This is a genomic window from Bradyrhizobium sp. 2TAF24 (genome assembly GCF_052115025.1).
Lineage (GTDB): Bacteria > Pseudomonadota > Alphaproteobacteria > Rhizobiales > Xanthobacteraceae > Bradyrhizobium_A.
The window spans coordinates 119,161-214,162 of the sequence record NZ_JBFRFW010000017.1 but is presented as its reverse complement, the minus strand read 5'-3'; the positions used below and the strand labels follow the sequence as shown (position 1 = coordinate 214,162).

At 64.8% G+C, this 95,002-nt stretch carries 90 protein-coding genes and 1 pseudogene (1 of these 91 cut by a window edge); 48 read left to right on the top strand and 43 right to left on the bottom strand.

Translation table 11 applies throughout. The annotated features are described in order from the left end of the window. The 5 genes and pseudogenes from AB4Z37_RS25170 to AB4Z37_RS25150 form a co-directional block, all read left to right on the top strand. Positions 1-158, top strand: a pseudogene (locus AB4Z37_RS25170) (C4-dicarboxylate ABC transporter permease); the annotation flags it as partial. 5 nt (positions 159-163) lie between these two features. After that, the gene (locus tag AB4Z37_RS25165) at positions 164-625 is read left to right on the top strand and encodes a DUF3237 domain-containing protein (RefSeq protein ID WP_441519480.1); all 462 of its coding nucleotides are present in this window, start codon (positions 164-166) and stop codon (positions 623-625) included. Between the two features lie 97 nt (positions 626-722). Then, positions 723-1,535, top strand: a complete 813-nt coding sequence (locus AB4Z37_RS25160) for a crotonase/enoyl-CoA hydratase family protein (protein ID WP_441519479.1) — start codon at positions 723-725, stop codon at positions 1,533-1,535. 19 nt (positions 1,536-1,554) lie between these two features. Continuing rightward, positions 1,555-3,435 carry a feruloyl-CoA synthase gene (locus AB4Z37_RS25155; protein WP_441519478.1) on the top strand — a complete coding sequence of 627 codons (1,881 nt, stop codon included), beginning with the start codon at positions 1,555-1,557 and terminating at the stop codon, positions 3,433-3,435. Between the two features lie 200 nt (positions 3,436-3,635). Beyond that, the gene (locus AB4Z37_RS25150) at positions 3,636-4,787 is read left to right on the top strand and encodes an ABC transporter substrate-binding protein (RefSeq protein WP_441519477.1); all 1,152 of its coding nucleotides are present in this window, start codon (positions 3,636-3,638) and stop codon (positions 4,785-4,787) included. Positions 4,788-4,994: 207 nt separating this feature from the next. Here the strand turns inward: AB4Z37_RS25150 and AB4Z37_RS25145 are convergent, their stop codons facing one another. The 3 genes from AB4Z37_RS25145 to AB4Z37_RS25135 are packed head-to-tail and all read right to left on the bottom strand — an operon-like array spanning position 4,995 to position 8,533. Continuing rightward, entirely contained in the window at positions 4,995-5,723 is a 729-nt protein-coding gene (locus AB4Z37_RS25145) for an ABC transporter ATP-binding protein (protein ID WP_441519476.1), read from the bottom strand. After that, positions 5,720-7,489 (bottom strand): branched-chain amino acid ABC transporter ATP-binding protein/permease, encoded by a 1,770-nt coding sequence (locus tag AB4Z37_RS25140; RefSeq protein WP_441519475.1) that lies wholly within the window; start codon positions 7,487-7,489, stop codon positions 5,720-5,722. Before AB4Z37_RS25140 ends, AB4Z37_RS25145 begins: the two co-directional genes overlap by 4 nt. Before the next feature lie 3 nt (positions 7,490-7,492). Next, positions 7,493-8,533 carry a branched-chain amino acid ABC transporter permease gene (locus AB4Z37_RS25135; RefSeq protein ID WP_441519474.1) on the bottom strand — a complete coding sequence of 347 codons (1,041 nt, stop codon included), beginning with the start codon at positions 8,531-8,533 and terminating at the stop codon, positions 7,493-7,495. A gap of 272 nt (positions 8,534-8,805) precedes the next feature. Here AB4Z37_RS25135 and AB4Z37_RS25130 point away from each other — a divergent pair, with 272 nt between their 5' ends. Continuing rightward, positions 8,806-9,333, top strand: coding sequence for a MarR family winged helix-turn-helix transcriptional regulator (locus AB4Z37_RS25130; protein WP_441519473.1), 528 nt, complete (start codon positions 8,806-8,808; stop codon positions 9,331-9,333). Between the two features lie 48 nt (positions 9,334-9,381). Here the strand turns inward: AB4Z37_RS25130 and AB4Z37_RS25125 are convergent, their stop codons facing one another. The 8 genes from AB4Z37_RS25125 to AB4Z37_RS25090 all read right to left on the bottom strand — a co-directional run bounded on the left by AB4Z37_RS25125 (position 9,382) and on the right by AB4Z37_RS25090 (position 18,074). Then, entirely contained in the window at positions 9,382-10,668 is a 1,287-nt protein-coding gene (locus AB4Z37_RS25125; RefSeq protein ID WP_441519472.1) for a glycerate kinase type-2 family protein, read from the bottom strand. A gap of 393 nt (positions 10,669-11,061) precedes the next feature. Beyond that, positions 11,062-12,291 (bottom strand): ABC transporter substrate-binding protein, encoded by a 1,230-nt coding sequence (locus AB4Z37_RS25120; RefSeq protein ID WP_441519471.1) that lies wholly within the window; start codon positions 12,289-12,291, stop codon positions 11,062-11,064. A gap of 187 nt (positions 12,292-12,478) precedes the next feature. Continuing rightward, positions 12,479-13,702, bottom strand: coding sequence for an ABC transporter substrate-binding protein (locus tag AB4Z37_RS25115; protein WP_441519470.1), 1,224 nt, complete (start codon positions 13,700-13,702; stop codon positions 12,479-12,481). A gap of 16 nt (positions 13,703-13,718) precedes the next feature. Beyond that, entirely contained in the window at positions 13,719-14,735 is a 1,017-nt protein-coding gene (locus AB4Z37_RS25110) for a branched-chain amino acid ABC transporter permease (protein ID WP_441519469.1), read from the bottom strand. A gap of 2 nt (positions 14,736-14,737) precedes the next feature. Next, the gene (locus AB4Z37_RS25105) at positions 14,738-15,616 is read right to left on the bottom strand and encodes a branched-chain amino acid ABC transporter permease (RefSeq protein ID WP_441519468.1); all 879 of its coding nucleotides are present in this window, start codon (positions 15,614-15,616) and stop codon (positions 14,738-14,740) included. Positions 15,617-15,627: 11 nt separating this feature from the next. Beyond that, on the bottom strand, positions 15,628-16,341 hold the full coding sequence (locus AB4Z37_RS25100; protein ID WP_441519467.1) for an ABC transporter ATP-binding protein: 714 nt from the start codon (positions 16,339-16,341) through the stop codon (positions 15,628-15,630). Beyond that, the gene (locus AB4Z37_RS25095; protein WP_441519466.1) at positions 16,338-17,135 is read right to left on the bottom strand and encodes an ABC transporter ATP-binding protein; all 798 of its coding nucleotides are present in this window, start codon (positions 17,133-17,135) and stop codon (positions 16,338-16,340) included. The genes AB4Z37_RS25100 and AB4Z37_RS25095 overlap by 4 nt, the downstream gene beginning before the upstream one ends. A 54-nt stretch (positions 17,136-17,189) precedes the next feature. Beyond that, a complete protein-coding gene (locus AB4Z37_RS25090; protein ID WP_441519465.1) occupies positions 17,190-18,074 on the bottom strand; it encodes an IclR family transcriptional regulator in 885 nt (294 codons plus the stop codon). Positions 18,075-18,245: 171 nt separating this feature from the next. Here AB4Z37_RS25090 and AB4Z37_RS25085 point away from each other — a divergent pair, with 171 nt between their 5' ends. The 8 genes from AB4Z37_RS25085 to AB4Z37_RS25050 all read left to right on the top strand — a co-directional run bounded on the left by AB4Z37_RS25085 (position 18,246) and on the right by AB4Z37_RS25050 (position 28,799). Next, positions 18,246-20,345 (top strand): 3-hydroxyacyl-CoA dehydrogenase NAD-binding domain-containing protein, encoded by a 2,100-nt coding sequence (locus tag AB4Z37_RS25085; protein ID WP_441519464.1) that lies wholly within the window; start codon positions 18,246-18,248, stop codon positions 20,343-20,345. A gap of 5 nt (positions 20,346-20,350) precedes the next feature. Then, entirely contained in the window at positions 20,351-22,030 is a 1,680-nt protein-coding gene (gene pimA / locus AB4Z37_RS25080; protein WP_441519463.1) for a dicarboxylate--CoA ligase PimA, read from the top strand. A 6-nt stretch (positions 22,031-22,036) separates the two neighbouring features. Beyond that, on the top strand, positions 22,037-23,224 hold the full coding sequence (locus tag AB4Z37_RS25075; RefSeq protein WP_441519462.1) for an acetyl-CoA C-acyltransferase: 1,188 nt from the start codon (positions 22,037-22,039) through the stop codon (positions 23,222-23,224). A gap of 72 nt (positions 23,225-23,296) precedes the next feature. After that, a complete protein-coding gene (pimC, locus tag AB4Z37_RS25070; protein WP_441519461.1) occupies positions 23,297-24,487 on the top strand; it encodes a pimeloyl-CoA dehydrogenase large subunit in 1,191 nt (396 codons plus the stop codon). A gap of 43 nt (positions 24,488-24,530) precedes the next feature. Further along, entirely contained in the window at positions 24,531-25,679 is a 1,149-nt protein-coding gene (gene pimD / locus AB4Z37_RS25065) for a pimeloyl-CoA dehydrogenase small subunit (RefSeq protein WP_441519460.1), read from the top strand. 63 nt (positions 25,680-25,742) lie between these two features. Continuing rightward, on the top strand, positions 25,743-26,516 hold the full coding sequence (locus AB4Z37_RS25060; RefSeq protein ID WP_441519459.1) for an SDR family NAD(P)-dependent oxidoreductase: 774 nt from the start codon (positions 25,743-25,745) through the stop codon (positions 26,514-26,516). A gap of 156 nt (positions 26,517-26,672) precedes the next feature. After that, the gene (glpK, locus tag AB4Z37_RS25055) at positions 26,673-28,190 is read left to right on the top strand and encodes a glycerol kinase GlpK (RefSeq protein ID WP_441519458.1); all 1,518 of its coding nucleotides are present in this window, start codon (positions 26,673-26,675) and stop codon (positions 28,188-28,190) included. Between the two features lie 9 nt (positions 28,191-28,199). Continuing rightward, positions 28,200-28,799, top strand: a complete 600-nt coding sequence (locus AB4Z37_RS25050; RefSeq protein WP_441519457.1) for a GNAT family N-acetyltransferase — start codon at positions 28,200-28,202, stop codon at positions 28,797-28,799. Positions 28,800-28,820: 21 nt separating this feature from the next. On the opposite strand, the gene AB4Z37_RS25045 is transcribed toward AB4Z37_RS25050, so the two are convergent. Continuing rightward, positions 28,821-29,756: a MerR family transcriptional regulator gene (locus tag AB4Z37_RS25045; RefSeq protein ID WP_441519456.1), complete on the bottom strand. Its 936-nt coding sequence runs from the start codon at positions 29,754-29,756 to the stop codon at positions 28,821-28,823. A 156-nt stretch (positions 29,757-29,912) separates the two neighbouring features. Here AB4Z37_RS25045 and AB4Z37_RS25040 point away from each other — a divergent pair, with 156 nt between their 5' ends. Then, a complete protein-coding gene (locus AB4Z37_RS25040; protein WP_441519455.1) occupies positions 29,913-30,542 on the top strand; it encodes a glutathione S-transferase family protein in 630 nt (209 codons plus the stop codon). A gap of 104 nt (positions 30,543-30,646) precedes the next feature. Here the strand turns inward: AB4Z37_RS25040 and metH are convergent, their stop codons facing one another. The 4 genes from metH to AB4Z37_RS25020 form a co-directional block, all read right to left on the bottom strand. Continuing rightward, the gene (gene metH / locus AB4Z37_RS25035) at positions 30,647-34,495 is read right to left on the bottom strand and encodes a methionine synthase (RefSeq protein ID WP_441519454.1); all 3,849 of its coding nucleotides are present in this window, start codon (positions 34,493-34,495) and stop codon (positions 30,647-30,649) included. Positions 34,496-34,522: 27 nt separating this feature from the next. After that, positions 34,523-35,431, bottom strand: coding sequence for a methylenetetrahydrofolate reductase [NAD(P)H] (gene metF / locus AB4Z37_RS25030; RefSeq protein WP_211966639.1), 909 nt, complete (start codon positions 35,429-35,431; stop codon positions 34,523-34,525). A 346-nt stretch (positions 35,432-35,777) separates the two neighbouring features. Beyond that, positions 35,778-36,626: a prephenate dehydratase gene (locus tag AB4Z37_RS25025; protein WP_441519453.1), complete on the bottom strand. Its 849-nt coding sequence runs from the start codon at positions 36,624-36,626 to the stop codon at positions 35,778-35,780. 29 nt (positions 36,627-36,655) lie between these two features. Continuing rightward, positions 36,656-37,396, bottom strand: a complete 741-nt coding sequence (locus tag AB4Z37_RS25020; RefSeq protein WP_441519452.1) for a 3-deoxy-manno-octulosonate cytidylyltransferase — start codon at positions 37,394-37,396, stop codon at positions 36,656-36,658. A gap of 220 nt (positions 37,397-37,616) precedes the next feature. Here AB4Z37_RS25020 and AB4Z37_RS25015 point away from each other — a divergent pair, with 220 nt between their 5' ends. The 6 genes from AB4Z37_RS25015 (at position 37,617) to AB4Z37_RS24990 (ending at position 46,088) form a co-directional block, all read left to right on the top strand. Beyond that, positions 37,617-38,168, top strand: a complete 552-nt coding sequence (locus AB4Z37_RS25015) for a c-type cytochrome (RefSeq protein ID WP_441519451.1) — start codon at positions 37,617-37,619, stop codon at positions 38,166-38,168. Positions 38,169-38,372: 204 nt separating this feature from the next. Continuing rightward, entirely contained in the window at positions 38,373-40,271 is a 1,899-nt protein-coding gene (locus AB4Z37_RS25010) for an extracellular solute-binding protein (RefSeq protein WP_441519450.1), read from the top strand. 8 nt (positions 40,272-40,279) lie between these two features. Then, the gene (locus AB4Z37_RS25005) at positions 40,280-42,160 is read left to right on the top strand and encodes an extracellular solute-binding protein (protein WP_441519449.1); all 1,881 of its coding nucleotides are present in this window, start codon (positions 40,280-40,282) and stop codon (positions 42,158-42,160) included. Positions 42,161-42,163: 3 nt separating this feature from the next. Beyond that, positions 42,164-43,270, top strand: coding sequence for a microcin C ABC transporter permease YejB (locus AB4Z37_RS25000; protein ID WP_441519448.1), 1,107 nt, complete (start codon positions 42,164-42,166; stop codon positions 43,268-43,270). Beyond that, a complete protein-coding gene (locus AB4Z37_RS24995; RefSeq protein WP_441519447.1) occupies positions 43,270-44,454 on the top strand; it encodes an ABC transporter permease in 1,185 nt (394 codons plus the stop codon). Before AB4Z37_RS25000 ends, AB4Z37_RS24995 begins: the two co-directional genes overlap by 1 nt. Next, complete coding sequence (locus tag AB4Z37_RS24990; protein ID WP_441519446.1) at positions 44,454-46,088, top strand: ABC transporter ATP-binding protein; 1,635 nt, start codon at positions 44,454-44,456, stop codon at positions 46,086-46,088. Before AB4Z37_RS24995 ends, AB4Z37_RS24990 begins: the two co-directional genes overlap by 1 nt. A gap of 39 nt (positions 46,089-46,127) precedes the next feature. Here AB4Z37_RS24990 and AB4Z37_RS24985 read toward each other — a convergent pair whose 3' ends face one another. Then, on the bottom strand, positions 46,128-46,976 hold the full coding sequence (locus AB4Z37_RS24985; RefSeq protein ID WP_441519445.1) for a C40 family peptidase: 849 nt from the start codon (positions 46,974-46,976) through the stop codon (positions 46,128-46,130). Then, positions 46,969-48,348: a leucyl aminopeptidase family protein gene (locus AB4Z37_RS24980; RefSeq protein WP_441519444.1), complete on the bottom strand. Its 1,380-nt coding sequence runs from the start codon at positions 48,346-48,348 to the stop codon at positions 46,969-46,971. The genes AB4Z37_RS24985 and AB4Z37_RS24980 overlap by 8 nt, the downstream gene beginning before the upstream one ends. A gap of 147 nt (positions 48,349-48,495) precedes the next feature. On the opposite strand from AB4Z37_RS24980, the gene AB4Z37_RS24975 reads away from it, so the two are divergent. After that, the gene (locus tag AB4Z37_RS24975) at positions 48,496-49,323 is read left to right on the top strand and encodes a tetratricopeptide repeat protein (RefSeq protein ID WP_441519443.1); all 828 of its coding nucleotides are present in this window, start codon (positions 48,496-48,498) and stop codon (positions 49,321-49,323) included. 45 nt (positions 49,324-49,368) lie between these two features. Here the strand turns inward: AB4Z37_RS24975 and AB4Z37_RS24970 are convergent, their stop codons facing one another. The 10 genes from AB4Z37_RS24970 to AB4Z37_RS24925 all read right to left on the bottom strand — a co-directional run bounded on the left by AB4Z37_RS24970 (position 49,369) and on the right by AB4Z37_RS24925 (position 58,421). Further along, positions 49,369-50,346, bottom strand: a complete 978-nt coding sequence (locus tag AB4Z37_RS24970) for a type II secretion system F family protein (RefSeq protein WP_441519442.1) — start codon at positions 50,344-50,346, stop codon at positions 49,369-49,371. 9 nt (positions 50,347-50,355) lie between these two features. Continuing rightward, a complete protein-coding gene (locus AB4Z37_RS24965) occupies positions 50,356-51,330 on the bottom strand; it encodes a type II secretion system F family protein (RefSeq protein ID WP_441519441.1) in 975 nt (324 codons plus the stop codon). A gap of 96 nt (positions 51,331-51,426) precedes the next feature. After that, entirely contained in the window at positions 51,427-52,884 is a 1,458-nt protein-coding gene (locus AB4Z37_RS24960; protein WP_441519440.1) for a CpaF family protein, read from the bottom strand. 21 nt (positions 52,885-52,905) lie between these two features. Further along, complete coding sequence (locus tag AB4Z37_RS24955) at positions 52,906-54,168, bottom strand: AAA family ATPase (RefSeq protein ID WP_441519439.1); 1,263 nt, start codon at positions 54,166-54,168, stop codon at positions 52,906-52,908. Beyond that, positions 54,165-54,914 carry a CpaD family pilus assembly protein gene (locus AB4Z37_RS24950; RefSeq protein WP_441519438.1) on the bottom strand — a complete coding sequence of 250 codons (750 nt, stop codon included), beginning with the start codon at positions 54,912-54,914 and terminating at the stop codon, positions 54,165-54,167. Before AB4Z37_RS24950 ends, AB4Z37_RS24955 begins: the two co-directional genes overlap by 4 nt. Before the next feature lie 14 nt (positions 54,915-54,928). Further along, on the bottom strand, positions 54,929-56,404 hold the full coding sequence (locus AB4Z37_RS24945; RefSeq protein ID WP_441519437.1) for a type II and III secretion system protein family protein: 1,476 nt from the start codon (positions 56,402-56,404) through the stop codon (positions 54,929-54,931). A 16-nt stretch (positions 56,405-56,420) separates the two neighbouring features. Further along, positions 56,421-57,209, bottom strand: coding sequence for a Flp pilus assembly protein CpaB (gene cpaB / locus AB4Z37_RS24940; RefSeq protein WP_441519436.1), 789 nt, complete (start codon positions 57,207-57,209; stop codon positions 56,421-56,423). Between the two features lie 126 nt (positions 57,210-57,335). Beyond that, complete coding sequence (locus AB4Z37_RS24935) at positions 57,336-57,860, bottom strand: A24 family peptidase (protein WP_441519435.1); 525 nt, start codon at positions 57,858-57,860, stop codon at positions 57,336-57,338. A gap of 111 nt (positions 57,861-57,971) precedes the next feature. Further along, entirely contained in the window at positions 57,972-58,109 is a 138-nt protein-coding gene (locus AB4Z37_RS24930) for a hypothetical protein (protein ID WP_441519434.1), read from the bottom strand. Between the two features lie 135 nt (positions 58,110-58,244). Beyond that, positions 58,245-58,421 (bottom strand): Flp family type IVb pilin, encoded by a 177-nt coding sequence (locus AB4Z37_RS24925; protein WP_441519433.1) that lies wholly within the window; start codon positions 58,419-58,421, stop codon positions 58,245-58,247. Between the two features lie 393 nt (positions 58,422-58,814). Between AB4Z37_RS24925 and AB4Z37_RS24920 the strand changes: the two genes are divergently transcribed. The 3 genes from AB4Z37_RS24920 (at position 58,815) to AB4Z37_RS24910 (ending at position 60,657) form a co-directional block, all read left to right on the top strand. Then, entirely contained in the window at positions 58,815-59,339 is a 525-nt protein-coding gene (locus AB4Z37_RS24920) for a pilus assembly protein N-terminal domain-containing protein (RefSeq protein ID WP_441519432.1), read from the top strand. 147 nt (positions 59,340-59,486) lie between these two features. Further along, positions 59,487-60,068, top strand: a complete 582-nt coding sequence (locus AB4Z37_RS24915; protein ID WP_441519431.1) for a TadE/TadG family type IV pilus assembly protein — start codon at positions 59,487-59,489, stop codon at positions 60,066-60,068. A 4-nt stretch (positions 60,069-60,072) separates the two neighbouring features. Next, positions 60,073-60,657 (top strand): TadE/TadG family type IV pilus assembly protein, encoded by a 585-nt coding sequence (locus AB4Z37_RS24910; RefSeq protein ID WP_441519430.1) that lies wholly within the window; start codon positions 60,073-60,075, stop codon positions 60,655-60,657. Between the two features lie 112 nt (positions 60,658-60,769). Here the strand turns inward: AB4Z37_RS24910 and AB4Z37_RS24905 are convergent, their stop codons facing one another. From AB4Z37_RS24905 to AB4Z37_RS24895, 3 genes are all read right to left on the bottom strand, one after another. Next, positions 60,770-60,982, bottom strand: coding sequence for a cold-shock protein (locus AB4Z37_RS24905; RefSeq protein WP_025588297.1), 213 nt, complete (start codon positions 60,980-60,982; stop codon positions 60,770-60,772). A gap of 290 nt (positions 60,983-61,272) precedes the next feature. Further along, positions 61,273-61,554, bottom strand: coding sequence for a translation initiation factor IF-1 (gene infA, locus AB4Z37_RS24900; RefSeq protein WP_211966664.1), 282 nt, complete (start codon positions 61,552-61,554; stop codon positions 61,273-61,275). Positions 61,555-61,590: 36 nt separating this feature from the next. After that, positions 61,591-63,021, bottom strand: coding sequence for a DEAD/DEAH box helicase (locus AB4Z37_RS24895; protein ID WP_441519429.1), 1,431 nt, complete (start codon positions 63,019-63,021; stop codon positions 61,591-61,593). A gap of 75 nt (positions 63,022-63,096) precedes the next feature. Here AB4Z37_RS24895 and AB4Z37_RS24890 point away from each other — a divergent pair, with 75 nt between their 5' ends. The 15 genes from AB4Z37_RS24890 to ureG all read left to right on the top strand — a co-directional run bounded on the left by AB4Z37_RS24890 (position 63,097) and on the right by ureG (position 75,386). Continuing rightward, positions 63,097-63,402 carry a hypothetical protein gene (locus tag AB4Z37_RS24890; RefSeq protein ID WP_441519428.1) on the top strand — a complete coding sequence of 102 codons (306 nt, stop codon included), beginning with the start codon at positions 63,097-63,099 and terminating at the stop codon, positions 63,400-63,402. A 162-nt stretch (positions 63,403-63,564) separates the two neighbouring features. Then, positions 63,565-64,887 (top strand): urea ABC transporter substrate-binding protein, encoded by a 1,323-nt coding sequence (urtA, locus tag AB4Z37_RS24885; protein WP_441519427.1) that lies wholly within the window; start codon positions 63,565-63,567, stop codon positions 64,885-64,887. A 78-nt stretch (positions 64,888-64,965) separates the two neighbouring features. Continuing rightward, entirely contained in the window at positions 64,966-66,594 is a 1,629-nt protein-coding gene (gene urtB / locus AB4Z37_RS24880) for an urea ABC transporter permease subunit UrtB (RefSeq protein ID WP_441519426.1), read from the top strand. Beyond that, entirely contained in the window at positions 66,591-67,763 is a 1,173-nt protein-coding gene (gene urtC / locus AB4Z37_RS24875) for an urea ABC transporter permease subunit UrtC (RefSeq protein WP_441519425.1), read from the top strand. The genes urtB and urtC overlap by 4 nt, the downstream gene beginning before the upstream one ends. A 3-nt stretch (positions 67,764-67,766) precedes the next feature. Next, positions 67,767-68,528, top strand: a complete 762-nt coding sequence (gene urtD / locus AB4Z37_RS24870; protein ID WP_441519424.1) for an urea ABC transporter ATP-binding protein UrtD — start codon at positions 67,767-67,769, stop codon at positions 68,526-68,528. Between the two features lie 76 nt (positions 68,529-68,604). Further along, positions 68,605-69,324, top strand: coding sequence for an urea ABC transporter ATP-binding subunit UrtE (gene urtE, locus AB4Z37_RS24865; protein WP_441519423.1), 720 nt, complete (start codon positions 68,605-68,607; stop codon positions 69,322-69,324). Between the two features lie 46 nt (positions 69,325-69,370). Further along, entirely contained in the window at positions 69,371-70,207 is an 837-nt protein-coding gene (locus AB4Z37_RS24860) for an urease accessory protein UreD (RefSeq protein WP_441519422.1), read from the top strand. A gap of 80 nt (positions 70,208-70,287) precedes the next feature. Further along, positions 70,288-70,590, top strand: coding sequence for an urease subunit gamma (locus AB4Z37_RS24855; protein WP_211966672.1), 303 nt, complete (start codon positions 70,288-70,290; stop codon positions 70,588-70,590). 74 nt (positions 70,591-70,664) lie between these two features. After that, positions 70,665-70,970 (top strand): urease subunit beta, encoded by a 306-nt coding sequence (locus tag AB4Z37_RS24850; RefSeq protein ID WP_441519421.1) that lies wholly within the window; start codon positions 70,665-70,667, stop codon positions 70,968-70,970. A 48-nt stretch (positions 70,971-71,018) separates the two neighbouring features. After that, the gene (gene ureC, locus AB4Z37_RS24845; protein WP_441519420.1) at positions 71,019-72,734 is read left to right on the top strand and encodes an urease subunit alpha; all 1,716 of its coding nucleotides are present in this window, start codon (positions 71,019-71,021) and stop codon (positions 72,732-72,734) included. A 38-nt stretch (positions 72,735-72,772) separates the two neighbouring features. Further along, positions 72,773-73,072: a putative quinol monooxygenase gene (locus AB4Z37_RS24840; protein WP_441519419.1), complete on the top strand. Its 300-nt coding sequence runs from the start codon at positions 72,773-72,775 to the stop codon at positions 73,070-73,072. Between the two features lie 14 nt (positions 73,073-73,086). Continuing rightward, entirely contained in the window at positions 73,087-73,386 is a 300-nt protein-coding gene (locus tag AB4Z37_RS24835) for a putative quinol monooxygenase (protein WP_441519418.1), read from the top strand. 7 nt (positions 73,387-73,393) lie between these two features. Beyond that, positions 73,394-73,942 (top strand): urease accessory protein UreE, encoded by a 549-nt coding sequence (locus AB4Z37_RS24830; RefSeq protein WP_441519417.1) that lies wholly within the window; start codon positions 73,394-73,396, stop codon positions 73,940-73,942. Between the two features lie 22 nt (positions 73,943-73,964). After that, positions 73,965-74,672, top strand: a complete 708-nt coding sequence (locus tag AB4Z37_RS24825; RefSeq protein ID WP_441519485.1) for an urease accessory protein UreF — start codon at positions 73,965-73,967, stop codon at positions 74,670-74,672. 96 nt (positions 74,673-74,768) lie between these two features. After that, entirely contained in the window at positions 74,769-75,386 is a 618-nt protein-coding gene (gene ureG, locus AB4Z37_RS24820; RefSeq protein ID WP_441519416.1) for an urease accessory protein UreG, read from the top strand. A 294-nt stretch (positions 75,387-75,680) separates the two neighbouring features. Here the strand turns inward: ureG and AB4Z37_RS24815 are convergent, their stop codons facing one another. After that, the gene (locus AB4Z37_RS24815) at positions 75,681-76,094 is read right to left on the bottom strand and encodes a hypothetical protein (protein ID WP_441519415.1); all 414 of its coding nucleotides are present in this window, start codon (positions 76,092-76,094) and stop codon (positions 75,681-75,683) included. Between the two features lie 330 nt (positions 76,095-76,424). On the opposite strand from AB4Z37_RS24815, the gene AB4Z37_RS24810 reads away from it, so the two are divergent. Next, on the top strand, positions 76,425-78,095 hold the full coding sequence (locus AB4Z37_RS24810) for a CHASE domain-containing protein (RefSeq protein WP_441519414.1): 1,671 nt from the start codon (positions 76,425-76,427) through the stop codon (positions 78,093-78,095). A 115-nt stretch (positions 78,096-78,210) separates the two neighbouring features. Here AB4Z37_RS24810 and AB4Z37_RS24805 read toward each other — a convergent pair whose 3' ends face one another. Next, on the bottom strand, positions 78,211-78,759 hold the full coding sequence (locus tag AB4Z37_RS24805) for a sigma-70 family RNA polymerase sigma factor (RefSeq protein WP_441519413.1): 549 nt from the start codon (positions 78,757-78,759) through the stop codon (positions 78,211-78,213). Beyond that, positions 78,759-78,962, bottom strand: coding sequence for a NepR family anti-sigma factor (locus AB4Z37_RS24800; protein ID WP_441519412.1), 204 nt, complete (start codon positions 78,960-78,962; stop codon positions 78,759-78,761). Before AB4Z37_RS24800 ends, AB4Z37_RS24805 begins: the two co-directional genes overlap by 1 nt. A gap of 246 nt (positions 78,963-79,208) precedes the next feature. Between AB4Z37_RS24800 and AB4Z37_RS24795 the strand changes: the two genes are divergently transcribed. Together AB4Z37_RS24795 and AB4Z37_RS24790 are read left to right on the top strand one after the other, a co-directional pair. Next, complete coding sequence (locus AB4Z37_RS24795; protein WP_441519411.1) at positions 79,209-80,018, top strand: response regulator; 810 nt, start codon at positions 79,209-79,211, stop codon at positions 80,016-80,018. A 379-nt stretch (positions 80,019-80,397) separates the two neighbouring features. After that, on the top strand, positions 80,398-80,853 hold the full coding sequence (locus AB4Z37_RS24790; RefSeq protein ID WP_441519410.1) for a hypothetical protein: 456 nt from the start codon (positions 80,398-80,400) through the stop codon (positions 80,851-80,853). Between the two features lie 66 nt (positions 80,854-80,919). Here the strand turns inward: AB4Z37_RS24790 and AB4Z37_RS24785 are convergent, their stop codons facing one another. The 3 genes from AB4Z37_RS24785 to AB4Z37_RS24775 form a co-directional block, all read right to left on the bottom strand. Next, positions 80,920-81,348 (bottom strand): hypothetical protein, encoded by a 429-nt coding sequence (locus tag AB4Z37_RS24785; protein ID WP_441519409.1) that lies wholly within the window; start codon positions 81,346-81,348, stop codon positions 80,920-80,922. A 141-nt stretch (positions 81,349-81,489) separates the two neighbouring features. After that, positions 81,490-81,861 (bottom strand): DUF883 family protein, encoded by a 372-nt coding sequence (locus AB4Z37_RS24780; protein WP_441519408.1) that lies wholly within the window; start codon positions 81,859-81,861, stop codon positions 81,490-81,492. 160 nt (positions 81,862-82,021) lie between these two features. Next, positions 82,022-82,180, bottom strand: a complete 159-nt coding sequence (locus tag AB4Z37_RS24775; RefSeq protein WP_441519407.1) for a DUF3309 family protein — start codon at positions 82,178-82,180, stop codon at positions 82,022-82,024. 244 nt (positions 82,181-82,424) lie between these two features. On the opposite strand from AB4Z37_RS24775, the gene AB4Z37_RS24770 reads away from it, so the two are divergent. Further along, on the top strand, positions 82,425-83,180 hold the full coding sequence (locus AB4Z37_RS24770) for a L,D-transpeptidase (protein WP_441519406.1): 756 nt from the start codon (positions 82,425-82,427) through the stop codon (positions 83,178-83,180). Between the two features lie 31 nt (positions 83,181-83,211). Next, positions 83,212-83,847, top strand: a complete 636-nt coding sequence (locus AB4Z37_RS24765) for a DUF2865 domain-containing protein (protein ID WP_441519405.1) — start codon at positions 83,212-83,214, stop codon at positions 83,845-83,847. A 117-nt stretch (positions 83,848-83,964) separates the two neighbouring features. On the opposite strand, the gene AB4Z37_RS24760 is transcribed toward AB4Z37_RS24765, so the two are convergent. The 6 genes from AB4Z37_RS24760 to cysD all read right to left on the bottom strand — a co-directional run bounded on the left by AB4Z37_RS24760 (position 83,965) and on the right by cysD (position 92,047). Then, positions 83,965-86,127 carry a malate synthase G gene (locus tag AB4Z37_RS24760; RefSeq protein ID WP_441519404.1) on the bottom strand — a complete coding sequence of 721 codons (2,163 nt, stop codon included), beginning with the start codon at positions 86,125-86,127 and terminating at the stop codon, positions 83,965-83,967. 277 nt (positions 86,128-86,404) lie between these two features. After that, on the bottom strand, positions 86,405-87,280 hold the full coding sequence (cysW, locus tag AB4Z37_RS24755; protein WP_441519403.1) for a sulfate ABC transporter permease subunit CysW: 876 nt from the start codon (positions 87,278-87,280) through the stop codon (positions 86,405-86,407). Continuing rightward, positions 87,280-88,107: a sulfate ABC transporter permease subunit CysT gene (gene cysT / locus AB4Z37_RS24750; protein WP_441519402.1), complete on the bottom strand. Its 828-nt coding sequence runs from the start codon at positions 88,105-88,107 to the stop codon at positions 87,280-87,282. The genes cysW and cysT overlap by 1 nt, the downstream gene beginning before the upstream one ends. Positions 88,108-88,266: 159 nt before the next feature. Then, complete coding sequence (gene cysP, locus AB4Z37_RS24745) at positions 88,267-89,271, bottom strand: thiosulfate ABC transporter substrate-binding protein CysP (protein WP_441519401.1); 1,005 nt, start codon at positions 89,269-89,271, stop codon at positions 88,267-88,269. A gap of 47 nt (positions 89,272-89,318) precedes the next feature. After that, entirely contained in the window at positions 89,319-91,235 is a 1,917-nt protein-coding gene (cysC, locus tag AB4Z37_RS24740) for an adenylyl-sulfate kinase (RefSeq protein ID WP_441519400.1), read from the bottom strand. A gap of 17 nt (positions 91,236-91,252) precedes the next feature. Then, the gene (gene cysD / locus AB4Z37_RS24735) at positions 91,253-92,047 is read right to left on the bottom strand and encodes a sulfate adenylyltransferase subunit CysD (RefSeq protein WP_441519399.1); all 795 of its coding nucleotides are present in this window, start codon (positions 92,045-92,047) and stop codon (positions 91,253-91,255) included. Between the two features lie 222 nt (positions 92,048-92,269). Here cysD and cysG point away from each other — a divergent pair, with 222 nt between their 5' ends. The 3 genes in view from cysG to AB4Z37_RS24720 are tightly spaced (at most 12 nt apart) and all read left to right on the top strand, a layout consistent with a single transcriptional unit that may run on beyond the window. Continuing rightward, positions 92,270-93,688: a siroheme synthase CysG gene (gene cysG / locus AB4Z37_RS24730; protein ID WP_441519398.1), complete on the top strand. Its 1,419-nt coding sequence runs from the start codon at positions 92,270-92,272 to the stop codon at positions 93,686-93,688. Beyond that, positions 93,685-93,999 (top strand): DUF2849 domain-containing protein, encoded by a 315-nt coding sequence (locus tag AB4Z37_RS24725; RefSeq protein WP_211966701.1) that lies wholly within the window; start codon positions 93,685-93,687, stop codon positions 93,997-93,999. The genes cysG and AB4Z37_RS24725 overlap by 4 nt, the downstream gene beginning before the upstream one ends. Before the next feature lie 12 nt (positions 94,000-94,011). After that, on the top strand, positions 94,012-95,002 hold the 5' portion of the coding sequence (locus tag AB4Z37_RS24720) for a nitrite/sulfite reductase (RefSeq protein ID WP_441519397.1). It continues 665 nt past the right edge of the window; 991 of the gene's 1,656 nt are visible here — the first part of the coding sequence; its start codon is at positions 94,012-94,014; the stop codon falls past the right edge of the window.

The window sequence follows — 95,002 nt, the reverse complement described above, 5'->3', positions numbered from 1 at the left end:
TGAACGTGTTCGTGATCAAGAGCGTGATCAAGGACGTCAACATGTCGACGATCTTCGTCGGCGTGCTGCCCTTCGTGATCACCGACCTGATCCGCCTCGTCATCCTTATTCTCTTCCCGCTGCTCGCCACCTGGCTGCCGCAGCAAATGCTGGGATAACCGTGATGCCGTCCGCCCTTGTCACCAAGTATGTGTTCAGCCTGCGTATCACTGTTGCGACGCCGATCGAGGCCGGTGACATCGGGGTGGGCAGCCGCCGGGTGATCCCGATCACCGGCGGTGAGTTGGTCGGGGAGGGGTTGCACGGCCGCATCCGTGAAGGTGGGGCCGACTATCAGATCATCCGTCCCGATGGCTTCACCGAACTCGAAGCCAAGTACGCCATCGAGATGGACGACGGCGCAGTCATCTATGTCGAGAACATCGGCATCCGCTTCGGCCCGCCCGAAGCGCTGGAGCGGATCCGCCGCGGCGAGCCGGTCGATCCGGCGCTGATCTATTTCCGTTCGGTACCGCGGTTCGAGACCGGCGCGCCGACCTATCGCTGGCTGATGCGCTCGCTGTTTGTCGGCGTCGGTGCGCGCCATCCCGACCGGGTCGAGATCGACGTCCATCAGGTGCAGTAGGCTCTCCGGGAGCGTCGCCATCGGGCGCATCGGTCGTCCCGGTTGACTTATGCCGATATAGTTATAGAATATAACTATTCTAACGGATACGAATAGCATGGGAAACGCCACTTCCGGGCCCTCGGGCTCGCCGTCCTCCGACGCCTCGCCGCTCGTCATTGCGCGCAGCGGAACCATTCTCACTGTGGGCTTGAACCGGCCGGCCAAGCGCAATGCGCTCAATGACGGCACGGTACTGGCGCTCGAAGCGTGCTTCGGCGATATCGCGGATGATGTGCGCGCGGTGGTGATTCATGGCATCGGCGAGCACTTTTCCTCCGGCCTCGATCTCTCCGAGCTGACCGAGCGCGACGTCACCGAGGGACTGATCCATTCGCGGATGTGGCACCGCGTATTCGACAAGATCCAGTTCGCACGGGTGCCGGTGATCGCCGCGCTCAAGGGCGCGGTGATCGGCGGCGGGCTCGAGCTCGCCTGCGCAGCGCATATCCGCGTTGCCGAGCCCAGCGCCTACTACGCGCTGCCGGAAGGTCAGCGCGGCATCTTCGTCGGCGGCGGCGGATCGGTCCGGCTGCCGCGGCTGATCGGCGTGGCGCGGATGGCGGACATGATGCTCACTGGCCGCGTCTACAGCGCGGCGGAGGGGGTGACGCTCGGCTTTTCGCAGTATCTTACCGAGGCTGGCGAGGCCTACGACAAGGCCGTCGAGCTCGCCGGCAAGGTCGCGAGCAATGCGCCGCTGACCAATTTCGCGGTGTTGCAGGCGCTGCCGATGATTGCCGAGGCCAATCCCCAGGTCGGCCTGCTGATGGAATCGCTGATGGCGACCGTCGCGCAGGGCGACAAGGAGGCCAAGGCGCGCATCCGCGCCTTCCTCGATCGCAAGACGGCCAAGGTCAAGCCCACCTGACGACAGGATCCTCCACACCATGTCTGCGGCGGCTCTCGATAACTCCTCTTCCATCGGCGCTCCGTTGCGCCCGATCTCGTTCGGCCGGACGTCGGTGACCATCGACCGTCGCGACGACGGTACGATCTACCTGCGCCCGACAGCGGCCCTCGCCGACTATCCGCGCCGGCTCACCGACAAGCTGCATTATTGGGCGACGATGGCGCCGCACCGTGTGTTCATGGCCGAACGCACGCTGGGCGGTGGCTGGCGCGAGGTCACTTATGCGCAGCTGCTCGATGCGAGCCGTGCCATCGCGTCCGCACTGCTGGCGCGCGGCCTGTCGGTGGAGCGGCCGCTTGTCATCCTGTCGGGGAATTCGGTCGACCACGCATTGATGGCGTTCGGTGCATACTACGCCGGCGTGCCGGTTTGCCCGGTGTCGCCACCCTATTCGCTGGTGTCGAAGGACTACAGCAAGCTCGCCTATGTCATCGGCCTGCTGACGCCAGGGCTCGTCTTCGCCGACGATGCCACGGTGTTCGCCGACGCGATCGTTGCCAACGTGCCGGCGACAACGGAGATCGTCGCAAGCCGCGGCGATATCCCTGGACGCCCCGTGACGTCGCTGGCCGATCTTCTGACGACGCCGGAGCACCGCAGGCTCGATGAGACGCATGATGCGATCGGGCCCGATACCATCGCCAAATTCCTGCTGACGTCCGGGTCGACCGGCAAGCCCAAGGCTGTCATCAACACCCAGCGCATGATCTGCGCCAACCAGGTGATGCTCAGCGATACGCTGGCCTTCCTGAAGGACGAGCCGCCAGTGATCATCGATTGGCTGCCGTGGAATCACACCTTCGGTGGCAACCACAACATCGGCCTGACGCTGTTCAACGGCGGCTCGATGTATCTCGATGAGGGCAAGCCGACGCCGGCGGGCATCGCCGAGACGGTGCGCAACCTCAGGGAGATCGCGCCGACGGTCTATTTCAACGTCCCGAAGGGTTATGAGTCGCTGCTGCCGTACTTCCGCGAGGACAAGGCGCTGCGGACCAAGTTCTTCAGCCGGCTGCACGCGATGTTTTTCTCCGGCGCAGCGCTGTCGGCGCATGTCTGGAACGCGCTCGACGAGGTGGCGGTGGAGGCGACCGGCTGGCGCGTGCCGATGTTGACCGGGCTCGGCGCCACCGAAACCGCGCCCTTCTTCATGTGCGTGACACCGGAAACCAGCCGCTCCGGCCATGTCGGGCTGCCGGTGCCGGGCAATGAGGCCAAGCTGGTGCCGGACAACGGCAAGCTCGAAGTCCGCGCCCGCGGGCCGAACGTGATGCCCGGGTACTGGCGCGAGCCGGCGATGACGGCGAAGGCGTTCGACGAGGAGGGCTTCTACAAGTTTGGGGATGCCCTGAAGCCGGTCGATCCGCAGGATTTCACCGCTGGCTTCGACTTCGACGGCCGGATCACCGAGGACTTCAAGCTCGGTAGCGGTACCTGGGTCAGCGTCGGGCCGCTGCGGGCGCGCTTTGTCGCGGCCTGTGCGCCGCTCGTCCGCGATGTGGTCATCACCGGCCTCAACCGTGACGAACTGGGTGCGCTGGCGATCCTCGACCTCGATGGCTGCCGTACCATCAATCCCGCGTTGCCACCCCATGATCTTGCTGCTGCGGCAGCCGATCCGCAGGTCCGCGCTGCGTTCCGCGCCCGCCTCGCGGCGCTGGCCGAGAGCGCGACCGGCTCCTCGACCCGGATCGCCCGGGTGGTGCTGCTCGACACGCCGCTGTCGATCGACCACAGCGAGGTCACCGACAAGGGCTCGGTCAACCAGCGCGCCGTGCTCGAGCACCGCGCGGATCTCGTCGAACGGCTCTACGGCGACCCGGCGTCGTGTCATGCCATCGTGCTCGGCGACGACTAGGCGGGTGCAGCGCACACCGCCGTGTCGCTCATGGCGATGCGGCGAAACGGGCTCTCGCGCGGCCCCCGGAATCGTGCTCAAAGCATCGGCAAGTCGGCCGCGCCAGCGACGAAAGTTTGAGACGTGGTGTAACGAAAATCTCGCGCGCGCCGGTCAGCCTGAACTAAACTAAAAGCAACCGATCCAAAGGGAGGACTAGAATGAACAGATTGATGTTCCCGGTCGCGGCAGCCCTGCTGGCGTTGCCGGGCCTCGCCGCGCCCGCTGCGGCGCAGAGCAACGAGATCGTGATCGGCATCACCACCTCGACCACCGGTCCAGCTGCTGCGCTCGGCATCCCGGAGCGCAATGCCGTCGAGTTCGTGCCGACCGAGATCGGCGGCGTCAAGCTCAAGGTCATCGTGCTCGACGACGCCGGTGATCCAACCAACGCGACCACCAATGCGCGGCGCTTCATCACCGAGGCAAAAGCGGACGTGATCATGGGCTCCGCCACCACGCCGCCGTCCATCGCGGTCTCGACCGTTGCGAACGAAGCGAGTGTGCCGCACTTCGGCCTGGCGCCGTTCCCGTTCACGCCGGCCCGTGAGAAGTGGTCGGTCGACATGCCGCAGCCGATCCCGATCATGGGCAAGGTGCTCTACGAGCACATGAAGAAGAACAACATCAAGACCGTCGGCTATATCGGCTACTCGGATTCCTACGGCGACCTCTGGTTCAACGACCTCAAGGCTCAGGGTGCTCCGCTCGGGCTGCAGATCGTGGCGGAAGAGCGCTTCGCGCGTCCCGACACCTCGGTGACCGGGCAGGTGCTGAAGCTGCTGGCCGCCAATCCCGACGCCATCCTGGTCGGCGCCTCCGGCACCGCTGCGGCGCTGCCCCAGACCACGCTGCGCGAGCGTGGCTACAAGGGCCTGATTTACCAGACCCACGGCGCGGCGAGCATGGATTTCATCCGCATCGCCGGCAAGGCGGCCGAAGGCGTGATCATGTCGTCCGGCCCGGTGATGGCGCCGGAAGGCCAGCCCGACAGCGCGCTGACCAAGAAGCCGGGCCTTGCGCTCAATACCGCGTATGAAGCGAAGTATGGCCCCAACAGCCGCAGCCAGTTCGCCGGCCACTCCTACGACGCCTTCGAGATCCTGAAGCGGGTGATCCCGGTGGCGCTCAAGGAAGCCAAGCCGGGCACGCAGGAGTTCCGTGAAGCAATCCGCAAGGCGCTGCTGACGGAGAAGGAAATGGCGGCGAGCCAGGGCGTCTACAACTTCACAGAAAAGGATCGCTACGGCCTCGACGACCGCTCGCGCATCCTGCTGACGGTCAAGGACGGCAAGTACGTGGTCATCAACTGACGATCCGATCACCATGCTGAAAAGCGAACGGGGCCGTTCCTTCGGGAGCGGCCCCGTTTTGCTGTCAGCTCCTCATGGTGAGGAGCGCGGCACGCGCGTCTCGAACCATGAGGCCCGGATTGGTATGGCTCCCGGGCCTCATCCTTCGAGACGCGGCCATGCGGCCGCTCCTCAGGATGAGGGGCTGTGTCGGGTCCGCGGCAGACCTCAGGACGCCGCGGCTTCCTCGTGCTGGAAGCCGAGATAGCTCGCGATCACGCGCTGGTCGGCGGCGATGTCCTTCGCCGCGCCGCTCAGCACGAACTCACCGAGCTCCATGACATAGGCGCGGTCGGCGATTTGCAGCGCAGCCTGGGCATTCTGCTCGACCAGCAGGACGGCGACGCCGGCCTGCTTCAAGTCCGCGATGATTTTGAAGATATCGGCGACGATGCGCGGCGCGAGGCCGAGGCTCGGCTCGTCCAGCATTAGCAGCTTCGGCTGCCCCATCAGCGCGCGGCCCATGGCCAGCATCTGCTGCTCGCCGCCCGACAGGGTGCCGGCGAGCTGGGCGCGCCGCTCCTGCAGCCGCGGAAACAGCGCGTAGACGCGCTCGAACGAGCGCGCCGCGGCAGCGGCGTTGCGGAACGCGCCGAGCTGCAGGTTCTCCTCGACCGACATCGTCGCGAACAGCTCGCGATGCTCGGGCACCAGCGACAGCCCCGCCGACACGCGGTCCTCGATATCCAGCGGGCCGAGGTTCGTGCCCGCGAAGCTCACGGTGCCCTGCAGCGGCAGGACACCCATGATGGCATTGAGCAGCGTGGTCTTGCCGGCGCCGTTGGCGCCGACGATGGTGACAATCTCGCCGGGCCGGACCTCGAGCGAGACCGAGCGCACGGCCTCGACCTTGCCGTAGGAGACATGGGCGTCGGCGACAGTGAGCAGCGCGGTCATGCGACGCCTCCGAGATAGGCCTTGATGACGTCCGGGTTGGTCTTGATCTCGGCGGGCAGGCCTTCGGCGATCTTGGTGCCGAAATCCAGGACCACGATGCGGTCGGCGAGGTTCATGACAAAGCCCATATCGTGCTCGACCAGCAGCACCGACATGCCCTCCGCCCGCAGCTGCCGCAACAGCTCGGCGAGCTGCTGCTTCTCCTTGTGGCGCAGGCCCGCGGCGGGCTCGTCGAGCAGCAGCAGGATCGGATCGACGCACAGCGCGCGCGCGATCTCGACGATGCGCTGCTGTCCCAGCGCAAGGCTGCCGGCGAGCTGGTGCATCTGGTCACCAAGGCCGACGCGCTCGATCTGCCGTGCCGCTTCGGCGAGCAGCTTGGCTTCGTCGGCGCGATCGAACCGCAGCATGCTGGCGACGGCGCCGGAGCGGCCGCGCAGGTGCGCCCCGATCGCGACATTCTCCAGCACCGTCATGTCCGGCACCAGCTTGACGTGCTGGAAGGTGCGGGCGACGCCACGGCGGACGATGTCCTGCGGCCGGGTGTTGATGATCGGGCGGCCGAACAGCGAGATCTTGCCCGCGGTCGCCGACAGCACGCCGGTGATCAGGTTGAAGGTGGTGCTCTTGCCGGCGCCGTTGGGGCCGATCAGCGCCACGATCTCCTTGCCGTGGACCTCGAACGAGACGTTGTTGACCGCGATCACGCCGCCGAACTGCTTGCGGGCGCCCTCAAGGCGCAGCAGCGTCGCGCCGGTGTCTTCCGTCTGCGGACGTTCCGGTAGCGCGCCGGCCGCTTCGGGGCGCTTGCCGGCCCCGTTCTTTGCCGGCCATAGCGCTGCGAGGCGCGGCCACATGCCGCCCGGCGCGATCTGCAGCAGCGTTACCAGCAGCATGCCGAACACGACGGTCTCGAGCTGGCCCTCGCCGAACACGAACGGCAGGTAGCTCTGCAGGATTTCCTTCAGGATCACGACAATGCCGGCGCCGAGCACGGCGCCCCAGACATAGCCGGCGCCGCCGACCACGGCGATGAAGAGATATTCGATGCCGGCCTGGGCGCCGAACGGCGTCGGGTTCACCGCGCGCAGGAAGTGGGCGTAGAGCCAGCCGGACAGGCCAGCCAGCACCGCGGCGTAGATGAACACGAGGAGCTTGGCGCGCGCGGTCTCGACGCCGAAGGCTTCCGCCGCGACATGGCCGCGGCGCAGCGCGCGGATGGCGCGGCCGGTGCGCGAGTCCAAAAGGTTCAGCGTCAGCAGGGCGCTGATCAGGACGCCGGCCCAGATCACGTAATAGATCGAGTCCGCGCTCATCATCTGCAGCGAGCCGATCGACAGCGGCGGGATGCTGGAGATGCCGTCATTGCGGCCGAGGAACTCGAGCTTGCTGAACAGATAGAACAGGCTGAGGCCCCAGGCGATGGTGCCGAGCGGCAGGTAGTGGCCGGACAGCCGCACGGTGATCAGGCCGAGCAGCACGGCGGCGAGGCCGGCGACCAGCAGCGACAGCGGCAGCGTCAGCCATGGCGACAGGCCATATGCGGTCGTCAGCACAGCGGTGGTGTAGGCGCCGAAGCCGCAGAACGCGGCCTGGCCGAACGAGGTGAGGCCGCCGACGCCGGTCAGCAGCACCAGTCCCATCGCCACCAGGGCGGCGAGGCCGATGTTGTCGAGCAGCACGATCCAGAACGGTGGCATGCCGGGCACCAGCGGAATCGCCACCAGCACCAGCGCGAATACGAATATGGGCCATCGCTGGGTCATGGCTCAGTCCTTCTCTTCTTCGACGGCGGGCGCGGACAGCGAGCGCACGAATAGGACCGGTATGATCAGCGTGAAGACGATGACCTCCTTGTAGTCGCTGGCGTAGAACGACGACATCGCCTCGACGATGCCGACCACGATGGCGGCGGCGGCCGTGACGGGGTAACTGCCGAGGCCGCCGATGATGGCCGCGACGAAGCCCTTGAGACCGATCAGGAAGCCGCTGTCGTAGTAGATCGTGGTCATCGGCACGATCAGCGCGCCGGAGACGGCGCCGATCACCGAGGCGAGCAGGAAGGCGGCCTGGCCGGACAGCGTGGTGCGGATGCCGACCAGGCGGGCGCCGAGCCGGTTGACCGCGGTGGCGCGCAGCGCCTTGCCATAGAGGGTGTAGCCGAAGAACAGCCACAGCGCGACGATCAGCGCCAGCGCGATGCCGTAAACTGCGAGATTCTGGCCGGTGATGCGCATCGGTCCAAGTCCGAAGGCAAGCTCGGATATCGCCGGGGCGCGCATGCCCTCGGCGCCGAAGAAGACGAGGCCAAGCCCCTGCATGGCGAGATGCACGCCGACCGATGCGATCAGCAGTACCAGCACCGAGGCGTGGGCGATCGGTTGGTAGGCGACACGGTAGAGGTAGAGGCCGATCGGGGCGACGATCACCAGCGACAGCAGGAAATTGACGATGAGGTTGCCGGAGTGACCGGCAACGAAGGCGGTGAGCCCCAGAATCGCGACCGGCAGCGCAACATTGACCAGCAGCGAGCGGATGATCTTTCGTGCCTGCGGCGCCCGGCGGGCGGCGAACAGGTCGAATGCGAAGGCGACGATGCCCATGACCACTGCGAGCCGTGCCGTACCCGGCATCTTGCCGGCACACAAGGTCGCGTAGGTCAGGGCGCCATAGGTGATGAATTCGCCCTGAGGAATCAGGATGATCCGGGTCACGGCAAACACCAGCACCAGGCCGAGGCCCAGAAGCGCATAGATCGCGCCGTTGGTGATGCCGTCCTGAAGCAGGAACAGCAGGATCGTGGTATTCAAGGTTGCGTTTCCCCCCTGGCGCGGCTCAGGCCCTGCCGGCGCCACAGATCAAGGTTGTGAGCAGTTGTCGTCCGCTCTCGCTATTTGATATAACCCATAACAATTATGAGTTATAATCTCAAGCGGCTTTGGTTCGCGTGTTCGAACGCGATCCGCTGCCGTGGGCACCGGTTCTTGACCGAAGCTCACGCCGCTGCAAGCGACACCTTCGGCTAGTCCGTATCGCGGACGGCCGGCGTACCATGTTTTTTGACAGGCGAGCTTATTCAATAATGGCCGCGACCAGATCTGCTGTCTCCAGGGCGTCCCGAGCACGCTCAAAGGCACCTGCGGCACCGCGGCCGGCGGCGATCGCTGTTGCCGAAAGCGTACCACTGCAGCTCGGCGAGCTTGCCGAGCTGCTCGGCTATGTGTTCAAGCGCGCCCAGTTGCGGATCTTCGAGGACTTCATCCGCTGCGTCGAGCCACTGCAACTGACCCCGGCACAGTTCTCGGTGCTGGTGCTGCTCGAGCACAATCCCGGCCGCAACCAGACCGAGATCGCCACAACGCTCGGCATCCTGCGGCCGAATTTCGTCGCCATGCTGGACGGGCTGGAAAGCCGTGAGCTGTGCATGCGGGTGCGCTCGACCCAGGACCGCCGCTCGCACATCGTCATGCTGACCGACAAGGGGCGCGCCGTGCTGGCGCGCGCCAAGCGGCTGGTCGCGACCAAGCACGAGGCGCGGCTCAACGCGCTGCTTTGCGAAACGGATCGCGTCGCGCTGATGGCGATGCTGGAAAAGCTGTCGAAGTTCTGATTGTGCCCCGGCGGGGGTCGCCGGGGATGCATCGCAATGGCGCCGGGATCAGATCCGGTCCACCAGGATGACGCGCACGTCGTTGACGTTGGTCAGTGTCGGGCCGGTGATCAGGAGATCGCCGGTCGCGGCAAAGAAACCCGTCGCGTCATTGTCAGCGAGATAGGCGGCCGGATCGAGCTTCAGGCGGCGCACGGCATCGAATGTGCGCTGGTCGATCATGGCGCCGGCTGGATCAGTGGGCGAGCCCGCGCCGCCATCGGCGCCGTCGGTGTCGGCGGCGAGTGCCGAAATTCCCTTGGTTTCGGCGAAGGCTGCGATCAGCGCCAGGGCATATTCCTGGTTGGGGCCGCCGCGGCCGTGGCCGGTGACGGTGACGGTGAGTTCGCCGCCTGACAGGATCGCGAGCTGGCGCCCTTCGGCGCGTGCCTTCAGCGCCATCTGAGCGTGCGCGGCGGCGACGGTGCGGGCCTCGCCTTCGAGGTCAGCGCCGAGGTCGACCACCTCGTAACCGGCGTTGCGGGCCGCCAGCACCGCCGCATCGATCGACTCGCGGGGACGGCCGATCAGTTCGAAGCGGGCGCGGGCAAAGGCGGGATCGTCCGGCTTGCAGGTTTCGTTGCGGGGATCGTCGAGCGCACGACGGACGGCGTCGTCGACAGGCAAATTGTAGCGCGTGATGATGGCGCGGGCATCCGCCAGCGTGGAGGTGTCCGGAACGGTCGGGCCGGAGGCGATCACCGCCGGGTCGTCGTGCGGCACGTCAGAGATGCCGAGCGTGACGATCGTCGCGGGATAGGCGGCGCGGGCGAGTCGTCCGCCCTTGATGCGGGAGAGATGCTTGCGCACGGTGTTCATCTCGCCGATCGGTGCACCGGAGCGCAGCAGTGCCTTGTTGACCTGCTGCTTCTGCGCGAACGTGACGCCCTCTGCCGGGGCGATCCAGTTGGCCGAGCCGCCTCCGGAAATCAGCACCAGCACGAGGTCGTCGGCGGTCGCCTCGGCGGCCAGCTTCAGCGTGTCGTCGGCAGCCTTCAGGCCGGCTTCGTCCGGCACGGGATGGCCAGCCTCGACCACGCGGATGCGTCGCGTCGGCACGCCATGGCCGTGGCGGGTGGTGGCAAGGCCCGACAGCCGGGCCGGATCGAGCCCGAGCCGGTCGAGATAATAGGCTTCCGCAGCGGCGGCCATGGCGGCGGCGGCCTTGCCGGCGGCGAGACAGATCACCCGTCCTTTGGGCGCCGGCGGCAGATGGGCGGCGAGGACCCGGTCGGGATGGGCGGCGGCGACGGCGGCATCAAAGATCGAACGGAGCAGGGGGCGGTGATCGGTCATGCGAGGCTTGTCGGTCGGAGGGGCTGTGGAGCGGAAGGCGGGCGCGGGGTGTTAGTCCCGGGTGGGCTGGTGATCACGTGCATGGTCGGCGCATTCCTCTGCTCGCGCTGCTTGTGCGGCGCGGTGGCAACAACATGGTGTCTTGTTCTGGATTGAAAACGCCGCAGCGTTTCCCTGAAGGCCCTGAGACCTGTTTGTTGCGCTTTTCTTGGCGTCGCCCGGAACCGGGTGCAGGCGCGGACGCACCCGATCCTTAGCAGGTTTCCGGATTTTCCAACAGGGCTTCGGCGGGCGTCGGACGGGGCGATCGGGCCGGATCAGGGGCAGGCGGAAAAAAAGCCCCGGCAACGATGGTTGCCGAGGCATCGGATGCTGGTGCGGCTGCGACGGTGGTCAGCCACCCGCCTCGCCGCTCATGATCGGCCCGAACAGTTCCCAGCGTTCGCCCTTGAAGCGTTGCAACTGCACCTGCTCGATCGGTGCGAAATCGGTGGGGCTCGTCTTGATGGTGATGCCAGGCAGCAGGTTGGTGGTGGCGAAGCCCTGCAGGCTGGCTGCCTGCCTCATGACGTTATCCCGTGTGAGGTTGTCGCCGCACTGCTTGAGCACCTGCACCAGGGTCTGGGCAACGTTGTAACCGACCATGACGGATGCGTCGGCGCGATTGCCCTCGGGGAAATCCTTGGCGAGGAACTCGTCGAACGTCTTCATGCCGGGATGGTCCTTCCATTGCGGATCGAGCGCATCCTGCAGATAGGCGACTGAGATGATGTCCTGGGCGTTCTCGAAGCCGGCCGGCTTGATGACGCTGCCGATCGATGCGCTGACGTTGTTGAGGAAGTGGAGCGGCTTCCAGCCGATTTCGGCAACCTTCTTGATCGCCTGCGCGGCGAACTTCGGCGTCGTGATGTTGACGAAGACGTCGGCGTTCAGCGACTTCATCTTGACGATGTGCGAGTCGATGGTCGGCTCGGACACCTCATAGGGCTCCTCGATCACGATCATCGAGGCGGCCTTGTCGCCGAGGCCGTCCTTCAGGCCCTTCAGGTAGTCTTTGCCATAGTCGTCGTTCTGGTAGAGCACCGCGATCTTTGCGCCCGGCTTCTCTTTCAACAGGTACTTGGCGTAGATGCGGGTTTCGGCCTGGTAGCTGGGCTGCCAGCCCATGGTCCAGGGAAACTCCTTCGGATCGTTCCACTTGGTGGCGCCGGTGGCGACGAACAGCTGCGGCACTTTCTTGCTGTTCATGTACTTCTGAATCGCCGAGTTGGACGGCGTGCCCAGCGGATTGAATATCAGCAACACCTCGTCGCCTTCGACAAGCTTGCGCGCCTGCTCGACGGCTTTCGGCGGACTGTAGGCATCGTCATAGGAGATGAAGTTGATCTTGCGGCCGTTGATGCCGCCAGCGGCATTGATCTTGCGAAAGTAAGCCTCCTCCGTCTTGCCGATCACGCCATAGGCGGAGGCGGGACCGCTGTAGGGCATGATGTTGCCGACCTTGATTTCGGTATCGCTGGCACCGGGGTCGTATTTCTTCTGGGCGAGCACAGCGCCGCTGCTTGCGGTCAGGAGGATGGTGGCGATCGAAAACGCCGCCAGTCGTCGCGGGACGCAGGACATTTTTCGGTTTCTCCCTTTCGATGATGTGTCATGTCAGTCGAAGCCTCTGCCGGGCTTCTTGCGCGATATTGAATACCCGTTACCCCGCGCCTTCAAGAAAAAGCCCCCGGTGACGATGTCACCGGGGGCCTGGCGTTTTGTCGCTGTCGCTACGGATGTCGATGGCCGCGCGTGCAGCCTTGGGTTGTCAGCCGCCGATCTCACCATTGATGATCGGCCCGAACAGCTCCCACTTCTCGCCCTTGAAACGGTTCATCTGCAGCTGCTCGATGGGGAAGAAATCGGTCGGGCTGGTGTTGATCCTGATGCCAGGCAGCAGGGTGTCAGGCGCGAAGTCCTTGAGGTTCGCGGCCTGCTTCATGATGTTCTCGCGGGTGAGGGTGTCGCCCGCCTGCTTGAGCACCTGGACGACCGTCTGAGCCTGGCCATAGCCGTACACCACCGAGGCGTCCGTCCGGTTGGCGTCGGGGGCATACTTGGCGAGGAAGGCATAAAACTTCTTCATGCCTTCGTCGTTGTCCCACTGCGCATCGGCGCCATCCTTGGCGTAGGCAGCGGACAGGATATCCTGCGCGTTTTCGAACCCGGCGGGCTTCAGCACGCTGCCGACCGAGGCGCCGACGTTGCTCTGGAAGTACAGCGGCTTCCAGCCGATCTCGGCGACCTTCTTGATCGCCTGTGCCGCGAACTTCGGCGTGGTAATGCTGATGAAGGTATCGGCGCCCGATGCCTTCAGCTTGACGATGTGGGAATCGATGGTCGGCTCAGAGACCTCGTAGCTGTCCTCGGCAATGATCAGCGAGGTCTTGGCGCCGAGCCCGTCCTTGAAGCCCTTCAGCAGGTCTTTGCCGAAGTCGTCGTTCTGAAACATGATCGCGACCTTGGCGTCGGGTTTCGCCGACAGCAGGTATTTCGCGTAGATGCGCCCTTCGCTCTGGTAGGCGGGCTGCCAGCCCATCGTCCAGGGGAAGTCCTTGGCATCGCCGAACTTGGTCGCGCCGGTGGCGACGAACAGCTGCGGCACCTTCTTGGCATTCATGTACTTCTGGATGGCGGAGTTGGAGGCCGTTCCGAGCGGGCCGAAGATGAACAGCACCTCGTCGCTTTCCACCAGCTTGCGAGCCTGCTCGACCGCCTTCGGTGGGCTGTAGCCGTCGTCATAGGTCACAAAGTTGATCTTGCGCCCGTTGATGCCACCCTGCTCGTTGATCATATTGAAATAAGCGGCTTCGGTCTTGCCGATCACGCCATAAGCGGATGCCGGCCCGCTATAGGGCATGATGTTGCCGATCTTGATTTCAGTATCGGTCGCACCGGTGTCGTACTTCTTCTGGGCAAGCGCGGTGCCGCTGGTCAGCGCCAGGGCCGCGATCGCCGCCGACAGGCCGATGAAGGTGGAACGGGTCGTCATCGTCTCGGGTACTCCTTCAGGTTCTGCTCAGTTTCTTGATGGCGACTTCCAGGTATTGGGCAACCTGCCGCGCGCCGCGCGGTAGCACGAAGATCACGATGATCAACAGCACGCCGAACACCGCACCCGACAACCCCTTGGAGATGCTTTCGGCGATATTGGGGACGAACACGATGAAGGCCGCACCCGCCAGCGAGCCGGGCAGCCAGCCGACGCCCCCGACCACCATGCCAAGGAAGATCGCGATCGCGAGCTGGATGTTGTAGCCGTCCGGCGCCACGAACTGCACCACGATGGCGCCGAGCGCGCCTGCGACGCCGGTGAAGGCGGCGCTGATGCCGAACGCCAGCGTCTTGTACAGCGCGAGGTTGACGCCGAGCGCAGACGCCGCGATCTGGTTGTCGCGGATCGCCATCATGGCGCGTCCGGTGCGCGAGTGCAGCAGATTGACCGAGGCCGTATAGATCACGAGCCCGACTGCCAGCGTGAAGTAGTACAGCCACATGTCCTGCGACATCGGCAGGCCGAACGGAGCATCGGGCTTGGTGATGACGAGGCCCTGAACGCCGCCGGTCCAGTGCTCGAACACGCCGAGCTTGAGCAGTTGCGGCGTCGCCGTCGCCAGCGCGAAAGTCGCGAGTGCGAGATAGACCCCCGACAGCCGCAGCGCCGGCAGCCCGAACAGGAAGCCGAAGGCGAAGCACACCACGGCGGCGACCGGCAATGTCAGCACATAGTTGACGTTGGCGGAATCCATCAGGACGGCAGCGGTATAGGCGCCGAGTGCGTAGAACGCGCTCTGTCCCAGCGAGAACTGGCCGCTGCCGCCGGTCAGGATGTTCAGCGCCATGATGGCGATCGCATAGACCAGCAGCATGGTGAACTGGAAGATGACGAAGTTTTTCACGAACAGCGGCGCGATCAGCATCAACACCAGCATGATCAGCGAGCCGGCACGGCTCACCGTCATCGATTTCCTGGCGGAAGCGCCGACCGCGGGAGTGGAGGCAACGGTTTCCTGAGCTGCGGTCATGATCAAACTCGCTGGACGACGGAGCGGCCGAACAGGCCGTTGGGTTTCACGACAAGCACGGTGATGATCAGAGCCAGCGCGATTGGCAGCTTGAGTTCATTGCCGACACCCGGGATATAGGTGCCGACCAGGTTCTCGAAGACGCCGACCAGGAAACCGCCGATCACCGCGCCGAATGGGCTGGTAAGCCCGCCGAGTACCGCGGATGCGAAGCCGTAGAGCAGCACGCCGCCCATCATGTTGGGCTCGAGGAATACGATCGGAGCGATCAGCATGCCGGCGATCGAGCCGATCGCGGCCGCCATGCCCCAGCCCAGTGCGATCATCCAGCCGACATTGACGCCGACCAGACGTGCCGATTCCGGCACCGAGGCCGCCGCCCGCATCGCAAGGCCAATTCGGGTGTAGCGGAAGAAGATGTAGAGCAGGGTCAGCAGCAGTGCGGTGATGCCGATCATCCCGGCCTGATGGGTCGAGATCAGCTGGCTGCCGAGGAACGGCTTGGATCCGAACGGCGAGGGGAACTGCTTGATGGTGAAGTCCCAGGTCAGGCCGGCGACGCTGTTGAGGATGGCAAACAGCGCGATGAAGCCGGCGACATGGGTCAGGATCGGGGCGTTGGCGAGCGGCTTGAACAAGGCGCGCTCGATGACGATGCCGCCGGCGAACGAGATCGCCAGCGTCAGCAGGAACGCGATCCAGTACGGTACGCCCCACTGCATCAATTGCCAGGCGATGAACGTCGAGAACATCGCCATTTCGCCCTGGGCGAAGTTCAGATGATCGATCGCCTGGTAGATCATCACCACGGCGAGCGCCATGCAGGCGTAGATCGCACCGGTGGCGATGCCAGCCAGCACCTGGTTGGTGAACAGCTCCATGGCCGGCCTCCTCAGTAGCCCAGATAGGATTTGCGAATGTCTTCATTGTCGGCGATCTCTTTGGCGTCGCCTGACATCACGATGCGTCCGGTCTCGATCACATAGGCGTGGCTCGCGATCTCGAGGGCGAGCTGCGCGTTCTGCTCGACCACCAGGATCGTCACCTTCTGCTCGCGGTTGATGCGCCCGAGAATGCCGAACAGGTCGCGAACCACCAGCGGCGCAAGGCCGAACGAGGGTTCGTCGAGCAGCATCAGGCGTGGCCGCAACATCAGCGCCCGGGCGACCGCCAGCATCTGCTGTTCGCCGCCGGACAGCGTGCCAGCCTGCTGGTCGCGCCGCTCCCTGAGTTTCGGGAAGTAGCCGTACATCCGCTCGATGTCGTCGGCGATCGCCCGGGTGTCGCCGCGGGTGATGGCGCCGAGCTGCAGGTTCTCGGCGACCGTCATGCGGGTGAAGGTGCCGCGGCCCTGCGGCACATGGGCGATGCCGAGCTTGACGATGTTTTCCGTCGAGCGTCCGGCGAGAGGCTTGCCGTCGAACCGGATCGCGCCGGTCGAGCGGATCATGTTGCAGATCGAGCGCAGCGTCGTGGTCTTGCCGGCGCCGTTGGCGCCCAGGAGGGTGGTCACGCTGCCTTCGCTGAGGCTGAGCTGCACGCCGTGCAGCGCCTGCACCTGGCCATAATAGGCGCGCAGGTCCTGGATCTCGAGCATCTGGTTCATGATTCCTTGCTCCCCAGATATGCCTTGATCACGTCCGGGTCGGACTGCACGGCAGCCGGCGTGCCTTCCGCGAGCTTCCTGCCGAAGTTGAGAGCGACCACATGATCGGCGATCGACATCACGAGGCCCATATGATGCTCGACCAGCAGCACCGAGACGCCGCGCTGGTCACGGAGGCGGCGGATCAGGTCGCCGAGGGCATACACTTCCTCGTGATTGAGGCCGCCCGCGGGTTCGTCGAGCAGCAGGATCTTCGGCTCGGCGGCTAGCGCCCGGCCGAGCTCGACGCGCTTCTGGGTGCCGAACGGCAGCCCGGCGACCGGGCGATCCCCGACGTCGGTCAGGTCGAGATAGTCGGCGATGTCCCTCACGCGCTCGTCGAGCGCCTTCTCCTCGCGCCGCACCCAGGGCAGCTTCAGCATGTCGCTGATCGCATCGCTGCTGGTGCGCGAGTGGGCGCCGACACGGATATTGTCGAACACCGAGAGATTGTGGAACAGCGCGACGTTCTGGAACGTGCGTCCGATGCCGATGTCCGGAATCCGGTGCGGCTGCTGATGGAGGATGCTGCGGCCCTCCATCAGGATGTCGCCGCGGCTCGGCTGGTAGAGCCGGCTCAGGCAATTGAAAAGCGTGGTCTTGCCGGCGCCGTTCGGACCGATCAGGCCAAGAATATGGCCCTGACGCATATCGAACGACACGCCGTTCAACGCGACGATGCCTCCGAAGGTGACGCTCACGTCACGGACGGAGAGCAGGGGCGACGGCCCCTGCGACGAATCGACCAGCGTCATGCCGCGTGGCTCGCGCCCACCGGCACTGCAGCACGGTTTCCGTGATCGTGGCTGCTAGTCGATTCCCTCAACCTCTCGAGCAATTTTCCCTCCTGATTTCGGTTTCTTATTATTGTGATTGGTCGTTGGTACGACCGGATGCCCGATCAGCGGGCGCCCGGTCATCGCTTTTTCAATGTTCTGCACCATCGCCACCAGCCGGGGGCCGATGTCATTGATAAGGCGGTCTTCCGAGAATTTGAACGCCGGCGCGCCACAATTGAACGCGTATGGCCCCGTGCCGTCGTTCAGCCGCAGCGCAACGCCCGCTGCGTGAATGTCCGCATGCCACTCGCCGGCCGAAATCGCAAAACCGTGCCTTGCGACCATCTCGCCAGCGCGCTCGATCCCCTCCTTGACCTTCGACCAGCGGCTGCCGACGTTCTCCCGGATGTCCTGCATTAAGGCAGTCCGCTCGTCGTCAGGCAACGCCAACAAATAGGCACGTCCCATCGCGGTGGTCGCAATTGGCACCCTGGAGCCAACGTCGAGCAGCACGCCGACCGTGAGGTCGCTGCGGCTCTGGCCGAAATAGATCATGCTGAGGCGATCGCGGGCGCCAATCGCCACAGCGCCGCCGGTTTCCCGCATCAATTTGTCACGGAACGGGTCGGACATCTGCCGGATGCCGAGATTGGCGAGCGCCGAATAGCCCAGCGCCATGGCCGCTGGGGTCAGCTGATATTTTTCGAACCGCGGAACCTGGGTGAGATAGCCAAGCTTGGTCAACGTATAGGTGAGGCGCGAGACAGTCGGCTTCGGCAGGTTGGTGCGCGCCGCGATTTCCTGGTTGCCAAGCAGGCCGTCATTGGGGCGAAATGCGCGCAGCACGTCGAGCCCTCGCGACAGCGCGACGACAAAGTTGCGATCGGTCGCGCTCTTTTTCGCAGGTCTCTTCATCAAACTTGCCGCACCGCCCTCGTTGACAACGGACGCTCTTCAAAATAACCCTCCGTGTCAAGGTGTGAAATTGAATTCCGCAGTGCGAAATGTGATAAATTACCGCCCGGGCTGAGGAATTCGTACCCAACGCGTAACCGGTCAAGAAAAACATCGTCCGAGGAGAGCAGCGTGAGTGAAGTGGTGAAGGTTGAACGTCACGATGTGGTTGCCATTGTCACGATCGACAGTCCTCCGGTGAACGCGCTCAGCGCGGCCGTCCGCGGCGGCATCAGCGGGGCCATCAAGAGCCTCGGCAGCGATCCGCAGGTGCAGGCCATCGTGCTGACCTGCGCCGGCCGTACCTTCATCGCCGGCGCCGACATCACGGAGTTCGGCAAGCCGCCGAAGCCGCCGGGCCTCGGCGAGGTCATCTCGGATATCGAGAACTGCCCGAAGCCGGTGATCGCCGCGATCCACGGCACCGCCCTTGGTGGCGGTCTCGAAGTGGCGCTCGGCTGTCATTTTCGCGTTGCAACAAAGGACGCCAAGCTCGGCCTGCCGGAGGTCAAGCTCGGGCTGCTGCCGGGCGCCGGCGGCACCCAGCGGTTGCCGCGCGCGGTCGGTCCGGAACTCGGCGTCAAGATGGTCATCACCGGCGATCCGATCGGAGCTGCGGAAGCACTCAAGAACGGCCTGATCGAAGAGATCGTCGAAGGCCCGGCGTCGGGCGGTGAGGCGTTCGCGCGCAAGGTGCTGGCCGAGAAACGGCCGCTGCGCAAGCTGCGCGACGACGACAGCAAGCTCGCGGCGGCGAAGGCCGACCGCTCCATCTTCACCAACGCGGCCGCTGCGGCTAACAAGCGCAACCGTGGCCTTGATGCGCCGCTCGCCTGCGCCGAGGCCGTGAGCTGGGTGTTCGACGTGCCGTTCGACGAAGCCTTGAAGCGCGAGCGCGAGAGCTTCATGAAGCTGGTCGCCGGTGATCAGTCCAAGGCGCAGCGCCATGCCTTCTTTGCCGAGCGCGAGGCGACCAAGATCGACGGCGTGCCGGAAGGCACCAAGGCGCGCAAGGTCGAACGCGTCGCCATCATCGGCGCCGGCACCATGGGTGGCGGCATCGCCATGTCGTTCGCCAATGCCGGCATTCCGGTAACGCTGATCGAGACCGGCGAGGAGCAGCTCAAGCGCGGCCTCGGCATCATCCAGAAGAATTACGAGGCAACCGCGGCGCGCGGCGGCATTCCGGCGGATGCGCCGGCCAAGCGCATGGCGCTGATCAATGGTGTGGTCGGCCTCGAAAACGTCAAGGATGCCGATCTCGTCATCGAGGCTGTGTTCGAGACCATGGCCGTCAAGAAGGAGGTGTTCGGCAAGCTCGAGCAGTTCGCCAAGCCCGGCGCGGTGCTTGCCAGCAACACCTCGTATCTCAACATCAACGAGATCGCTGCGACGACAAGTCGCGCGTCCGACATCCTCGGCATGCACTTCTTCAGCCCGGCCAACGTCATGAAGCTGTGCGAGATCGTGCGCGCCGAAAAGACCGCGCCGGATGCGCTCGTGACCGCGGTGTCGATCGCCAAGCGCATCGCCAAGGTGCCCGCCGTGGTCGGCGTCTGTGACGGTTTCGTCGGCAACCGCATGCTGGCGGCCCGCAGCAAGCAGTCCGAGAAGCTGCTGTTCGAAGGCGCCTTGCCGCAGCAGGTCGACGCGGTGGTGACCAGGTTCGGCCTGCCGATGGGGCCGTTCGCCATGGGCGACCTCGCCGGCCTCGACATCGGCTGGCGCTCGCGCAAGGATCGCGGCATCAAGTCGGAGATCGCGGACGCGCTGTGCGAAGCCGGTCGCTTCGGCCAGAAGACCGGCAAGGGGTATTACAAGTATGAAGCGGGCTCGCGCGCGCCGCTGCCGGATCCCGAGGTCGAGAAGCTGATCGAGGAGACCTGCGCGCGCCTCGGCCTCAAGCGTCGCGAGGTCAGCGACGAGGAGATCCTCGAGCGCATGACCTACCCGATGATCAACGAGGGCGCGCGCATCCTCGAGGAGAAGATCGCAGCGCGTCCCAGCGACATCGATGTGATCTGGCTGTATGGCTATGGCTGGCCGGTCTATCGCGGCGGTCCGATGTTCTACGCCGATCAGGTCGGGCTCAAGCACATTGCCGAACGGCTGTCGTTCTATGCCCAGCAGACCAACGATCCGTCGCTCGAGCCGGCGCCGCTGCTCAAGCGGCTCGCGGAGCAGGGTGAGACGTTCGCGTCCTACGCCAAGGGGGCTGCCAAGGCGGCCTGATCGCGATGTCCTATCCGGGTGAGAAGTTCTACCCCGAGGGGGTACGCTGGAGCGCGCCGATACCTTTCGGCACGCTTCCCGACCTGCTGGCGCAGGCCGCGGCCGATTATGGGGCGCGGCCGGCGCTCGAATTTCGCGGTCGGCCGATCAGCTTCGCCGAACTGGGCAAGCTGGTCGATGCGGCCGCAGCCGCGTTCCTGCGCGCCGGCTGCGGCAAGGAAACGTCGATCGCGCTGTTCCTGGGCAACACGCCGGACCATCCCATCAATTTTTTCGGCGGCCTGAAGGCTGGTGCCCGCATCGTGCATCTCAGTCCGCTCGACGGTGAGCGGACGCTGTCGCACAAGCTCAGCGACAGCGGCGCGCGGGTGCTGGTCACCAGCAACATCGCGGCGCTGTTGCCGATGGCGCTCAAGCTCCTGGACAAGGGGCTGATCGATCGCCTGATCATCTGTGAGGACGAGCATTGGGGTGAGGCTCCGATCCCCAAGGTGCCCTATCCGCAGCAGCCGGCGATCGTCACCTTCCGCGAATTCGTCAGGGACGCGGTGGCGCCGGCGCAGTGGCCGGTGGTTGTTCCGGATGACGTCGCGCTGCTGCAGTACACCGGCGGCACTACGGGATTGCCCAAGGGAGCAATGCTGACCCACCGCAATCTGACCGCGGCGGTCGGTATCTATGATGTGTGGGGGACCGCAGCCCGTGCGGAACGCGGTGACGCCGTTGAGCGCGTGATCTGCGTGCTGCCGCTGTTCCACATCTATGCGCTGACGGTCATCCTGCTGCGCAACCTCAAGGACGGCAACCTGATTTCGCTGCATCAACGCTTCGATGTTGAGGCGGTGATGCGGGACATCGAGGTCCATCGCGCCACCGTTTTCCCGGGCGTGCCGACAATGTGGATCGCCATCGCTAACCTGCCTGATCTCGACCGGCGTGATCTGTCGTCGCTCGTGAGCTGCGGTTCTGGTGGTGCGCCGCTCCCGGTGGAAGTGGCGAAGGTGTTCGAGCACAAGACCGGGATGAAGCTGCGCAGCGGTTGGGGCATGACTGAAACCTGCTCGCCCGGCACGGGCCATCCGTCGGGTGGGCCGGACAAGCCTGGTTCGATCGGGCTGATGCTGCCGGGTATCGAGATCGACGTGGTCGCGCTCGGCGATCCCGGCCGCGTACTTCCGGTCGGCGAGACCGGCGAGATCCGTATCCGCGGCCCGAACGTCACCAAGGGATACTGGAAGCGGGAGCAGGAGACCGCCGAGGCCTTCATCGGCGATCGTTTCCTGACCGGCGACATCGGTTACATGGACGCCGACGGATATTTCTATCTCGTCGATCGCAAGAAGGACATGATCATCTCCGGTGGCTTCAACGTCTACCCGCAGATGATCGAACAGGCGATCTATGAGCATCCCGCCGTGCACGAGGTGATCGTGCTCGGCGTGCCGGATGAATATCGTGGCGAAGCGGCCAAGGCCTTCGTGACGTTGAAGCCTGGTGCCGCGCCGTTCATGCTCGATGACCTGCGCACGTTCCTGACCGGCAAGATCGGCAAGCACGAATTGCCGGCCGCGCTCGAATTCCGCGACCAGCTGCCGCGCACCACGGTCGGCAAGCTGTCGCGCCACGAACTTCGTTCCCAGCAGCCTTCATCTTCTTCCTCCTCCCAGACCGCAGCAACAAGGTAACCCGTTATGACCGATGCAGTGATCGTCTCCACCGCCCGCACCCCGATCGGCAAGGCCTATCGTGGCGCGCTCAACAACACCGAAGGCGCGACCCTGCTCGGCCATGCCATCGGCGAAGCCGTGGCGCGGGCCAAGGTCGACCCCGCCGAGATCGAGGACGTGGTGATGGGCGCCGCCCTGCAGCAGGGCGCCACCGGCGGCAACATCGCGCGCAAGGCGCTGCTTCGCGCCGGTCTGCCGGTCGGCGTCGCCGGCACCACCATCGACCGGCAGTGCGCTTCGGGCCTGCAGGCCATCGCGCTCGCGGCGCGTTCGGTGATCTTCGACGGCGTCGAGATTGCGGTCGGCGGTGGCGGCGAGTCGATCAGCCTGGTGCAGAACGATCACGCCAACAAATTTCATGCGGTCGATCCGGAACTGATGAAGATCAAGCCGGACGTCTACATGGCGATGCTCGACACCGCCGAGGTGGTGGCCAAGCGCTACAACATCTCGCGCGAGAAGCAGGACGAATATTCGCTGGAGAGCCAGCGCCGTACCGCGGCCGCGCAGCAGGGCGGCAAGTTCAACGACGAGCTCGCGCCGATCAAGACCTCGATGGCAGTCGCCGACAAGGCGACCGGCGCGATCTCCTACAAGGAAGTGACGCTGTCGCAGGACGAAGGCCCGCGGCCGGAGACCACGGCGGAGGGCCTCGCCGGCCTCAAGGCCGTGCGCGGCGACGGCTTCACCATTACCGCCGGCAATGCCAGCCAGCTGTCCGACGGCGCCAGCGCCACTGTGATCATGAGTGACAAGGAGGCGGCGAAGCGCGGGCTGAAGCCGCTCGGCATCTTCCGCGGCTTCGTGTCCGCCGGTTGCGAGCCGGACGAGATGGGCATCGGCCCGGTGTTCGCGATTCCGCGCCTGCTCAAGCGCCATGGCCTCAAGATCGAGGACATCGATCTGTGGGAGCTGAACGAGGCGTTTGCCGTGCAGGTGCTCTACTGCCGCGACCAGCTTGGCATCGATCCCGAGAAGCTCAACGTCAACGGCGGCGCGATCGCAGTCGGCCATCCCTACGGCATGACTGGCGCGCGTCTCACCGGCCATCTGCTGATCGAAGGACGCCGCCGCAAGGCTAAATATGGCGTTGTCACGATGTGCGTCGGCGGCGGCATGGGCGCGGCCGGCCTGTTCGAGATCGTGCAGTAAGCGTCACGTCCGGCGCGCGGCTCCGGGCCACGCGCCGGCCAACCCCATCCAAGATATTTCAGGGAGACTCCGATGGATCTCAGTTTCAGCAAGGACGAATTGGCGTTCCGCGACGAAGTCCGCGCGTTCTTCAAGGAAAGCGTGCCGCCGGCGATACGTCAGAAGCTGCTGGAGGGCCGCCACACCAGCAAGGACGACCTGGTCAACTGGCAGCGTATCCTGAACAAGAAGGGCTGGGCGGTGCCGCACTGGCCCAAGCAGTATGGCGGCACTGGCTGGACGCCTGTTCAGCAGTACATCTTCCTCGAGGAGCTGCAGGCTGCACCCGCGCCGCCCCCGTTGCCGTTCGGCGTCAACATGGTCGGCCCGGTGATCTACACCTTCGGCAACGAGGAGCAGAAGAAATACTACCTGCCGCGCATCGCCAATCTCGATGACTGGTGGTGCCAGGGCTTCTCCGAGCCTGGTTCAGGATCCGACCTCGCGTCGCTGAAGACCACCGCCAAGCGCAAGGGCGATGTCTACATCGTCAACGGCCAGAAGACCTGGACCACGCTGGCGCAGCACGCCGACTGGATTTTCTGCCTCTGCCGTACCGACCCGTCGGCCAAGAAGCAGACCGGCATCTCCTTCATCCTGATCGACATGAAGTCGCGCGGCATCACCGTGCGCCCGATCCAGACCATCGATGGCGGCCATGAGGTCAACGAGGTGTTCCTCGACGATGTCGAGGTGCCAGTGACCAACCTCGTCGGCGAGGAGAACAAGGGCTGGGATTATGCCAAGTTCCTGCTCGGCAACGAACGCACTAACATCGCCCGTGTCGGCATGTCGAAGGAGCGCCTCCGTCGCATCAAGGACCTCGCCTCCAAGGTGATGGCGGGCGACAAGCCGCTGATCGAGGACGCTCGCTTCCGCGAGAGGCTGGCGACGACCGAGATCGAGCTCAAGGCGCTGGAACTGACCCAGATGCGGGTCGTCGCCAACGAGAGCAAGAACGGTCGGGGCAAGCCGGACCCGGCGTCCTCTATTCTCAAGATCAAGGGCTCGGAAATCCAGCAGACGATCACCGAATTGCTGATCGATGTGATCGGCCCGTTCGCCGCGCCCTATGCGCCGGACGACGAGGCCGGCCGCAACGAGTTCGCCGACTGGACCACCCAGATCGCACCCGGCTACTTCAACTATCGCAAGGTGTCGATCTACGGCGGCTCCAACGAAATTCAGCGCAACATCATCGCCAAGGCCGTGCTCGGTCTGTGACCGAGCGGTTGTGGTCCGCGATCTCTGATTTGAGGATTGGCTTATGGATTTTGATCTCTCCGAGGAGCAGCGCCTGCTCAAGGACAGCGTGGACGGGCTGCTGAGCAGCTCCTACGACTTCGAGCAGCGCAAGAAGTACGCGACGGAAAAGAGCGGCTGGAGCCGCGCGCTGTGGGGCAAGCTTGCCGAGCAGGGCCTGCTCGGCCTGCCTTTCAGCGAGGAGGACGGCGGCTTTGGCGCCGGTCCGGTCGAGACCATGATCGTCATGGAGGCGCTCGGCAAGGCGCTGGTGCTCGAGCCGTATCTGGCGACCGTGGTGCTGGGCGGCGGTTTCCTGCGCCATGGCGGCTCGGCGGCGCAGAAGGCGGCCTACCTGCCGTCGATCATCGACGGCTCGAAGACGCTGGCGTTTGCGCAGCTCGAGAAGAATTCGCGCTATGACCTCGGCGACGTCACCACGACGGCGAAGAAGAACGGCGCCGGTTATGTCATCGACGGCGAGAAATTCGTCGTGATCCATGGCGACACCGCCGACACCCTGATCGTGACCGCCCGCACCAAGGGCGGCCGGCACGACCGCGCCGGGGTCGGTGTGTTTCTGGTGCCTGCGAACGCCAAGGGCGTCAGCATCAAGGGCTATCCGACCCAGGACGGCCTGCGTGCCGCCGACATTACCTTCTCGGGCGTCGAGGTCGGCGCCGATGCGGTGATCGGCGATGCCGAGAACGGCCTGCCGCTGATCGAGCGGGTGGTGGACGAGGCCCGCATCGCGCTGTGCGCCGAGGCGGTCGGGGCGATGGAGGAATCGCTCAAAACCACGGTCGAGTACCTCAAGACCCGCAATCAGTTCGGGGTCGCGATCGGCACCTTCCAGTCGCTGCAGCACCGTGCATCCGACATGTTCGTGGCGCTGGAGCAGGCCCGCAGCATGTCGTACTTCGCGACCATGGCGGGCACCTACACCGATCCGAAGGAGCGGGCGACGGCCGTGGCCGCCGCCAAGGTGCAGATCGGCCGTTCGGCGCGCTTCGTCGGCCAGCAGTCGATCCAGCTTCATGGCGGCGTCGGCATGACCATGGAGTTCAAGATCGGCCACTACTTCAAGCGGCTGACCATGATCGAGAGCCTGTTCGGCGATGCCGACTATCACCTGCGCCGCGTCAGCGATCAGGGTGGCCTGCTCAACGACTGAGGCGCTACCGCACACCACGACACGACGGGGCGGCTTCGCCCCGTCGCCACAGTTGGGGATGCCATGCAGGGAACGCCGTTCGATCTGACCGGCAAGGTCGCCATTGTCACTGGCTCGAGCCGCGGCATCGGCCGCGCCTCGGCTGAGCTGTTGGCGCAGATGGGCGCCAAGGTGGTGATCTCGAGCCGCAAGGCCGACGCCTGCGAGACGGTCGCCGCGGGCATCGTGGCCGCCGGCGGCGACGCCCATGTCATTCCCTGCAACATCAGCCGCCGCGACGAGGTCGCGGCGCTGGTCGCCGACACGCTGTCGCACTATGGCCGGCTCGACGTACTCGTCTGCAATGCGGCGGTCAATCCGTATTACGGCCCGCTGCTCGACATCAGCGACGAGGCGTTCGACAAGATCATGGGCGCCAACGTCAAGAGCAACATCTGGCTCTGCGGACTTGCCGTTCCATGCATGGCCGCCCATGGCGGCGGCTCCGTCGTCATCATCTCCAGCATTGGCGGCCTGCGCGGCTCGACCGTGATCGGGGCCTACGGCATCTCCAAGGCGGCGGACTTCGCGCTGTGCCGTAGCCTCGCCGGCGAGTGGGGGCCGAAGAACGTGCGGGTGAACTGCATCGCGCCCGGCCTTGTGAAGACCGACTTTGCCCGCGCGCTGTGGGAGAACGAGGACGTCCTCACGCGCCGCACGGCGACGACGCCGCTGCGCCGGATCGGCGAGCCCCACGAGATCGCCGGCGCGGTCGCCTATCTCGCGTCCGATGCGTCCACCTTCATGACCGGGCAGACCATCGTGATCGATGGTGGCGTGACCACCGCGTCGGTCTGAGCAGCCCGTCCGGGTCAGATCGGGAGGAAGGCCCCCGCGCGGGGCCTTTGTTTTGTCCGGCCGCCTTGACGGCGGCGGCGACAATCGCTTTGTTTGCGCTCAAAGCGCCAAGTGAAAGCCAAGCGCAGATCAACCGAACGCAAGCGAGGAAACGTCATGGCCTCCCATATTCTGGCGATCGATCAGGGCACGACGTCGTCGCGCGCCATCGTGTTCCGCGCCGACATTTCCATCGCCGCCCAGGCCCAGCAGGAATTCCCCCAACACTTCCCCGCCTCGGGCTGGGTCGAGCACGAGCCCGAGGACATCTGGACCTCGACGCTCGCGACCTGCCGCGAGGCGCTGCTCAAGGCCGACCTGCTGGCCTCGGACATCGCCGCCATCGGCATCACCAACCAGCGCGAGACCACGGTGGTGTGGGACCGCGCTACCGGGCAGGCCGTCCACCGCGCCATCGTCTGGCAGGACCGCCGCACCGCCGAGATCTGCACCCGCCTCAAGGGCGAGGGGCATGAGCCGCTGGTGATGGAGAAGACCGGGCTGATCATCGATCCCTACTTCTCCGGCACGAAGGTGGCCTGGATCCTCGATCATACCCCCGGCGCGCGGGTGCGAGCCGAGCGTGGCGAACTGCTGTTCGGCACCATCGATTGCTACCTGCTGTGGCGCCTCACCGGCGGCCGGGTGCATGCGACCGACGCGACCAATGCCTCGCGCACGCTGATGTTCAACATCCATACCGGCGTGTGGGACGACGATCTCCTGAAGATCCTGCGCGTACCGCGCTCGATGTTGCCGGAGGTCAAGGATTCGTCGGCGCTGTTCGGCGAGACCACGCCGGAGCTGTTCGACGGCGTGATTGCCATCCGCGGCATCGCCGGCGACCAGCAGGCCGCGACCATCGGCCAGGCCTGCTTCACCCCGGGCATGATGAAGTCGACCTATGGCACGGGCTGCTTCGCATTGCTCAACACCGGCACGACACCGGTCGCCTCCAAAAACAAGCTCCTGACCACGGTGGCCTATCAGCTCAACGGCAAGCGCACCTATGCACTCGAAGGCTCGATCTTCGTGGCGGGATCGTCGGTGCAATGGCTGCGCGATGGGCTGCGCATCATCAAGAGTGCGGCGGAGACCGGGCCGCTGGCGGACCAGTCCGATCCGATGCAGTCGGTCTATCTCGTGCCGGCGTTCGTCGGTCTCGGCGCGCCGTACTGGAATCCGCGGGTGCGCGGCGGCCTGTTCGGCCTGACCCGCAACACCGGGCCGGCCGAGATCGCCCATGCGGCGCTGGAGAGCGTCTGCTACCAGACCTACGATCTGTGGGCGGCGATGCGCGCCGACTGGCCGGAGGCCACCGAGGCGAGCACGGTGCTGCGCGTCGACGGCGGCATGACCGCGTCGGACTGGACCATGCAGCGCCTCGCCGATTTGCTCAACGCGCCGGTCGACCGGCCGATGATCCAGGAGACGACCGCGCTCGGCGCGGCCTATCTCGCGGGCCTCGGCGCCGGGGTCTATCCGGAGCCGGCGCGCTTTGCCGACAACTGGCGCCTCGAGCATCGCTTCAAGCCGAACATGAGTGACGCGACGCGGGAACGCAAGCTCAAGGGCTGGAGCCGTGCGGTGAGGGGGCTGCTCGCCAGCGATCCCGGCGAGGACGACCTGGCATAGCCCGGCGCCATGCTCGCGGACCACTATCACGACCTGCCCGCCCGCAAGATCGCCGCGGTGGTGACGCATCTCGAGATGCATGCGCTGCCGCCGCTGCATCGTGGACCCGAGGGCGACTGGTCGCTGCGGCGGGTGGTCTCGCCCGACCTCGCCTGGTTTCGTGCGCTGTATCGCCGGATCGGCGAAAACTGGCTGTGGTATTCCCGCCTCGTTATGCCGGATGCAGATCTCGCGGCGATTCTCCGCTCGCCTCAGGTCGAGGTGTACGCGCTGGAGAGCGAGGGCCACGATGAAGGGCTGCTGGAGCTCGACTTTCGCACCCCGGGCGACTGTGAGCTGGCGTTCTTCGGTGTCACAGCGCCGCTGATCGGCAGTGGCGCTGGGCGCTGGCTGATGAACCGCGCGCTGGAGCGCGCCTGGTCGGCGCCGGTCTCGCGGGTCTGGGTGCACACCTGTTCCTTCGATCATCCCTCGGCGCTGGCGTTCTACCAGCGCTCCGGCTTCCTGCCGTTCCGGCGTCAGATCGAGATCGTCGACGATCCGCGTCTCGCAGGCATCCTGCCGCTCACGGCAGCGCCGCATGTGCCGGTGATCGGCACGCCGCGCTGACCTCTGGGCGAGCCGCTGCCGCTAGCTGCTGTGCCCGAGGTGATGGCCCATGGCCTCGACGATCCAGCGCCAGGCGTCGCCGGTATGGCTGGCGGCGTCATCGCCACGCAGGATCGCCATCAGGTCCTGATAGCGCGCCGAGCGCGCGTGGTGGGTTCGATACTGCGACAGCTGCCAGTCGAGGAACGCGGCGTCGGGCGTCCGCTTCATCGCCGCCGCCGATTGCGCCAGCCAGTCCTGGGCGATCACCCGCCCGGTCTCCGATTGCGGCGCCTGTCCTGCGGCGATCGCTTCGTGGACGCGGGCGAACGTGGCATCGGACGCGGCAGCATAGGCTGCTGCATCGAAGGCGCCATCCCACATCTGCGCCATGCCGGCCTTGGCGGCGTCAACATAGCTGGTGTCGGCAAGCATCGCCTGAAGCTCGGTCCAGGCATCGATCTGCGCCGGCGTCGGATGGTCGGGCAGGTCGGGCGTCGCGGCATCGATCATCTGCTGACGCCAGGCCGGGTCGATCTGCAGGCCGCTGGCCGCCTGGTCGTAGAATCGCTCGACGGCGGTGCGGAATTCGGCATGAGATAAGCTGGTCACGGTCCATAGTCTCCTGAGGTCGTGGTGGGTCGGGTCATCGGCTTTCAAGGCCGCTCGCAGGACGTTCGCGATGCGGCGTTTTGCTCGGATCTCGGCTTCGAGGGCATCGAGGCGCAGCCGCAGCACGTCCCCGAGGGCGATGTGCTGTGACTGCAGCTTGCGAATGTCGTCGAGCGATACACCGGCCTCGCGCAGCGCCAGGATCAGGTCGAGACGGGCGAGATCGGCGTCGGCATACATCCGGTAGCCGCTGTCCGCCCGACCGGTCGGTGGCAGCAGTCCCTCGTCCGAATAGAAGCGGAGGCGGCGGACGGAGACGCCGCTGAGCTTCGACAGCTCGCCGATGGAGTAGGTTCGTCCGTGCATGGAGGCGTTCTACCGGCTCCAGCAGGTGGAGAGTCAAGCGTGCTTCTGGGGGAAGGTGGTTCGGAATGCGTGCGGATCAGATCTGCGGACCGGGCGACTAGGAAGCCGCCTGTGATTTTGGCATCCTCGGCAGGTCGATGTGCTGGAGGTGTGCCCGTGATCCTGATCGGACAATACGATTCCCCGTTCGTGCGTCGCGTGGCGATTGCGCTGCGCCTTTATGGTCTGTCTTTCGAACACCGGCCGTGGTCGACCTTCGGCGACGCCGACAAGATCGCACCGTTCAATCCGTTGCGCCGGGTTCCGACGCTGGTGCTGGACGATGGCGAGGTGCTGATCGAGAGTGCTGCGATCCTCGACTATCTCGACGAACTGGCAGGACCGGGACGGGCGATGCTGCCGGAGCACGGCGCGCCGCGGCGGCAGGCGCTCAGGGTCTGCGCGCTGGCCACCGGTCTTGGCGACAAGGCGGTCGCGCTCGTCTATGAGCGCGTGCTGCACAAGGAACGCTCGGAGCTGTGGCTCGCGCGCTGCCGGACCCAGATCGCGGCGGTGCTCGATGTGCTGGAAAAGGATCGTGCCGGCCGCGTGTCACCGTGGTGGTTCGGGCCTCGGGTCGGACACGCCGATATTGCGGTCGGCTGCGCGCTCCGTTTCACGCGCGAGGCGCATCCCGGCGTCGTCGATGTCGCGCACTGGCCCGCGCTCGCCGCCCATGCAACGGCCTGCGAGGCGTTGCCTGAGTTCAAGGAGATCGTGCAGCCGTTCCAGCCGCCGGGCGATTAGTTTCTCGTCTCTGCCTGGGACGACGCGTTTCGTCTCGCTCGAATACAAGATTGGCCGGGCAGAGGCCCGGCCATCTTGGCGTCGATCGGATCGGTCGGGGCGCGTTACGCCCGCGCCGCCTTCTTGCGGTACTGCAGATGGAACGCGCAGGCGCAGCCCGGCGGGTGGCTCTGCACGTCGCCGTCCGTCGTGGCGGCCTCGCCGCCAGCCGGCGCGGGATTGGAGTTTGCCGTCGGAATGTAGTTCAGCACCGGCGCCAGCCAGCGCTCGGCTTCAGCCACCTCCCAGCCCTTGCGGGCGGCGTAGTCCTCGACCTGGTCGCGCTCGATCTTGCCGACGCCGAAATAGAAACTTTCGGGATGGCTGAAATAGAGCCCGGACACCGACGATCCCGGCCACATCGCAAAGCTTTCCGTCAGCTTGACGCCGGCGGTGCGCTCGGCGTCGAGCAGATCGAACAGCGTACCCTTCTCGGTGTGGTCGGGCTGCGCCGGATAGCCGGGCGCGGGACGGATGCCGGCATACTGCTCGAGGATCAGCTCGCTGTTGCTGAAGCCTTCATCCGGTGCATAGCCCCAGAATTCCTTGCGCACGCGCTGGTGCATGCGCTCGGCGAAAGCTTCCGCGAGGCGGTCGGCGAGCGCCTTGACCAGGATCGAGGAATAGTCGTCGTTGGCACGCTTGAAGCGGTCGGCGATGGCATCCTCGCCGAGGCCGGCGGTGACGACGAACGAGCCGATGTAGTCGGGCACGCCGCTGTCGCGTGGCGCGATGAAGTCCGACAGTGCGACGTTGAAGCGGCCTTCGCGCTTCTCCAGTTGCTGGCGCAGGGTATGGTAGGTCGCGATCGGCGTGGTGCGGTTCTCGTCGGCGTAGACCTGAATGTCGTCGCCAACCGCGTTGGCCGGCCAGAAGCCGATGGTGGCGGAAGCCTTGAACCACTTCTCGTCGACGATCTGCTTCAGCATGCGCTGGGCGTCTTCATAGAGCGAACGCGCCACCGGTCCTGCCTTGGGGTCGTCCAGGATTGCCGGGAAGCGGCCCGTCAGCTCCCAGGTCTGGAAGAACGGCGTCCAGTCGATGTAGTCGACGAGCTCCGCCAGTGGATAGTCGGTGAAGCTCCTGGTGCCGATGAAGGACGGCTTTTTCGGCGAGACCTTCGACCAGTCGATCTTCATGCCGTTGTCGCGCGCCTGCTTCAGCGACAGGCGCTTCTTGTCGGCCTGCGCCCGGGCGTGGGCCGTCGAGATCTTCAGATACTCCTGGCGGATGTCGGCGGCATAGGCCTCCCGCCTGTCCGGCGACAGCAGCGACGAGGCGACGCCGACCGCGCGGCTGGCGTCGTTGACATGGACCACCGGCCCGCGGGTGTAGTTCGGGTCGATCTTCACCGCGGTATGGACGCGGCTGGTGGTGGCACCGCCAATCAGGAGCGGCATGTCGAGGCCGTTGCGCTGCATCTCGGCCGCGAGGTGGCACATCTCGTCAAGCGATGGCGTGATCAGGCCCGACAATCCGATGATGTCGGCCTGCTCGGCCTTCGCCGTTTCAATGATCTTCGCCGCCGGCACCATGACGCCGAGGTCGATGACCTCGAAGTTGTTGCACTGGAGGACGACGCCGACGATGTTCTTGCCGATGTCGTGCACGTCGCCCTTCACGGTGGCGAGCACGATCTTGCCGGCCGAGTTGCGGCCGACGCTGCCGCCTGCCGCCTGTTCGCGCGCCTTCTCTTCTTCCATGAACGGCAGCAGGTAGGCGACGGCCTGCTTCATGACGCGCGCGGATTTCACGACCTGCGGCAGGAACATCTTGCCATCGCCGAACAGGTCGCCGACGACGTTCATGCCCGACATCAGCGGGCCTTCGATGACGCTGAGCGGGCGGTCGGCGGCGAGCCGCGCCTGCTCGGTGTCCTGCTCGATGAATTCGGTGATGCCATGTACCAGCGCATGCGACAGGCGCTTGTCCACCGGCCACTCGCGCCAGGCAAGGTCGGCTTCCTTGACCTGCTTCTCCTGTCCCCGGAATTTCTCGGCCAGCGCCAGCAGCCGCTCGGACGCGCCGGAATCGCGGTTGAGGACGACATCCTCGCAGACCTGGCGCAGCTCCGGATCGAGGTCGTCGTACACCGCCATCTGGCCGGCATTGACGATGCCCATGTCCATGCCCGCCTTGATGGCGTGATACAGGAACACCGAGTGCATCGCCTCACGCACCGGCTCATTGCCGCGGAACGAGAACGACAGGTTGGAGACGCCGCCGGAGATGTGGGCGCGGGGCAGGTTCTGGCGGATCCAGCGTGTCGCCTCGATGAAGTCGACGCCGTAATTGTTGTGCTCCTCGATACCGGTGGCGATCGCGAACACGTTGGGGTCGAAGATGATGTCTTCCGGCGGGAAGTTCAGCCGCTCGACCAGCAGGTCGTAGGCGCGCTTGCAGATCTCGATCTTGCGCTCGTAGGTGTCGGCCTGGCCCTTCTCGTCGAACGCCATCACCACCACGGCGGCGCCGTGGCGGCGCGCGATGGTGGCTTCGTGGATGAACTTGTCCTCGCCTTCCTTCATCGAGATCGAGTTGACGATCGGCTTGCCCTGGACGCACTTCAGGCCGGCCTCGATGACGTGGAATTTCGAGGAGTCGATCATCACCGGCACGCGGGCGATGTCGGGCTCGGAGGCGACGAGGTTGAGGAAGGTGATCATCGCCTGCTCGGAATCGAGCAGGCCTTCATCCATGTTGACGTCGATGACCTGGGCGCCGTTCTCGACCTGGTCGCGTGCCACCTGCAGCGCGGCGGTGTAGTCACCGTTGGTGATCAGCTTGCGGAAGCGTGCCGATCCCGTGACGTTGGTGCGCTCGCCGACGTTGACGAACGGGATGGCCGACGTCAACGTGAACGGCTCGAGGCCGGAGAGACGCAGCTGCGGCTCGATTCCAAGAATCTGGCGCGGCGCATGCGGCGCCACCGCCGCGGCGATTGCGGCGATGTGCGCCGGCGTGGTGCCGCAGCAGCCGCCGACGATGTTGACAAGGCCGGAGGCGGCGAACTCGCCGACCAGGCCGGCCATGAATTCAGGGCTTTCGTCGTACTGGCCGAACTCGTTGGGCAGGCCGGCGTTCGGATAGGCGCAGACCAGCGTATCGGCGACACGGCCGATGTCGGCGATGTGGGCACGCAGGTCCTCGGCGCCGAGCGCGCAGTTGAATCCGATGGTCGCGGGGTTGGCATGACGCACGGAATGCCAGAACGCCTCGGGCATCTGGCCGGACAGCAGGCGGCCGGATTTGTCGGTGATGGTGCCCGAAATCATGATCGGCACCTGGATGCCGCGCGTCTCGCAGATCTCGGCGATGGCGTACAGCGCCGCCTTGGCGTTCAGCGTGTCGAAGATGGTCTCGACCAGCAGGATGTCGGCGCCGCCGTCGAGCAGGCCATTGATCTGCTCGCTGTAGGCGATGCGCAGGTCATCGAAGGTCACGGCGCGGTAGCCGGGATTGCTGACGTCGGGCGAGATCGATGCGGTGCGGTTGGTTGGACCGAGGGCGCCGGCGACGAAGCGCGGCTTGCCGTCTTCGGCGCTGACCGTTTTTGCGGCGGCGCGCGCGAGACGGGCGCCTTCGCGGTTCAGCTCGTAGGCGAGGTCGGCGAGGTCGTAGTCGGCCTGGGCGATCGAGGTCGACGAGAAGGTGTTGGTGGCGACGATGTCGGCGCCGGCGCGCAGGTACTGCGCGTGGATGTCCTCGATCGCGTCCGGCTGAGTCAGGATCAGGAGGTCGTTGTTGCCGCGCAGGTCGCGATGGAAATCCCTGAACCGCTCGCCGCGAAACGCCGCTTCGTCGTACTGCAGCGCCTGGATCATCGTGCCCATGGCGCCGTCGAGCACCAGGATGCGTTCGGCGGCGAGCTGGCGCAGGCGAGTTTCGGTCTCGGAGCGAACGGGCGCGGTCATGTCGGACTCATACAAAAGGTTTCGGGGTCAGGCCGCCTGCTGCTGCGACGGGCGCAGGCCGAGCAGGTGGCTGATGGCAAACACCAGGTCGGCGCGGTTCATGGTGTAGAAGTGGAAGGTGTCGATGCCCTGCTTGGCGAGCTTCTGCACCTGGCCGGCAGCGACGGTTGCCGCCACCAGCTTGCGGGTCTCCGGATCGTCGTCCAGCCCGTCGAACTTTGCCGCCAGCCAGTCCGGCACGGTGGTGCCGGCACGGGTCACGAAATTGCGCGCCTGCTTGAAATTGTGCATCGGCATGATGCCGGGCACGATCGGGATGTCGATGCCGCGGGCACGCACGCGGTCGACGAAGCGGTAGTAGAGATCGTTGTCGAAGAACACCTGGGTGATGGCGCGCGTCGCACCGGCGTCGACCTTGGCCTTGAGACCGTCGATGTCGGCGTCGAAGGTCGGGCTCTCCGGATGCTTTTCGGGATAGGCCGAGACCGAGACCTCGATGTCGGGGTGCCGGCGCTTGATGCCGGCGATCAGCTCGGACGATGTCTGGTAGCCATCCGGATGCGCAATGAACGGGGTGCCGATGCCCGCGACCGGGTCACCGCGCAGGGCGACGATGTGGCGGACGCCGATCTCGTGATAACGGTCGACGATCTCGTCGATCTCGCCGCGCGGTGCGCCGACGCAGGTCAGGTGCGCGGCCGGCAGCAGGTCAGTCTCGTTGAGAATGCGGGCGATGGTCGCGTGGGTGCGCTCGCGGGTCGAGCCGCCGGCGCCATAGGTGACGGACACGAAGGTCGGCTGCAGCGGGGCGAGCCGCTTGATGGTGTCCCACAGGTTCGTTTCCATCTCCGCCGTCTTGGGCGGGAAGAACTCGAACGAGATACGGGGGAGTTTGGCGGCGGGGCCGCCGCTGGCGGTCGGCGCAGTCTCACTCATTGTGTTTCGAACTCCACGCAACTTATGATAGCGGCCGCGTCATGCGCGCCGGGCTGTTGCCATGTGGGTCGCAAACATAGGCCAAGGGACCGGCCGCGCCCAGCCCATTGAGGGCCCCATTTCCGTGGGAATTTTCCCACCATAGCCCATTATTCGTAGAATACGTGAGGTGATATCAAGGCTTGTGGGACGGTTCTCGAACGAGCTGTCCGCTGATTGTGATTCAGTTAAACTTATATTATAAAAGAGGAATATCTCGTGGTGAAAGGTGCCTGTTGCATTTCTTGAAGGTGGGCACACTTCGAATTTCATCAATCTGTAAAATTTCTGCCCACGCCTCTGAAGCTCAGCTCCCCGACTCGCTGAAGGTCGCCCGGAACGGATGGGCCGGGTAGACACCGATGATGCGCAGCTCCCTGGAGAAGAAGCGCAGCTCTTCCAGGGCATAGGCGAGCGAGCGGTCGTCGGGATGGCCATCCACATCGGCATAGAACTGCGTGGCGAAGAAATTGCCGTCGACCATGTAGCTTTCCAGCTTGGTCATGTTGACGCCGTTGGTGGCGAAGCCGCCGAGCGCCTTGTAGAGCGCCGCCGGCAGGTTGCGTACCCGGAACACGAAGGTCGTCACCAGCGGGGCCGCGGTCTGCGGAGCCCACTTTTCCGTGCGCGACAGCACGACGAAGCGGGTGGTGTTGTGGGATTCGTCCTCGATGTCGGCGCTCAGGATGTCGAGGCCGTAAATCTCGGCGGCAAGGCGCGAGGAAATCGCGGCGCAGGTCTTGTCGCCACGCTCCGCGACGGCGCGGGCCGAGCCTGCGGTGTCGACGGCGACGATGGGCTTGATGCCGAGCTGGCGGATGATCTTGCGGCACTGGCCGAGGGCGTGAACGTGACTTTCCACGGTCTTGATGCCTTCCAGCGTCGCGCCGCGGGGGGCGACGAGCTGGTGGCGGATCGGCAGGAACCACTCGCCGATGATGAAGAGCCCGGAATGCGGCAGCAGGTGGTGGATGTCGGCGACGCGGCCGGCCACCGAGTTCTCGATCGGAATCATGCCGAGATCGGCGTCGCCTGAGGAAATAGCGGCAAGGGCGTCCTCGAAGGTCGCGCAGGGCAGGGCCTCGGCGTCAGGGAAGGCCTCGGCGATGGCGATATGCGAGTTCGCGCCCTTTTCGCCCTGGAATGCGATCTTCATGGTCGGCTCGTCGGGTTTGGGGTGATCATTCAGGAGGCGCTCAGCATCTGCCGAGCGATCTCGAGGTCATGGGGCGTATCGACGCCGAGCGGCACGGTGTCAACCACCGCGACGTCGATGCGCATGCCTGCCTCGATCGCCCGCAGCTGTTCCAGCTTCTCGCGGGTTTCCAGCGGGGAAGGAGGGAGCGATACGAAGCGTGCCAGGGCCGCCCGGCGATAGGCATAGAGACCGATGTGATGATAGCGCGGCCCGTCGCCATAAGGTGCCGTCGCCCGGGTGAAATACAGCGCCCGCAGGCGGTCCGCGGTGAGCGGCGAGCCGATGACCTTCACCACGTTGGGGGAGGTGTGCTCGTCGTCCTTGCTGATCACCGCGGCGAGGGTCGCGATGTCGACGGCAGGATCTTCCAGCGGGCCGAGCGCCGCGCGAATGTCGGAAGGGGCGATGGTGGGCAGGTCGCCCTGGACATTGACGATGATCCGGACCTCGCCCGCCGGATCCAGCCGCGTCAGCGCCTCGTGGATGCGGTCGGAGCCCGAGGGATGGTCGGGGCTGGTCATGACGGCCTCGCCGCCATGGGCCGCCACGGCGGCGGCGATCTCGTCGGTGTCGGTCGCCACCACCACCCGGCCGATGCCGGCCTCCTGGGCGCGGCGCCAGACCTGGACGATCATGGGCACGCCGCCGATGTCCTTGAGCGGCTTGCCCGCGAGTCGGGTGGCCGCCATGCGGGAGGGAATCAGCAGCAGGGTGTCGGATCGGGCCATGAGGTCGAAGTCGCGTGAGGTGGAAAAATCGGAAATTCGTGCGCGTTTTCAATGCGGCGGGGCCGGTTATACGGGTTGCCAGCGCCCAGGCAAACCGTTATCTCGTTGCAGCGATTGCGAATGCTTGATTTCGGGGCCGTTTTTTGGTTTTCAGTCACGTTATTCGCGCGCCTGAACCATGCGTGCAACGTGACCTTCCGGCGGTGGGGCCTGATCCGATATGGACTCCTTTGAACTCAACAAGATCATGGGCGCAATTCTGGGCACCTGCCTGGTCTTGATGGTGATGAATCTGACCGCCAATGCGGTCTTCACCCCGAAGCCGATGGCCAAGCCTGGTTTCGAGATCGCCGTGAAGGAAGAAGCGGGTGGCGGCGGCGAGAAGGCCGCGGCAGCGGCTCCGTCGGAGCCGATCGAGAAGCTGCTGCAGACCGCCTCGGTCGAGAAGGGTGCGACGGCCGCCAAGAAATGCGCCGCCTGCCACACCTTCGAGAAGGGCGGTCCCAACCGTGTGGGTCCGAACCTCTACGGCATCGTCGATCGCGATCGTGCCTCCGAGGCCGGCTTCAACTACTCGGCGCCGATGAAGGCGAAGGGCGGCAAGTGGACCTTCGACGAGCTGAACAAGTTCCTCATCAATCCGAAGGGCTACATTGCCGGCACCGCCATGGGCTTTGCCGGCCTGCCCAAGGACAGCGAGCGCGCCGACGTGATCGACTACCTGCGGTCGCTGGCGGACAAGCCGGTGCCGCTGCCGACCGCGGCGAAGTAAGCCGGATTAAAGATTTGTCATTCGGAGACGGCCGGGCTTGCCCGGCCGTTTTCGCATGCACATTCTCCTTGCGGGCCTCGTGACCATTGGCCGCAAAGATGGCCGCAGGGGTGGAAACCTTTCCAAAAACCGACATAATCGCTGGGGACGCTGATCCGGGGGAACGCCCGGCGGTGACACCGGCCCAATCACAGGATCGCTTGTTTGAAAATTTCCCGACGCCGCGTCCTCCAGAGCGGAGCCATCGCCGCAGCGGTCCCGCTGTTTCAGACAACCCCCGCCGCTTTTCTCGTCAATGCGGCACGCGCCAGCGATGCGCCGGGCGGAGCGCCCTGGCGGCACGCGCTGTCGCTGTTCGACGACATCAAGTATCCGGCGGACTTCAAGCGCTTCGACTACGTCAATCCCGATGCGCCGAAGGGCGGCAGCGTGCGGCAGCTCGAGATCGGCACGTTCGACAGTTTCAACATCGTCGTCGCCGGCGTGAAGGGCAACCCGCCGGGTGGCCTCGGTCTGATCTACGAAACGCTGATGGTCGATTCGCGCGATGAAGTGTCGACCGGTTACGGCCTGCTCGCGGAAGCGGCGACCTATCCGGACGACCGCTCCTATGTGATCTACCGCCTGCGCCAGGAAGCGCGCTGGCACGACGGCAAGCCGGTGACGCCCGAGGACGTCATTTTCTCGTTCAACGCCTTCAAGACCCACAGCCCGATGTACAGCGCGTACTATCGGCACATCGTGAAGGTCGAGAAAGTTGGCGATCGCGACGTCAAGTTCGTGTTCGACGCTCCCGGCAACCGCGAGCTGCCGGCCATCGCGGGACAGCTCGTGATCCTGCCCAAGCACTGGTGGGAAGGGACCGACGCGCAAGGCCGCAAGCGCGACGTCAGCGCGACCATGCTGGAGCCGCCGCTTGGCTCGGGCCCGTATCGGATCAAGGACTTCGTCGCCGCGCGGTCCCTGGTGATGGAACGCGTTCCCGACTATTGGGGCGCAAAGCTGCCGGTGAATATCGGGCTGAACAACTTCGACCAGATCCGCTACGAGTTCTTTCGCGACGACACCGTGGCGCGGGAGGCCTTCAAGGCCGATCAGGTCGACTGGATTCTGGAGCGCAGTGCCAAGGAATGGTCGACCGCCTATGATTTTCCGGCCGTTCGCGACGGCCGCGTGATCAAGGAGAAATTCCCGGTCAACAGCGTCGGCCGGATGCAGGGCTTCGTCTTCAACCTTCGTCGTCCGCTGTTCTCCGACGTCCGGCTGCGCCGCGCGTTCAACTTCGCGTTCGATTTCGAGGAGATGAACCGCCAGCTCTCCACCGGCGAGTACAGCCGCGACAACAGCTACTTCGAAGGTACGGAGCTTGCGTCCTCCGGCCTGCCGCAGGGCCTCGAGCTGCAGTTGCTGGAGCCGCTCCGCGACAAGATTTCGCCGGAGATCTTCACCACCCCCTATACCAACCCGGTCGGCGGCAGCGCCGAGGCGCTTCGCGGCAACCTGCGCGAAGCCGCGCGTCTGCTGAAGGAGGCGGGCTTCGACGTTCGCGACCGCAAGCTGGTCGATCCACAGGGCAAGCCCGTCAGTGTCGAATTCCTCAGCCGCGATCAGGGCGACGAGCGCATCATCCTGTTCTACAAGCCGAACCTCGAGCGTCTCGGCATCACGGTCACGGTGCGGACGGTCGACGACGTGCAGTACCAGAACCGCCTGCGTGCGTTCGATTTCGACCTCGTGACCGGTCTCTGGGCGCAATCGCTGTCGCCGGGCAACGAGCAGCGCGACTTCTTCGGCTCGCAGGCAGCGGACCGGCCGGGATCGCGCAATCTCGCCGGCATCAAGAACCCGGCCGTCGATGCCCTGATCGAGCGCATCATCTACGCGCCGAACCGCGCCGAGCTCGTGGCCGCCTGCAAGGCACTCGACCGCGTGCTGCTGTGGAATTTCTACGTCGTTCCGCAGTTCACCTACGGCTTCCAGCGCTACGCCCGCTGGGATCGCTTCAGCCATCCGGAGCCGATGCCGAAATACGGCATCTCCGGATTCCCGACACTCTGGTGGTACGACGAGACCAAGGCGGCAAAGATCGGCAAACGTTCTTGAGGGTTCCGATGGGCACTTTCCCGCTCACCCGCCGTGCGGCGCTTCGCTTCGGCGGCGGTGTTGCCGCCGCCATGCTGGTGCGTCCCGCAGCGGCGGCCAGCACCGCCCACGGCATGTCGGTGTTCGGCGACCTCAAATACCCTGCCGATTTTCACCATTTCGACTACGTCAATCCCGACGCCCCGAAGGGCGGGATATTCTCGACCATCCCGTCGGTGCGTGCCAACAATCAGTCGTACTTCACCTTCAATTCGCTCAATGCCTTCATCCTCAAGGGGGAAGGCGCGCAGGGCATGGACCTGACCTTCGCCACGCTGATGGCGCGGGCCGGCGACGAGCCGGACGCGATGTACGGCCTGCTCGCGAAGTCGGTCGAGATCTCGCCGGACAAGCTGGTCTATCGCTTCGTGCTGCGGCCGGAGGCGCGTTTCCACGACGGTTCGCGGCTGACCGCGGCGGATGCTGCGTTCTCGCTGACGATGCTGAAGGCCAAGGGGCACCCGCTGATCAGCCAGCAGATGCGTGACGTCGCCGCCGTCGAGGCAGTCGACGATGCGACGCTGGTGGTGACCTTCGCCGAGAAGCGCGCCCGTGACGTACCGCTCTTCGTTGCGGCCCTGCCGATCTTCTCCAGGGCCTACTATGCGAGCCGTGCGTTCGACGAATCCACGCTCGATGTTCCGCTCGGATCCGGCCCCTATCGTGTCGGCAAGTTCGAGGTCAACCGCTTCATCGAGTTCGAACGGGTCAAGGACTGGTGGGGCGCCGATCTGCCGGTCGCGCGGGGCACCTACAATTTCGATATCGTGCGCTATGAATTCTACCGCGATCGTGACGTTGCGTTCGAAGGCTTCACGGCCAGGAACTACCTCTACCGCGAAGAATTCACCGCGCGGGTGTGGGCGACCCGTTATGACTTTCCCGCGATCAAGGATGGCCGCGTCAAGCGCGAGATCCTGCCCGACGACACCCCGTCCGGTGCGCAGGGCTGGTTCATCAACACCCGTCGCGATCGCTTCAAGGATCCGCGGGTGCGCGAGGCACTGATCAACGCCTTCGATTTCGAGTGGACCAACAAGACCATCATGTACGGCGCCTACACCCGCACGGTGTCGCCGTTCCAGAACTCGAACCTGATGGCGGAAGGCGCGCCGTCGCCGGACGAGTTGAAGCTGCTGGAGCCGTTCCGCGGCGAGATTCCGAACGAGGTGTTCGACGCCCCGTTCGTGCCGCCGGTCAGTGATGGCACCGGCCAGGATCGCGCCCTGCTGCGCAGGGCGTCACAACTGCTCCAGGATGCCGGCTTTCCGATCAAAGAGGGCAAGCGGCTGCTGCCCAACGGCGATGTGTTCCGGATCGAATTCCTGGTCGACGAGCCGTCGCTGCAGCCGCATCACATGCCGTACATCAAGAATCTCGGCGTGCTCGGCATCGAAGCCACGCTTCGCGTCGTCGACGCTGTGCAGTATCGCGCGCGGGTGGAGGATTTCGACTTCGATATCACGATGCAGCGTTTCAGCCTGTCGGCGACGCCGGGCGACAGCCTGCGACCGTTCTTCTCGTCCCAGGCGGCCAAGACCAAGGGATCGTACAATCTCGCGGGGGTCGCCAATCCGGCGATCGACGCCCTGATCGAGCGTATCATCGGCGCCGAGAGCCGTCCCGAGCTGATCACCGCCTGCCACGCCCTCGATCGCGTGTTCCGGGCCGGGCGCTACTGGGTGCCGCAGTGGTACCGCAGCAATCATCCCGTGGCGTACTGGGATGTGTTCGATCATCCGGCGAAGCTGCCGCGCTACAACCCCGACGGCTATTCCTCCGGGCTCGGCGAACGCACGCTGTGGTGGTCCGACGCCGCCAAGGCCGCCAAGCTCGATCAGGCGAAGTAACCCATGAGCGCCTATATCGCCCGCCGCCTGCTGCTGATGATCCCGACCCTGCTCGGGATTTTGTTCGTGTCCTTCGTGGTGGTGCAGTTCGCACCCGGCGGCCCGGTCGAGCGGGTGATCGCCCAGCTCAACGGCGCCGATACTGGCGCCAGCTCGCGCATTTCGGGTGGTGGCGGTGATCTCGTCGGCCGGCCGCAGGCGGGTGTGGCGGCGGATGCGATGAACTCCAAGTACCGCGGCGCCCAGGGCCTCGATCCGGATTTCATCAAGAGCCTGGAGAAGCAGTTCGGTTTCGACAAGCCAGCGCCGGAACGCTTCGCGCTGATGTTGTGGAACTTTGCCCGTTTTGATTTCGGCAAGAGCTATTTCCGAGATGTCAGCGTATTGCAGCTGATCAAGGAGAAGCTGCCGGTATCGATGTCGCTGGGCATCTGGATGACATTGCTGACCTATCTGATCTCGATTCCGCTCGGCATCCGCAAGGCGGTGCGCGACGGGTCGCGTTTCGATGTCTGGACGTCAGGCGTCATCATCGTCGGCTTCGCGATTCCCGGCTTTCTGTTCGCCATCCTGCTGATCATCCTGTTCGCCGGCGGATCGTTCCTCGACCTGTTCCCGCTGCGTGGCCTGACCTCGGACGGCTGGTCGCAATTCCCGTGGTACTGGAAGATCATCGACTACTTCTGGCACCTCGCGCTGCCGCTGGTGTCGATGGCACTCGGTGCCTTCGCGACGATGACGCTGCTGACCAAGAACTCGTTCCTCGACGAGATCCGCAAGCAGTACGTCATGACTGCGCGCGCCAAGGGCTGCAGCGAGCGGCAGGTGCTCTACAATCACATCTTCCGCAACGCCATGCTGATCGTGGTCGCCGGTTTTCCCGGCGCCTTCATCCACGCGTTCTTCTCGGGATCGCTGCTGATCGAAACCATTTTCTCGCTGGACGGACTTGGCCTGCTCGGCTTCGAGAGCGTTCTCAACCGCGACTATCCGGTGGTGTTCGGCACGCTCTACATCTTCTCGCTGGTCGGGCTGGTCGTGAACCTGCTGTCGGACCTGACTTATATGTGGATTGATCCGCGGATCGATTTCGAGGCGCGCGAGGTGTGATGAGCGTGACGGCGCCAGAACCGGTCGAGACCACCACGATCACCCCGCTCGGCGAGGCGATGCCGGCGTCGCGCCGTCGCTTCGGGCCATCGCCACTGAACCGGCGGCGCTGGCAGAACTTCAGGGCGAATCGCCGCGGCTACTGGTCGTTCTGGCTTTTCTCGCTGCTGTTCGTGATTTCAATGTTCGCCGAGCTGATCGCCAACGATCGGCCGCTGATGATCCGGTATGACGGGCATCTCTACTGGCCGGCATTCGTCAACTATGCCGAAACCACGTTCGGTGGCGACTTCGAGACCGCGGCGGACTATCGCGATCCCTACCTGCAGAAACTGATCGCGGACAAGGGCGGTTCGATCGTGTGGGCGCCGATCCGCTACTCCTATGGCACCCACAACCTCGACCTGCCGACGCCGGCGCCGTCGAAGCCGACTTGGCTTCTGACAGAGGCGCAGTGCAAGACGGTGGTGGAGCGCAAGGGCCTGAAGGGCTGCCGCGATCTCGAATACAACTGGCTCGGCACCGACGACCAGGGGCGTGACGTGGTCGCACGTCTGATCTACGGTTTCCGCATTTCCGTGCTGTTCGGTCTCGCGCTGACGCTGGCGTCGTCGGTGATCGGCGTCGCCGCCGGCGGCATCCAGGGCTATTTCGGCGGCTGGACCGACCTGATCTTCCAGCGCTTCATCGAGATCTGGACCGCGATTCCCTCGCTTTATCTTCTCCTGATCCTGTCGTCGGTGCTGGTGCCCGGCTTCTTCGTGCTGCTCGGCATCCTGCTGCTGTTCTCGTGGGTGTCGCTGGTTGGCCTGGTGCGCGCCGAATTCCTGCGTGGCCGCAACTTCGAATACATCCAGGCAGCGCGTGCGCTCGGCGTCTCCAATGGCGTCATCATGTTTCGCCATCTGTTGCCGAATGCCATGGTCGCCACCATGACGTTCCTGCCGTTCATCGTGTCGTCTTCGGTGATGACACTGACGGCGCTCGACTTTCTCGGCTTTGGCCTACCGCCGGGCTCGCCGTCGCTGGGTGAGCTGCTGTCGCAGGGCAAATCCAATATCCAGGCGCCGTGGCTCGGCCTGACCGGATTTTTCTCGGTCGCGATCATGCTGTCGCTGCTGATCTTCATCGGCGAGGCGGTGCGTGACGCCTTCGATCCCCGCAAGACATTCAGGTCGAGCTGATGGACGCGATCAACCAGCCGCTGCTCGATGTCCGCGACCTGTCGGTCGCGTTCCGTCGTGGCGAGAACGAATCGATGGTGGCGGTCGACGGCATTTCGTTCGAGATCCGCCGCGGCCAGTGTGTCGCGCTGGTCGGCGAATCCGGCTCGGGCAAGTCCGTCAGCGCGCTGTCGGTGCTCAAACTGCTGCCCTATCCGGCGGCGTTTCATCCTTCCGGCAGCATCCACTTCAAGGGTCAGAACCTGCTCGCCCTGAAGGAAAATGAGATCCGCGCCATTCGCGGCAACGACATCTCGATCGTGTTCCAGGAACCGATGACCTCGCTCAATCCGCTGCACACCATCGAGGCGCAGATCGGCGAGATCCTGTCGTTACACAACGGGCTGCGTGGCGCGGCGGCGCGCACCCGCATCATCGAACTCCTGACCCAGGTCGGCATCCCTGAACCCGAGACGCGGCTCGGCAGCTATCCGCATCAACTGTCCGGCGGTCAGCGCCAGCGTGTCATGATCGCCATGGCGCTCGCCAACGAGCCGGACCTGCTGATTGCCGACGAGCCGACCACGGCGCTCGACGTCACCGTGCAGGCGCAGATCCTCAAGCTGCTTGCGGACATCCGCGCGCGCCTGGGCATGAGCCTGCTGTTCATCACCCATGATCTCGGCATCGTACGGCGGATCGCCGACGTCGTCTGCGTCATGAATGACGGCAAGATCGTCGAGAGGGGACCGGTCGAGCAGGTGTTCAGCAGCCCGCAGCATCCCTACACGCGTGCGCTGCTGGCGGCCGAGCCGAAGCCGGATCCGGCGCCGCCGCGCCCCGACGCGCCGGTGGTGATGGCGACCGACGACCTCAAGGTCTGGTTTCCGATCAAGCGCGGCCTGATGCGTCGCACCGTCGGGCAGATCAAGGCGGTCGACGGTGTCACGATAGCGGTTCGTCAGGGCGAGACGCTGGGCGTCGTCGGCGAGTCCGGCTCGGGCAAGACGACGCTGGGGCTGGCGCTGTTGCGCCTGATCTCGTCGCAGGGGCCGATCGTGTTCCTCGGTAAGGATATCCAGGGCCTGCGCTTCAAGGAGATGAGGCCGTTCCGCCGCGACATGCAGATCGTGTTTCAGGATCCGTTCGGCGCCCTCAGCCCGCGCATGTCGGTCGGCGACATCATCGCCGAGGGATTGACGGTGCATCAGCCGTCAATGACGCGGACCGAACGCGAGGCCCGCGTGGTCAAGGCGCTGGACGATGTCGGTCTCGATCCGGCAACCCGGTTTCGTTACCCCCACGAATTCTCCGGCGGCCAGCGCCAGCGCATCAGCATCGCGCGTGCCGCGGTGCTGGAGCCGAGCTTCGTGGTGCTCGACGAGCCGACCAGCGCACTCGACATGCTGTTCCAGGCCCAGATGGTCGATCTCCTGCGCGAACTGCAGCGCAAGCGGGATCTGACCTATCTGTTCATCTCGCATGACCTGCGCGTGGTGGCGTCGCTGGCGAGCCACCTCATCGTGATGCGCCATGGCAAGATCGTCGAGGAGGGGCCGGCGGCGCAGCTCTTCAAGGCGCCGCAGACCGACTATACCCGTGCGCTGTTTGCCGCGGCGTTCCGCAACGAGGCCGAGCCGGGCGCCGCGACCTGACGGGAGCAATCTGCGCGGCCCGAACTGGTCCGACCACGATCAGCGCAGCAGTCGCCGCACGCTGGTGATCTCGCTGCCGGCGGCGCTGATCCGGCTGACGGCGCCCCGCAGCGGTTCGGTCGCGGTCGCCATGTGATAGGCGTTGGCGTGGACGAGACTGTCGGTTCCGCTCACGATGGCGACATGGCCTTTCCAGAACACCAGATCGCCGCGCCGCAGGTCATGCCACTGCGCGTGGTCGAGCGCCTCGCCGAGCGTCTGCTCTTGCATATCGCTGTCGCGCGGTGCCGCGATGCCGCAGGCCGCGAGTGCGATCTGGACGAGGCCCGAGCAGTCGGTGCCAAGGCTGGTCTTGCCGCCCCACAGATACGGCGTTCCGATGAACCGCTCGGCGACCGCGACGAAGTCGTCTTCAACGTGGTCGAGCGGCGCGACATGGGGCAACGGCAGGTAGTGCCGCTGGGACGTGATGGCGAAGGTCGCATCGGTGCGCACGACCTCGAGGCGGGCGCCGAGCGGCAGCGTCTCGACCGGCGGCAGCTTGATCGACGGGCCCGGGAAGGCGAGCGTGCGCAGCGCGGTGACCGCATGGGTCGGGGACGTGCGCGGTTTGACCAGCGCGAGGTCGGGCAGCCAGCCGACATAGCCGTCGCCGGCGAGCTGTCCCCACGCCCAGCCCTCGATGGTGCGGTCGTAGATCGTTACCCGCTCGCCCTTCAGCGCCTGGGTGTCCAGCGCGGCGTCGTGCGAGGGCTCACGGCGCAGCGGCACGATCGGATCGAACACCTCGAGCTCTTCGCCGGTGACAAAGCGCTCCGCCGTCACCTGCCCGCGCAGGTGCTCGGCGGCGAGGTCGGGGCGCGCGGGGGTCAGCCGGGGATCAGCCATAGCGCCGGCTCAGCAGCTGATAGATGGCGCGTGCGGCCTGGCATTCGCCGCCTTCGGGGCGGCCGGGTTTCGCGGTCGGCGTCCAGCCGTAGATGTCGACATGAAGCCAGCGCGTCGTCGGCTCGACGAAACGCTGCAGGAACAGCGCACAGGTGATCGATCCGGCGAAGCCGTTGGACGGGGCGTTGTTGATGTCGGCGACTTTCGAATCCAGCCATTTGTCATAGGCGGGCCACAGCGGCAGCCGCCACAGCGGGTCGTTCTCCTCGCGGGCACTGCGCGACAGATCGTCGGCGAGACCATCGTCGTTGGTGTAGAACGGCGGCAGGTCGGGACCAAGGGCCACGCGCGCGGCGCCGGTGAGCGTGCCGAGATCGATCAGCAAGTCGGGCTTGTCCTCGTCGGCGAGCGCCAGCGCGTCGGCGAGCACCAGGCGGCCCTCCGCGTCGGTGTTGCCGATCTCCACGGTCGGCCCCTTGCGCGACGGCAAGACGTCGAGCGGCCGGAAGGCGTTGCCGGCAACGGCGTTCTCGACTGCCGGGATCAGCACCCGCAGCCGCACCTTGAGCCCGGCATCCATCACCATCTGCGCGAGCGCCAGCACGTTGGCGGCGCCACCCATGTCCTTCTTCATCAGCAGCATCGAGCCCGATGGCTTGAGGTCGAGGCCACCGGTATCGAAGCACACGCCCTTGCCGACCAGCGTGACCTTGGGATGCGCCGGGTCACCCCAGGTGAGATCGATCAGCCGCGGCGCGCGCTGGGAGGCCTGGCCGACCGCGTGAATCAGGGGGAAGTTCTTGGCCCGGAGATCGTCGCCGACGATGTTGGAGAAGGCCGCGCCGTAGCGCTCGGCGAGTGCGGCGGCCGCGGCGGCGAGGTCCTCGGGGCCCATGTCGTTGGCCGGCGTGTTGATCAGGTTTCGGGCGAGGGTGGCCGCGTCGCTGATCCGGGTCATCTCGGCGGCATCGATGCCGTCGGGGGGCACCAGGCGTGCCTTCGGCTGATCGGCCTTGCGATAGCGCGCGAACCGGTAGCTGCCGAGAGCAAAGGCGAGCACCGCGAGCCGACCGTCGTATGGGGCATTGGCGAAGCGATAGACGCCCTCAGGCAGCAAGCCGGGCAGTTGCCCGGGGCGGAACGGATCGTGCGCCGGAGCCGTCGCCTCCTCCAGGCCGAACAGCACCTGCGCCAATGCACCATCGGGTCCCGGTAGCGCCAGATACTGGCCGGGCTTGGCGGAGAAGCCGTTGCTCTCGGCGAAACGTCGGGCCGTTGCCGACAGGGCGGCTTTCTCTGTCTCCCACGAGGACTTGGTCGCAAAAGTGATGGGGATGGCGTCGGCAGTGGGGGGCGCGAAAATGGTGGTCATCGGAATCTCGGCATGGAGCGGGCGGTATGCCCGGGGGCGCGGTGACTATAGCCCGATTAACCGGGCGTTAGGGTTAACAGTCTATTGATGGCTGGTCTCCAGCCCATTCGGCGGACCTTGCGCGCCGGATTTCGCGAGTCGATGTGCATGCGTGATCAGTCTCAAGTCGCCCGGGTTCTCCTGTCTGCAGCGTCAGCGTTGATTCTGGCCGCCGCCGTCGCCGGATGTCAAACCACGACAGCGCGCGGACCGGACGTGACAGGGTCGGTCGGTGGTCCCATGGCCGCGCGGGCCGAAATTCCACGCGATGGTGACGCGCGTGTTCCGACCGATGCGCTGGGCGAACGCTATCGTGCCAATCCGCGCGATCCTGATGCGGCCATCCGCTACGGGCAGGCGCTGCGGATCAATGGCCAGCGCGCTCAGGCGGTCGCGGTGCTGGAAGCCGCGAGCCTCGCCAACCCGAACAACAAATCGGTGCTCGCAGCCTACGGGCGGGCGCTGGCCGACAACGGCAACTTCAAGCAGGCTTTCGATACCCTGAGCAATGCGCATACACCTTCGAATCCGGACTGGCGAATCCTGTCCGTACAGGGCACCACCCTCGATCAGATGGGGAAGCATGACGAGGCGCGCCGTTACTATGCGAGCGCGCTGAAGATCGTGCCCGAGGAGCCCTCGGTGCTGTCGAATCTCGGGCTGTCCTACATGCTGACAAAAGATCTCGGAAAGGCCGAGCAGGTGCTGCGCCGCGCCCACGCCGGCGCCGGCTCGGACCCGCGCATTCGGCAGAACCTCGCACTGGTCGTCGGGCTTCAGGGCCGATTTGCCGAGGCGGAGTCGATCGTCAAGGCGGACCTGCCGCCGGACGAGGCGGCCGCCAACGTCGCATATCTCAAGCAGATGCTGAGCCGGGGTGATGGTTCGCGTCAGGGCGCCGACAACGATGCGGCGGGGCTATCCCGCCGCTCCTGATCTGTCGGTCAGCCCGCTCCGCCTGCGGCGGGCCGCGCCGCGGCCTCAGTGCATGTAGGCCGAGACCTTGATGCCCGTTGGCCCGAGGATCACGACAAACAGCACCGGCAGGAAGAACACGATCATCGGCACCGTCAGCTTCGGCGGCAGGGCGGCGGCTTTCTTTTCCGCCTCCGTCATTCGCATGTCGCGGTTTTCCTGCGCCAGCACGCGCAGTGTCTGGCCGAGCGGGGTGCCGTAGCGTTCGGCCTGCTGCAGCGCCAGAGCGACCGACTTGACGCTATCGAGCCCGATGCGTTTGGCGAGATTCTCATAGGCGACCTTGCGGTCCTGCAGGTAGGACAGCTCGGCGGTCACCAGTGTCAGTTCCTCGGCAAGCGGGACCGACTGCGAGCCGATTTCCTGGCTGACACGCCGGAAAGCGGCCTCGATCGACATGCCCGATTCGATGCAGATCAGCATCAAGTCCAGGGCATTGGGGAACGCGCGCTTGATCGAAAGCTGGCGCTTGGCGATGGCGTTCTTCAGGAAGACCATCGGTGCATGCATGCCGAGATAGCTGACGCCGGCGCACATTGCGAGCTTCATGGCTGCGCCCTGCTGCATGTTGGAAAGCAGGAAGACGTAGATCACCGAGGAAATGAAGAACACGATCGGCGCGACCATGCGTGCGAACAGGAATGTGGTGTAGGGCGCCTGACCGCGGTAGCCGGCCATCACCAGCTTGTCGCGGGCTGATTCCTGGGCGACCCACTTGGTGAGGTTGAAGTCGTCGACGGCTTTCTGAACGAGCTGCTTCGGTGCCTGGCGCAGAGACACCTTCTCGTTGCGGTTCAGTCGCTCGCGCTCGCGCTGGCGGATGCGTTCACGCTCGCTGGCGACCGCCTTCATCCGCTTGGACAACGTTTCGCCGGCGAGCAGCGGCGAGATCAGCGTGTAGGCGGTGGCGGTCGCCGCGATCGCCGCGAGCACCATGGCCATGAAGCGGGCGTCGTGGAATTTCTCGATCAGGAAATCGATCATCGTTCGCCCTCAGAAATCGAAATTGATCATGCGCTTCATCACGAATATGCCGATGCTCATCCACAGAACGCAGCCAGCGAGCATCAGCCGCCCCGTTGGTTCGGTCCACAGCAACGAGATGTAGTCGGGGGTCGAAATATAGACCAGCAGCATCACGATCGGCGGCAGCGAGCCGATGATGCCGGCCGACGCCTTGGCTTCCGTTGACATCGCCTGGATCTTGCCGGCCATCTTCTTGCGGTCTCGCAACACCTTGGACAGGTTGCCGAGCGCTTCCGACAGGTTGCCGCCCGATTTTTGCTGAATTGCGATGACAATGCCGAAGAAGTTTGCTTCCGGCAGCGGCATCCGCTCATACAGCCGCGCGCAGGCTTCTGCGAGCGGCATGCCGATCGCCTGGGTTTCGACGATGGCGGAGAATTCGCTGCGCAGCGGTTCCGGCGAGTCGGCCGCGACCACGCGGATGGAGTCGAACAGCGGCAAGCCGGATTTGATGCCGCGCGTGATCACGTCGACCGCGTCCGGAAGCGCGTCGAGAAACTTCTTTTCACGGCGCTTCTTCAGGAAGCCGAGAATCCAGCGCGGCAACCCGAATCCTGCGGCGAAGCCGAGGCCTGCCGACGCCAGCAGTCCGGCGCCGAACACGAGCGGAACCAGGAAGAAAGCGCCGCCCAGAACGCAGGAAATGATCAGAAATTTCTGCTTCGTCCAGTCCAGTCCGGCCTGCGAGATCCGCGTGCTCAACGCGACACTCTGCGCCTTCTTGTTGCGCTGCTCGATCTCCTTGAGCGATTCCTCTACCTGCTCGCGGCGGCTGCGCAGGTTGCGGTCACTGGCCCGCACCACGGGCTCCGTCCGCGCCAGCGAGGCGCGACGCTTCTCGCTCTGCCGCTCTCCGGACAGCAGCGGATAGATGAAGACCCAGGCTATTCCGCCGACGGTCAGGGCGGCGAGAAAGGCGAGGGCAAGCGATTGAATGTTCATATCTCCTGCTCCCAAGGCGTGCTGCCAAACCCGTTTCCGGCCGCTTGTGCAAACACGTCGTCAGTTCGATGCGGCTGTGGCGACGATGGCGCCGGTTCAGCCGTTGGTTGTGGCAATTTCCGCAGCATCGAGGGCGGTCGCCAGGCGCTTCTCTTCGCCGTAGTAACGGGCGCGTTCCCAGAATTTCGGGCGGCCAATACCGGTGGAGCGGTGGCGGCCGATGATCCGGCCTTCGGTATCTTCGCCGACGATGTCGTAGACGAAGATGTCCTGGGTGATGATGGTGTCGCCCTCCATCCCGATTACCTCGGTGATGTGGGTGATGCGGCGTGAGCCGTCGCGGAGGCGCGCAGCCTGGATGATCACGTCGATGGACGAGCAGACCATCTCGCGAATAGTCCGGGACGGCAGCGAGAAGCCCCCCATGGTGATCATCGATTCGCAGCGTGACAGCGCTTCGCGGGGATTGTTGGCGTGCAACGTGCCCATCGATCCGTCGTGGCCAGTGTTCATGGCCTGCAGCAAATCGAACGCTTCGGGGCCGCGGACTTCGCCGACGATGATCCGCTCGGGGCGCATACGCAGACAGTTGCGGACCAGATCGCGCATGGTGATCTGGCCTTCGCCTTCCAGGTTCGGCGGGCGGGTTTCCAGCCGCACCGTATGGGGTTGTTGCAGCTGGAGTTCCGCGGCGTCCTCGCAAGTGATGATGCGCTCGTCGTCGTCGATGTAGTTGGTCAGGCAGTTCAGCAGCGTGGTCTTGCCGGAGCCGGTACCGCCGGAGATCAGAACGTTGCAGCGAACGCGCCCGATGATCTTGAGGATCTCCGATCCCTCGGGCGAGATCGCGCCAAAGCGGACCAGTTGATCCAGTGTCAGCTTGTCGCGCTTGAACTTGCGGATCGTCAGCACGGGCCCGTCGAGCGCCAGTGGTTCGACGATGGCATTGACGCGAGACCCGTCGGCGAGGCGTGCGTCGCAGATCGGTGACGATTCGTCGACGCGCCGGCCGACCTGGCTGACGATGCGCTGACAGATGTTCAGGAGCTGCTGGTTGTCGCGGAAGCGGATTCCGGTCCTCTGGATCTTGCCGCCGACTTCGATATAGACCGTATTCGCGCCGTTCACCATGATATCGGCGATATCGTCGCGCGCCAGCAGCGGTTCGAGCGGACCATAGCCGAGCACGTCGTTGCAGATATCGTCGAGCAGCTCCTCCTGCTCGGCGATCGACATCACGATGTTCTTGATCGCGATGATTTCATTGACGATGTCGCGAATTTCCTCGCGTGCGGATTCGCCGTCGAGCTTGGCGAGCTGCGCCAGATCGATCGCCTCGATCAGCGCCCCGAAAATCGTCGCCTTGACCTGGTAGTAGTTGTCGGAGCGACGGACTTCGTTGTGAACCGGAGGGGCGGGGGCGCGCGCCGGTGCGAGCGGCGGCGAAGCAACCGCAGGTTCGGGATTGCGCGTGACCGGAGCCGGTGCAGGCTCCAGTGCGGCCGGCTTGACCGCCCGGGTCTGGGATTCAGGTCCGCTACGCTTACCAAACACGACACAACTCCACGCAATAGATTACTTCGATCGCAGCTTGCCCAGCAGCGGCGCCAGCAGCGACGTTCGTGATTTCTTGGCCTCTCCGCGTCCCGTCAGCCGCTGCGCGATCTGCAGGAACATCTCTGCGGTGCGGTGATTGGCGGCGACCTCAGCGATCATCTGGCCGTTGTTGGCTGCAACGCCGAAGATCTGAGGTTCGAACGGAATCGAGGCGATCGGCTCGCTCTCGATCGCCTTGGCGAATTCCTTGGTGCTGATTTCCGGGCGCTTGGGCACCCCGGTCCTGTTGAGACAGTAGGACGGCATGCGGTCGTTGGGCCGCGCCCCCTTCAGAAGGTCGAACAGGTTCTTGGTGTTGCGAAGATTGGCGAGGTCCGGCTCGGCAACGATCAGGATGTCGTCGGCATTGATCAGTGCGCGCTTGGACCAGCCCGACCACTGATGCGGCACGTCGAGAACGATGCAGGGCACTGTTCCGCGCAGCGTATCGAAAATAGAATCGAACGCTTCGGCTCCGAAGTCATAGACGCGATCCAGCGTCGCGGGCGCGGCGAGCAGGCTGAGATGATCCGTGCATTTCGACAGCAGACGATCGATGAACGCGGTGTCGACGCGATCCGGCGAAAACACCGCCTCGGCGATGCCCTGCGGCGGGTCCTGGTTGTAGTCGAGGCCGGCGGTGCCGAAGGCGAGATCGAGATCGGCGACAACCGAGTCCAGCGCGAGATCGCGGGCGATCGCCCAGGCGATGTTGTGGGCGATGGTCGATGCGCCGACACCGCCCTTGGCGCCGACCACGGCAATGATGCGGCCGACGGCCTTCGCTTCCGGTGTCGAAAACAGCCCGCAGATCGCGCGCACGATATCGATCGCGGAGACGGGAGCGATCAGATAGTCGCTGACGCCGCGACGGACCAGCTCGCGATAAAGCGTCACGTCGTTGACACGGCCGACCACGATCACCCGGGTGCCGGGATCGCATACCGTCGCGAGCTGGTCGAGGCCGCCGAGGATATCGCTGCGGCCGTCGGTCTCCAGAACAATGACGTTCGGGGTCGGTGCGCTGCGATAGGCTTCGATCGCCGCAACTGTTCCCCCCATCTGGATCTTCAGATGGGCCTTGCCCAGCCGGCGGTCCTCGCCGGCGGATTGCACCGCGGCGGCGGTCTCCACCGACTCGCAGAATGCCTGCACCGACACGCGCGGTGCCGGCGCGATATGCTCCTCCGCGGCCGGTGGGGCCGCTTCGCTATCCGGTGTCTGGCGTGCGTAGTTGATCATTTTCCGAGGTCACTCAGTTTGGCCTTGTCGCCATCGCTATAGTTGGTCGCCGTGGGATTGCCCTTGCGGTACTTGTCGAAGGCGATCGAGCGGCGCGCCGTGTAGGGCGGCGTTTCGGGGCGCGGCTGAACGAGGTCCGACGGGTTCTCCACCATCGCCGCGAGGTTGCGCTGCGTCGAGCAGCCGAAGTTATGATAGGGTTTGTTCTCGACGTAGAGCTTGTTCTTGATCGATGGGCCGAGATCGTCGGGCCACAGCCCGCAAGGACCGGCTTCCGCCGCAATGCGCGGGTAGGACAAACGCACGGTCGCGAACTGGCGCGGATCGTTCGGCGTGTAATCACGGATTGTGATCGAGCGGGCGGGGATGCCAATCGCGCTCAACAGCGAACGAATCTCGCGGTAGGATTCCGATGCGGCGCGAGCGTTGGGCGTGTTTCTGGGCAGGTCGATCAGCAGGCTGCCGGTGCCTTCACGCAGCCAGGCTTGACCGAGGCTGATCACATCCGCGCGCTGGGTGGCGGTGAGGCCGCCGCGGCCACTGCCGACGAACACCTCGACGGTGCGATTGGCCTCTTCGATCACGATCGGATGGCGTTGGCGGTAATCGGCGGGAATGCTCGCCAGTGCATTCTCCTTGTCGCGCGCGTGCGTCAGGCAACCGCCGAGAGAGACCGAAACGCCGACCAGCAGCAGAGCTGCGCGCAGTCGCCGCTTCGATGTGACGGGATGGGGATGAACAGTCATTGCGAAATCCCGTTTCAATCGGTGATGAAGCCGTACTTGCCACGATAGCTCTGGCGCGGCCCGGGCCTGCCCGGGGCGCCGTAGATGCGATTGATGTTGCCGAGCAGATCCGACTGCGGGTCGGCCGCGTCAGCGAACCCGTCGTCAGGCCGCGACAGGTCTTTCTGCGCCACCGCTCGGACGATGTAAGGGGTGATGATGACAGCGAGCTCGGTCTGCCGGTTGACGTAGTCGCGGCTGCGGAACAGCGCGCCGAGAACGGGCAGTTGGGTCATCCCCGGCAAGCCGTTGATGGACTGCTTGGTCTGCTCCTGGATCAGGCCCGCGAGAGCCATCGAGCCGCCCGACGGAATCTCCAGTGTGGTCTCGGCGCGACGAGTGCGGATCGACGGGATCGTGATCGAGTTGTTGGTGGTCGAGGACAGCTGCTGGGTGACGGTGATCGAATTGTCGTTCGACAGCTCCGAGACTTCCGTCATCACGCGCAGGCTGATGCGGCCTTCGGACAGCACCAGCGGAGTGAAGTTCAGCGAGACGCCGAACTTCTTGAAGTTGATCTGCGTGGTACAGACGTGCGTCGTCGGATCGCAGGAATAGCCGGCCGGAATCGGAAACTCACCGCCGGCGACGAAGGTCGCCGATTCGCCGGAGATCGCGGTCAGGTTCGGCTCGGCCAGCGTCCGGATGACGCCGGCGCTTTCCATTGCGCGCAGCGTGGCGCTGACAGACGGGAAGTTGCCGGTGATGGCGTTGTTGGCAACCAGCGGGGCGCCGTTCGCGGTGAATGGGTTGGTATTGTTGAAGTTGAGCACCGACGCGCTGCCGAGGCTCAGGTTGTTGAGGTCGACGCCGAGCTGCTTGAGGATGTTGCGCTGGATTTCGGCGACGGTGACCTTGAGCAGCACCTGGTCGCGGCCGCGGACCGCGATGTTGTTGACCACCTTGGCGTTGTCGCCGGCGAGCCGCCCGGCGATGTCGCCAGCCTGCTGGGCGTCGGCCGGGCTGTTGGCGCTGCCGCTCAGCAGGATGCCGTCACCGACACCTTCGATCTGGATGTCGCTGTTGGGAAAAGCCTGCCGCAGCGCCGCTCGCACGCCGTTGAGGTCGCGCGTCACGGCGATATCGTAGGCGGAGATCTGCTGACCGTTAGAATCGAAGAAGATGATGTTGGTCTGGCCGACCGCCGCGCCGATGATGTAGGCGCGTTGTGCGGAGCGGATCACGGCATTGGCGATCTTCGGGTCGGCGACCAGCACATCCTTGACGTCGCGCGGCAGGTCGACGACGACCGACTTGCCGATACCAAGCGGCAGGAAGCGGGCATTCATCTGCCCAATGGCCTGGCTCGCTGCGGCCGGCATGGCCGGCACGCGCGCCTCGCCGGCCATCGCGGACAAGACGGGGTTCAGCGTCAAGGCCGCTACCGCCGCAAACGACAGGCCACGGACCATTCCGGTCTGCAGCCGCCGTCGGTTTCCATTGCGCGTCATTCGCTGCGCCCCTTCATTATCGCTGAACCGTGGTGGACGTCGGTACCCCGAAGCGAACCACGTTGATGCTGTTTCCCCGGATGCGTTCGGCCTGGGTCGGCGGTGCATTGGCGTCGACGATGCTGCGCAGCGCCAGCGCCAGCGTACCGGTCTGGCGCGCCTTGGCGAGCGATTCCGCCTGTTCGGGTTTGAGCTCGAGGGTCGCGGTCTTGCCGACGACGACCTTTTGTCCATTCTTTTCTTCGATGGTCTGGTCGATGGCGAGCACGCGGATGTTGCTGAGAATGATTTCCGAGACCACGGCGTCGGAGCCGTTGTGGTCGGAATTCTTCTCGCGGCGCGACAGGATCACATCGACGCGGTCGTTCGGCAGAATGAAGCCGCCGGCGCCCGTTTCGGCAGAGATTTCCGTCGAGATGGCGCGCATGCCCGACGGCAGGATCGCCGCCATGATGCCCGATCCCGGCCCCTTGACCAGTTTGAGCTCGCGGATGGGTTCGCCCGAGATGAAGGGCGAGCGGGCAATCGACCCGACGAGCTGGGTGACGGCGTCCGGCTTGTCGGTGCGGCGGATGAAATTGCTGCTGGCATTTGCGGCCGGCCACGTCTGCCACTGCAGATCGTTGGGGGTCACCGTCTGGCCCATCGGGATGTCGGACTTGGCGACGAGCACGTCGACGGTCTCGATCTGCTGCACCGGGGGCGCCTGCACGATCTGCTTGGGCTCAGGGCCGCTGACAAGGTAGATCGCCAGGCCGCCAGCGGCGACCGAGATGGCCAGGACGACAATACGCGCGGTATTCATACGCTTCACTTCCCGCAAGACACACGCGACCTTCCGATCGCTGTCCCGGGATTTGACCAGTTAAAGGTCAAAGCATGGTTAATGAGGCGTATCTAAATCACGTTAACGAGGTGTTGCCTGACCCCGTCAGGGCAGCACGAAGCGGCTGAGGTCGACAGCCGCAACCCAGGATGTTTCCGGGTAGATCACCAGCGCCCCCAGGGCAAGGGCGATGCCGTAGGGGATGTCGGCGTCCTTGCCGTGAAGCCGCAGCAACCAGGCCTGCGAGCCGAGAGCGTGCGGCAGCGGCCATTGCCGGAACTGCAGCAGCAGCAACGTGAGCGCGCCACCGAACAGCGAAGCGTAGAGCAGATAGTTAAGCAGGTGTGAAAAGCCGAGCCAGAGCGCGGCTGCGGATGCGACCTTGGCATCGCCGCCGCCGATCCAGCCCATGGCGAAGCAGGCGAAGCCGGCGGCCAACACCGTCAGTCCCGCCGCGCCATGCATCAGCAGATCGTGGCCGGACATGCCGCCCCAGGCCGCGAGGATCGCGAATCCGGCGATCAGCAGCACAGAAACCCGGTTCGAGATCGTCATGGTCAGCAGGTCGCTCGCGGCGGCGAATGCCATCAGGGCGGGAAAGAAACACAGCCGTGCGAGGTCGAGGATCATGCCGGTTCACATCTGGAGATTGAGCGGTCGCGGGCCACCTTAGGCCGGATATGTGAACAATCGCAAAACGCGCGGGTACGACGCGGGCGTGACGTGGTTCGGCGACGGAAATCAGACGAGCACGCCGGCAATCCGCCATGCCAATGCGATCAGCGCCAGCACCAGCGCCATGCAGACGATCATGGCCGCATCGTTGCCGGCATCGCGGTGTGGCGTGATGATGCTGCGAGACTGATCCTGAGGGCGCATCGCCTTGCCGATAAGCCGGGGCCTGCTCGCGGCCGGCCAAACGCGGTTGAACAGACACGTGCAGTTGATGAACAGAAAAGGCTCCGGGGATGCCCGGAGCCCTTTTGTGGCACGCTCGAAAAGCGCCCGTCCGTCTTAGCTGCCGGACGCGCCGATGCTGCTTGCGATGGTGCTGAACTTGCCGCTCAGGTTGGTGCCGAGCGTGTTCACCGCCGCGATGATCGCGAGAGAGATGCCGGCAGCGATCAGACCGTATTCGATCGCGGTCGCGCCGGACTCGTCCTTGACGAAACGAGCAATGAGATTCTTCATAGATAGCTCCATGTATGCATGTGGCTGTCAAAAACCGATCTTGGTGTGAGCAGCGCGAGGGCTTGCCGCGACCATGGCGTCACCTTATGGGGCAGTAATTGCGGCGTAGTTAATTCAACTGAAGAAACAGCGGTACAATAGGCAGTTCTTCGCGACGGTAAACGACGGCTTAATGATTGCACGAGCATCGCGGAGCATGAACTGCAAGGCGTTGATTCTGTTTTCGTTGATGAGCGGTGTGCGGGTTATGTGGCTGCCATGCGATATGACGCGGCCGCGTGTCGCACAGTATTGTTTGCAGTTCATTCATCAATTAACGCCACATTTGCCATGACGGGCGCCGGCGCCGCTGCGTATCGCTTATGCCGGCATGTAAAGGTCCCGGAGTAGAGTATGTCGACGAAGTCTTTGCGCCGTGCGCGCACTCTTGCCAGATCGTCATTGGTCGCCGTCAGCCTGGTGCTGTTCCAGCACGCGGCATTGGCGCGCAACGCGGGCGACCAGATCGATGTGGTGGTGGATCAAGCAAAGCTGGTCAAGTTGCCGGAGCGCGTGGCGACCCTGGTCGTCGGCAATCCTCTGATTGCGGACGTCACCCTTCAGGCCGGCGGCATGATGGTGGTGACCGGAAAAGGGTATGGGGCAACCAACTTCATCGCGCTGGACCGCGACGGGACCGTGCTACTCGACCGGGTGATTCAGGTTCAGGGCCCCACTGAGAACCTCGTGACCGTCTACCGCGGCGTCGATCGCGAGTCCTATAGTTGCACGCCGATCTGCCAGCGCCGCATCACGCTCGGGGATGGCGCGACCTACTTCACGTCGACCCTCGAGCAGGCCGGCACCCTCAGCAACCAGGCGACCGGTAACGCGACGGCGGCTGCAGCCAACACCTCATCTGGTGCTCCGAAGAATTGAATGCGCAGCAGAGGGTTTCCGGCTGGGAACGACTGGTTAATGGTCGGTTAATGTCCCCTGCCGGATTGTCCCGATCGGACGCAAGCTTTCAACAATGAGTGTTCGCTATAGAGGAGGTAGCTACTTGCTGCCTTCGAGACTGGCTTCATGCTGCCGTCACGCCTGTCCAAATCAACCATCCACGCCGTGATCCGCCGGTTCGCACGCAATCGCCACGCGTCGGCCGCGGTCGAGTTCGCGCTGATCGCGCCCTGGTTTCTCGCGCTGCTGTTCGCGATCATCGAGATCGCGCTGGTGTTCTTTGCGGGCCAGATGCTGGAGACCGCGACGCAGGATTCGGCGCGCCTGATCATGACGGGGCAGGCCCAGACCGCGCCGAACGGCGGCTATACGCAGGCCCAGTTCAAGACGCAGGTCTGCAACCGTCTCGCGATCATGTTCGATTGCCAGAACAAGCTGGCGCTCGATATCCGCAGCTACTCGTGCTTTTCGACGGTCGTTCAGCCGCAGAGCCCGATCGACGGCTCCGGCAATCTGCGCACCGATTTCCAGTTCGACATGGGGTCGCCGTCGTCGGTGGTGGTGGTCAGGGCGTTCTATCCGTGGCAGCTTTTTGTCACAGGCCTCGGCTTCAACATCGCCAACATGACCGGCGGACAGTACCTGCTGCAGTCCTCGGCCGCGTTCCGCAACGAGCCGTATGGCCAGGGCTCCTCAACGCCGTGTTAGAGCCATGCAGCACAAAAAGGTGATGTCGTCGGCCGGGGGGCGTGTTTTGCTAAGGCGCTTTCGTGCGGAGATGCGTGGCGGGTCGGCTGTCGAATTCGCCATCATCCTGCCGTTCATGCTGCTGGTGTTTCTCGGCACCTATGATCTGTGCAACGGCATCGCTGCCGATCGCAAGGTGACGATCACGGCGCGAACAATCTCGGACCTGATCGCGCAGGCCACGCAGGTGAAGAGTTCGGATGTTACGAACTCGTTCACGGCTGCGAGCTACGTGATGATGCCGTTCAGCGGAGCGCCGGTGCAGACCGTGTCCCAGATCAAAATTGATGGAACGACGACGCCAGCCAAGACAATCGTCCAGTGGAGCAAGTCAACCACCGGTACGGGACGTCCGCAGAATCAAACAGTGACGGTGCCCCCCGGACTGGTCACGACCGGTCAGGTGACCTACCTGATCTGGAGCGAGGTGTCCTACACCTACCAGCCGTTTACCAGCTATGTCTTCAAGTCGGCCTTCTCGCTGAAAGATCAGTTCTACGCGCGGCCGCGGCAGTCGGCATGCGTGCTGCTGGATTCGCAGGCGTGCTAGGGCCTTTGGCTGTCTTCTCTCATTTATGTTTTCAAAACGAGAAAGGCCGCGCCAGAGGCGCGGCCTTTCCCGATCGATTTGGCGTCTGCGGCTTACGCGCGCGACGAGATGATCAGCCTGCCGAGCGAAGATTGTCGGCCGACGACTTGCCGGAACGGCGATCAGCGACGATCTCGTAGCTGATCTTCTGGCCTTCGCGGAGAGTGCCGAGACCGGCGCGCTCGACAGCGCTGATGTGAACGAACACATCGTTGCCGCCGTCGTCCGGCTGAATGAAACCATAACCTTTGGTCGCGTTAAACCACTTAACAGTGCCCATGCTCACGGGGGTAGTCCCTTCTCAGATAGTGTAGTCAGTGCTCATCGTTACACGAGGCAACACGAGCCGTTTATGATCGAATTTTGGAAGGGTCGTCAGCGTTACCCGGCTGTACCGGTGGATAGCTAATGTCGTCCAGCCGAAAATCGATACTCCCAGTCATAAGGGAAAACGGGTTTTCAAACAATCCTGACGTGCGGGATTTTTTTGCAAGTTGCCAAAGTGCCTTAAATATAGCGGGTCCCTGCACGCGGAACGTGCAGGGACCCGGAATGTGCTTCAGTTGCGCGCTAGCGTCAACGGCGGCGGAACTGGCCGCGCGGCGGGCCGCTGCGGGGCGGGCCGCCGGCCGGACGCTCGTCCTTGTGGCGGAAAATGAGCCGGCCCTTTTCCAGGTCGTAGGGCGACATCTCGATCGTGACGCGGTCCCCGGCCAGGGTCTTGATGCGGTTTTTCTTCATCTTGCCCGCGGTGTAGGCAATGATTTCATGTCCGGCGTCGAGCTGGACACGATAGCGGGCGTCGGGAAGGATTTCGGTGACGAGCCCCTCAAACTGGATCAGTTCTTCTTTCGCCATGGAATTCTCCGGATCGGATTGTTCTGAAAGTGACGGTTAGTGCTGTCGCTGTGGCTGGCGCTGGGGGCGATTGCTGTCGCGGCGCATGAAGGCCACGCCCTGGATGCCCTCACCCGGGCTGCTGTGAGGCGACCGCGACGGTTCGTGGCGGTTCGCCGGCTGCCCGCCTGAACCCGCCAGGCCGTTGCCGTTGCCACGGCGCCGGCGGCGCTTGCCCTTGCCGGCAGCCGCCGGGGCATCCCCGCGCGCCGGCTTGGGGTGCTGTGCGGCGTGATGGGGGCGGGACGGCTGCTGCGGCCTGCCGCCGGAGCGGCCCTCAGGCGCGGCCTCCTGCTGGCCGGCCGAGCGGCGGTCTTCCCGTGGCAGCTTGACCCGGATCAGCTTCTCGATGTCCCGGAGATAGGCGGCCTCCTCGCCGGCGCACAGCGAGATGGCGACGCCCTCGGCGCCGGCCCGGGCCGTGCGGCCGATGCGGTGGACGTAGGTTTCCGGCACGTTCGGCAGGTCGAAGTTGACCACATGGCTGACGCCATCGACGTCGATGCCGCGGGCGGCGATGTCGGTCGCCACCAGGGTGCGGATCTCGCCGGAGCGGAATGCCGCCAGAACACGCTCGCGGTGGTTCTGGGACTTGTTGCCATGGATGGCGTTGGCGGCGATGCCGGCCTTGGCCAGCACCTTCACCACCTTGTCGGCGCCATGCTTGGTGCGGGTGAACACCAGCGCCCGGTTGATCTGCTCCTGCTTGAGGATTTCGGCCAGCACCGCCGGTTTGGCAGAATGGTCGAGCTGGATGATGCGCTGGGCGATCCGCTCGGCGGTCGAGGACACCGGTGTCACCGCCACCCGTGCCGGGTCGCGCAGCATGCTGTCGGCGAGCTCGGCGATGTCCTTGGGCATGGTGGCCGAGAAGAACAGCGTCTGCCGCTTGATCGGGAGCTTGGCGACGATTTTACGGATGTCGTTGATGAAGCCCATGTCGAGCATGCGGTCGGCTTCGTCGAGCACCAGGAATTCGACCTGGCTGAGCTTCAGGGCGTTGCCCTGGACGAGGTCGAGCAGGCGGCCCGGGGTGGCGACCAGGATCTCGACGCCCTGCATCAGGGCGCGGACCTGGCGGCCCATCGGCACGCCGCCGATGGCGAGGGCGGCCGAGATGCGCAGGTGCCGGCCGTAGGCATTGAAGCTGTCGAGGATCTGCCCGGACAGCTCGCGCGTCGGACTCAACACCAGGACGCGGCAGTGCTTGGGCTGCGGACGGATGCGGCTCTCGAGCAGGCGGTGGAGGATCGGCAGCGCGAAGGAGGCGGTCTTGCCGGTGCCGGTCTGGGCGATGCCGACCACGTCACGGCCGGTTAGTGCGAGAGGGATGGTTTGTGCCTGGATGGGCGTGGGCGTGACGTAGTTTTCTTCGTTCAGAGCACGCGCGATGGGATCGGCAAGGCCGAAATCCTGAAAAGAGGTCAAAGTGGATCTTTCTTACGAGTCAGTGCGCGCAGCAGGCCAAACGCCTGGTGCGGGCGGGTATCGTGGGACACCCGCGTGTCTGGGGCGTCAGTTGGGTTAGGTGAAAAAGGCAAGCCGGATACCGTTGCAGACAATACGACAACAGATCCGAACACGCAGCCCGCAAGACCTGACGATACGATTCAAGGTCGCGGCGGTTATATGAGCCACGAAGGCGGCGCTTTCAAGATGAATTGCGGGGATTGGCGGATTGTGGTGTCGCATCCGTTGCGCTGGGCTGTCGCCTGCAGGCTGTGCCAAGAAATTAGCCAGCAATCGATTTCTGCACACAAAATGATCTATCTGCAAATTAGGCAGTCACATTTTGTGTCTGTCATTTAGGCAGCGTGCCGGGTTCCCGAGCGTGAAAGTATAAAATATGTAAGTTTTATCAAATAGATATGCGTTGTGTGCGAGGTGGCATGCTTCTTGCGATTCCCTCAATGCAGACAGCCGGAGGCTGTTCAGCAGGGTTTTTTGTCTGCGTCAGGGAGATGACACCGCATGTTTACTCAATTGACCACGGCCCTCGGGCGGCCGTTCAGCCGCCGCAAGGTTCTGGCGGCGACCGCGGGCGTTGCCCTCGGTCTTTCGACCTTCGGCGCGGCCCAGGCCGCTGAGGACACCATCAAGGTCGGTGTCCTGCATTCGCTGTCCGGCACGATGGCGATCAGCGAGACCACGCTGAAAGACACCATCCTGTTCATGATCGACGAGCAGAACAAGAAGGGCGGCGTTCTCGGCAAGAAGCTGGAGGCCGTGGTGGTCGATCCGGCCTCCAACTGGCCGTTGTTCGCCGAAAAGGCCCGCGAGCTGATCACCAAGGACAAGGTCGCCGTGGTGTTCGGCTGCTGGACCTCGGTGTCGCGCAAGTCGGTGCTGCCGGTGTTCAAGGAGCTGAACTCGATCCTGTTCTATCCCGTCCAGTATGAGGGTGAGGAGAGCGAGCGCAACGTGTTCTACACCGGCGCCGCGCCGAACCAGCAGGCGATCCCGGCGGTCGACTACCTGATGAAGGAAGAGAAGGTGAAGCGCTGGGTGCTCGCCGGCACCGACTACGTCTATCCGCGCACCACCAACAAGATCCTGGAAGCCTATCTGAAGTCGAAAGGCGTGGCCCAGGACGATATCATGATCAACTATACGCCGTTCGGTCATTCCGACTGGCAGACGATCGTCGCCGACATCAAGAAATTCGGCTCGGCCGGCAAGAAGACCGCAGTGGTCTCGACCATCAACGGCGACGCCAACGTGCCGTTCTACAAGGAGCTCGGCAACCAGGGCATCAAGGCGACCGACATTCCAGTGGTCGCGTTCTCGGTGGGCGAGGAAGAGCTCGCCGGCATCGACACCAAGCCGCTGCTCGGCCATCTCGCTGCCTGGAACTATTTCGAGTCGATCAAGACGCCCGCGAACGAGAAGTTCATCAAGGAGTGGCAGGCGTTCACCAAGAATCCGAAGCGCGTCACCAACGATCCGATGGAAGCGCACTACATCGGCTTCAATATGTGGGTGAAGGCGGTGGAGAAGGCGAAGTCCACCGATCCGGACAAGGTCATCGACGCGCTGCCCGGCATCAAGCAGGCCAACCTGACCGGCGGCGAATCCGAGATGCTGCCGAACCACCACATCACCAAGCCGGTGTTCATCGGCGAGATCAAGGCCGATGGCCAGTTCGACGTGGTGTGGAAGACGCCCGGCCTCGTCCCAGGCGATGCCTGGTCGAAGGAGCTCGACGGCTCCAAGGATCTGGTCGGCGACTGGGTCGGCAAGAAGTGCGGCAACTGGAACACCAAGACCAACAAGTGCGGTGGTCAGGGCTCCTGATCTTCATCCTCCCATGACTTGCGGAAGGCGGCGACGGTCGCCGCCTTCCGTAATCCTTACCTCTGCCGGGGTTGTGACGTGTTTGCCAATTTCATTTCCCGCTGCGGTGCGCCGCTCCTTGCGCTGGCGCTGATCGCCGCCTCCTTTCTTCTCTTCGCGCCGCCGGCTTCGGCGGGACCGTTCGAGGACGCGATCAGCCAGTTCGCCAACGATTCATTTTCTGACACCGACGAGGCCATCGGCGCGCTTGTCGCCAGCGGCCATCCGCGCGCCTACCCGATCATCAGCGCGCTGCAGGAAGGTCGCCTGCTCGCCAACGGGCAGGACAGGAAAGTCTACATCAGGCAGCCGGACGGCGCCCTGGTCGATGCGGCCACCGGTACGGCGGCGGCCGGCGTCGATGCGGCGGGCCTCGGCGCGGTGCGCCTCAACAACCGCCTGCGCCGATCGGTGGAGGCCGCGATCTCGAGCCTGACACTGCAGTCGCCCGATCCGGCCAAGCGCATCCTCGCCGCGCAGTCGGTGTTCAAGACCCATGACGCAAACGACCTGCCGGCCATCGAGAGCGCGCTGCAGAAGGAAACCAACAGCGCCGCGAAGCGCGCGTTTGCGTCGGCGCGCGCCGCGATCCTGCTGTTCAAGCCGGACGCCAGCGAAGCCGACAAGATCGAAGCGGTGGCCACCGTGCGCAATCGTGGTGACCAGGAAGCGCTGGCGCTGTTGTCCGGCCTGCCGTCCGATACATTACCCGGGGTGCAGCGTTCGGCGGCGAGCGCCATCGGCTCGATCCAGAACAGCCTGGCGATCTGGTCGGCGGTGCAGAATGCCTGGTACGGCGTGTCGCTGGGATCGGTGCTGCTGCTCGCGGCGATCGGCCTTGCCATCACCTTCGGCGTGATGGGCGTCATCAACATGGCCCATGGCGAGATGGTGATGATCGGCGCCTATGTCACGTTCGTGGTGCAGGAGCTGATCCGTACCCGCTATCCGGCGCTGTTCGATTACTCGCTGCTGATCGCGGTGCCGCTGGCGTTCCTGGTCGCCGGCCTGATCGGCGTGGTGATCGAACGCACCATCATCCGCTTCCTCTACGGGCGAGCGCTGGAGACGCTGCTCGCCACCTGGGGTATCTCGCTGGTGCTGCAGCAGGCGGTGCGCACCATGTTCGGCCCGACCAACCGCGAAGTCGGCAACCCGTCCTGGATGAGCGGCGCATTCGAGATCGGCCAGCTTACCATCACCTACAACCGCCTGTGGATCGTCTGCTTCACCCTCGCCGTGTTCGCGATCCTGCTCGCCATGTTGCGCTACACCAGCCTGGGCCTGGAGATGCGCGCCGTCACCCAGAACCGCCGCATGGCGGCGTCGATGGGCATCGCCACCTCGCGGGTCGACGCACTGACTTTCGGGCTGGGCTCGGGCATCGCGGGGATCGCGGGCGTGGCGCTGTCGCAGATCGACAATGTCAGCCCCAATCTCGGCCAGAGCTACATCATCGATTCCTTCATGGTGGTGGTGTTCGGCGGCGTCGGCAATCTGTGGGGCACGCTGGTCGGCGCGCTGACCCTCGGCATCGCCAACAAGTTCCTCGAGCCGGTGGCCGGCGCGGTGCTCGGCAAGATCGCGATCCTGGTGCTGATCATCCTGTTCATCCAGAAGCGGCCGCGTGGCCTGTTCGCGCTCAAGGGCCGGTCGGTGGAAGCATGACGCCGCATTTCCTCACCCGGACCCTCAATCGCGGCGCGACCGTGTTCCTGCTGGTCGTCGCGGCAATCGGCATCCTCTTGCCGCTGTCCAACCTGCTGCTGCCGGAGACATCGCCGCTGCAGGTGCCGACCTACCTGATCTCGCTGTTCGGCAAGTACATCTGCTACGCACTGCTTGCGCTCTCCATCGACCTGATCTGGGGATATTGCGGCATTCTCTCGCTCGGCCACGGCGCGTTCTTTGCGCTCGGCGGTTACGCCATGGGCATGTACCTGATGCGTCAGATCGGCAACCGCGGCGTCTATGGCAATCCGCTGCTGCCGGACTTCATGGTGTTCCTCAACTGGCAGAAGCTGCCGTGGTACTGGTACGGCTTCGACATGTTCTGGTTCGCCGCGCTGATGGTGCTGCTGGTGCCGGGCGTGCTGGCGTTTGGCTTCGGCTGGCTCGCTTTCCGTTCCCGCGTTACCGGTGTGTATCTCTCGATCATCACCCAGGCCATGACCTATGCGCTGCTGCTGGCGTTCTTTCGCAACGATTTCGGCTTCGGCGGCAACAACGGCCTGACCGATTTCAAGGACATCCTCGGCTTCAATGTCCAGGCGCAGGGCACCCGCGCAGTGCTGTTCATGCTGTCCTGTGCCGCGCTGATGCTCGGCTTCGTGATCTGCCGGGCGGTCGTGACCTCCAAGCTCGGCAAGGTGCTGATCGCAGTGCGCGATGCGGAGTCCCGCACGCGCTTTCTCGGCTATCGCGTCGAATCCTACAAGCTGTTCGTCTTCACCCTGTCGGCCTGCATGGCGGGCGTCGCCGGCGCGCTCTACGTGCCGCAGGTCGGCATCATCAATCCCAGCGAGTTCGCGCCAGGCAATTCCATCGAGGCGGTGATCTGGGTCGCCGTCGGCGGCCGCGGCACGCTGATCGGCGCGGCGATCGGCGCGGTGCTCGTCAACTACGCCAAGACCTTTTTCACGTCCGGTCTGCTGGCGCCGTACTGGCTGTTCATGCTCGGTGCGCTGTTCATCCTGGTGACGCTGCTGCTGCCCAAGGGCATTGTCGGGACCGTGCAGGGGTGGTGGGAGGCCGGGCAGGCCCGCCGTGCCGCCGCCGAGGCCGCCGCCAGCGCCGCGCGCGAGGACGGCATCAGCAACCCCCGTCTGGCGGAGTGAAACATGATCGTGCCCGATAGCCGCGCCACCTCGGCGCTTCTCTACCTCGACGGGGTCCACGTCTCGTTCGACGGTTTCCACGCCATCAACAACCTGTCGCTGACCATCGCGCCCGGCGAGATGCGGGCGATCATCGGCCCGAATGGCGCCGGCAAGACCACGATGATGGACATTATCACCGGCAAGACCAAGCCGGACGAGGGCGATGTGCTGTTCGACGGCACGGTCGACCTGACGCGCCTCGACGAGACCGAGATCGCCGAACTCGGCATCGGACGCAAGTTCCAGAAGCCGACGGTGTTCGAGAGCCATACCGTCGAGGACAACCTGCTGCTCGCGCTCAACACCGATCATCGGGTGCGCAGCACGCTGTTCTGGCGTCAGGCGCCGGACGAGGCCGAGCGCATCGATCGCGTGCTCGAAACCATCAAGCTCGGGGATGCGCGCGCGCGCCTCGCTGGCAGCCTGTCCCACGGCCAGAAGCAGTGGCTGGAGATCGGCATGCTGCTGGCGCAGGACCCCAAGCTGCTGCTGGTCGACGAGCCGGTGGCCGGCATGACCGACGTCGAAACCCACCAGACCGCCGAACTGCTCAAGGAAATCAACCGCGACAAGACCGTCGTCGTGGTCGAGCACGACATGACGTTCGTGCGGGCCCTCGGCGTGCGCGTCACCTGCCTGCACGAAGGCTCGGTGCTGGCGGAAGGCTCGATCGACCAGGTGTCGTCCAACGAGCGGGTCATTGAAGTGTATCTGGGCCGCTGACGGTGATGGTCGGTGTGAGGAAGTGCAGCAGGCGGTCGACCAGCCCGGCCGGTGGCATGCAGGAAGGTGGTGTGAAGTGAGCAGCGAGGTCAATTCCGGGGCGCTCGACGTCAAGGACATCAGCCTGTTCTACGGCGCGGCGCAGGCGCTGCGCGGGGTGTCGGTCACGGCGGTGCCGGGGCAGGTGACCTGCGTGCTCGGCCGCAACGGCGTCGGCAAGACCAGTCTGCTGCGGGCGCTGGTCGGCCAGCAGTCGATTTCGGCAGGCCGCATCGCGTTCGACGGCGCCGACATCACGGCGCTGAAGCCCTATGAGAGGGCCCGCCGCGGCATCGGCTTCGTGCCGCAGGGGCGGGAGATCTTTCCGCTGCTCACGGTCGAGGAAAATCTCAAGACCGGCTATGCGCCGCTGTCGCGCGACCAGCGGCATATCCCGGATGACGTGTTCTCGCTGTTTCCGGTGCTGCGCTCGATGCTGGGACGCCGGGGCGGCGATCTCTCCGGCGGCCAGCAGCAGCAGCTTGCCATCGGCCGGGCTCTGGTGATGCGTCCGCGCCTGCTGTTGCTCGATGAGCCGACCGAAGGCATCCAGCCCTCGATCATCAAGGATATCGGGCGCGCCATCTCATACCTGCGCAGCCTCGGCAACATCGCCATCGTGCTGGTGGAACAATATCTCGACTTTGCCTGCGAACTCGGCGACCATTTCGCCGTGATGGACCGCGGAACGGTGACGTTTCGCTGCGACCGGGCGAGCCTCGATCCCGATGCCCTCAGCCGGGCGATGGCGATCTGAGCGCCGGCGCAGCCCGCACGGGCGATGTCCCAAGGTGGAGTGAGAGATGCACGGCGAACTGTCGGTGGCCGCGGCCGAGACCTTTGCCGCCAACCGGGCGGTGGGGGCGGTGGCGTTCAGTGTCCAGGCCCGTGACGGTGTCACGCGGCGCAGCGCGGTGCATGAGGAGGGCTCGCTCCGGGTCCGCTTTCCGGCACCGGAGGGCGCGGGATTGTCGGCCGTCTTCGTCAATACCGCTGGCGGTATCGCCAGCGGTGACCGTTTCGACATCCGGATCGACGTCGACGCAGGTGCCCGCCTGACGGTGACGACTGCTGCAGCGGAGAAGATCTATCGGTCTCCCGGACCGGAGTCGCGCCTCGACATCGCCCTGCGGGTCGCCTCCGAGGCTCACCTCGCCTGGCTGCCCCAGGAGACCATCCTGTTCGATCGGGCCCGCGTCACGCGCCGGATCGATCTCGATCTCGCCGAGGATGCTTCGTTGTTGCTTTGTGAGATCGTGGTCTTCGGCCGCACGGCCATGGGTGAGCAGATGCAGCAGGGCTTGTTTTCCGATCGCTGGCGGTTGCGCCGGGGAGGACGGCTGGTGTTTGCGGAAACCGTTCGTCTCGATGGCGATATCGGCGCCAAGCTGACCCGGCCGGCGGTGGCGAACGGCGGCGCGGCTATCGGTACGGCGTTGATTGTGCCGGGCGACGAGGCGCTGGTGGAGCGCATCCGCAAGGCGGCCGAACGCTTTGGTGGTGAGGTCGGTGTGTCGGCCTGGAACGGCTTTGCAATGGCCCGCTTCTGTGCACAAGATGCGGCCCGGCTGCGTGCCGACATGATGGCGGTGCTCGATCGCGCCAGTCCGTCGGCGCTGCCGCGGCTCTGGCTGCAATAGATCTGCGACGCGGGGGGAGACGGGATGCGACATGCGCGGCGGCCGAACGGGCAACTGACCAGGGACAGAGCGGACCATTCATGAATCTCTCCCCTCGCGAGAAGGACAAGCTGCTGATTTCCATGGCGGCGATGGTGGCGCGGCGGCGCCTGGAGCGCGGCGTCAAGCTCAACCATCCCGAGGCGGTGGCGATCATTTCCGATTTCATTCTGGAGGGCGCGCGCGACGGCCGCACCGTGGCGGAGCTGATGAAGGCCGGCGCCGAGGTGCTGACCCGCGATCAGGTGATGACCGGCATCCCGGAGATGATCCACGACATCCAGGTGGAAGCGACCTTTCCGGACGGCACCAAGCTGGTGACCGTGCACGCCCCGATCCGCTGAGAGGCCACCATGCCCACGACATGCCGCCTGTTGTCTGCTCCTGCGTTGCCATCAGTCCATTGCGAGGGCGCATCATGATCCCCGGCGAATTCTTCATCAGGGACGGCGACATCGAGCTCAATGCCGGCCGCAAGACCGTGACGCTCACCGTCGCCAACACCGGCGACCGGCCGATCCAGGTCGGCTCGCACTACCATTTCTTCGAGACCAATCCGGCGCTGGCCTTCGATCGCAAGAAGGCGCGCGGCATGCGCCTCGATATCGCGGCCGGCACCGCCGTGCGGTTCGAGCCGGGCCAGAGCCGCGAGGTGAGGCTGGTGGCGCTGGACGGCAAGCGCACGATCTACGGCTTCCGCGGCGACGTGATGGGCAAGCTGTAGACCTCGTGAATCGATGACAATCGCCGCAGAGCCGGCTGGAGTGCAGTGATGGCGACCAGGATTTCCCGCTCGGTCTATGCCGACATGTTTGGCCCGACCACCGGCGACCGTGTGCGGCTCGCGGACACAGACCTGATCATCGAGGTCGAGAAGGATTTCACCGTCTATGGCGAGGAGGTGAAATTCGGCGGCGGCAAGGTGATCCGCGACGGCATGGGCCAGAGCCAGGTCACCAACCGCCAGGGCGCAGCAGATACGGTGATCACCAACGCGCTGATCGTCGACCACTGGGGCATCGTCAAGGCCGACGTCGCCATCAAGGACGGCCACATCAGCGCGATCGGCAAGGCCGGCAACCCCGACATCCAGCCGGGCGTGACCATCGTCATCGGTCCTGGCACCGACGTGATCGCCGGCGAGGGCAAGATTCTCACTGCGGGCGGCTTCGACAGCCACATCCATTTCATCTGCCCGCAGCAGATCGAGCACGCGCTGATGTCCGGCGTCACCTCGATGCTCGGCGGCGGCACGGGGCCGTCGCACGGCACCTTTGCCACCACTTGCACGCCCGGTCCCTGGCACATCGGGCGGATGATCCAGTCGTTCGATGCGTTTCCCGTCAATCTCGGCATTTCCGGCAAGGGCAACGCCTCGCGTCCGGGCGCGCTGGTCGAGATGATCAAGGCCGGTGCCTGTGCGCTCAAGCTGCATGAGGACTGGGGCACGACGCCGGCGGCGATCGATACCTGCCTGTCGGTGGCGGACGATCACGACATCCAGGTGATGATCCACTCCGATACGCTCAACGAGTCGGGCTTCGTCGAGGACACGATCAAGGCGTTCAAGGGCCGCACTATCCACGCCTTCCATACCGAAGGCGCCGGTGGCGGCCACGCCCCCGACATCATCAAGGTCGCGGGCCTCAAGAACGTGCTGCCGTCGTCGACCAACCCGACGCGGCCGTTCACCCGCAACACCATCGACGAGCATTTGGACATGCTGATGGTGTGCCACCATCTCGATCCGTCGATCGCCGAGGATCTCGCCTTCGCCGAGAGCCGCATTCGCAAGGAGACGATCGCGGCGGAGGACATCCTCCACGATCTCGGCGCGCTGTCGATGATGTCGTCGGACAGCCAGGCGATGGGCCGTCTCGGCGAGGTGATCATCCGCACCTGGCAGACCGCCGACAAGATGAAGAAGCAGCGCGGCGCGCTGCCGCAGGACAAGGGCAGGGACAACGACAATTTCCGTGTTCGCCGCTACATCGCCAAGTACACCATCAATCCGGCGATCGCCCACGGCGTGTCTAAGCTGATCGGCTCGGTGGAAAAGGGCAAGCTCGCCGATCTCGTGCTGTGGTCGCCGGCGTTCTTCGGCGTCAAGCCCGACTGCGTCATCAAGGGCGGCATGATCGTCGCCGCGCCGATGGGCGATCCCAATGCCTCGATCCCGACGCCGCAGCCAGTGCACTACCAGTTGATGTTCGGCGCCTTCGGCCGGGCACGCACGGCGTCCTCGGTGGTGTTTTCCTCGAAGGCCGCGGTTGCCGCCGGCCTTGGCAAGAAGCTTGGCATCGCCAAGGAGCTTTATCCGGTGCAAAACACCCGCGGCCGCATCTCCAAGAAGAGCATGATTCATAACGACGCGACGCCGAACATCGAGGTCGATCCGGAGACCTACGAGGTGCGGGCCGACGGCGAATTGCTGACATGCGCGCCCGCCGAGGTGCTGCCCATGGCGCAGCGCTACTTCATGTTTTAGTGTGCCCGGCAATCACAACAACAGCCGGGAGGATGCCTGTGATCTATGTCGTTGCCACATTGACCGTGAAGCCGGAAGCACGTGCCGAAGTCATTGCCGCGGCCAAGGCCTGTATTGCCGCCACGCGGAAAGAGACCGGCTGCATCGCCTATGACATGCATGAAAGCGTGACCGATCCGGCCAAGCTCGTGTTCGTCGAGCAGTGGGAGACGGCCGAAGCGCTGGGACCGCACGGCAAGAGCGACCACATGCGCGCCTTCGGCCGGGTCGTTGCCGCTGGCGTGACCGCGCCGCCGCGCATCGAAGTCATCACGCCCGCCAAAGTCGACGTGCGCTGACGCCGGAGCCTGTCATGATCTTTGTCATCGCCACCACCGACGTGAAGCCCGAACATCGCGACGCCTATATCGCGGGGGCCAAGGACTGTATCGCCGCGACTCGCCAGGAAGCCGGCTGCATCGCCTACGAGAGCCACACCAGCATTCACGATCCCAACCGGTTTGTGTTCGTGGAGCGCTGGGAGAGCCGCGAGGCGCTCAACGCCCACGCGCGGTCCGAGCATATGAAGGTCTGGCGCAAGCTGTCCGCCGACTTCAAGGCCGCGCCGACGGTGATCGAGATCATCAGCGACGGCAAAGTCGAGACCCTGTGAGATGAGCATGATCCGCGCTGTCAGAGTTCTGTCCCCCGGTCACTGGACGGCCCAGCCCGCCGATACCGTGGTGCTGGATTTCGACGATCGTCATCGCCGGCGCATGGCGATGAGCGGCACGCGCGGGCTCGATTTCCTGCTCGATCTCGAGGAGGCCGTGGCGCTGCGCAGCGGCGACGGCCTCCTGCTCGAGGACGGCCGGCTTATCGAAGTGGTGGCGGCTCCGGAGCCACTGATCGAGATCCGGGGAAGCGATCCGCAGCATCTCGTGCGGATCGCCTGGCATCTCGGCAACCGCCATTTGCCGACGCAGATCGTCAGCCGCGGCCTGCGCATCCGCAAGGACCATGTCATCGAGGAGATGGTGCGCGGGCTCGGCGCGCGCACCCTCGAGATCGAGGCGCCGTTCGATCCGGAAGGCGGAGCCTATTCCGGCGGGCATGACCATGCCGGCCATGATCACGATCACCACCATCATGGCCCGGGTCACCACGACGACCATTGCAGCCATGATCACTGCCACGACCACAGCCATGCTCATGGTCACTCCGGCTGAGGACGATGCGGATCCGCGCCGCATGGATATCGTGCGGGCGGACGCGGCCGACGCGCACGCGGCGCTCTACCGGCTGATGACCTGGTTGTCTCCAGCCTTTCCGGTCGGGGCGTTCTCCTACTCCAGCGGACTCGAATGGGCCGTCGAGGCCGGGGATATCGTCAACGTCGCCACCCTGCAGGACTGGCTGGCTGCGATGCTGAGTGAGGGAGCCGGGTTCTGTGATGCCGTGTTCCTTGCGCACACCCACCGCCATGCCCTGGCCGAGGATCGACAGGGGCTCCGCGAGGTTGCCGAACTCGCCGCCGCGTTCGTGCCCTCGCGCGAGCGGCAGCTCGAAACCACCACACAGGGGCGTGCGTTCATCGAGATCGCACGGACTGCGTGGACCTGCAGCCCCCTTGTGCAGCTGTTGGAGGGATGGACGGAACCCGTTGTCTATCCGGTCGCGGTCGGCATGGTCGGTGCGGCACACCGGATCGAGCTGCCAATGCTCCTGCACGCCTTCCTGCATGCGCTGACCGCGAACTGGATCTCGGCAGCGGCGCGCCTCGTTCCGCTCGGCCAGACCGACAGCCAGCGCGCCCTGGTCGCGCTCGAACCGGTGGTCACGACGACGGGCGCTCGGGCGCTCGTCGCATCGCTCGAGGAGATCGGCAGCGCGACCTTCCGGGCCGATCTCGCCAGCCTGCGCCATGAGACGCAGTACACTCGATTGTTCCGCTCATGACGCCGCCTGCCTCCCGCCGTTGTGTCGACATATCGTCTGGTGCGAGGATCATTGCCGACCGCGCTTTTCCCTCCATAAAATCAACAGGATAGTGATATGCCCTCCTTTAACGGCCCTCTTCGCGTCGGCATCGGTGGTCCAGTCGGTTCGGGCAAGACGGCTCTCATGGACCTGCTCTGCAAGACCATGCGCGAGAGCTATGATCTCGCGGCGATCACCAACGACATCTACACCAAATGGGATGCTGAATTTCTGGTGCGGGCGGGCTCGTTGACGCCGGATCGCATCGCTGGTGTGGAAACCGGTGGCTGCCCGCATACGGCGATCCGCGAGGACGCCTCGATGAACCTTGCGGCGGTGGCCGACATGCGGGCCAAGTTTCCGGGGCTGGACCTGGTTTTGATCGAGTCGGGTGGTGACAACCTGGCTGCGACCTTTTCTCCGGAGCTCGCCGACCTCACGATCTATGTCATTGACGTCGCCGCCGGCGACAAGATCCCGTCAAAGGGGGGGCCGGGCATCACCCGCTCGGATCTGCTGGTCATCAACAAGATCGATCTGGCCCCGCATGTCGGGGCCTCGCTGGAGAAGATGGAGGTCGATGCCCGGCGGATGCGCGGCGAACGGCCCTTCGTCATGACCAACCTGAAGCAGAGCCAGGGGCTCGACCGGATTGTCCGTTTCATCGAGACCAAAGGCGGCTTGCGCCGCTGAGCGCGAGGCGGACAGGGGCGGGCGTGTCCGTTTGCCACGGCCTGCACCAAGCATGATTGCGGATTCTGCGGAACGGAATGGAGGCCTTTCCGTTGTGTGGTCATGAGCAAAATTCATAAAGCAGACGCCAAGGACTACAGCGGAGCCTTTCTTGGCCTGACCCTGACCGGGATCGCCATGATGGTTCTGGGCCTGGTGCTCGCCGCCATCTGATAGGCGGGATGTCGGTCTGACCCTGTCCRCCGACAGGGCTTCTCCTTTCGCCGCGAGCTCTTTCCTTTACAAGGACAGCCGTCAGGCGGCTGTGCTGGCGCGCTCGAGCACGTCCATCACGGCGGAAACGATGATGTCGCGGGTATAGGGCTTGTTGACGAAAACCGCGTCGCAGAGTGCTCCCGCTGCATGGCGGCCAGGGCTGCCGGTGGCGAACAGGAATGGAATGCCGAGGGCCTGGACGGCCTTCGCCGCCAGCAGGTCGGCTTCCGCCCGGACTCCCGGGTTCAGGTTGATGATGGCGACGTCGATGTCCGGGTGGTCGGCCAGGGCGCGTTCGACGTCGTCGAGACCGCGCGCAACGATGACGTCGCTGGCGCCGGATCCGAGCAGCATCTCCTGGAGGTCGAGCGCAATCAGGGCTTCGTCCTCCATCGCCAGCACGCGAAGGCCGGCGGGCAGCAGATGTTTCACCAGCGAGTATTTTCGAACCATGCAGAGCTCTCGCTATCCCGATGCTGTCCATTCCGGTATCACGCCATTGTCTTGGCAATTTCGTTCGAAACGGGGCGAGCGCATGGCCACAACGCCTTCCCGAGCTTGGCTGAGCCGGCGTTAACCGCAAAGAAGTTCAGATCTGGAATGGAACGAAAACGCAGCATGCGCTTTGATATCCTCAGCTTGATGATCGTGTTCGCCAAGGCCCCGAGCGTGCGGTGCAGGCGTGCTGGTGTTGTGGTTCGATGATGGATGCTGGCGCCCGCCGCAGGTTGCCTCGATGCGAGGCTTTTGCTTTGATCCGGCTCCGTTGGCCCGGGTAGAGCAGTGTTTCGGCTTGGATTTCTCATCGGATTGATCGCGCTGATCGGGGTCACGATCTCCGGGCTGGTGTCGTATCGCGTCTACCATCAGGAAATATCTCTTGATGGTGCAGCGCTGGAGCGGGCCGTGGATATCCATGCCCGTCTGGTGCAGGATCGTCTGAGCGAACGTGAGCTGCTGACCCGGATCATCGTCGGCCTCCTGCGCCGTCCGGCTTTGCTGCAGGGCAACGTGCTGGAGCCGCTGCGTTCCTCGATCTATGCGTTCAAGACCGATTTTCTGGTTGCGAGCTGGGTGGCCAGGATTCCCCCGGCGGGGCTGGTGAACGCCGAGAAGCAGCTCGCGGCCGCCGGTTTCACCCGCCCGCGAATTCGGGACGGCGAGGACCAGGTGCTCAATATCGCCGCGATCAGCCAGCCGATCGACGTTCTGATGGATGTCGAGCCGCGCAACGAGGAAACCTTGAGCTTCCCGGGCCGCTCGTTCGACGTGCATCCGGTGCTGGGGCCGCTGCTTGCCCGGGCGGCCGAGGAAGGCAAGCCGTTGTGCTCCGATCCGCTGGTGCTGATGCGGACCAATGGCCCTGTCGGGGTGGTGCTGGTGGCGCCGGTCATGCAGGAGGGTACCAACGCCCTCAGCGGCTTCATTACCTTCTCCTACCGCATTGCTCCCTTGATGCTGGCGAATGAGGAGACGAGCCCTTTCGAACTGGTGTTGCGGGACCCGCGTGACGCGGCCAAGGAGTTGAAGGTCGATGCGCAGGGGGTGGTGATCGCTGCGCCGACGCGCCATGATCCCGCGGGCCAACTGATGCTGCGCAACGTCTCGTTCGGCGGCAAGGACTGGACGCTCGGCTATTACGCAAAGACCAACGTCCAGGCGCGTGCGCAGGAGCTGGCTGCCATTGTCGCCATCATCGGCGTGGCGCTGACCAGCATCATCTGCGGGCTGTTCGGTTATGTCGTGTACAACAACGTGCGGCTGAGCCGGGAAATCGAAGTGCGGATCGGTTTCGAGAACCGCCTCACCGCGGTGATCGGCGAACTCAACCATCGTGTGAAGAACATCCTGGCGGTGATCCAGTCGATCATCACCCGGACGTTGCGCCACGGCTCCGACGTCGACAGCGCCCGCGACCTGCTGATCGGCCGCATCCACGCCATGTCCAACGTCGTGTCGCTGCTCAGCGACAGCCAGTGGCAGGGCGTCAAGCTCCGCGGCCTGTTGGAGTCCCGCGCCATTCCCCATGCGGAGCGCATCGCCGTCAGCGGGCCCGACATCGTCGTCAGTCCCCGCGCGGCACAGAGTTTGTCATTGCTGTTTTTCGAGCTCGCCTCGCATGCCGACGAAGGGTTGTCGCTGGTCGGCAAGCATCCCAACATCTCGGCGCAATGGCATGTGATGGGTGAGGGCCGGGATGCGATTTTCGACTTTCGCTGGGAAGAGTTCAATACCAGTGCAGCCACCCGCCGCCCGGACAGCGATTTCGGCGTCATCCTGCTCGACCGCGTGGCCCCCGAAGCGCTGGGCGGCGCGTCCAAGCGCTACTTCACAGATGTCAGTTACGTTTATGAACTGACCGCACCGATGGAAACCGTGGTCGATCAGGCCGAGCTCGATCGGACCGATCGTCTTGCTGCTCCGGTGGATGCCGCCAGGCGCAGACAGGGCTGAGCTGATCGGCGACGTCGCGGCCCCGCTGCCTGGCATTACTCAAAACTTCAGGAAGACGGCCACCTCGCGGTGGCCGTCTTGTGGTGTTGAAGTCAGTCGATGGATCAGGCGTCGCCTATCGGCTGCCGCCCCCGATGACCGCGCGCACCGTATTGTCGGGGCCGAAATCATCGGTGCCCTCGACATAGAGCAGGTTGCTCAGTTTCGAGCGGGCACGGTTCACCCGGCTCTTGATGGTGCCGACGGCGCAGCCGCAGATCGCGGCGGCATCCTCGTAGGAGAAGCCGGAGGCGCCGACCAGAATGAGGGCTTCCTTCTGGTCCTGCGGCAGTTTCTCCAGGGCTGCCCGGAATTCTTCGAATTCCAGGTGCGGGCTCTGGCCTGGTTGCGACTTCAGGGTCTTGGCGTAGTTGCCATCCGCATCTTCGACCTCGCGCCGCCGCTTGCGGTAATCGGATCGGAACAGGTTGCGCAAGATCGTGAACAGCCATGCCGGCATGTTCGACCCCGGCTGGAAAGAATCGATGTTCGCCAGCGCACGGAGCAGGGTTTCTTGCACAAGGTCATCGGCGCGGTCGCTATTGCCGCACAAGGACATGGCGAAGGCGCGGAGGCTCGGCACGCAACCGAGCATGTCGTCACGGAGCTGATTGGTGAGGGGCATCAGTCCCTCCTATCGGTTTTGGCCACCAAATCTGATTCGACGGTATCGAGTTTCCGGATCAACTCCGCGAAACGATCGGGGACCCCTTGGCGGACCACCTCGTCGTACATGGCTCTGAGCTGATGCCCGATCCGGGACTGGATCTCTGCGTTGAGGCCGCCTCTTGCTGGGGCCTTGGCCGATTGCGGTTTCAATTCTTTCATGACCTGTTCCGTAACATCCCCAAGAGCTAAGTTCCTCGAACGAAAGGGATTTTCCTGGCAGTGGGCCGCGGCGGCGACGTTTCTCGGCGTCGTCGTGAAAGCGTAATGCGACAGTCGCGAGAAAGTTCCGGGATTGGTTCCAAGAATGTTGGAACTATTATCAGGCTGGTGCGTAATCCCTACAGTTGGGAACCCGGTCCGTGTCCGGGGGTCTTCGCTTGAGTGCATGAAATCGATGGAGGGGGGATGTCTCGTTCCCAGGTTGTTGCCGAACATTTGCCGCTGCTGCGCCGCTATGCCCGGGCTCTGACCGGAAGCCAGGCCTCGGGCGATGCCTATGTGGCCGCCATGCTCGAGGCTCTGTTGCAGGATCCGTCGCTCCTTGATGAGAGCAACGGTCCGCGCGTCGGGCTGTTCCACCTGTTCACCCAGATCTGGAATTCGGTCGCGATCAACGACGACGCCGATGCGTCGATCGCGCCGACGATTCCACCGGAGCGGCGGCTGTCGAACATCACGCCGCTGCCGCGCCAGGCGTTTCTGCTGCTGTCGCTCGAAGGCTTCTCCGAAGACGAGGTGGCATTCATCCTCAACATCAGCATCGGGGAGGTTCGTCAGCTCGCGGAGGCTGCTGGTCGCGAGCTCGCCGCAGAAATCGCGACCGACGTGCTGATCATCGAGGACGAAACCTTCATCGCGATGGACCTCGAGAGCCTCGTCAAGAATCTCGGGCACAATGTCATTGGCGTGGCGCGAACCCATGCGGATGCGATCGCGCTGGCGAAGAGCCATCGCCCGGGCCTGATCCTCGCCGACATTCAGCTTGCCGACGGCAGCTCCGGCCTTGATGCCGTCAATGAATTGCTCCGGGTGTTCGAGGTGCCGGTGGTTTTCATCACCGCTTATCCGGAGCGCTTCCTGACCGGCGAGCGGCCGGAGCCGGCGTTCCTGATCTCCAAGCCGTTCCAGCCGGCCATGGTGTCGGCCGTCGCGAGCCAGGCCCTGTTTTTCCAGCGCAATTCGCGCAACCGGGCGGCGAAGGCCGCAGCGTCCTGAACGCAACGTCACGCCTGCTCTGCAGCAACGGGCCCCGGCATTGCCGTGGGCCCGTTCTGCTTTTGCGGCAAGCACCGACAACGGATGGGTGGTCGCGGCTTGAACCAAACGCCGGTTCCGCGGACCAAAAAGGAAGCGGGACGCCGCCGGCATCACCACGGCAGCGCCCCGCATTCGCCGGTTAGTTAGGGGCAGGGGGAATAACCGGCTGCAGGGATGACTCGGCAGACACGAGATCGTTCCTCCGCGACGGCAGATTTTTTTGACGCGGCGGCCCCGCGATTGGGAACCAGCTCGCACGTGCCGCCGTTGTGATCCGGATCAGAAAATTGGAATTGAAAAATTTGATCGTGACAGGACAGCAGTGTCGAGGCGTACCATGTCTCACATTTCAAAAGGTGCATTGGGTCTGATCGCAGCATCGCTGGCGCTGGGCGGTGTGCAATTTGGCATGGCATCGGACAATGGTTTGGCGCGCGCCATTCGCGGCGATACGCGCCTCTGGCAGAACGAGCAGATTGACGGCGCACGTGCCGTCGCCTCGATCAACCGTGGAGCGAAGTCCGATCGGGAGTTCGCCCGGGCGTCCCAGGCCGACACAGCCACGCTGTCGTTTCTGTTGCCTGGCCTGAAAGGTATGTCGGTCGCGATGCGCCTGACGGGCTCGGAAGCCCGCCGCCTGCGTCCTTCCCTGCCGACCGAAGTGGCCAAGAGTGCCGGTCGTGAAATCGGCAAATCGTCGGCCCGCCGCAAAACCACGGTGGCTTGCGAGCCGGTCGTGAGCGTTCTCACAGAGGTTGCCAAGCAGCTTGAACCCGGCCGCTGCATCACGTGAGCGGACTGGCGTGACCCCATCGATCAGACGAGCGCGCGCGTCCTGAGCGGAGCGGATTGCTGCCGTCTAGTCCGCGTCGTCTTCCGGCGAAGGCTTGCGCTGGGCCATCAATCCGAACGCCACGCCGGCGATTGCCAGCCATGGCAGCAGTCGCTTGATCCCGATCGTTCGCAGGACCTGCAGTCCGGCGGCAAGCACCATGGGGTCGCTGACGGCGCTGGCAAATGCCGATCGTGCCGCCTGGACGGGCTTGCGGGCCGGGCGCTTCGTGGAGATGTAGCAGCCCGACGCAATGATCGTGGCGATGAAGAAAATGCCAGCACCGGCAAGGCAGGCGGCGACGAGCCCGTAGTGTTGCAGCACCACCACGAACGCTGCGGCGCAGAGAAATGAAAGTGCAATGAAGAGCGAGATGCCGGCCACAACGATCAGCGTGGCCATGCGCAAGGCATGGCCAGCACTGTCCTTGATGTCCTCGATCAGGTTCTGAATCATGCGAAATATCCCGTTCGGTGGCGGTATCGCCATCACATGATCTAGGAAGAATGATTTAGGGACGATGTCGACGGCGACGCTCGGCCGACGGTCGGAACCAGGGTGGCGAACCTCCGCGGGCCCTTGTGGCCGGCTGATGGCTCAGCGGCGCCAGGTGACGCCAATCAGGAAGCCGAAGCCGAGTGCGATGGCCACCGCGGCGATTGGACGCTGCGTGACAGCCTCTTCAAGAGTGTCCTCCAGCGACGAGGCGGCCTGCTGGGCGGCATCGAATGCGGTATTGCCGTGCTTGGAAACGTCGGACATCACGCTGTCGATGGCGGACTTCGCCTGCTTGGCCCCGCGTCGCGCTTGCTTCTGCGCCGTGCCAGCGAGATCATTCAAAGCCTCGCTGAGTTGGTTCGCGAGATCTGCGATATCGGTCTTCACGGCCTCGACGTCCTTCAGAAGACGCTCATAGTTCGCCTTGTCGGACAGATCCTTCATACCGTCCTCACCTTGTTCACGCGGCATCACGTTGCTCCTCGCCGGGTCATCACATCGACGCATCAACGCCGTGCGGCAGCTCGTGGTTCCGTGGGAAAGACCTTGCTGGATCGGAGGTTAGGGAAGCCGCGGAAATCTGTGCGCTTGAAATAGCGTGTCGAACGGCAAAGGCCTGGCCATCATGACTTCAGATCCGCCCGAGCAGCAGCAGGATCAAGACGATCACCAGCATGGTGCCGACGATGCCGGATGGGCCGTATCCCCATGACTGGCTGTAGCCCCAGCGAGGGGAGACGGCGAACAGGATGGCAATGAGAATGATGATGATCAGGGTGCCGAGCGACATGGCCGTAGTCTCGCGATGAGATGCCGGGCATTCGGGGCGGCGCTCCCCGAACGTCGCGCAGATAATCCTTGGCCCTGGCTTCGGGGACTTAACCGCCCGTTACCGTCGATGGTTCCCCTCGCGAAGTCGTGACCCGGGGATCGGCTTGAGATCGCTTCTTTGCCGCAAGCGCTGCAGGAACCCGGGCGCGCCGACCGCGTTGATTCGGCGGGTCGCGTCATCCGGACTGCAAGAGGGCAGGGACATGACACAATCGATGTGCCGACAGGCAGCGCATGGACGTAGCGCCGTGATCGCAGCTGCAGCCATTCTCGTGACCGTCGCCGGGGTTTCGGGGGCTCATGCCCAGGCGCTTGGCTATGCCAGCGACCCGCGCGGGTTGTCCTGGTCGGACAACGCGTCGGGACTTCAGGAGCCTGCTGCGATCGACAATGGCAGCGGTTCTTACGTATTGCCCGAACGGCTGCGGCGGCAGGTGGTGAGCTACAGCACCCGCGAGACACCCGGCACCGTGGTGATCGATACGGCGAACACCGTGCTCTATTATGTGCTCGGTCATGGTCAGGCGATCCGCTACGGCGTCGGCGTCGGTCGCCAGGGCTTCACCTGGGCGGGCACCCAGAGCATCTCCCGCAAGGCCGAATGGCCGGACTGGCATCCGCCGGCAGAAATGATTGCGCGCCAGCCCTATCTGCCGCGCTTCATGGCGGGCGGACCGGGCAATCCGCTGGGGGCGCGGGCGATGTATCTTGGCGCCAGCGAATATCGCATCCACGGTACCAACGACCCTTCGACCATCGGCAAATTCGTGTCGAGCGGCTGCATCCGTTTGACCAATGCGGACGTCGAGGACCTGTTCAACCGCGTGTCGATCGGGACCAGGGTGGTGGTGCTGCCGAAGAGCGGAACGACGCGCGCCGAAGCGCAGCAGAGCGTGCCGCCACTTTCCCCGGCGCCACAGCGTCAGGCGGTGAACCTCGCCACATCCGGCCTGTACTAACCGGCGTGCAGCGACTGCTCAGGGAAGCCAGATGACGTTCGGATCGCGCTATCGGTTGACCGCCGGTCTTATGCTGGGGCTTGCGACGGCGTGTGGCTCGTCGGCCGGGTATGCGCAGGACTTTTTCTCGGCACTGTTCGGCGGCTTCGCTCCGCCTCCGGCGGTGCGTCCGGCGCTGCCGCAGCCCTTCGGCAACGGCAGCGACGATGTGCGGCTCGCGCCGCGGGCGGGCGGAGGCGAGCGCACGGCCTATTGCGTGCGGACCTGCGACGGGCGCTACTTCCCGGTGCCTCCGGCGGATGGCCAGAATCGCGGCGCGCTGTGCAACAGCCTGTGCCCGGCAAGCGAGACCAGGGTGTTCTACGGCGGGTCGATCGACGACGCGTCGACCGACGGCGGCAAATCCTATTCCGACCTTCCCAATGCCTTCCGCTACCGCAAGGAAATCATTGCGGGCTGTACCTGCAACGGCAAGGACACGTTCGGCCTCGCATCCGTCAGGATCGAGGACGATCGCACCTTGCGCAAGGGCGACATCGTCGCTGGACCGAATGGTCTGGTGGTCGCGACTGGTCGTCCGGACAAGCGTGCCGCGGCGAATTTCACCCGGATATCCTCCTCCGCCCGCACCCGCCTCGAGCGGTTGCCCGTGGTCGCACGGGAGTAGGTCGGGATTCACGAGCCCTTTCGGTCGCCACGCCGCATCGCACGGTCAGAAGCTTGCGCCTGAAACAAAAAGCCCCGGCGTGGTGCCGGGGCTTTTGTCGTCGAGGCCGATGGTTGGTCAGCCGGCCGCCTTGGCTTCGCGGCGGCGGGCGTGGAGGATGAACTCGGTGTAGCCGTTCGGCTGCTCTCGGCCCTTGAACACGAGGTCGCAGGCGGCCTGGAAAGCGATGCCGTCGAAGCTCGGTGCCATCGGCTTGTACAGCGGGTCGTCGGCGTTCTGGCGGTCGACCACCACCGCCATCCGCTTCAGCGCTTCCATCACCTGCTCTTCGGTGACGACGCCCTGGTGCAGCCAGTTGGCGAGATGCTGGCTCGAGATGCGCAGCGTAGCGCGGTCTTCCATCAGGCCGACATCATGGATGTCCGGGACCTTGGAGCAGCCGACGCCCTGATCGATCCAGCGCACCACATAGCCGAGAATGCCCTGGCAGTTGTTGTCGATCTCCTGCTTGACGTCGTCGGGCGCCCAGTTCGACTGCGACACCGGGATGGTGAGGATGTCGGACAGCTTCGCGCGCGGCAGGGTTTGCTTGATCTCCTGCTGGCGCTTCTGCACGTCGACCTGATGGTAGTGCAGGGCGTGCAGCGTTGCCGCGGTCGGCGACGGCACCCATGCGGTGGTGGCGCCGGCCTGGGGATGGCTGATCTTCTGCGCCAGCATGTCGGCCATCTTGTCGGGAGCTGCCCACATGCCCTTGCCGATCTGGGCATGGCCCGGCAGGCCGTCGATCAGGCCGTTGTCGACGTTCCAGTCTTCATAAGCCTTGATCCAGGGCTGAGCCTTCATGTCGTTCTTGCGGATCATCGGGCCGGCTTCGATCGAGGTATGGATCTCGTCGCCGGTCCGGTCGAGGAAGCCGGTGTTGATGAAGACGACGCGCTCGGAGGCAGCCTGGATGCAGGCCTTCAGGTTCACCGTGGTGCGGCGCTCCTCGTCCATGATGCCGACCTTGAGGGTGTTCTTCGCCAGGCCGAGCATCTGCTCGACGCGGCCGAACAGCTCGCAGGTCAGCGCTACCTCGTCGGGGCCGTGCATCTTCGGCTTGACGATGTAGACCGAGCCGGTGCGGCTGTTGCGGGTCGGCGACAGGCCCTTGACGTCATGCATGGCGATCAGGCCGGCGACGGCGGCGTCGAGGAAGCCTTCCGGAATCTCGGCACCGGAGGCATCCAGCACCGCGTCGGTGTACATGTGATGGCCGACATTGCGCATCAGCAGCAGGCTGCGGCCGTGCAGACGCAGCTCCTTGCCATCCGGCGCGGTGTAGACGCGGTCGGCGTTCAGCGTGCGCTTCAGCGTCTTGCCGCCCTTTTCGAAGTCGGCGGACAGCGTGCCGTTCATCAGGCCCAGCGTGTTGCGGTAGACCAGCACCTTGTCCTCGGCGTCCACGGCCGCGACGCTGTCCTCCATGTCGAGGATGGTGCTGACGGCGGATTCGAGCACCATGTCGGCGACGCCGGCGGGATCGTCCTTGCCGATGATATTGGCGCGGTCGATGCTGACCTCGATGTGCAGGCCGTTGTTGACCAGCAGGATTGCGGTCGGTGCTGCCACGTCGCCACGGTAGCCGGCGAGCTGCCTGGCGTTCTTCAGTGCGGTCTGGCTGCCATTGCCGAGCTTGGCGACCAGCGCGCCCTTGTCGATGCTGTAGGCGGTGACGTCGCCATGGCTGCCGCTCGCCAGCGGCGCGCTCTGGTCGAGGAAGGCCTTGGCCTTGGCGATCACCTTGGCGCCGCGCGCCTTGTTGTAGCCCTTGCCACCTTCGCTCGGATCGTGCGGGATCGCATCGGTGCCGTAGAACGCATCATAGAGGCTGCCCCAGCGCGCGTTGGCCGCATTGAGCGAGTAACGGGCGTTGGTCAGCGGCACCACCAGCTGCGGGCCGCAGAGCTGGCCGATCTCGGCATCGACATTGGCCGTGGTGACCTGCTTGGTCGCCGGCTCGGGCAGCAGGTAGCCGATCTCCTTCAGGAAAGCGGTGTAGGCAGCGAGATCGAACGGCTTGCCCTTGTGGGCGCGATGCCAGCCGTCGATCTTGGCCTGCAGGCTGTCGCGCAGCGCCAGCAGCTCCTTGGTGCGCGGCGCGAGGTCACGGACGATCGCAGCGAGTCCGGCCCAGAAGCTGTCCGGCGCGATGCCGGTTTTCGGCGCGGCTTCCTTGGCGATGAAGTCGGCAAGGACGGTGGCGACCTTCAGTCCACTGGCTTCGATGCGTGTCATCTCAAATGTTCTCACGAGGATGATGGGCGGGGCATCCGCCCGGGTTTCTTGGGGGCCTCCGGCAGGCTGGTCGACGCCAGCTTCCGCAGAAAGTGAATATAAATCAATAGTTTCCGCACCTGCTGCAGGCAGCGGGCCCGGTCAAGGACGGGTATTTTGTTTGCAGGTGCGAACGCCCTGAAAGGGCGTTGTAGCGCCAAAGGCAGGGAAAAGAGAAGGGGGTTGCTCCCCCTCCCATCGGGGGGCTTGCCTTTGCCGCGCCAGAACCCCGTATCTGCTAATGACCTGATCCGCTGTGCGAAACACCGCTGGCACGCTCCAGCCCCACCTTGATCAGGATGGTCAGCAGGGCGACGGCGGTCAACACGGTCGCCGCGGTAAAGGCGCCGATGACATTGTAGTCCTGATACAGCAGCTCGATCTGCAGCGGCAGCGTCGTGGTCTGACCGCGGATGTTGCCGGAGACCACCGAGACGGCGCCGAACTCGCCCATCACGCGGGCATTGCACAGGATCGCGCCGTACATCACCGCCCATTTGACGTTGGGCAGTGTCACCCGCCAGAACGTCGCGAAGCCCGACGCACCGAGCGTCACGGCGGCCTCTTCCTCGTCGGTGCCCTGCACCTGCATCAGCGGGATCAGCTCGCGTGCCACGAATGGTGCAGTGACGAACATGCTGGCAAGGACGATGCCGGGCAGCGCGAACATGATCTTGATGTCATATTCGGCGAGCAGCGGGCCGAACAGGCCCTGCGAGCCGTAGACGAACAGATAGGCCACGCCGGCCACGATCGGCGACACCGAATAGGGCAGTTCGATCAGGGCGATCAGCAGGGTGCGGCCCGGAAACTCGAACTTGGTGACCGTCCATGCCGCCGCCAGGCCGAAAACGATATTGACCGGCACGACGATCAGCGCTGTGAGCAGTGTCAGCATCACGGCATGGAGCGTCGCCGGCTCGATCAGATTCCGCCAGAACACGGCGAGGCCGGCGGACAGGCCGCTGCCCACGATCAGCAGCAGCGGCGCGAGCAGGAAGAATGCGGTGAGCACGAAGGTGATCGCCAGCACCACCCGGCGCGTGGCCGGGCCGCCGCCAACCGGAGTGTGGATCCAGGCGGCGCGCGCGTGCGCCTTGGCTGGCTCCGTCATCACACTTCTCCGCGGCCGACATAGCGCAGCTGCCAGGACTGCACGGCATTGATGACGATCAGCATGACGAACGCCATCAGCAGCATCACGGTGGCGATCGCTGCCGCGGCCTCGTAGTTGTATTCCTCCAGGCGGATGAAGGTGAGCAGCGCCACGATCTCGGTGCGCATCGGCTGATTGCCGGCGATGAAGATCACCGCACCGAATTCGCCGAGGCTGCGCGCGAACGACAGCGAGCAGCCGGCGAGAAACGCCGGCAGGATCGACGGAAAGATGATCTTGCGCAGGATCTGGAAATCATTCGCTCCCAGCGAGCGGCCGGCTTCCTCGATATCCGAACCGAGGTCCTCGATCACCGGTTGCACGGTGCGCACGACGAAAGGCACGCTGGTGAAGGCCATGGCAAGGGCGATGCCGAGCGGAGTATAGGCGACAGTGATGCCGATGGCGCCAAGTGGCGCGCCGAACCAGCCGTTCTTGGCGAACAGCGCGGTCAGTGCGAGGCCGGCGACCGCCGTCGGGAGCGCAAAGGGCACGTCGACGAGTGCGTCAAGAAGACGCTTGCCGGGAAATTCGTACCGCGCCAGCACCCAGGCCAGCAGCAGGCCGTAGATCGCATTGAATACCGTGGCGGCGAACGCCATGGTCAGCGTGACGCGGATCGCCGCCAGCGTGCGCGGCGACGACAGGATGACCCACAGTTGTGACAGGCCGACGCCGGAGGCCTTCAGCAGCAGCGCGCACAGCGGCAGCAGCACGATGGCGCCGAGATAAAGCACAGTGGTGCCCAGCGCCAATCCGAACCCTGGGATGACCCGGCGTCGCACGTCTCACTACCTTCCGAACATTCCAACAAACCTCCGCGCTGCAGAGCGCGGACAGGCGTCGCCGAGGACCACAGCGTCCGGCCGATGTCATAGAACGTTTTTCCGGGCGCGGAAACAGCCGCGCCCGGAAAAACCCGGTTCCGATTCAGATGGGAAAAATCAGTTCTGGCGCGCGGCGAACAACTGATCGAGCTTCGCGCCGGAATTGAGATGATCGGTGTTCACCTTGTCCCAGCCGCCAAAGGCCTCCTCGACAGTCACGAGCTTGACGTCGGGGAACCGGTCCTTGAACTGCGCCGCGACGGTCTTGTCGTTGACGCGGTTGTACTGCCTGGCGAGGATGGTCTGGCCCTCGGGTGAATACAGGTATTCGAGATAGGCGGTCGCGAGTGCGCGTGTGCCGTGCTTGTCGGCGTATTTGTCGACGACGGTCACCGGGAACTCAGCGAGCAGGCTCTGCGACGGCACCACCACCTCGTACTTGTCCTTGCCGGCGAGATCACGGATGCCGTTGGTCTCAGCCTCGAAGCTGATCAGCACGTCGCCGGTCTGGCGCTCGACAAACGTCGTGGTGGCGGCACGGCCGCCGGTGTCGAACACCGGGACATTGGCGAACAGCTTCTTGACGAACGCGTCGGCCTTTTCCTCGCTGCCATACTTGCTTTTCGCAAAGGCATAGGCCGCCAGATAAGTGTAGCGGGCGTTACCCGATGTCTTCGGGTTGGGGAAGATCACCTGCACGCCGGGCTTCACCAGGTCGTCCCAGTCCTTGATCTGCTTCGGATTGCCGGCACGTACCAGGAAAGCGGGCAGCGAGTAGTAGGGCGAGGAGTTGTTCGGCAGCCGCTTCTGCCAGTCGGCTGGAATGAGCTTGCCCTTGTCGTGCAGCACCTGCACGTCGGTGACCTGATTGAAGGTGACGACGTCGGCCTCGAGCCCCTCGATGATCGAGCGGGCCTGGCGCGACGAGCCATTATGCGACTGGTTGATGGTGACGTCCTGGCCGGTCTTCGCCTTCCACTGCTTGGCGAACGCGACATTGATCTCGGCGTAAAGCTCGCGCGCGATGTCGTAGGACACGTTCAGCAGCGTGTTCGGGTTCTGGGCGCTGGCGGCCGAGATCATGCCGAGGCTGGCGGTGAGAGCGATGAGAAAACGACGCAAGACTGGTCTCCTTGGATGGTCGCACGCGGGGCGCCGGAGGCGCCCCGTCAGATGTTGGCGGCGATGTCGGACAGTTCGTCGAACAGGATTCCCGTGCGTGTCAGGAGGTGTTCGATCTCGTCCGCAGCATCGGCGATCGAGCGATCGGTGGTGTCGATGGTGAGCTCCGCCTGGGTCGGCGCCTCGTAATCCTTGCCGAGGCCGGTGAAGCTCGGCAGGCTGCCGGCGCGCGCCTTGGCATAGTGCCCCTTGGGGTCGCGGCTCTCGCAGACTTCGGCCGGGGTCGAGACATAGATTTCACGGAACAGCTCATCGGCGATCCGCCTGGCCTGCGTGCGGTCCTCCGCCGCGGGCGACACCGCGGCCACGATGGCGATATGGCCATTGCGTGCGAGATGGGCGGCAATCTCCGCCAGCCGGCGCACGTTCTCGGCGCGATCTTGCGGCGAGAAGCCGAGATCGCCATTGAGCCCGGCGCGCAGGGTGTCGCCGTCGAGCAGGATCGGCGAGCCGCCGCGGCTGAACAGCTTGCGCTCCAGTGCTCGCGCCAGTGTCGACTTGCCGGCGCCGGGCAGGCCGGTGAACCAGACCACCGCGCCGCCATGGCCGTAGCGCGCCGAGCGTTCGTCGGGGCGCAGCGCCGATTCCACCGGCACGATGTCGACCGGCACGGCGCGCTGGCCGGCATCGACGCTGAGCACGAGGCCGCCGCCGGCGATCCGGCCGTTGACCTCGATCACGAGGCGGCCAGTACGCGCGTTCTCGGCATAAGGGTCCACCGCGACCGGCTGCGCCAGCGAGATGTCGATCTCGCCGACATGGTTGCGGGCGATCGACTGGGTGCTGACGCTGGAGAGCTCGCCGGGGTCGACAGCGTTCTCGATCGCGACCACGGTGGCGCGCGTTTCCTTGGTCCCGAGGCGCACCAGGATCGAGGCGCCGGCGGTGAGCGGCTGGTCATGCAGCCAGAAGACCCGCGCATGCAGGCGCCGGGTGTCGCGTGGTGCAGCGGCAGCATGGGCGATGATGTCGCCCCGCTCCAGGAAGAGCTCTCGATCGAGGGTGATGCCGACCGAACGGCCCGCGCCCTGGCGGGCGGCGACCGGTGTCGCCGGCCAGCCCTCGACGCTGCGGATCTTGGCGATCTTGCCGGCCGGCATGATCACGATCTCGTCGCCGGCGATCAGGCTGCCGGATTCGATCCGGCCGGCCACGATGCGGCGGTCGTCGAATTTGTAGATCGCCTGCACCGGCAGCCGCAGCGCCAGCTCGTCGAGCCGTCGCGCCGGGGTGAGCGCATCAAGAGCCTCGACCACGGTCGGCCCGGCGTACCAGGCAATCGACGGGGTGCGCGCGGCGACGCCGTCGCCCTCGCGGGCCGAGATCGGGATGATCGCGGTCGGCGTGACGCCGAGGCCGGTGAGATGGGCGGTGATCTCGCGGCTGATCTCGTCGAACCGCGACTGGGAAAAGTCGACCCGATCCATCTTGTTGATGACGATCGCGACCTGGCGGATGCCGAGCAGGTGCAGCAGGTAGCCGTGGCGGCGGGTCTGGTCGCGCACGCCTTCCGCCGCGTCGATGATCAGCACCGCAGCATCGGCCTGCGAGGCGCCGGTGATCATGTTGCGGAGGAATTCGGCGTGCCCGGGCGCGTCGATCAGCACGATGTCGCGCGAGCGGGTGCGAAAGCGGATCTGGGTGGTGTCGATGGTGATGCCCTGGTCGCGCTCGGTCTGCAGCGCGTCGAGCAGGAACGACCATTCGAACGGCATGCCGCGGCGCGCCGAGACCGCCTGGAGCATTTCGAGCTTGCCGTCGGGCAGGCTGCCGGTTTCGTGCAGCAGGCGGCCGACGAGCGTCGATTTGCCATGATCGACATGACCGACGATGACGATGCGAACTTGCGCGCGCTCAGCAGTCTTGGCGGGGCTGGCGACGAGATTGGAAACGGCAATGGTCATGCTGTGCGTCCGCCTGATCAGAGGTAGCCCGAAACACGCAGGCGCTCGAAGGCGTCTTCGGTTTCATGATCCAGCGCGCGTCCGGCGCGCTCCGGCACCTTGGTGCTTGCCAGCTCGTGCAGGATTTCGGCGATGTTGGAGGCGTGCGAGTCTACCGGGAAGGTGATGTCCTGGTCGCCGAGCGAGCGATAGCGCTTGCCGTTGTTCGACAGGTACAGCGGAATGATCGGGATGTTCTCGCGCTGGGTGTAGGCCCAGATGTCGGCCTCGGTCCAGTGCAGGATCGGATGCACGCGCAGGTGGGCGCCGGGCGGCGGCGAGGCGTTGAACTGGTCCCAGAACTCCGGAGGCTGGTCGCGCACGTCCCAGCCGCCCTCGGTGCCGCGCGGCGAGAACACGCGCTCCTTGGCACGCGTCGCCTCCTCGTCGCGGCGAATGCCGGCGATCAGCCCGTCGAAGCCATATTTCGCCAGGGCCATCTTGAGGCCCTCGGTCTTGCGTGCGGCGGAGCGTGCGGCCGGCGGCAGGGTCGGGTCGACGGCGTCGATGGGCGGGCAGGGGTCTACCCGCAGGTCCAGCCCCCATTCCGCGGCATAGCGGTCGCGGAAGGCATACATCTCTGGAAACTTCTTGCCGGTGTCGACATGCAGCGCCGGAAACGGCACCTTGCCGAAGAACGCCTTGCGGGCGAGCCAGATCATGACGTTGGAGTCCTTGCCGAGCGACCACAGCAAGGCCAGTTTCTTCAGACGGGCGAAGGCCTCGCGGAAGATGTAGATGCTCTGGGCCTCGAGCTCATCGAGATGGTCCATATTCAATGTCTTTCGTTCGATCCGGGCCCAGCCGTTAGCGCGTGTAGATGACCGGCAGACGATGGCTGGAGAAGAAGCGCCTCTAACTCTTGGCGTTTGGAGCACGAAATTCTAAGATTGCGCCGCAACATAGAAGAAATAATTTTCTCTTTGCGGCCTTGATTAGATACATATATAGAAAATAATTCCAGTCAACCCCGGAATTGGGGAAGCGGAGTACCGATGCGGTTTCTACCGGTGTTTCTCGATCTGCAGGCCGGGTCCATCCTTTTGGTGGGCGCGGGCGAGCTTGCGCAGGCCAAGCTGCGCCTGCTGCTGGCTGCGGGTGCGCAGGTGCGTTGGCATGCCCTCGATGGCCGGTACGACGCCTCCGGGCAGGAAGTCCTGGCGGGCGTCACGCGCGACGAGGACGATCCGCTGACGACAGATCTCACCCATGTCATTGCCGTGCTGTGTGCCGGCGCTGGTCCCGTGGGTCATGCGGTGGCTGCGCGGGCCCGTACACTCGGCATCCCTGTCAATGTCATGGACGAGCTCGATCACTCCACCTTCATCGTTCCGGCGATCGTCGATCGCGGCGACGTCGTGGTGGCCGTGGGCACTGGCGGCGCCTCGCCTGTCGTGGCGCGCCGGGTGCGAGAACGCATCGAGACCATGCTGCCGGCCCGCATCGGAGATCTCGCGACATTCATCGGGCGTTGGCGCGCCGCGATCAAGGCGCGCATCGCCGACATGGCGCTGCGACGGCGCTTCTGGGAGCGCGTCGTCGATGGCCCGATCGGCGCGGCGGTGCTTGCTGGCCGTGTCGACGAAGCCGAAGCCGCGCTCAGGGCCATCGATGATCCCACGACCTATGCCGGTCAGCGTGCGTCCGGATTTGTCACGCTGGTCGGAGCAGGGCCGGGCGATGCGGATCTGCTGACCATCAAGGCGCTGCGTGCGCTGCAGGACGCCGACGTGATCTTCCATGACGATCTGGTGTCGTCGGAGGTGCTGGACCGCGCCCGTCGTGACGCTGCGCGGATGTCTGTCGGCCGTCGTGCCGGCAAGCCGGGCATCGGCCAGGACGCCATCAATCGTCTGCTGATCGAGGCGGCGCAGAAGGGCCAGCGCGTGGTGCGGTTGAAAGGCGGCGATCCCTTCATCTTCGGCCGCGGTGGCGAGGAAGTCGCCGCGCTGCGCGAAGCCGGAGTGCCCTATGCCATTATCCCTGGCATCACCGCGGGACTTGGTGCTGCCGCGGAATTCGAGGTGCCGCTGACCTTCCGTGAAAAAGCGCTGCGGGTCACCTTCCTGACCGCGCACAAGGCGGATGACGCCGAAGCCGTCGATTGGTCGGCGCTCACCGATCCGCGGATGACGGTGGTCATCTATATGGGCGCCACGGCCGCAGCGGCGATCCGCGCCGGCCTGCTCGCCGCCGGGCGCTCGCCGCGGACGCCGCTTGGCGTGTTTGCCCGGGTGACGCGCCCGGACGCCAAGGCCGTGGTCGGCGTGCTCGATGATCTGGCCTCACTTGCTGCGGAGGTCGACAGGGGCCCCGCCATCCTGGTGATCGGCGATGTGGTCACCCAGTCAGCGCCATGGCGCAACGCACAGCTCGCTCAACTCCTCTCGAACTTTAGGATTGCCGCCGAATGACGTCTCCGCTGCAGCAGAAGATCAAGATCACCGGTCCGTCGATCGTGACCGCGAACCGCACCAGCGATGGTGCGGTGATCTACCGTACCGCGTCGCATGGCTGGTCGGAGCAGCTTGCGGCCGCAGCCATCGTCCGCACCGCCGATGACGCCCGCACGCTGCTTGCCGAGGCGGTCGCCGACGATGTCGGCGCCGTCGGCGCCTACATCGCGCCGGTCAAGGAGGCCGGTGAGGGCCGCATCGAGCCGGGCAACCTGCGCGAACACATTCGGCGCGACGGCGTCACCATCGACCTCCTGGTTTCCGCGTAAGGCTCGCCGACCATGTATGCATATGATGAAATCGACCGTACGTTCCTCAATGAGCGCGTCTCCGAATTCCGTGACCAGGTCCAGCGCCGCCTCTCAGGCGAACTGACCGAGGACGAGTTCAAGTCGCTGCGCCTGATGAACGGCGTCTACCTGCAGCTCCACGCCTACATGTTCCGCGTTGCTATTCCCTACGGCACGCTGTCGTCGCGCCAGCTGCGGCGGATGGCCCATGTCGCCCGCAAGTATGACCGCGGTTACGGCCATTTCACCACGCGCCAGAACATCCAGTACAACTGGATCAAGCTGTCCGAGTTGCCGGATGCGATGGAGGACCTTGCCGAGGTCGGCATCCACGCGATCCAGACCAGCGGCAACTGCGTGCGCAACATCACGACCGATCAGTGGGCCGGCGTGGCGCCGGAGGAGATCGAGGATCCGCGGATCTGGGCGGAGGTGCTGCGCCAGTACACCACGCTGCATCCGGAGTTCTCGTTCCTGCCGCGCAAATTCAAGATCGCCATCACGGCTGCCGACCACGACCGGGCCGCGATCGCGATCCACGACGTCGGCCTGCGGATGCTCAGGAACGACAACGGCGAGCTCGGCTTCGAGGTGCATGTCGGCGGAGGTCTCGGTCGCACGCCGTTCATCGGCAAGGTCATCAAGCCGTTCGTCCACGCCCACGACATCATCAGCTATGTCGAGGCGATCCTGCGCGTCTACAACCAGTACGGCCGCCGCGACAATATCTACAAGGCGCGCATCAAGATCCTGGTGCACGAACTCGGCGCCGAGACGTTCGCCCGGGATGTCGAGGCCGAGTGGGCGGAGATCCGCGAGAGTGCCCTTCGCATCGACGATGCCATGGTGGAGGACATCCGTTCGCGTTTCACCTATCCGGTGTACGAGAAGCTTGCGGACGAGCCGGCCGAACTGGTCAAGGCGAAGGAGGATCCGCGGTTCGCTGCCTGGCTGCAGAACTCCGTCGCGCGGCACCGCGAGG

Bases quoted from the DNA above. Each gene is read 5' to 3' on its own strand.
- AB4Z37_RS25165 (WP_441519480.1), top strand. From the start codon at position 164: ATGCCGTCCGCCCTTGTCACCAAGTATGTGTTCAGCCTGCGTATCACT.
- AB4Z37_RS25160 (WP_441519479.1), top strand. From the start codon at position 723: ATGGGAAACGCCACTTCCGGGCCCTCGGGCTCGCCGTCCTCCGACGCC.
- AB4Z37_RS25155 (WP_441519478.1), top strand. From the start codon at position 1,555: ATGTCTGCGGCGGCTCTCGATAACTCCTCTTCCATCGGCGCTCCGTTG.
- AB4Z37_RS25150 (WP_441519477.1), top strand. From the start codon at position 3,636: ATGAACAGATTGATGTTCCCGGTCGCGGCAGCCCTGCTGGCGTTGCCG.
- AB4Z37_RS25145 (WP_441519476.1), bottom strand. From the start codon at position 5,723: ATGACCGCGCTGCTCACTGTCGCCGACGCCCATGTCTCCTACGGCAAG.
- AB4Z37_RS25140 (WP_441519475.1), bottom strand. From the start codon at position 7,489: ATGACCCAGCGATGGCCCATATTCGTATTCGCGCTGGTGCTGGTGGCG.
- AB4Z37_RS25130 (WP_441519473.1), top strand. From the start codon at position 8,806: ATGGCCGCGACCAGATCTGCTGTCTCCAGGGCGTCCCGAGCACGCTCA.
- AB4Z37_RS25125 (WP_441519472.1), bottom strand. From the start codon at position 10,668: ATGACCGATCACCGCCCCCTGCTCCGTTCGATCTTTGATGCCGCCGTC.
- AB4Z37_RS25120 (WP_441519471.1), bottom strand. From the start codon at position 12,291: ATGTCCTGCGTCCCGCGACGACTGGCGGCGTTTTCGATCGCCACCATC.
- AB4Z37_RS25115 (WP_441519470.1), bottom strand. From the start codon at position 13,702: ATGACGACCCGTTCCACCTTCATCGGCCTGTCGGCGGCGATCGCGGCC.
- AB4Z37_RS25110 (WP_441519469.1), bottom strand. From the start codon at position 14,735: ATGACCGCAGCTCAGGAAACCGTTGCCTCCACTCCCGCGGTCGGCGCT.
- AB4Z37_RS25105 (WP_441519468.1), bottom strand. From the start codon at position 15,616: ATGGAGCTGTTCACCAACCAGGTGCTGGCTGGCATCGCCACCGGTGCG.
- AB4Z37_RS25100 (WP_441519467.1), bottom strand. From the start codon at position 16,341: ATGAACCAGATGCTCGAGATCCAGGACCTGCGCGCCTATTATGGCCAG.
- AB4Z37_RS25095 (WP_441519466.1), bottom strand. From the start codon at position 17,135: ATGACGCTGGTCGATTCGTCGCAGGGGCCGTCGCCCCTGCTCTCCGTC.
- AB4Z37_RS25090 (WP_441519465.1), bottom strand. From the start codon at position 18,074: ATGAAGAGACCTGCGAAAAAGAGCGCGACCGATCGCAACTTTGTCGTC.
- pimA (WP_441519463.1), top strand. From the start codon at position 20,351: ATGTCCTATCCGGGTGAGAAGTTCTACCCCGAGGGGGTACGCTGGAGC.
- AB4Z37_RS25075 (WP_441519462.1), top strand. From the start codon at position 22,037: ATGACCGATGCAGTGATCGTCTCCACCGCCCGCACCCCGATCGGCAAG.
- pimC (WP_441519461.1), top strand. From the start codon at position 23,297: ATGGATCTCAGTTTCAGCAAGGACGAATTGGCGTTCCGCGACGAAGTC.
- pimD (WP_441519460.1), top strand. From the start codon at position 24,531: ATGGATTTTGATCTCTCCGAGGAGCAGCGCCTGCTCAAGGACAGCGTG.
- AB4Z37_RS25060 (WP_441519459.1), top strand. From the start codon at position 25,743: ATGCAGGGAACGCCGTTCGATCTGACCGGCAAGGTCGCCATTGTCACT.
- glpK (WP_441519458.1), top strand. From the start codon at position 26,673: ATGGCCTCCCATATTCTGGCGATCGATCAGGGCACGACGTCGTCGCGC.
- AB4Z37_RS25050 (WP_441519457.1), top strand. From the start codon at position 28,200: ATGCTCGCGGACCACTATCACGACCTGCCCGCCCGCAAGATCGCCGCG.
- AB4Z37_RS25045 (WP_441519456.1), bottom strand. From the start codon at position 29,756: ATGCACGGACGAACCTACTCCATCGGCGAGCTGTCGAAGCTCAGCGGC.
- metH (WP_441519454.1), bottom strand. From the start codon at position 34,495: ATGACCGCGCCCGTTCGCTCCGAGACCGAAACTCGCCTGCGCCAGCTC.
- metF (WP_211966639.1), bottom strand. From the start codon at position 35,431: ATGAGTGAGACTGCGCCGACCGCCAGCGGCGGCCCCGCCGCCAAACTC.
- AB4Z37_RS25025 (WP_441519453.1), bottom strand. From the start codon at position 36,626: ATGAAGATCGCATTCCAGGGCGAAAAGGGCGCGAACTCGCATATCGCC.
- AB4Z37_RS25020 (WP_441519452.1), bottom strand. From the start codon at position 37,396: ATGGCCCGATCCGACACCCTGCTGCTGATTCCCTCCCGCATGGCGGCC.
- AB4Z37_RS25015 (WP_441519451.1), top strand. From the start codon at position 37,617: ATGGACTCCTTTGAACTCAACAAGATCATGGGCGCAATTCTGGGCACC.
- AB4Z37_RS25005 (WP_441519449.1), top strand. From the start codon at position 40,280: ATGGGCACTTTCCCGCTCACCCGCCGTGCGGCGCTTCGCTTCGGCGGC.
- AB4Z37_RS25000 (WP_441519448.1), top strand. From the start codon at position 42,164: ATGAGCGCCTATATCGCCCGCCGCCTGCTGCTGATGATCCCGACCCTG.
- AB4Z37_RS24995 (WP_441519447.1), top strand. From the start codon at position 43,270: ATGAGCGTGACGGCGCCAGAACCGGTCGAGACCACCACGATCACCCCG.
- AB4Z37_RS24990 (WP_441519446.1), top strand. From the start codon at position 44,454: ATGGACGCGATCAACCAGCCGCTGCTCGATGTCCGCGACCTGTCGGTC.
- AB4Z37_RS24985 (WP_441519445.1), bottom strand. From the start codon at position 46,976: ATGGCTGATCCCCGGCTGACCCCCGCGCGCCCCGACCTCGCCGCCGAG.
- AB4Z37_RS24980 (WP_441519444.1), bottom strand. From the start codon at position 48,348: ATGACCACCATTTTCGCGCCCCCCACTGCCGACGCCATCCCCATCACT.
- AB4Z37_RS24975 (WP_441519443.1), top strand. From the start codon at position 48,496: ATGCGTGATCAGTCTCAAGTCGCCCGGGTTCTCCTGTCTGCAGCGTCA.
- AB4Z37_RS24970 (WP_441519442.1), bottom strand. From the start codon at position 50,346: ATGATCGATTTCCTGATCGAGAAATTCCACGACGCCCGCTTCATGGCC.
- AB4Z37_RS24965 (WP_441519441.1), bottom strand. From the start codon at position 51,330: ATGAACATTCAATCGCTTGCCCTCGCCTTTCTCGCCGCCCTGACCGTC.
- AB4Z37_RS24955 (WP_441519439.1), bottom strand. From the start codon at position 54,168: ATGATCAACTACGCACGCCAGACACCGGATAGCGAAGCGGCCCCACCG.
- AB4Z37_RS24950 (WP_441519438.1), bottom strand. From the start codon at position 54,914: ATGACTGTTCATCCCCATCCCGTCACATCGAAGCGGCGACTGCGCGCA.
- AB4Z37_RS24945 (WP_441519437.1), bottom strand. From the start codon at position 56,404: ATGACGCGCAATGGAAACCGACGGCGGCTGCAGACCGGAATGGTCCGT.
- cpaB (WP_441519436.1), bottom strand. From the start codon at position 57,209: ATGAATACCGCGCGTATTGTCGTCCTGGCCATCTCGGTCGCCGCTGGC.
- AB4Z37_RS24935 (WP_441519435.1), bottom strand. From the start codon at position 57,860: ATGATCCTCGACCTCGCACGGCTGTGTTTCTTTCCCGCCCTGATGGCA.
- AB4Z37_RS24930 (WP_441519434.1), bottom strand. From the start codon at position 58,109: ATGCGCCCTCAGGATCAGTCTCGCAGCATCATCACGCCACACCGCGAT.
- AB4Z37_RS24925 (WP_441519433.1), bottom strand. From the start codon at position 58,421: ATGAAGAATCTCATTGCTCGTTTCGTCAAGGACGAGTCCGGCGCGACC.
- AB4Z37_RS24920 (WP_441519432.1), top strand. From the start codon at position 58,815: ATGTCGACGAAGTCTTTGCGCCGTGCGCGCACTCTTGCCAGATCGTCA.
- AB4Z37_RS24915 (WP_441519431.1), top strand. From the start codon at position 59,487: ATGCTGCCGTCACGCCTGTCCAAATCAACCATCCACGCCGTGATCCGC.
- AB4Z37_RS24910 (WP_441519430.1), top strand. From the start codon at position 60,073: ATGCAGCACAAAAAGGTGATGTCGTCGGCCGGGGGGCGTGTTTTGCTA.
- infA (WP_211966664.1), bottom strand. From the start codon at position 61,554: ATGGCGAAAGAAGAACTGATCCAGTTTGAGGGGCTCGTCACCGAAATC.
- urtA (WP_441519427.1), top strand. From the start codon at position 63,565: ATGTTTACTCAATTGACCACGGCCCTCGGGCGGCCGTTCAGCCGCCGC.
- urtC (WP_441519425.1), top strand. From the start codon at position 66,591: ATGACGCCGCATTTCCTCACCCGGACCCTCAATCGCGGCGCGACCGTG.
- urtD (WP_441519424.1), top strand. From the start codon at position 67,767: ATGATCGTGCCCGATAGCCGCGCCACCTCGGCGCTTCTCTACCTCGAC.
- AB4Z37_RS24860 (WP_441519422.1), top strand. From the start codon at position 69,371: ATGCACGGCGAACTGTCGGTGGCCGCGGCCGAGACCTTTGCCGCCAAC.
- AB4Z37_RS24855 (WP_211966672.1), top strand. From the start codon at position 70,288: ATGAATCTCTCCCCTCGCGAGAAGGACAAGCTGCTGATTTCCATGGCG.
- AB4Z37_RS24850 (WP_441519421.1), top strand. From the start codon at position 70,665: ATGATCCCCGGCGAATTCTTCATCAGGGACGGCGACATCGAGCTCAAT.
- ureC (WP_441519420.1), top strand. From the start codon at position 71,019: ATGGCGACCAGGATTTCCCGCTCGGTCTATGCCGACATGTTTGGCCCG.
- AB4Z37_RS24835 (WP_441519418.1), top strand. From the start codon at position 73,087: ATGATCTTTGTCATCGCCACCACCGACGTGAAGCCCGAACATCGCGAC.
- AB4Z37_RS24830 (WP_441519417.1), top strand. From the start codon at position 73,394: ATGATCCGCGCTGTCAGAGTTCTGTCCCCCGGTCACTGGACGGCCCAG.
- AB4Z37_RS24825 (WP_441519485.1), top strand. From the start codon at position 73,965: ATGGATATCGTGCGGGCGGACGCGGCCGACGCGCACGCGGCGCTCTAC.
- ureG (WP_441519416.1), top strand. From the start codon at position 74,769: ATGCCCTCCTTTAACGGCCCTCTTCGCGTCGGCATCGGTGGTCCAGTC.
- AB4Z37_RS24815 (WP_441519415.1), bottom strand. From the start codon at position 76,094: ATGGTTCGAAAATACTCGCTGGTGAAACATCTGCTGCCCGCCGGCCTT.
- AB4Z37_RS24805 (WP_441519413.1), bottom strand. From the start codon at position 78,759: ATGCCCCTCACCAATCAGCTCCGTGACGACATGCTCGGTTGCGTGCCG.
- AB4Z37_RS24800 (WP_441519412.1), bottom strand. From the start codon at position 78,962: ATGAAAGAATTGAAACCGCAATCGGCCAAGGCCCCAGCAAGAGGCGGC.
- AB4Z37_RS24795 (WP_441519411.1), top strand. From the start codon at position 79,209: ATGTCTCGTTCCCAGGTTGTTGCCGAACATTTGCCGCTGCTGCGCCGC.
- AB4Z37_RS24790 (WP_441519410.1), top strand. From the start codon at position 80,398: ATGTCTCACATTTCAAAAGGTGCATTGGGTCTGATCGCAGCATCGCTG.
- AB4Z37_RS24785 (WP_441519409.1), bottom strand. From the start codon at position 81,348: ATGATTCAGAACCTGATCGAGGACATCAAGGACAGTGCTGGCCATGCC.
- AB4Z37_RS24780 (WP_441519408.1), bottom strand. From the start codon at position 81,861: ATGCCGCGTGAACAAGGTGAGGACGGTATGAAGGATCTGTCCGACAAG.
- AB4Z37_RS24775 (WP_441519407.1), bottom strand. From the start codon at position 82,180: ATGTCGCTCGGCACCCTGATCATCATCATTCTCATTGCCATCCTGTTC.
- AB4Z37_RS24770 (WP_441519406.1), top strand. From the start codon at position 82,425: ATGACACAATCGATGTGCCGACAGGCAGCGCATGGACGTAGCGCCGTG.
- AB4Z37_RS24765 (WP_441519405.1), top strand. From the start codon at position 83,212: ATGACGTTCGGATCGCGCTATCGGTTGACCGCCGGTCTTATGCTGGGG.
- AB4Z37_RS24760 (WP_441519404.1), bottom strand. From the start codon at position 86,127: ATGACACGCATCGAAGCCAGTGGACTGAAGGTCGCCACCGTCCTTGCC.
- cysW (WP_441519403.1), bottom strand. From the start codon at position 87,280: ATGACGGAGCCAGCCAAGGCGCACGCGCGCGCCGCCTGGATCCACACT.
- cysC (WP_441519400.1), bottom strand. From the start codon at position 91,235: ATGACCATTGCCGTTTCCAATCTCGTCGCCAGCCCCGCCAAGACTGCT.
- cysD (WP_441519399.1), bottom strand. From the start codon at position 92,047: ATGGACCATCTCGATGAGCTCGAGGCCCAGAGCATCTACATCTTCCGC.
- cysG (WP_441519398.1), top strand. From the start codon at position 92,270: ATGCGGTTTCTACCGGTGTTTCTCGATCTGCAGGCCGGGTCCATCCTT.
- AB4Z37_RS24725 (WP_211966701.1), top strand. From the start codon at position 93,685: ATGACGTCTCCGCTGCAGCAGAAGATCAAGATCACCGGTCCGTCGATC.